This is a genomic window from Vibrio celticus (assembly GCF_024347335.1).
GTDB classification, from domain to species: domain Bacteria; phylum Pseudomonadota; class Gammaproteobacteria; order Enterobacterales; family Vibrionaceae; genus Vibrio; species Vibrio celticus.
Genome location: NZ_AP025463.1, coordinates 747,029 through 862,371, shown reverse-complemented (window position 1 = coordinate 862,371; position 115,343 = coordinate 747,029). Strand labels below are relative to the sequence as shown.

Below are 115,343 nucleotides of genomic sequence, written 5' to 3'. Positions count from 1 at the left end.
AACCAGAACAACCTTCATTACATTCAATCCCTTGATGAGCTCAGTGATCTCAATGACTTTGATGTGGTGGTCAACCTCGCGGGTGAACCGATTGCCGATAAGCGTTGGAGTACAGAGCAAAAAGAGAGGATCTGTAACAGTCGCTGGCACATCACTGAAAAGCTGGTCGAACTAATTCATGCCAGTAGCAACCCGCCACACGCTTTTATTAGCGGTTCAGCCGTCGGCTACTATGGAGATCAACAGCAGCACCCGTTTGACGAGTCACTGCAAGTAGAAGATGAAAGCTTTCCTCATAAAGTCTGTGCCCACTGGGAAGAGATAGCCAAGAGAGCACAATCAGAAAGTACACGCGTGATACTACTGCGAACAGGGGTTGTACTCGGCGAGAATGGCGGCGCACTCAAGAAGATGTTATTGCCCTATAAACTCGGCGTCGGTGGTCCACTAGGTTCAGGTGAGCAGTACATGCCATGGATTCACATTCTCGATATGGTGAGAGCCATCAACTACTTGTTGTCTATCCCTCACGCTCAAGGGGAATTCAATATGTGTGCCCCTCACCCTGTGACCAACAAACTGTTCAGCAGCACGTTAGCGAAACAATTAGGCCGACCGCATTTCTTATTCACGCCGAAATGGGCAATGTCGATTCTAATGGGGGAATCATCTTGCTTGCTATTTGACAGCATTCGCTCCAAGCCGAAGAAACTCACTGAGATGGGATTCATCTTTAGTTACTCAAGAATCGAGCCAGCACTAAAAAACTTGTTACAACATCAAGACTAATTCTTTACCCTAGAGCGATAGAGACTCTAATAAAGGATTAAGTGTGAACAAGTCGATTCTTATTACCGGTTGCTCAACAGGTATTGGCTATACATGTGCTCATGCACTTCAAAAGCGTGGTTTTCATGTCATTGCATCTTGTCGTGATCCACAAGATGTTCAACGCCTTCAAGATGAAGGCCTCACCTGTATTCAATTAGATCTTTCCAACCAAGAAAGTATTGAGCATGGCGCCAAGCTTGCTATTGATCTCGCACCTAATGGATTGTATGGATTATTCAATAACGGTGCTTACGGTCAAGCAGGTGCGCTAGAAGACTTACCGACCCAAGGGCTCAGAGAACAATTCGAAACCAACTTCTTTGGTTGGCATCATCTCGTCTGTCAGATCCTTCCGCACATGCGCGAGCGTGGCGAAGGTCGAATCGTACAAAACAGTTCCGTATTAGGTTTTGCAGCCATGAAGTATCGTGGTGCGTATAATGCTTCTAAATTCGCGATTGAGGGTTGGACGGATACCTTACGATTAGAACTGCATGGCAGTAGTATACAGATCTCATTACTGCAACCTGGGCCAATTGAGACTCAATTTAGAACCAACGCCCTGAAAGCGTTCAATAAATGGATCAACATTTCTGACAGCGCTCACCAAGACGCGTACCAGCAACAAAAGGATCGACTCGAAAAAGAATCATCGAATAACGCTTTTGTTCTGCCTCCAGAAAGCTGTATTGAGCCAGTATTCCATGCTCTCACCGCTGACAAACCCAAGCTAAGATACCGAGTTACGACCCCAACTAAAGTGTTCGCGGTATTGAAAAGGATCTTACCGAGTCGCTTGCTAGACCCTATTTTGAGAAAAGCTGCATAAATTGCTAACTTTGAATGCAGAGTCGCAAACTTTAATGTAACGATGTAATTTTTCCGTAACAATAAGATGTCATGATTATCCTATCCCATCAGTTATTCCCAATTGATGGTTCTACTCTGGAAATCTCATGACTTTAAACCGCCTTAATTGGGTAGGTGTGGGTCTGGCTATTACGCTGTTTATACTGTTTTGAGTATCTCACGCAACGCCTCACTGACTACCTCGATGATAACGCTATGCCTTCCATGTTGAGATAACAACTCTATCAACATCGAAGCATGGCGTTTTTCTATTTTTAGCGCTTTTTATCTGAGATAACTGAGTTAGATCTTGAAGTTACCGACTTCTCACCCCATATTTGCAACGTATCCACAAAACAAACCTCAAGGAACGTAAATGCAATCTCCGCATATTGTTGAACTTAATGAGCAGAACTTTCGTCAAGTATTAGAAGGTTCGATGCAGACCCCTGTACTCATCCATTTTTGGGCACCAATGAGCCAAGAGAGCGCCCAAGTCATTCCTGAACTCCAAACATTAACTCAGCAATACAACGGTGCTTTTACTTTGGCCCTACTGAATTGCGAGCAAGAACAAGCGATTGCTAGCCAGTTTGGTGTTCAAGCACTGCCTACGATTGCACTGTTTGTTAACGGTCAACCTGTCGATGGGCTCGGTGGCCCTCAAAGCATAGAAGCGATTGTCGATATGCTAAGTAAGCACCTTCCTAGCCAAGATGAACTTGCTTTGCGTCAAGCGCTTGAGCAAATGCAAACTGGCGAGCACACACAGGCACTAGCAGCAATGCAGCAACTTCCAGCAGAGCTGACGAATAAAGGTGAAGTAAAACTGGCGATCGCAGAGTGTTTGTTAGAAACGCAACAATTTGACCTTGCTGAAGCTCAGCTAGCAACTATCCCTCTTGAGTACCAAGACAACTACTACAAAGGCTTAGTTGCAAAGCTTGAACTTCATAAACAAGCAGCAGACAGCCCTGAGATTCAAGCCCTAGAATCCGCTCTTCAGCAAAACCCAAGCGATGCTAAAACGGCCTCTGAATTAGCACTGCAATACCACCAAGTGAACCGTAGCGAAGAAGCAATGGATCTACTGTGGTCTTTCCTAGCAAAAGATCTTAATACTCTCGATGGTGACATGAAGAAAGAATTCATGGATATCTTGAGTGCGCTTGGACAAGGTAACGCGGTTGCGAGTAAATACCGTCGACAGTTGTACTCTCTGCTTTACTAGTCAGGTTCTGTAACAGCTGAGTCGTAAGTTAACTATCAAATCTAAATTCAAGCAAATCCACCTATTAGATTTTCGAATGTAAAACATCACAATGGGCCATAAAATCAATGTTTTATGGCCCATTTCTCATTTATAAATTTGCCCCACCTTTAAATATGCGCCAGTATGAGTAATAAACATTCAAAAACTTAAACTTGCAAAGGACTTTGTATGCCTATTGATACCTTGATTACTATTGGCGTCTTTACTGCCGTCGCACTGTTATTTATTTTCGCCGGCGTAAAAACCGTTCCACAAGGCAACAACTGGACCGTTGAACGCTTCGGACGATACACACATACTCTCAAACCGGGTCTTAACTTAATCATTCCATTTATTGATAAAGTTGGACAGCGCATCAGCATGATGGAGCGTGTACTCGACATCCCAGCACAAGAAGTCATCTCTAAAGACAACGCGAACGTCGTTATTGATGCGGTGTGTTTTGTTCAGGTTATCGACGCCCCTAAAGCAGCTTATGAAGTAAATGACCTTGAGCACGCGATCCGTAACTTAACCCTCACCAATATCCGTACTGTACTTGGCTCGATGGAGCTGGATGAAATGCTCAGCCAACGTGACATGATCAATACCAAATTGCTTAACATCGTTGATGAAGCAACTAATCCTTGGGGCGTAAAAGTTACGCGTATTGAGATTAAAGACGTACAACCGCCAGCCGATCTTACCGCTGCAATGAATGCTCAGATGAAGGCAGAACGAAACAAACGTGCTGATATCTTAGAAGCAGAAGGCGTAAGACAAGCAGAGATCCTAAAAGCAGAAGGTCACAAGCAGTCAGAAATCCTGAAAGCGGAAGGTGAAAAACAAGCTGCAATACTTCAAGCCGAAGCTCGTGAACGTGCTGCAGAAGCAGAAGCGAAAGCGACAGAAATGGTATCGACGGCGATTGCTCAAGGCGACATGCAAGCTGTAAATTACTTTATTGCACAAGGCTACACCGACGCACTGAAATCAATTGGCCAAGCAGAAAACGGCAAGATCATCATGCTACCGCTTGAAGCAACAGGCCTAATGGGTTCTGTGGCTGGTATTGCAGAGATGTTTGCACATAAGAATGACAAAGGTAGTAAGGACTAACTTATGGTCGAATTACTAGAACAAGTAAACCACTGGCACTGGCTGGCATTTGGTCTAGCACTGCTTGCACTTGAACTGGTTGGAACCGCTGGTTACTTTTTATGGATAGGCATATCTGCCATGTTGGTCGGTGCACTTTTGGGTGCTCTACCAATTGGTTGGCAGATGCAATGGCTGTCCTTTGCAAGCTTCTCACTTATCACGACTTGGTTGTGGTGGAGAAGACAACTCTCGAATGACAAGCAATCGGATGCAGGGCGAGAGTTAAACCAAAGAGAAAAGCAATTGGTAGGTCAAACCGTTATTCTAAGTGAAGACGTAAAGAAAGGTAGCTGTCGAATCAAGTTCGGTGACTCTTCTTGGTCTGCAAAGGCGAGTCAAGATATTCCATCTGGCACCGAAATTAAGATTGTCGCTTTAGACGGAATAGTTCTAATAATAGAACCTTTATAATCAAGTGCTATCGGTGTTTTTCAAGGTAGTTGTCATCATTTGCTTACTTATTAAGCAGCTTCTCTTTCTGGATTTAGGTGAACGTCACCAACAGGCGCACAGTTCCTGATATCACCAGACCACCGCTCAGGCTTTCGCTGTTTTGCAGCGAGCAATACCTCTACACGACGCTTCAAGATCTCTTTATCTTTTCCATTGTGACGCTCTGAAGGCGTGACGTAATTTAGCTGACTGTGCTTGTGCTCGGTGTTGTACCAGCGTACGAAGGCTTCAACCCAACTTCGGCTACTATCGATTGTTTCAAAGCCCTTTGTTGGCCAGCTTGGCATGTACTTTACCGTGCGGAACAATGACTCAACATACGGGTTATCATCACTGACTCTTGGGCGACTATACGATGAAGTAATACCTAACTCTTCCATTTTGGCTTTGAACGTCAACGACTTCATCGGCGCACCATTATCGGAGTGAAGAACCAGCGCTTGATTGAAGCACTGCTCTCGCATCAACGTTCGTTGCAGAAGTTGTGACGCCAGCTCACCGCATTCATGCTCATACACTTCATAACCAACAATTTTTCGACTGTAGATGTCCTCAATGACATACAGGTAATAATGTTGGCCTCGAACTTTTGAAGGTAAGTAAGTGATATCCCACGTATAGACTTGGTTCGAGTCCGTCGCTGTGTAACTGGTTGGCTTCGCTTGCTTCTGTCTGCTCCGCTGACGACCTCGTTTGTGAAGTTGCCCTGCGTACTCAACACTCGGTAGTAGCTCGACTCAGAGGCGATATACTCACCTCTATCAAGCAGTGTCGGGACGATTTGAGTTGGAGGCAAGCTTGCGAACTCAGAGCGGTTACACACCTCGATTATCGCATCACGCTCTTCCTGCGACAGCTTGTTAGCAGGCTCAGGTCTGAGGCATATTGGCCTTTTGTCAGCTTGAACTTCACCTTGCTGATACCAGCGACGATACGTTCTCAAGTCGATTTGAACTTCATGGCAAGCTGGCTCTAAACGACATCCGCATTGCTTCGCTTCAAGGATAAGAGTCACTATGGTCTGCCTTTCATCGGTTGAGGTTAGTCGTCCTCTGGCTCTTCCCGTAAAGGCTCTCAGCTTTTTCTTAGTACCAAGAGAGCGGCCGTTTCAGCGAGTGCTTTTTCTTTGAGTCGTAAATCTTTCTTCAACTCTTTGATTTCAAGTTTGTCAGCTTTAGCCTGCTTCTTTGCTTCAGCTTCCTGCTCTTTACTCGACTTAAACCCTTGCATACAATCGCTGCGCCAGCTTTGGATTTGCTCTGGAAAAAGACCTTTTTCACGACAATATTGGCTGAGTTCACTTTCTGTCATTGAGTAGGTTTCAGCGACGATGGCGAGTTTAGTTTGAGCAGACCACTGCTCTGATGAAGTGTTGCTATTTGGCACTGCGGCTCCTGAACGTCTGAGTTGCTTGCGCCAATGATACAGGGTCGCAGTGCTAATTCCTTCCTCTTCCGACACTTCTTTAACTGACATTGAATATGGAGGCAACAGCTTCTTCAATATAGCTTCTTTTCTTTCTACTGAGATACGAGACACAATTACTCTTTATCGCCCAAACTGGTTAAATTTTAACAGTGACAACTACCCTGCCAGATAGGGCTATATGGGGCCTGCATTTTCAATAAATGCAGGTTTTTTCTATTTTTGAACCTTAATAATATTCGAATTATCATTGCGATAGATTGAATTGAAAAAAAATAAGTTCTTATTTCGTAAAGCTAAAAAGTTTGATTAAGCTAAAAAGGCATCATAGACTGAACCTTAAGCATTAAGACCAGCATAAATCCCGTCTAACGTGATGTTTTTCTTTGACTTCCTCTGGGCGGACTTTTGTGCGTTCTTAAATATATAGCTAGAGGCCCATTCCAGTTTATTGCCTATTTCTGACCATGCCTTGTGGCTGATACATTCAAATATGGGCAACAGCCACACATCCACATTTTTTGCCGCCTTAAACAGCGAGACCGATGGCATTATCTGAAGCGCAGTACTGCGCCTGATGATCAGCGAGAGTAAACTGGCCCAGATAAGCCCATCAACGATGGCCTTTTGTGCGGTGACAAATCGTTGCCAGTTTGTGTGAGATTTTAATTCTTTAAAAAGCAACTCCACCTGCCATCGACAGCGGTAGATCGCCATTATGTCATCAGCAGTATAGGTACCTGAAGGCAAGTTAGTTAACCAAATACAGAATCGCTTTTCTTCTGCAAACCAACGTCTTACCACTCTAAATTCTTGCTTACCACTACGAACTTTAAGGTCGAGTACCTGTGAGCGATTAGTACCTCGAGTGATGTCTTTGAGCTTCTTTCCTTCTAGTTTAGATAAATGCCGGCCCTGACCGTTTCTCGCTTCTATAACATGAGGATTCAGGGACTTTGCTCCTCGAAAATATAGAAACCACCATACAGTTCAAGCTCAGTAAAGAATTGGAAGTCAGGGTACCCTGCGTCAGCCAACAACAATTTGTTACTCATTGTTTTGGGGCGGGCAAAAGTCTCTTTCTGATGCTGTATCAGCGCTGATGCTCATTGCGACTGGAGAAAAGCTTTTTAAAGACATTGTCATATGGCATTCAACTGCGGCTGGATTGCGTTTAAATCGGCTCGGGTAAACGTTCGAAAGGTCACGATGAATGTGGAAAGAGCTACCATCTTGAAGCAGCACATCATCAAAGGTGGCGAGTTTATCTGGTAGGTTGGCACTCTGCTGGCGAGCAAACTGAGCTATCGCTCGCATGGCCAATTGGCGCATGAATATCGGAAATTCTTCTTTTCTTAACTGGTTATGGTAGGGCTTATAAGCCACAGTATCTTTAGCGCTTAAGCACATCCCATTGAATTGCCTTAGTAAATCGGCAATAGATGAGCAGTTTCCTTTGCTCAAAGCGGCCACTAGGCTTACTACTAGCTGGTCGGGTAAGATAGCCCGACATCGCTTCATAAGTCCTGTACTTTTCGCCATTTTTTGAAGGCTATCAGCATTAAAGAATTGCTTAAACTGCTTTTGTAGGGAGATAATCGTCATCGGCTTCACGGTTGATATGGGTGGTTTGTTTGGCGACGATTATCTGATCATAAATGAAGCCTTTTTTCTATCTAAATAAATAGCTTAGAGCTTAAGATCCTGTCTATGAAAAAGGCATAAGAAAGCCAGATTTCTTACCCAAGATATATATGAATAATTAGCCTGACTCTCGCTTAATTATAATTATTAAAAATGTTAAGTCCGTCCAACTGCGTATTTCGGTGATTGCGATCGCTCGTTTCGGTTTATTCCGATCACCTGATCCTACCGTTTTTCCCTCTTCTTATTTTTACTCTAAGTGATCGGATTGCGCCAGTTTTCTCATTGACTCACCTCCCAGTTCTATTCTATGACTATTGTGTACTAGCCGATCCATTAGCGCGTCCGCGACGGTGGCGTTGCCGATCATGTTGTACCACTCCCTTACAGGTAACTGGCTGATGACGATTGTGCTGCTGTTTTGATAACGCTCTTCCAGCACTTCTAATAAGTGACCCGCATGCTCTTGAGTGAGTTTTTCCATCCCCCAGTCGTCGAGGATCAGTAAGGCTTTCTTAGCCAGCGATTGGAGTTGCTTTTGATAGCTACCATCCAGACGACCAGCGGTCAGGTCGTCAAGCAAGCGAGTTAATCGGTAGTACTTAACCGTTTGTTGTTGGTCACAGGCGCTGGTTGCCAGTGCGCAGGCAAGATACGTTTTGCCTGCGCCTGTTGGGCCTGTAACCAAGATGTTCTGGTGTTTGTATAGATAACTGCCCGTCAGAAGTTCGCTCATCTGTTTACGATTGAGGTTTCGTCCCTCCTTATAGATAAGTTGGCTCGGCTGCGCATCTACTCTCAGCTTGGCTTGTCGTTTTAAGCGTTGGATTTTGCTCTGATTGCGATTCAAGATCTCGCTTTCCAGAAGTAGGCTTAGCCTTTCCTCGAAGTCCAGTTCTGCGTAGGTGGTCAGTTGCTCTTGCTGCTGCTCTAATGCTTTCGCTGCATGGCTCAAGCGTAGGGTTTTGAGTTGGTCGTTCAGTGCATTCATATCCTTTCTCCTAGTGATAACTGTTCGGGCCACGAACATTGCTATGAACAAGATTTGGCGTACTCGTGTTGTCTTTACTCAGTTGTCCTTCACGATTGTTTTTCAACAAATTGCTGATGAAGGTGTAATTGGATTTTGTCAGCATCAGCGCATCTTTACAGGCTTGCTCTAGGCGCGATTCGCCATAGGTTTTACTGAGGCTGAGCAAGCCAAGGCAGGAACGATAAGACTGCTCTGGATGAGGCTTGGAGTTCAGCATCTTATTGACGACTTCTCGTGTGGCTGGGCCGATATTGGCTCCCCAGCTAAGCAAGCGCCCTGGCGACCACTTCTGATGTTGATGGTTGCTTGGCATGTGCTCTGGTTGGGTGCTGTTTCCTCGCTCTCTTTGGCTACGTGGATGCTGGGCCACCAAGTTACCTTGATGGTAGATCTGCACCAGGCGATTAGAGGCTTCCAACTCGACATGGTGACCAACAAGTTGATGGGGAACCGAGTAGTAATGACGGCGATATTCGATGTGATAGTCAGGGCCAACTTTGGCTCGTTTAGTTTCGGTATACAGGTAACGCTGCCTAGGCAGTGGCTTTAATGCAGGTTTGTCGAGTTTATCGAACAGCGCTTGGCGGCTGGCGCCATACTGTTTCATCTCACGCTGATTTAACTCATTCATGAGTTCACGGATGGCGAGATTCAACTCTTTAAAAGTGTGGAAGGCTTGGTGTCGCAACCGCATCATGATCCAGCGTTCTACTAGGAGCACGGCATTCTCTGCCTTGGCTTTGTCTTTCGGTTTGTAGGGGCGAGCAGGCATCACGGCTGTTTGATAGTGATTAGCCAGCTTTTGATAGCTGTCGTTCAGTCTCGGCTCATAACGATTGGCTTTGGTGACTGCGCTGCGTAGGTTATCGGGAACTAAGAGTTGTGGTACGCCACCGAAGTGTTCGAACGCATTCGCATGCGCCTCTAACCAGTAGGGCTTCCCTTGGCTGGGAAGGCTTCAACATAAGTGTAATTGGACGCGCCTAAAGTCGCGACGAACACCTCCGCTTCGCGCACTTCGCCTGTGTCAGGGTTGACCACCTGAAGCCGAGGCCCACAGTAATCGATAAACAGTTTATCACCTGCAACATGAAGCTGGCGCATGCTGCGTTTTTGGGTTTTGAACCAACGAGTGAAGTGCTCGCAGAACTGAGTGTAAGCGTAAGCTTGCTCTTGATATTGCTCATGATACTCCTGCCAGAGCAGCATCTTTGTCATACCTTTACGCCTGAGTTCGACTGCGTATTGAGTGAAGTCTGGCATAACTTTATCTCGACTGACTTTCTTGCCGTGATACAGCGCCTGTGTGAGATCTGCATCGCTGCAACTGTCGGGTAGAGGCCAACCAAGTTGGCTTTGTTTAAAGCGAGTAAGGAGTTCTGATACGGTGGACGGGCCGAGTTTAAGGCAAGAAGCGATACCACGATTTGAGAGACCGCAGTCGTATTTAAGGCGTAATACCTCTTTGATTTTGTTCATTGGAGTTCTCTTTTTGGCCATTGTCGCTTCCTTTCCTTCTTGTTTAAGAAGTAAAGAATAGCGAGCTATTGATTTAAAAGAGAAAAAGGAAGGATTTCGGCCATTACGATCGCGGTTTTCGCTATTCCGATCACCGATTTCGGAGTTTGACTAAAAGTGATCGGATAATCGCGGAATCAGTGATCGGTTTAAACCGAAATGGGTGATCGGATAATCCCGAAATGACTGATCGGAATGCTCCGAAATATGCACCAACTTTTGAAATTTTCTTTTCCTTGTCCATACTTTCATTTATCTCAATCAGAGATAAACCTAACGGAGTTTGTATGAGACATTTTTTAATAATTCTAACGGCTATTTTCAGCTTATCATTCGGAAGCGCTCTCGCGAGCAGCCAGTCTCCTGGTAACGGAAACATGGGGCCTATTGTAAAATGTTCAGATGGTAATGCAGTCACTCACGTGCCATTACTGATTTGTAAACATTACGGCGGAAAAGTGCTGTGATAGGAGACTAAAGTCAGGCTAGTAATGTAATTGCAGCCTGACGATTATTTATAACTGACACAACCTAACTGCGGCCAGATAGATTGTTTAAGATAGGACATTCCGTTGAAGCATCACCAGGGCAGTCATGAACCCAAGATTGCAGTTGAGCTTTCATCTTATTTAACTCAGCAAGCTTCAATTCTATTTCGTCTAACTTCTGCGTTGCCTTCTTTTTTACCTCGTAGCTTTCTCGATTGGGATTCATTGCCAACTCAACCAGTGATTTACACTCATCCAGGGTAAACCCAACCATTTTAGCTCTTAGTACAAACTCTAACTGTTCGATGTGAATCTCGCCGTATTGCCTATAGCCGTTTTCTGACCGATGTGGAGGACTCATCATGCCTTTACTTTCGTAAAAGCGAATGGATTTCGCTGTTGTACCAACACGCTTCGCTACTTCACCAATATTCACAATCTTACCTGTAAGCCTAAAATGAAAAACCGCAGTACTGCTGTTATACAATACTGCGGTTGAATAACATAGTTAGGGCGTAACGTTAAAGGCTTACTCTTGCTCTAACAACCAAATCATAGTTTGAGATTTTTCTTCACTGTCTAGCTTATTGAACCAGTATGAAACCATTTCGATCTCTTTTGAGCCTTCTAGTGATGCTGGGTTCGCGTTCTTACGATTCTTGAATGCCCAATCTGTCACTGCAGCTTGCTCTTCTTTGGTTGCTTCACCATACCAGTAATTCACCATCTCTTGTGCTTGTGATGCTTTTGGTTCTTCAGCAACTACAGCCGCAACAGGCACCGCTACTGGAGCAACAGCGATAGCTGTATGATTATTTGCGCCATTATAGATTGTGTCGATATACGCTTTCGGCACAATGAAAGTTGTACTCATTACTGAGTTTTGTCCATCAAGTGTAAATTCTAAGTTCTTTTCTCTTGCTTGCTGAATGTCAGCTTCGCTCAATGGAAATTCAATATATTGAGTCTTTGTGCAGTGTTCGCTGCAGCTCTCTCTTGGAACCTGTCTCTCTTCAAGGTCTATCGTCTTTCCAAAAAAGCTTACGGTTTCGTATTCTTTATAGCTCTGGAAGTAACTCACATCCATGATAATTGAAGATTCTGGAGCCGAGTTCTGTGTTACTTCTTTGTTGTATGTAAAGTAAAGTGACGATTTCAGGATATCAGCACCGACGTTCGCTTTACTTTCCGCTACATAAGATTGTCCAGTCACTTGAATGTAACCACCTTTTGGCTGTACATCTGCAACTGAGTCTGCAAAATTACTTTGTGAATCGAGTGAACTACAAGCTCCCAAAAATAATGATAATACAACTACACTAACTTTATTCATTATGACTAATTCCTTATGTTCACTATGGAAAAACGCTGGCAAACAAAATTTACCAGCGTTTTGATTTTTATCTAACTGTTTAAGCTAAAGATTCTAGCTTAGAAACCGTACTCAAGACCAACGCGAGTTACGATATCTGTATCAGCGTCACCAACAGTACGACCCGCTACACGTAGGTAAGGTACGAAACCGTTATGAACAGCCATTAGCTGACCAGAAATAGTGTTGCTGTCTGAGTTAGCATCTTTAGAACCATTTGTTTCAGACTCAAGGTTAGCTGCGTAACCTAGTTTGAAACCGATTGGACCATTCCAGTATTGACCAATGATTGAGTAAGAATCTTGAGTCACTTTACGGATGCCGTTGTCTAGCTCTTCGCCTTTATATGCTGCAGCGAAACCGAAACCTGCTGGTAGGCTAGCTTCAAAACCAACGATGTATGCGAATGTGTCGTCATCGTAACCAGCTACAGCATCAGTTTGGTAAATTTCACCTTTAGGCGTAGTTACGTTGCCGTTTGCATCTTTAATGTCTTCTTGAGCTACAACATACTCACCACCAGAAGCCGCAACTACACGAGTACCAGATTCAACCGCACCCATGAATGTGATTTTCTCAAAGCTGTATTTAGCACTTGCGCCAACGAAGTTTGCATCACGAGTCGCTGCGCCACCACCGTTGTCGTTATCATCACGACCAACAGAAGCTGCAAAAGAGAAACCGCCAAATTTAGCTGAATCGTAACGTACTTGGTTAGATTGACGATCGTAGTGACCGTTGATGCCGCCCCAATCGAATACAGAACCTAAACCAGGGTTAGAGAATGGCCAGTCGACGATTTCGTATAGTGGTGTAAGAACACGACCCACACGAAGGTTACCCCAAGAGCCAGAAGCACCAACGAACGTATCACGGAAACCTAGAACACCACCTGAAACGCCACCGTGAGACCAGTCTGTGCTATCTACGTAGCCAGATTCGATCTGCATTGTGATAGTAACGTCTTCAAACATATCTTTGTGAGCACGGAAGCCGATACGAGATTCGTTCTCTACTGCGTAACCAGAGCTAGAGTCATTGTTGTCAGTTGTGTTGTAGTTCACTAGAGAGATAGCTGCAACACCGTAAACGTCAACGTTGAAGTCAGAGTTGATACCAACTTCTTTAGCCATTACGCCTGTCGATAAAAGTGCAACAGATGCACCTAGTAGAGTACGTTTGAAAATTTTGTTTTCCATGGAATAAAACTCCTAAAAATGGATATAGCTGTTTGAATATTCCCCGCCTAAAGTTGGCCGCCGTAGAGAGAAATACCTTTTCTTGTTTGAGAACCCTAAACTCTGAATTCTCTATTTCCTTTCTGGTTATACACATCGTGTGCATCCATGGCATTAAGACTAACTTCGCCCTCAAAAAGATCAATGAGAACTTAATTTTCATCTAAAAAAATATGAGTTGGTGCAAATTTAGTAGGTACTTAGTGATCCAGATCGATAAATTGTAAAGCTCACAACCAAAAACAATAAAAACAATAAATATCAATCACTTGAATGGAGCGTACTCTTGTAAAAATAGAAGTGACTCGCATTTTTGATACAACTACAATGGTATTTCATTAATGTTGAGCAGCGTCACTGTCCTGATTTTAGAGTTCGTATAGGAACAAAATTCTCAACAATTAAAAAGCCCTCATTTTTATATCAGAAACAAAAAAGGCACTCCCTTGAAAGAAGTGCCTTTGAGCTTTTTTTATCTGTATTTACTTACGAAATAAGGGCTATTAGATCTTCTTCGGTTCTTATTTCGATACCTAAATCTTGTGCTTTGGTTAATTTAGAACCCGCAGCTTCTCCGGCAAACAAGATGTCCGTTTTCTTCGATACGCTACCCGTCACTTTCGCACCTAATGCTTGTAACGCAGCTTTAGCTTCACTTCGACCTAATTGCGACAATGAACCTGTTAACACAACGACTTTACCTTCCAAAGGCAGTTCTTGGTCATCAGGAGCTTCTTCGATCACAGGCCAGTTCACACCAAGCTCGATTAACTGATCAACAACCGCTCTGTTTTTCTCTTGTGAGAAGAAACTGGTGATGTGGCTAGCAACGATGTCACCAATATCTGACACTTCCACTAGCTGTTCATGAGTTGCGGCTTGAACCAGTTCCAACGTCTTAAAGTGTTGCGCTAGGTTCATCGCTGTCGCTTCACCGACTTCACGAATACCGAGTGAATAGAGGAAACGCGCTAATGTCGTGTCTTTGGCTTTATTCAGCGCGCTCACGACGTTCTGTGCCGATTTAGGCCCCATTCGGTCAAGAACAGTAATCACGCCAGCACTTAACTTAAAGAGATCAGCGGGCGTTTCTACCATTTCACGGTCTACAAGTTGCTCTATCACCTTTACGCCAAGGCCATCAACATCCAATGCCTTTCTCGACACAAAGTGCTTAAGCGCTTCTTTACGCTGCGCCTGACACACTAAACCGCCGGTACAACGCGCTACCGCTTCGCCTTCTACACGCTCAACCGCAGAGCTACATACAGGGCAAGCATCAGGGAAAACAATGTCTTTCGCAGTCTCAGGACGACGATCTTGTACAACCGCAACGATCTGTGGAATTACATCACCAGCTCGGCGAATAATAACGCTGTCGCCTACCTTCACGCCTAAACGAGCAATCTCATCGGCATTGTGTAAAGTGGCATTACTAACCGTCACGCCGCCTACGAAGATAGGTTCTAGTTTAGCAACCGGCGTAATAGCGCCAGTACGGCCCACCTGGAACTCAACATCGTTAAGCAGAGTGATTTCTTCTTGCGCTGGGAATTTGTAAGCAATCGCCCAACGAGGAGCCCTAGCAACAAAGCCAAGTACTTCTTGAGCCGCGATATCATCGACTTTGATCACCACGCCATCGATCTCATAAGCCAGAGCATCGCGGCGGGTCATGATATCTTGATAATAAGCCTTTACGTCCTCAAGTGAGCTAAGCTGCTTAGTCTCAGGACACATAGGTAAACCCCAGCCTTTCAGCTGTAAGAAGCGTTGATAGTGGCTATTAGAAAGCTCAGCGCCCTCTACAACACCGACACTGTATGCGTAGAAAGCCAGTGGACGCTTCGCTGTAATACGAGAATCAAGCTGACGCAGGCTACCTGCAGCGGCATTGCGTGGGTTAACAAAGACTTTCTCGCCTTTCTTCAGCGCCATTTCGTTCAGTTTATCGAAGCCGGCTTTTGGCATAAACACTTCGCCACGCACTTCAATACGTTCTGGCCAACCTTCGCCTTGTAGCTTAAGTGGAATTGAGCTAATCGTACGTACGTTTTCCGTGATGTTTTCACCCGTTGCGCCATCACCACGAGTCGCCGCTTGAACTAATGTCCCGTTCACGTAAAGCAAGCTCACAGCGAGGCCATCGAGTTTAGGCTCGCAACAGAAAGTTTTAAGGTTCGCGGTTGGTGCTCTATCGGACATACGCTTATTGAACGCATCCAAGTCTTCGTCAGAGAATGCATTGTCTAGAGAAAGCATTGGGATTTCGTGAGTCACTTGCGTGAAGCCATCTAAAGGCTGACCGCCAACACGTTGGCTTGGTGAATCCACCGTAACAAGCTCAGGATTCTCTTCTTCGATCTTTAGCAATTGCTGCATTAATCGATCGTATTCGACGTCAGGGATCTCAGGGCTATCTTCTACGTAATAACGAACGGCGTGATAATGCAGAGTTTCTCTTAACTGCTCTAAGGTAACTTGAATCGATTCTTTCATATCATTCTCTATCGTGATTGAAATATCAAAAAGGGCTCCCTTAGGAGCCCTTTTCTATAAATATAGATTATTTACAAGGCTAAACAATACGGCTAGGCATGCGATGCCGTCATAAAGTCTCTGATTTGCTTGCGGTAGTCAGATAAACGGTTTGGTGTCATTAAGTTGCGTGACTCATCCAACACGTTTCCGCCCATATCGTCGGCAATTTTCTGCGCCGCACTCAGCATCACATTGAAGTTTTGATCAGCTTGACCGTAACAAGGCAACGTCATAAAGAACGAAATACCTTTTGTGGTAAAGTCAGCAGGATCGTCGTGTTCTAGAGTTCCTGGTTGCATCATGTTCGCAACACTGAAAATAACTTTTGGTGCGTCTGTAGATTGTGCAAAGCAGTGGTAGATAGACATCTCACCATAAGTTAGACCGTTGTTCTCCATGCTGCGGAAAAGTTCAGTGCCCACGAATGGGATCTCTCCAGCACAATGAACATTAAGAACAATCACTTCTAAGCCAAGTTCTTCATCTGGCTGAGTTTCTTCAACGGGCGCACTTTGCGGAGTCACGACTTCTTTCGCAACAACTGGCTCTCGTTGAGTAAGCGTTTCGTTTGGAACGAGTGGCTCATCAACTGTCTCAGAAGATTCTTCAAACGAACCGTACTGCTCTTTAAAGCCGGCGTGGTTTTCTTTTTGCTCGTCAGTCAACTCAAAGCTTGGAACTTCAGGCTCAACGACCTTCTCTTCCTCAATCACTTCAGGTTCACTTTCAACCTTAATTGGGTCTTCTACGCTGAAAGAAGGAAGATCATTCAATTCGATGTCATCTTCGTAAGCTTCTTTCGCTTGTGGCGCTGTTAGCGGATCTGAGTCGATCAGCGGATCAGTCTCAGAGGGTGAAACAGCAAAATCCGGCTCTTTACGTTCTTTTCGGATTATCTCAAAATCATCTTCTGGGGCGAATGAACGGTTTGGAATAGTTTCTGCTTCATCTAAGCTGTCATTATCAAGCTTACCGAGCGGCTTATCTCCAAACTTTGCTTTCCCTTCTTTTTTACTCGTCCATAGACCATGGAACAATAATGCGGCGATAGCTAATGCGCCAACAATAATGAGTACAAATCGCAATTCCTGCATTTTTCGCTCTCAGCTTTCTTAGTCAACTAGCTATAAACACGCTGTCACTAAGTTGGGTTAATTTGGCTAATCTCACTACTCTATCAAAAGTAGCCACTGTTTTAGAACAACTTAATACAATTAGTTCCTTACATGGTGTGATTTTCACCACGCTTTTTTTCTTAATTTCGGTCGAGTACACTAGACATGTTTGCTATTTAACCAAATTCACATGTGACCTAATTTAAATATGACTATTGAATCTGTTCCCCGCTCCGGCTTTGGCTATTTTATTTTCGGAATAAAAATCGCTTTATCACCGAGCATTCGTAAGTTTGTGCTAATGCCACTTATCGCGAACGTGTTACTCGTTGGTGGTGCCTTGTTTTATATCTTCTCCAACCTAAATACTTGGATTGAAGGTTGGATTGGTACATTGCCAAGCTTCTTGTCGTGGTTGTCATACATTTTATGGCCACTGCTTGTGTTAACCGTCTTGGCCACGTTCTCGTATTTCTTTAGTACGCTCGCTAACTTCATTGCCGCACCGTTCAACGGCTTACTCGCGGAAAAAGTTGAAGAGTTGTTGAGTGGTAAAAAAGTTAATGACGATGGTTTACTTGATGTCCTCAAAGATACCCCACGTATATTAGCGAGAGAATGGCGCAAGCTTGTCTACATTCTGCCAAAAGCGATCGGTTTATTCCTGCTTTTGTTAATTCCAGCACTAGGACAAACCGTTGCACCGTTTTTATGGTTCATTTTCACAGCATGGATGTTAGCGATTCAATACGCCGACTACCCGTTCGATAACCATAAAATCAAGTTTGATGACATGAGAAACAATTTGAAACAAAAACAAGGCAAGAGCTACAGCTTTGGCGCGCTTGTTTCTGTGTTCACCACAATTCCAATTCTAAACCTGATCGTAATGCCCGTTGCCGTTTGCGGCGCGACGGCGATGTGGGTTGCTGAGTTTAAAGACCAAGCTCTGCGTTCTCGTCTATAGTTCTCGTCTATAGTTCTCGTCTATAGTTCTCGTCTATTACCCCGCCTATACTTCCTTGTTTCGCCTATCTTTTTGAAGTTCTGATCTCAATAAAGATAGGCGTGAATTCTGCTACATATCTATATGATATAACTTTTTAATCCTTTTACCTTTTTTTCAACTTGTTTAATCTAAATTCAAGCTGAACAAACATCGAAAGACACTAGACGGTAAAGTGATTGATATACTACGTTTAGTTCTGTCAATAAATGAAGGAATATCGCATGAGCAAGATCTACGAAGACAACACCCTAACGATTGGTAACACACCTCTAGTCCGCCTTAACAAAGTAAGCAAAGGTAACGTCCTAGCTAAGATCGAAGCTCGTAACCCAAGCTTCAGTGTTAAGTGTCGTATCGGTTCAAACATGATCTGGGAAGCAGAAAAAGCGGGGACGCTTAAGCCAGGTATCGAACTTGTTGAGCCTACCAGTGGTAACACAGGTGTTGCACTTGCATTCGTAGCAGCAGCACGCGGTTACAAACTAACGCTAACTATGCCTGAATCAATGAGCCTAGAACGTCGTAAGCTGCTTAAAGCGCTTGGCGCAAACCTAGTGCTGACTGAAGCACCAAAAGGCATGAACGGCGCGATTGCTAAAGCAGAAGAAATTGTCGCTTCAGACCCAGACAAGTACCTACTACTGCAACAGTTCAACAACCCAGCTAACCCACAGATTCACGAGCAGACGACTGGTCCTGAAATTTGGGAAGCAACAGACGGCGAAATCGACGTGTTTGTAGCGGGTGTTGGTACGGGCGGTACTATCACTGGTACAAGTCGTTACATTAAAGGTGAAAAAGGCAAAGCGATCACTTCAGTAGCGGTTGAGCCAGCTGAGTCTCCAGTTATTGCACAAGCGCTTGCAGGTGAAGAAATCAAGCCAGCTCCGCACAAAATTCAAGGTATCGGTGCAGGTTTCATCCCTGGAAACCTAGATTTAGAGATTATTGACCGTGTTGAATCGGTAACTTCTGAAGAAGCGATTGAGATGGCTCAACGCCTAATGAAAGAAGAAGGTATTCTTGCAGGCATCTCATCTGGCGCGGCAGTTGTAGCAGCAAACAGAATCGCCGAACTACCTGAATTTGCAGGAAAAACTATCGTTACTGTACTACCAAGCTCTGGTGAGCGTTACCTAAGCACAGCCCTATTCGCTGGCATCTTTACGGAAAAAGAGAACCAACAATAATATGTGGTCAAATCAATTTTTCGTCCAAAAAAGCCCCGTTTAGGGGCTTTTTTGTTGATCCCTGCCCCACCTTTGGTAATATCGGGTCTGTTTTATTTTTCGCTTCAAAATAAAAGAAGCAATAAACAAATTCTGAAAGTCATGAGTACTCAGTAAAAGACGACCATGGCTGGATAAAAATTTATAACCAGTCTAAGTTCTAACACGAACATGGCGTACTAGCCTCTAGCGCATTTGGGCTAAAGCAGTTAAGCTAATCTGGTTACAAACTTACAAAAAATAAATTAATTGGGGTATATAAAATGTACGAGAAGCAAGTAGAAATCACAGCAGAAAACGGTCTTCACACTCGTCCAGCTGCACAGTTCGTTAAAGAAGCAAAATCTTTCGACGCTGACATCACAGTGACTTCTAACGGCAAAAGCGCTAGCGCGAAAAGCCTGTTCAAACTACAAACTTTAGGCCTAGTAAAAGGTACTAACGTTACTATTTCAGCTGAAGGTCCTCAAGCTCAGCAAGCAGTAGACCACCTAGTTGCTCTTATGGATCAACTACACTAATACGGTCTCCTTCTTTCAAAGCCATTTTGCATAGCAAAGTGGCTTTGTTCGAAATAGATAGGAATAAGCGCGACATTAGTCGACGACTTAAAGTCACACACTCTCCCGTTTACAGTTGAACAACTAAGGTAAGGCTATGATTTCAGGCATCCTAGCATCTCCTGGTATTGCTTTCGGTAAAGCACTACTACTTCAAGAAGATGAAATTGTCCTAAATACTCAATCTATCTCTGACGACCAAGTTGAAGCAGAAGTACAGCGTTTCTTTGACGCTCGTAACAAATCTTCTCAACAACTTGAAGTTGTTAAGCAAAAAGCACTTGAAACTTTTGGCGAAGAAAAAGAAGCAATCTTTGAAGGCCACATCATGCTGCTTGAAGATGAAGAGCTAGAAGAAGAGATTTTAGCACTCATCAAGAAAGACAAGATGCACGCAGACAACGCGATCCACACTGTGATCGAAGAGCAAGCTGTTGCACTAGAGTCTCTTGATGATGAGTACCTAAAAGAACGTGCAACTGATATCCGTGATATCGGTACTCGTTTCGTTAAAAATGCACTAGGCATCAACATTGTTTCTCTAGCAGACATCAATGAAGAAGTTATCCTAGTTGCTTACGACCTAACGCCATCTGAAACTGCACAAATCAACCTAGACTACGTTCTTGGTTTTGCTTGTGACATCGGCGGTCGTACATCTCATACTTCAATCATGGCACGTTCTCTTGAGCTTCCTGCTATCGTTGGTACTAACGATATCACTAAGCAAGTTAAGAACGGCGACATGCTTGTGCTAGACGCGATGAACAACAAGATCATCATCAACCCTTCTGAAGCTGAATTAGCAGAAGCTAAGAAAATCAAAGCAGATTTCGAAGCAGAAGCGGCTGAACTAGCAAAACTAAAAGATTTACATGCTGAAACTCTTGACGGTCACCGTGTAGAAGTTTGCGGTAACATCGGTACAGTAAAAGACTGTGACGGTATCCTGCGTAACGGTGGTGAAGGCGTTGGTCTGTACCGTACTGAATTCCTATTTATGGACCGTGACGCGCTTCCTACTGAAGAAGAGCAATACGTTGCTTACAAAGAAGTAGCAGAAGCAATGGAAGGCGAGTCAGTGATTATCCGTACTATGGATATCGGTGGCGACAAAGACCTACCATACATGGACCTTCCACAAGAGATGAACCCTTTCCTAGGCTGGCGTGCAGTACGTATCAGCTTGGATCGTCGTGAAATCCTACGTGACCAACTACGTGGCATCCTACGTGCATCTGCACACGGTAAACTACGTATCATGTTCCCAATGATCATTTCTGTTGAAGAGATCCGTGAACTGAAAAAAGCAATCGAAGAGTACAAAGTTGAACTTCGCGCTGAAGGCCTAGCTTTTGATGAAGAAATCGAAGTCGGCGTAATGGTTGAGACTCCAGCTGCTGCTGCAATCGCACACCACCTAGCGAAAGAAGTATCTTTCTTCTCTATCGGTACTAACGACCTAACGCAATACACTCTTGCGGTAGACCGTGGTAACGAAATGATTTCTCACCTATACAACCCACTATCTCCTGCTGTACTTACAGTAATCAAGCAAGTGATCGACGCATCACACGCTGAAGGTAAGTGGACTGGTATGTGTGGTGAGCTTGCTGGTGATGAACGTGCAACGCTACTTCTTCTTGGTATGGGTCTAGATGAGTTCTCTATGAGCGGTATCTCTATCCCTAAAGTGAAGAAAGTAATCCGTAACTCTAACTTCGCTGAAGTTAAGGCTATGGCTGACGAAGCACTATCTCTACCTACAGCTGCAGAAATTGAAGCTTGCGTAGAAAAATTCATCGCTGAGAAAACTCAGTAATCGCCAAATGCTTAATAAAGTTAGACGGCTAAAAATAGTCGTCTAATTTGTTAGATTGGTATAGTATATTCTACAGAATAAAACTAAACGTTAGGAGCATGACACAATGGGTCTGTTTGACAAACTGAAAAAGCTTGTATCTGATGACAGCGCTGATGCTGGTGCAATCGAAATCATCGCACCTCTTTCTGGTGAAATCGTAAACATCGAAGACGTGCCAGATGTAGTTTTCGCTGAAAAAATCGTTGGTGACGGCATCGCTATCAAACCAGCTGGCGACAAAATGGTAGCTCCAGTTAACGGTACTATCGGTAAGATCTTCGAAACTAACCACGCATTCTCTATCGAGTCTGACGACGGTGTTGAGCTTTTCGTTCACTTCGGTATCGATACTGTTGAACTTAAAGGCGAAGGCTTCACTCGTGTAGCTGAAGAAGGTCAATCTGTTAAAGCTGGTGACACTATCATCACTTTCGACCTAGCTCTTCTAGAAGAGAAAGCGAAATCTACGCTTACTCCAGTTGTTATCTCTAACATGGACGAAATCAAGGAGCTGAACAAGCTTTCTGGTTCTGTAACTGTTGGCGAAACTCCAGTTCTTAAAGTAACGAAGTAATCTCGATTACTTATCTGCTTTAATTAAAACGCTACCTAAGGGTGGCGTTTTTTGTGCCTGCTGTATTTGCTCAAGTTCCTTATAAGACAGTTCTGATTACTACTCATCACCTTGCTGCAAACAATCCCTCAATAAGCCACACTAATACCCAATTCTAAATTCCCAACATAACCCTACTTTGTTATTAAACCATGTTAAACGCCACCATAAGCGCAGATCTCATGCGTTAGAGCACGCGGTATGACTTTCGACAAGCACCGGGGCTTTGATATCTCGTTCCGTTCGATTCTGAGGTGGCTATCATCATTGACTCCTGATTCTTCATCTGCGCTCTAGGTTATAAGCTTTATCTAGCTTATTGTCTTTCGACTACAACAAGAGCCCTAACATCTGACTTAAAAACAGATTCCTGATACCTCGTTCTACTCGGTTCTGGAATGACGTAAATATCCTTACCCACCTATAGAGAACTCGTCATTCCCTATAGTGAGGAACGAACGCGATAGGGAATCTCGCTTTTGCTCCTGCTTACCAACATTGCACTTTTTCAAATACACCTTCGCCAAATTGCAGGCAATAAAAAACCCAGCCGAAGCTGGGTCTGTTTAGCGCTCATCTCTCACCACGAGCTAATTTGTGGAGGCCTTACGTTGACACCGAAGGTCAACGTGGCTTTTTAATCGATTAACCTAGTAGGCTAAGTGCCGAGTTCGGAGCTTGCTTCGCTTGAGCAAGGATCGAGCTTGAAGCTTGAGAAAGGATCTGAGACTTAGTCATCTGAGTCGTTTCTTTCGCGAAATCGGTATCTTTAATACGGCTCTTAGATGCGTTAACGTTCTCGTTAATGTTGTCTAAGTTGCTGATAGCGTGGTCGAAACGGTTTTGGAAAGCACCTAGCTCAGCACGGTGGCTGTCTACATACTTAAGTGCCGCATCGATGACTGCTACAGATTCTTGTGCGCCGCCAACTGATGTTACGTCAATAGTATCAACGGTTACGTCTTTACCAGGTTGCATGCCTAGTTCGCCAGCCAAGCTGCCAGAGAATGCTACTTCGCCTTCAACTTTGTTGTTACCAGTAAACATTTGTAGCTTGCCATCTTCAGTTACAGACGCTTTCACAGAGTCTTGTTGACCGTTGATGTACGTTGCTAGCTCTTCGATATCGTCACCCGCTTTTGCGTTGATGTCGATTTCTTGCGCTTGGCCGAAGTTGTCGGTGAACGATAGTTTCAGGTCGTTAGAACCCGCTTGAACGTTCCAGTCTTTATCTTTCGCGTTCTCAGTTTGGTAGCTCTTACCACCCATCTGAGCGTTATCAGAACGCATGTCTTTCAGTTGAAGCATTACCGCTTCACCGTTGTCCGCACCGATTTGAAATGATTTAGTACCGTGAGTACCGTTAAGTAACTTGTTGCCACCAAAAGACGTCGTTTCCGCGATACGGTTCAGTTCGTCGTTCAGTGCTGTTACTTCTTCTTGAATCGCTACACGCTCAGATTTTGAGTTTGAGCCGTTTGAAGATTGTAGAGACAAATCACGCATACGTTGCAGAATGTTAGTCGTCTCGTTCATTGCACCTTCAGCTGTTTGTGCAATTGAGATACCGTCGTTCGCGTTACGTACAGCAACATCAAGACCACGACTTTGAACGTTCAAACGGTTCGAGATTTGTAGGCCCGCAGCGTCATCTTTTGCGCTGTTGATTTTTGAGCCAGAAGCTAGACGCTCCATTGATGTTTGTTGTGCGCTGTTTGCGTTGTTTAGGTAACGTTGCGCTGTCATCGCTGAAACGTTTGTATTTACATTCACTGCCATGGTGATTTCTCCAATTGATTTTCCGGTATAGCGGTTTCCGACGTCTCGGAAAACCAAGTAGTTATCTCTAAGTTATTTTTAATAACGGCGTGATTGGCGAAACCTTTAGGAAAAAAACAACAAAATTAAAGAAATAGCGGTAAAACAGAAGAAAGCGTGACTGGTCGTAAAATTATCGAAAAAAGATAAGAAAATCGCTAAAGTTGCCGGGAAGTCAGTCGAGTGAGAAATTGTATCTTTATTCGCCAAAAAGCAATAGCGAAGCTGAAATGCCTTTATAAAATTCGAGGTAATTCATTAACCTAATAACGTTAAAGCCAGATTCGGCGCTTGCTTGGCTTGAGCGAGTATCGTTGTGCTCACTTGCTGCAGTATTTGTTGCTTGAGCATTTGAGTGGTTTCTTTGGCGTAGTCGGTATCTTTGATTCGACTATTTGATGTCGCCAAATTCTCATGAACGTTTTCAAGATTATTAATGGCATGATCAAAGCGGTTTTGCATTGCCCCTAATTCAGAGCGATGGCTATCGACATACTTCATCGCCGTATCCAAAATAGAGACGGCACGCTGAGCACTACCTACATCCGTTACATTGATGTCATCGACTGATTCGTAATAACCCGCAGACATGGAAAGCTCAGTGGCTAACGAACCTGAAAAAGAGATCGTGCCTGCCGTGTCTTCGCCAGACATATAGATCTGAAGCTGCCCTTCATCATTAACTGAAGCCGAGACCAGATCCGTTTGACCATTAATGTAAGTCGCCAACTCTTCGATATCATCGCCCGCTTTCGCGTTGATGGTGATCTCTTGTGGCTGACCAAAACGGTCGGTAAACGACATCGTCATATCATTCTGGTTGGATTTGACCTCCCACGAGTCACTTGCCATGCCATTGGCGACATAGCTAAAACCACCCATATTGATGTCATCGGTGCGCATGTTTTTCAAACCTATCTGCACCGCTTCACCAGAACTGCCACCGATTTGAAATGACGAGCTACCAAAGCTACCGTTAAGGAGCTTTTTACCGCCAAACGAAGTCGTTTCAGCAATTCGATTCAACTCATCATTTAGAGCTGTCACTTCTTCTTGAATAGCCGTCCTTTCAGACTGGCTATTCGAACCATTACTCGCTTGCAGTGACAAATCTCGCATGCGTTGCATGATATTGGTGGTTTCATTCATCGCTCCTTCTGCAGTCTGCATAATGGAGATTCCATCGTTCGCATTTCGAACCGCGACATCAATGCCGCTCATCTGCGCTTCTAGTCGATTTGAAATTTGTAAGCCAGCCGCATCGTCTTTTGCACTATTAATACGACTCCCTGAAGCTAAGCGCTCCAAAGATTGGTTCAGCATGTTGTTGGCATTCGACAGATTCCTCTGAGCCACCAGCGCTGAGACATTTGTATTAACAGTTATAGCCATAGACCTTCACTTACAAAAAGATGAATAAAACTCACGATTGCTCTTATATCGACCAATTCATCTAAAGCTTTAATAAAAAAGGAGCCCAGAGGCTCCCTTTGTTTATTCTTTTTTAGACGACTTACTTAATCGTTAATGCACTCAACATCTCAGTTGAAGGAGCAAAGTAGTAAGCGCCGATCACTGCTTTAGTAAAGCGAAGCAGTTGGTCTGTTTTACCATCTGTCACGCCGTACATACTCTCTAGCATCGCATCAAAGTTATGACGAACGTTACAGTAAGCAATGAACAATAGACCGTGGTCGCCCGTTGCTGTGCCGTAAGGTAGGCTATGACGAACAATTTTAAGGCCCTTGCCTTCTTCTTTGATATCCACACGGCCAACGTGAGACGCCGCAGGAACATCATCTAGCTCGATAGAGTCTGGCTTAGTACGGCCAACCACTTTCTCTTGTGCCGATACATTTAATCGGTTCCAAGCAGGTAGGTTATGCACAAAACGTTGCACCATCACATAACTACCACCAGCGAACTCACCTTCAGGCACTATCGCCACTTCAGCGCGCTGTGCGTCTTTCGGGTTTTCAGTGCCATCAACGAAATCGGTCATGTCACGTGAATCTAGGAAGCGGTAACCGTAGGTTTCATCCACTACTTCAACGTCTGCAGCTACTTCAGATAGCAATTTGCGTAGGATGAAGAAGTGCAGATCGTGTCGATTTGAATGACAGTGAATCAGAACATCAGACAATGTGCTCGGTGCAGTGACATCACCCTCACCAAGCGCAGGGAAATCAATGAGGTCAGACGGAGCAGCTTGCTCGAACTTATCCCAAAACGCCTTTGAGAACGCAACTGACGCCGTTAAGTTCGCATCGGGTTGAGTTTGGTTAAGCTCGTCGATTAGAGTCGGAAGCTTTTGAATTTCAGCTAATACGTTAGCAGCGTTAGCATTCACTTTTAATTGAACGTAAAGAGCGAAAGGCCCAGCTTCTGGCAAGATAGCACTTTGAACGTTAGGCTGCTCATTTGAGATGTTAAGCATAGATTAATCCTTTCATTTTTAGCTTCTAAGTATAATTGTGAATGGGACAAATGTTTTGATGAGAATCAGTCTTCGAGCTCAACCACTTTAAAGCAATCCCTAGCAGCATGACTATTGGTTAGAAAAAGCGCTAACCACAGCAGCAATAACAGGGTGATGCCATTTGACCAACGGAACCATCCATTATCCAAATAGATTAAATAAATGGTATGAGACCCCTGCGCCAAGATAGCCATCATGGTGACCCAACGCCCCCAAGAAACGACTTTATTTAGACGCTTTCTATCTGGTGTTCTAAGTCCAAACAGCCACATCAGTAGTAAGCTAGGGACACTCAAAGCAATTCCGACATAAAACATCTGGTGGTCAGGATAGATTATCTCGAGGATATCCGTTCCCGACTCTCGGCTTGCGCCCGCAACAATGAAAACGACCAAAGCTTTCGCCAGAAATAGCCAACCTAACCATAATAAGATCGGGGCTTTCAAAAAGCCGTGTTTGTCGTATTGTTCTATGGAGTACCGCACAAATCTCACTTTCACTTATTTTCAAACCAACACTTTAACGCAAATCATTCATACTTAACTAGGTTTGCGTTATCTTATTGGTTAATCCGTTTTAATTATCGAACTCAGTATGAAAAAGAAAACTAATACACCGTCTTTTGAATCTCAACAAGAAGCACTGAAGATAGCCAAAGCGACTCAAAAGCCAGCTCAAACCAAAGAACAAACTAAACTGATTGCTCAGGGTATCGAGAAAGGCATCGCACTGTATAAGAAACAGCAAAAAGAGCGCAGTCGCCAAGCCGACAAAGCAAAAAAGCGAGTACAGAAAGAGAAACAAACTCAACAGACTAATCAAGCCCAAGAACAGAATGTCGACACGAGTGTTGCAACAACATCAAATCACGGCAGCAAATTACCGTGGCTACTACTGGTCGCTAGCTGGATAGGCTTCGCAATTTATTTGATGAAATAACAGGGTAATCGTATGAAAAAGGAATTAATCGCTTTAGCTATGAGTGGTGCATTGCTAGGTTGCACGACACCAACATCAATACCTCATAGCGAAGCTGACAAAGTGCAAATGGATTACCACGGTGTGATTAATATCGAGCAATGCGAGTATAAAGGGGAAGTCACAGGCAGCGAAGGCCATTGGTACAGCTACCTGTTTTACCCGAATGACACATTGATTCAAGGCGCCATGAATGAACTCAAGTCGAATACGATTGAGCTAGGCGCAGATACCGTGATATTCACACTTCCCCAAGATTTTTCCACTTCCGTGACTATGCTGGGAACTGCCTATCTGTGTAAGTAAATAGAAACGTAATGAGGTAGCTCACTACTCAAATGAGCGAGATGCTCCCTACTATTTCTATTCTAAAAAAAGAAAGCCAGCTTTCGCTGGCTTATGCACTAAATCCAAGGCTTGTTGCTATATCGCCTTTACGCTGGATAACCCATTGACTGTCAAATGGCCCCCAGTCGGATAACTGGTAATAGCCATCATTATGACGTCGCCCATCTTGAACAAACATAAGTTCGATACCGATCCCCGGTAACGCCTTGAGTACATCTTGAATAGTACGACGAGGCCACCCCGTTTTTTCGATGAGTTTAGGCACATTTGGCCTATCAAGGCTTTCCACTAACAATGCTAAATATAGCCGCCTTGCAAAAACAGGACTCAACTCCATTGACACCTCCTATATATGTGCAGCTCAATTATTTCTTTTTTCGCTGACAACATGTTGAGGCTGATCAATAAGTCTCCAATAGTGACATTTTCTTACGCTTTTTTTTCACTCTATGAAATATTCATCACTCTATTTTGTCTGAGTTGCCGCTTCCTGATAGGATTCAACTCATAACAATGAAATAAAATCACTCAAAGGAAGAATAATGACTATCACCATGTTTGGTATCCCAAATTGCGACACCATTAAAAAAGCAAAGAAATGGCTCGAAGCTGAAGGTATCGAGTTCGAATTTCACGATTATCGCAAACAAGGCATCACAGAAGAGCTAGTAACAGGCTTCTGCTCTGAGCTAGGTTGGGAGCTTGTGCTAAACAAACGTGGTACGACTTATCGCCAACTTTCTCAAGAACAGAAAGATACCCTAACAGAAGAAAAAGCGGTGACTTTGCTTGTTGAACAACCTGCAATGATCAAGCGCCCAATCTTAAAAGTAGAGGGCAAACTTCACATCGGATTTAAAGCCGACCAATACGCGGCTATTTTTGCTTAGATCGTTGTATTTACATAGACAGACAACAGGAAGTTGATCATTGAATCAGCGCCTAAAAATTAATGACTAGACGTTTTATTTAAACAAGGAATTCAAGGATGACAGATAGCCCAACTTTGGCTCTGGCAAAAGACCTAATCAGCCGTCAATCGGTAACACCAGAAGATGCAGGCTGCCAAGACCTGATGATTGAACGCTTAAAAGCACTCGGTTTTGAAATCGAAGTGATGGTATTTGAAGATACGACCAACTTCTGGGCTCGCCGTGGTACTGAAGCGCCTCTGTTTGCTTTTGCTGGTCACACTGATGTAGTGCCTGCAGGCCCAATCGAACAGTGGAATACCAAGCCATTCGAACCGACTATCGTAGACGGTTTCCTACATGGCCGTGGCGCTGCTGATATGAAAGGCTCTCTGGCTTCAATGATTGTTGCTGTCGAGCAGTTCATTGCCAAACACCCAGACCACACAGGCTCAATCGGTTTCTTGATCACTTCAGATGAAGAAGGCCCTTTCATCAACGGTACAGTACGTGTTGTTGAAGCATTAATGGCACGCGGTGAAAACATCGATATGTGTATCGTTGGTGAACCATCGAGCACTGAGTTCGTGGGTGATGTCGTGAAGAATGGCCGTCGTGGCTCTATCACTGGCGACCTAACGATTAAAGGTACACAAGGCCATGTTGCCTACCCTCATCTAGCGAATAACCCGGTACACAGCTCTCTGCTTGCTATCAACGAGTTGGCAACGACTGAGTGGGACAAAGGCAATGATTACTTCCCACCAACCAGTTTCCAAATCCCTAATGTAAGCGCAGGTACGGGTGCTTCAAACGTTATCCCTGGTGAGTTTAATGTTCAGTTTAACCTGCGTTTTAGCACAGAGTTAAGCAACGACATCATCGTTGAGCGAATCACAACAACGCTCGATAAGTACGACTTCGAATACGATCTGAAATGGACCTTCAATGGCGACCCGTTCTTAACAGACGCAGGCTCATTGCTTGATGCTATTGTCGATGCAGTCGGTCACGTGAATGATGTTAAGCCTGCGCTGCTTACCACAGGTGGTACATCTGACGGCCGCTTTATTGCTCGCATGAAGGGGCAAGTGGTAGAACTAGGTCCTGTTAACGCAACGATTCACAAGGTTAACGAATGCGTGAAAGTGGCGGATTTAGAGAAGCTAACTGACATGTACGAAAGAACATTAGTGAACCTGTTCGCTAAATAGTCTTTCATCAGCGATTCATAGCATCTAATTATTGTGAGACACGTTATGACACCAGAGCAGCTAACCGGAAAATCAGATTCTCATCTAGAACCTAGCCTCATTGGCAGCAAAACCTTCTTGGTTCACCGTGAGGTCAAAGATGACCTAAACAATTTGATTGAAGCTGCTCAACTTGCTGGTTTCAAAATGGAGATTGCCAGTGGCTTTCGCGACTACGCAAGGCAGTCTCTGATTTGGAACCGTAAGTTTTCTGGTGAAGCGCCAATATTAGATTCAGAGAGCCAACCACTTGATGCTTCAACACTCAGTGAACATCAGAAATTGTCGGCAATCCTGAGATGGTCTGCCCTTCCCGGAGCGAGCCGTCATCATTGGGGTTGTGACTTTGATGTCTTTGCTCGAAACGACTTACCTGAAGGCACACAGTTGCAATTAGAGCCATGGGAATACCTTACTGGCCACCAGCACGCGTTTTACCAATGGCTATCTGTTCACGCTTCGCAATTTGGGTTCTTTTTTCCTTATAGCGAAGACCTAGGTGGTGTGGCGGTCGAACCATGGCATATCAGCCATCGCAAAGTATCGGAGTCGTGTTTATCACAGTTATCTCCGACTTTACTTGGCAAGCAACTCCAATCTAAGCCAATATTAGGGTATGAGATTATTATGGAGCAGCTAGACGAGATCTATGCACGCTTCGTAGCGAATATCAGTCATTAGGAGCGCTTATGTTGGAGTGGCTTACAAACCCTTGGGTTATCATCATCATCGTGGTTAGCGTTGTGGTGGGTAACATCGCAGCGCTCAAACAGACCGCCAATATGGATCTGACGGGCCGAGGTAAAACTGAGCGAGACTTAGATAAGCTCAATCGCTTGGATAAACTTAACCAAGAGAAAGCTGAAAAAGAAGAATCCAAAGACAGTAAAGACGCATAGCTTTTTTGCTTTGGCTAATCAGCTTGATTGACCAATACAACCTGATGACAACGAATACAAAAAAAGAGGACACAGTGTGTCCTCTTTTTTATTTGCTTGAGCTAATCACAGAACTGATTTAACTCCGCTCTGTGACGGCTTAAGTGCGACTACTCAGCTTTCGCTTCTTTGTCATCTTTGGTTTGGTCAGCAATATGCGCCAGTACCGGAACCATTGATTTAAGCAGCTCTTCTTCTACTGGCTTACCTGATGCATCCGTTACGTTGATTGACGTACGGTTGCCAAGATCACCAAATAGGAAGTTGTAAGTGCCTGGCGCTAAGTCAATAGGCTGTAGGCCAATTTCTTCCCAGAACTCATCATCTGGTGCTGCGTACTTCGCCTTCACCGTACCCTGAGATTGATTGCGTTCTTCAAGCTCAAAGCCCATTTCAGGCAACAAGCTAGGCAGGCGCTGCCAGAATACATTGTATGGCGTACGAGCAATAATCACAGGGAAACCACTACGGTCAGCACCCATTGAGATTGGAATACGCTTCACTAACTCTTGTGCTTTCAGCTCCGCTTCAGCACGAAGGTTTTCATCGTACTTAGCCATAACTAGGTTAGTCAGGAACGCGTTGTAACGTTCTTTATTGGTTGCCGTTACCGGTTTCTCTTCAGTACCTTCACGCCAATCAATCAGATTAATCTTGAAGCCATGACGGTTATTCGCTTGGAAGCGAGACATTGAGTAGCGGCTGCCAATCTCTACGTCTTCATCTTCAGAAACCCAAGTTACCCAATCAGTCTCAATCTCATTCTCTGATTGCTCACGAATACCAATACCACGCTGAGCCAGCATATCTACAGCCGTTTGCCACACGCGATCTGCCTCTTCAGCACGAAGAAGCCATAGTGTCACTTCACCGTTTTGACGCTCAGCACGAGCCCCTGGGATAAGCTCAAGCACTTGTTGCGGTGGACGAATATCCACTTCACGACCTGTACCACCACTGAATTCACCGCTTGGGATGTCAAAATTTGGGTAGAACTGAGGCTGAGCATCTTCAGGGAATTGCCATTGTGAAAACTCAGGTGTTTCTAAGTATTCGAAATCATCTTTGGCTTGGCGACGTTGAGTCGGGCTGCCAGAACATGCTGTAAGAACGAAAACAGCCAGTGACCCAATCACTAGCTGGTGAGAATACTTCATTTATACTCCTAAATGCCGAAGGTTCGCTTCGGCATCACTTCATACGTTTTAGTAAATGCACGCTTCAGTCATTGCTTGAGCAACAACAGGTTGAGCTGGCTCTGACAGTTCAGTCAGCGGTAGACGTAAGCCACCTTCAGCAATCAGACCCATTTTATGAACCGCCCATTTTACGGGAATAGGGTTAGACTCAACGAACAAATTCTTATGTAGAGGCATCAAACGCTCATTGATCGCTTCTGCTTCTTCAAACTTACCTTCTTTCGCTAGCTTGAACATGGTTGCCATATCAGCGGCTGCAACATTATTCGTTACAGAGATCACGCCATCGCCACCACGCTTAACAAATTCTAGACCTGTTAAGTCATCACCACTTAGTAAGATAAAGTCTTCGCCACAAAGTTCACGGTGAATTGCAATTCTGTCGAGATCACCCGTCGCATCTTTCAGTGCAACGATGTTTTCGATCTCAGCAAGGCGAGCAACCGTTTCTGGCAGCAAGTCTACAGCGGTACGACCAGGAACATTGTATAGGATTTGTGGAACGTCACTGACTTCAGCAATCGCTTTGTAGTGTTGGTACAAACCTTCTTGAGTCGGTTTGTTGTAGTAAGGCGTTACACTCAGGCAACCAGCAATACCAGAACCATTCAACAAACGGCTGAATAGAACAGATTCGTGAGTTGCATTTGCACCTGTACCAGCGATAACGGGAATACGACCATCAGCAAATTCAACGATCTTATTGACGACTTTGACATGCTCTTCAATAGTGAGTGTTGAAGACTCACCTGTTGTGCCAACCGCAACCAGACCATCACTACCTGCAGCAACATGGTGCTCAACTAACTTTTTAAGGCTGTCGAAATCCACTTCACCATCTGTATTAAATGGCGTAACTAGCGCAACGATACTTCCTGAAAACATGTCTATCTCCCTTAATTTATTCTTTTTGCATGTTACTGTAAGCCAATCAATAAACACAAGACATTAAAGTGGCTTACCGGCAACATCTGCATTAAATATTGTCGTATGTTTGAGGTAAAACGACTTCTAACGGCGTTCTACCTAGAATTTGGGTAACCTGCACTCAATCTAGCGGATAGCACATCACTGGATGTCAGTAACAAGTAAGCTGTGCTCTCATCACTCTATCTCATTTTTTAACGCGCTCGATATTCTTATCATTGGTTACATGTTCGAAGCAAGGTGGCTCATAAAAAGCCCCGTACGCACGCTTATTCCACGAGCTAACTGTGCTAACATGCATGAATCAATGGAATATAAAGAGACGTGATTTTATGACTCAACATCTAGTAATCACAGCTGTGGGCACTGATCGCCCAGGTGTATGCAACCAAGTGGTTCATTTAGTCACCCAATCAGGCTGTAACATTATTGATAGCCGTATCGCCCTGTTTGGCGAAGAGTTTACGCTTATCATGCTGCTGTCTGGAAAGGCAAACAACATTACCCGCGTTGAAACCACCTTGCCCTTGCTTGGACAAGAGCACGACTTGATTACGATTATGAAGCGAACCTCAACTCATGATGTTATTGAGAACTCTTACACAGTAGAGGTGTTCGTTGAGTCAGACGATAAAATCGGCCTTACTGAGCAGTTTACTCAGTTCTTCGCAGACCGAAACATCGGCCTCGATTCGTTAAGTGCACGAACCATCAATAAATCTAAAGTTCAACTCGACAACGACCAATTCCATATCTCTATTACCGCTTCTGTGCAATCAGAATGTAACTTGATGCAGCTACAAGAAGAATTCGATTCGCTGTGTCAGAGCCTATCAGTCCAAGGCTCGCTCAACTTTATCAAAAACAGTCTTTAAAAAGGAAATGTCATGAATACGCTAACGGCTGGTGTTCCAGCACCTGCTTTTTCTCTTCCAGATCAAGATGGCAATATCGTATCTCTTGGTGACTTCAAAGGTAAAAAAGTACTTTTCTATTTTTACCCAAAAGCAATGACTCCAGGTTGTATTGTGCAAGCGGAAGGCCTGCGTGATATCAAAGCACAGCTTGATGACCTGAACGTGGTTGTTCTAGGTGTGAGTGTTGACCCCGTAAAACGTCTACCAAACTTCGTTGAAAAGAAATCTCTAAACTTCACACTGCTATCTGATGAAGACCATAGCGTTGCTGAACAGTTTGGTGTTTGGGGTGAAAAAAAATTCATGGGTAAGGTATACGACGGTCTGCACCGTATTAGCTTCCTAATTGATGAAGAAGGTCAGATTGAACATGTCTTCAACAAGTTCAAGACTAAGACTCACCACGAAGTGGTTCTCGATTACTTCAATCAAGAAGCTTAAGGGCGATTTGAGTGAGTTAATGACTTAGATTCACCGCTTTCTAATCCAAGAGCAACACTCATTAAGCTAATTATTAAGCTAAGAGCAAAAAGGCCGAACATCATGGATGTTCGGCCTTTTTCTATAACAAGATCAATTATTTTTGATGTTCGGGGTCATCGTCTAATGCGTGACTCGGCAAGGCATTCCAAACCGCCTTAACTAGCGTCGCTAACGGGATAGCAAAGAACACGCCCCAGAATCCCCACAGTCCACCAAACACTAACACGGCAACAATAATGGCCACTGGGTGCAGGTTCACCGCTTCAGAAAAAAGAACCGGAACGAGCACGTTGCCATCTAGCGCTTGGATAATACCGTAAGCGAGAAGCAACCAGTAAAACTGAGGCTCTAATCCCCACTGGAACAGACCAACGATCGCTACCGGAACAGTCACAGCTGCCGCACCGATATAAGGGATCAGTACTGAGAAGCCAACCGCGACAGCCAACAAGACTGAATAACGCAGGTCCAGAATCGCAAAGGTTACGTAGCTGACACCACCAACGATCAAAATCTCTAAGACTTTACCGCGAATGTAGTTCGAGATTTGCTGGTTCATCTCTTCCCATACTTTGGTCGCTAAACGACGATTTCGAGGAAGTACACCACTCGCCATTCTGATCATCTCTTCTTTGTCCTTTAACAAGAAGAAGATAAGCAGTGGTACAAGAATCAAGTAAACCGCCAAGGTCGCTAAGCTCACAAGAGAAGCAAGAGAGCCTTTGACAACACTTTCACCAAAACCTAACGCTTTGTTCTTGGCGTTAGACATAATGGACTCAACGATCTGCAGGTTGGCTAGTTCTGGATAGCGTTCAGGAATCGTTGCAATGAAGTTTTGCAAGCTGCCATACATGCTTGGGATGTCATTGATTAGGTTACCCACTTGTTCCCAAATAGTTGGTACCAAACCAAAGATCGCAAGTAGCATCACGCTAAAGAACATCATGATCACCAACATCACCGAGGGCGTTCTTGGAACACCGAGTCTTTGAAGTTGGGTAACAGGCCACTCAAGCAAATAAGCCAACACAATCGCAACCAAGAGTGGTGCAATTAGGTGACCAAAGAAGTAGATCGTAATAAAGCCGAAGAGAATGATGGCAACCAAACTGACAGCATGGGGATCAGAGAAACGTCGTTTATACCAACGATTGACCATTTCAAGCATCTGACTGCAATTCCTTTTTAGTGACGAGGAGATGATGGTAATTAGAGCAAACCTCAGTGATGACGTCATAGGCTTGCTTAGACAAATAAGTAACAATATCTTTCATCGAACTGTTATCAGACACATAAATTGACAATGACTGCCCTACTTCTAACTTTACACTGTGACGCTTGGCTAATAATAGCGCCATTGGACAGCGCTCTTGGCGTAAATCTAGAATATTAGGTGTCATTCTTGAGCTCGATGCTTATTATAAGGGTCGTATTGTAATCTGTTTTTGAAAACGCGCCATCATTCATTCATCTTCCTTCACGATAGCGCACGCACTTGGCAAAGGTTAAATCAGATAAAGAACCAATTTGCATTGCACTTGTCTTACTGTCAGAAGAAACGGAGTATTACTGACTAATATGTTTAAACGCGCTCGCTCAATTGCTTGCTTATGCATCGCAGCCACATTAAGCACCCCAACTATGGCGAATGCCAATAGTTTGGATCTACCAGATATCGGTACCGCTGCTGGCGGCACACTCACTATCGACCAAGAGCTCATCTATGGTGATGCCTACATGCGCATCATCAGAAGCAGCCAGCCTATCGTAAACGACCCAGTTCTAAACCTGTATATTGATACGCTTGGCCATCGTCTGGTCGCGAACGCAAATGATGTAAAGACACCTTTCCAGTTCTTTATGATCCGTGACCGCAACATCAACGCCTTTGCTTTCTTTGGTGGTTATGTTGCTTTGCACTCCGGTCTGTTCCTGCATGCACAATCTGAAAGTGAATTAGCTTCTGTATTAGCGCACGAAATCGCGCACGTAACCCAACGTCACTTAGCACGTAGTATGGAAGACCAAGCGCGCCGTTCTCCAGCAACCATTGCAGCCCTTGCGGCGTCTGTATTGCTGGCGATTGCAGCCCCTGAAGCCGGCATTGCAGCCCTAACGGCAACGACTGCGGGTAATATGCAAAGCCAAATCAACTACACACGTAGTAATGAAAAAGAAGCCGACCGCTTTGGTATCAACACGCTGGCAAAAGCTGGGTTTGATGTGAATGCAATGCCACGTTTCTTTGGCCGTTTGGCTGATGAATACCGCTATGCAAGCACACCACCGCCAATGCTACTGACTCACCCATTACCAGAAGACCGAATTACCGATTCACGTGCTCGTGCTCGTAGTTACCCGCCACTGAAACTGGCTCCCTCTCTGGACTACCACCTAGCAAGAGCTCGCATTGTTGCTCGCTATGCTGGCATTAATAATGATGCTGCTCTTGATTGGTTTGAGCGTCAGCTAAAGAAAGCCCCTAAAGCTTTGGTTCCGTCATTAGAATACGGCCAAGCACTGGTTTACCTAGACTCTAAAAAATTAGACAAAGCAGAGCCCATCCTGAACAAGCTGATTAACAGCGACCCAACCAACCTGTTTTATCTAGATGCTATTTCTGATCTGCACATCGAGAAGAAACAGCCTGAGGTTGCAATTAAAGAACTTAAATCGGCACTGGTTCGTCAACCAAACAACCCGGTTCTGACCATTAACTACGCCAATGCACTGATTGAAAATGAAGATCTACAGGAAGCCGTTCGCGTATTGCAACGTTACACGCACGATAATCCGAACGACACCAATGGCTGGCACTTACTTTCTAAAGTAAATACGAGCCTTGGTAATAGCGACGAAGAACTGGCTGCTCGTGCAGAAATTTTGGCTCTGCAAGCCAACTGGAACAAAGCGATTCAGTACTACACGCAAGCAAGTCAAATCGCAGAATTAGGAAGCCTAAAACAAGCACGCTACGACGCTCGAATTGATCAGCTAATGATTCAGAGAGAACGCTTCTTGTCGCTACAATAGTAGCGTTTACTGATAACAGCTCGTTACCAGAATAAAAAGAAAGCTCAACGTTACACAAAAAAGAAGTCACTTCTGGTGGCTTCAGCTAAACAATTAAATCAAAAATAATAATGAGGAAGAACCATGTCTGTCGTGATTTATCATAACCCACGCTGCTCAAAGAGCCGTCAAACTCTAGAAGTGCTTCAGGAAAACGGCGTACAGCCAGAGGTAATCAAATACCTAGACACCCCTTTGACTGTTGAACAGCTGAAAGTACTATTCACTCAGCTTGGTTTTGACAGTGTTCGCGACATGATGCGCACCAAAGAAGCGGACTACAAAGAAGCAAACCTTGGTGATGCTTCAGTTACTGATGAAGATCTTTTCGCCGCGATGGCAACCAATCCAAAACTGTTTGAGCGCCCAGTCGTTGTCGCGAACAACAAAGCAAAAATTGGTCGTCCACCAGAGCAAGTGCTAGAGATTCTGTAATCCAATATGAGCATTAACATTCTTGTTCTTTACTACAGTCGCCACGGCAACACACAAGCTCTAGCAAGGCAGATTGCACGAGGGGTGGAGTCCATCCCGAACTGTGAAGCCATGTTAAGAACGGTGAACGACGTGTACACGGTAGAGGAGCAGCCTGATTCACGCTATCAACCAACCGATCCTATTGCCTCGTTACAAGAGCTTCGATCTTGTGATGGTTTGGCGCTAGGCAGTCCGGTTTGGTTTGGCAACATGGCCGGGCCAATGAAGCACTTTTGGGATAGCACGACATCAATGTGGATCAATGGCGATCTCATCGATAAACCAGCTTGTGTCTTTACCTCTTCTTCATCACTGCATGGTGGTCAAGAGACGACACAGCAAAGCATGATGTTGCCCCTACTTCATCACGGCATGTTAGTCGTGGGCATCCCCTACTCAGAACCTGCACTGCACACCACGCAAACCGGTGGTACGCCTTATGGTGCAAGCAGTACTGGAGAGAGCGCTTCGCTTAGCAAAGAAGAGATTGAGTTGGCGCAAAACCTAGGTAAACGCCTAGCGCGCATCGCGTTAAACCAGAAGGGAATTTATCAATGATGTATATGCCAGAGAAGGCTATGTCTCCCAAAACCAAGCTATTTCGCTACCTTGCTTTAGCGGGCAACTTGTCACTTTTATTCTGGGTGGTAGCTTGGCAGATGACACTTTCACCGCACCCTCATCTCAGTAATGTCACACTGGCGATTGCTTGGGCTATCCCGCTATTACTGCCACTGCCGGGCATTTTAGCAGGAAAACCTTATACGCACGCATGGGCGAATTTCGTCTTGATGCTCTATTTCCTACACGCACTAACTATTGTGTATGTAGACGATGGTGAACGTTTATTAGCGGCTGTAGAACTGCTTCTGACGACTCTAGGTTTCGCGGGCAATATCTTATTTACTCGCTTTAGAGCCAAAGAGTTAGGCATCAAGTTGAAGCGTCTTTCCGAAGTAGAAAAGAAAGAAAAAGCTAAGTTCGAGCAATAATATTGAGCCCATGCTTTTAAACTGAACGCTTACAAACAAAAAGCCCTGCGAGATTGCTCTTGCAGGGCTTTTTTCATGTTTTCATTTCAATCAGTCATGTCAGCTGACAACTATGAGCGAACCCACTCGTAGACCAAGCTTGGCTTAGCATGTACTGGCGCAGTGATGGTTAGATCTTCTGTACTAGAATCCTCTAACGTTGCGTCAGGCGTATTCGTTAGCTCAGTATCCTCAGACACCTCGTTGCCCTTAATCACTTGCACGCCTGAGTCAGTTTCGTCACCAACGACTTCAGCAGCATCTGTTGAATCGTCACCTACAGACATGGTGTTGTCTTGAGTTTCAAATTCAGGGCTCACTTCAGGCTCAATGTAAGATTCTTCAACCTTCGCAACTTGGCGAATACTTGCAACTTCTTGCTCAAACTCTTGTTGAGTCGACAATAAGTGAATTCGGAAAGTGACTTCGTTGTTCTGAATCTTCAGAATATCTAGGCTTGCCACCGAGTTGAGACGCTTAAGTGCGTTTTCCAACTGAAAGAAGTCTTGAGCATTATTCAGGCTAATAAACTGCGTTAAAATCGATTCTGATGACTCACTCGCTACCGTCACAGCACTTTTTCCTGCGTAGTAGTTACTGATTTGGTCGACTAACTTCTTAGAAGTCGTGGCACTGTTACCTGATAAAGAACCACTTACAGGCGATGTTGGTGCGCTCGTCAATTGACTTGGCTTTTGATCGTATAGAGTCCAACGTAGACCTGAAGATTGAGCCTTTATCACCAACACAGCATCAACAGGATAACGCTGACTCGCTTTACTGATTGGCGTAACAAAGCTACCCCACAAATCAGAAGTCGCAATACCCGTAATATCGTCAAAGTCACCCACAGGCAGCGTTAGAGGCAAGCCACGCTCTTTTGCGTTAGCTTGTAAGCTAGCTGCTAACTCTGAGTTAGAGTGTTCCCATACGATGTTCTTGTCGTAGTTGTCCTCTTCCACCAGCCAAACAAGGATGTTTGAACGCGTGTCAGGCCAGTAAGGTAACTGTGCTTGAGTCAACAGAGAACGGATTTGAGCACCGTTAAAACGCATACGCAATGTTGATTGGTCATTGCTTTCGCCAAAACTCATTTGAGACATGTACTGCGAACTCTTGCGCATCGCCTTTTGAATCGTCTCATTCGAAGCGACATCAGTTTGGCCAGTCGCACGTATCAATACCTGCTCCATACCTGTATTTCTTGCCACTTGTTCTGGCTGTTTGTCTTCAGCGTTAATCGCAACTTCAGCACTAAAAATATCTACTTGAGTTAAGGCATAACTCGGAGAGGCTAATAGTCCCATCAACAACAATGCTATGTAGCGCATACTGATCCTAATATTCAAATCTTGTGCCTAGATGATAAGCAACTATGGATTGAGGGGCAAGGTCGATAGCGCCCACTGTGTTTAATAACCACAAAATATCACCTGGCCATGATAAATCGCTCACTTATAAACTGAATTTCTAGGGCTTAGATGGATATAAAACATCACTAAGATAAATAAATTTGATCTATCTGGTGTAGCAATCGATTGCTAAGTGATAGAATCCCGCGAATTTTATTTTTCACTTTTCATATAACGACCATTTTTAAGGACATATCATGAAAAATGCTTTGCAAGGTGCGCAAATGCTGTTCGTAGCTTTTGGTGCGCTTGTACTCGTGCCGCTACTAACAGGACTTGATCCTAACGTTGCACTCTTTGGCGCAGGTATCGGTACCCTTTTATTCCAACTTATTACACGCCGTTCAGTGCCAATCTTCTTAGCGTCTTCTTTCGCATTCATCGCGCCTATCATGTTTGGTATTCAAACTTGGGGTGTAGGTGCAACCATGGGCGGCCTTATGGCGGCGGGTGTTGTGTATGTACTAATGGGCGCGTTAATTAAAGTTCGTGGCGTTGGCTTCATCCATAAACTGCTTCCACCTGTCGTGGTTGGCCCTGTGATCATGGTTATCGGTTTAGGCCTTGCGCCTGTTGCGGTTAACATGGCGCTAGGTAAGACAGGCGATGGCGCGGTTCAGCTTGTTGATGCAGACGCTGCACTGTGGATCTCTTCGATTTCACTGTTAGTGACCATTGTCATCAGTGTGTTCTCTAAAGGCTTCCTTAAGCTACTGCCAATCTTCGGTGGTATTGTCGCGGGTTACATCACTAGCTTGGTTTATGGCGCAGTCGACTTCACACCAGTAGCGCAAGCATCTTGGTTGGCTCTGCCAAACTTCACAGCGCCAGAGTTCAACATCAACGCTATCTTCTTTATGGTATTTGTTGCGATTGCACCTGCTGTTGAGCACGTAGGCGACATGCTTGCTATCTCTAACGTGACCGGTAAAGACTACCTTAAAAAACCTGGCCTACACCGCACAATTACTGGTGACGGTGTGGCAACAATTGCTGCTTCAATGCTAGGCGCGCCACCAAACACTACCTACAGTGAAGTAACAGGCGCAGTAATGCTGACCAAAGCATTCAACCCAGTGATCATGACTTGGGCTGCGGTAACCGCCATCGTTCTGGCATTGGTTGGTAAGCTAGGTGCACTACTTCAAACGATTCCGGTTCCTGTAATGGGCGGCATCATGATTCTACTGTTTGGTTCTATCGCAACCGTAGGCTTGAATACTCTAATTCAGAACAAAGTTGACCTGCACAAATCACGTAATCTTGTGATTGTGGGCATTACCTTAGTCTTTGGTATTGGCGGCATGGCATTTGGCATCGGCGACTTTAGCCTACAGGGCGTAAGCTTATGTGGCATCGTAGCGATTCTACTTAACCTAGTACTTCCAGATGAGCTAGGTGACAACACTGTGGTAGATAAAGCTCAAATCGATTAATGAGTCGGTAAGGCTAGATTCCAAAGAATCACAACCTAACAAGATCAAAAAAGGGAGAGCATCGAATGCTCTCCCTTTTTATTAATACGGTTAATTCAGCGAGTTAAGGAACTGTTTAGAGTCACTTAAGCTGAAACCGAATTACTTAGTACCGAAGATCTTATCGCCAGCATCGCCAAGACCAGGAACAATGTAGCCCTTGTCGTTTAGCTTCTCATCGATTGCAGCCGTGTAAAGCTCAACATCTGGGTGCGCTTTTTCTAGAGCAGCGATACCTTCAGGAGCAGCAACAAGCACAAGAATCTTAAAGTGCTTACAACCTTTCTCTTTCATCAGGTCGATAGTCGCGATCATAGAACCACCTGTCGCAAGCATTGGGTCTACCACTAGAGCAATACGCTCATCGATGTTAGATGCAAGCTTGTTGAAGTATGGTACTGGCTCAAGTGTTTCTTCGTCACGGTAGATACCAACAACGCTGATACGTGCACTTGGGATGTGCTCAAGAACGCCGTCCATCATGCCTAGACCAGCACGTAGGATTGGCACTACCGTTACTTTTTTACCTTTAATTTGGTCAACTTCTACTGGACCGTTCCAACCGTTAATCGTCACACGCTCAGTTTCAAAGTCTGATGTCGCTTCGTATGTTAGAAGGCTACCCACTTCTGTCGCTAGCTCACGAAAACGCTTAGTGCTAATCTCACCTTCACGCATCAGGCCAATTTTATGTTTTACTAGCGGGTGTTTCACTTCAACAACTTTCATTTCCAACTCCGGCAATATTTAAACAAACCTGTAGATTATACACGAACTCTAAGGTTATTTCAGAATCTTTATTCTAATAAAAAAAACCGCGCAAACGTTTGCTCTTGGTAATCAAGCCCTGTTAGAATAGCGCCGTTTTCACATCCAACTTAAGTTCGAGGACTATCCCGTGAGTGGTAATACTTCTTCTCTAAGCTACAAAGACGCTGGTGTTGATATCGACGCAGGTAATGCACTAGTAGACCGTATCAAAGGTGCTGTTAAACGCACTCGTCGCCCTGAAGTAATGGGCGGTATTGGTGGCTTTGGCGCCCTATGTGAACTTCCAACGAAATACAAAGAGCCGGTACTTGTTTCAGGTACTGATGGTGTTGGTACTAAACTTCGCCTTGCTTTGGATCTGAAAAAACACGACACCATTGGTATCGACCTAGTGGCAATGTGTGTGAACGACTTAATCGTTCAAGGTGGTGAGCCGCTATTCTTCCTAGACTACTACGCAACAGGTAAGCTAGATGTAGATACAGCAGCAGACGTTGTTTCTGGTATTGCTGAAGGCTGTGTTCAAGCTGGCTGTGCACTAATCGGTGGTGAAACTGCTGAAATGCCAGGCATGTACGAAGGCGACGACTACGATGTAGCTGGCTTCTGTGTTGGTGTTGTAGAAAAAGCTGACATCATTGACGGCACTAAAGTAGCAGCAGGCGACGCACTTATCGCTGTCGGCTCAAGTGGTCCACACTCAAACGGTTACTCTTTAATTCGTAAAGTTCTAGAAGTTTCTGGTGCTGATAAGAGTGAAGAACTAGAAGGTCGCACTATTGGTGAGCACCTACTAGAACCTACTAAGATTTACATCAAATCGGCACTTAAGATGATTGCAGAGCATGACATTCATGCTATCTCGCACATCACAGGTGGTGGTTTCTGGGAAAACATCCCACGCGTACTTCCTGAAGGTACTAAAGCCGTCATTGATGGCAAGAGCTGGGAATGGCCTGCTATCTTCAACTGGCTACAAGAGAAAGGTAACGTGGAGACATTTGAAATGTACCGCACTTTCAACTGTGGTGTAGGCCTAGTTGTTGCTCTACCTAAAGATCAAGCAGACGCTGCTGTTGAACTACTGAAAGCTGAAGGCGAAAACGCTTGGGTTATCGGTGAGATCGCAAACGCTGAAGCTGGCGAAGAGCAAGTAGAAATCAAATAAGTGATACGTTCACTTACTTAGTTAATCAATGAGGACCTAATGGTCCTCATTTTGCTATTTAGCCCGCAGAAAACCTTAGTTTATGTAGGTACATTGTAAACAGTTCAGTTAATCAATCGTATGACCCACTCTATGAAAAACAATCACTCAAATAAAACCAGTCACTCTAATAAAAACATCGTTGTGTTAGTTTCAGGAAGCGGAAGTAACTTACAGGCAATTTTGGATGCCTGTGATAACAATATGATTGATGCTTCAGTTAAGGCTGTCTTCTCAAACAAAGCAGAGGCTTTTGGATTAGAACGAGCGAAAACCGCAGGTGTTGACGCACATTCAGTGAATCCAAAAGACTTTGGTTCACGTGAAGAGTTCGATCATGAATTGATGATTCAGATTGATGCATACCAACCCGATTTAATCGTACTTGCGGGATACATGCGTATCCTGAGTTCAGAGTTTGTTCGTCACTATGCGGGTAAAATGGTCAACATCCACCCTTCCCTGTTGCCTAAATACCCAGGCCTACACACCCACCAGCGTGCCATTGATGCACAAGACAAAGAGCACGGAACTAGTGTCCACTTTGTGACCGAAGAGCTTGATGGTGGCCCTGTGATCTTACAAGCTAAGGTTCCGGTATTTGAAGATGATGATGCTGATATGTTGGCAAGCCGAGTGCTTACTCAAGAACACTGCATTTACCCTATGGTCTGTAAATGGTTCGCCGAAGATCGTTTATCAATGCTAAATGGGCAAGCTGTCTTAGACGGTAAGGCATTAGGTAAACACGGTTACGCAGAAGAGTAATTCTTCAGATACTAAATCAAATCCAAAAAAGGCCGCTCACTGATTCATTAGTTCAGTAAGCGGCCTTTTTTATAGGGTTCAAATAATGCTATTCGGGATACTTAGCTCAGCTCAATGGTTCAGTTGGCGCTTGGCTTGCTACCTTCTTCGGCGCATAAGCGACATCTTCCAACGCTTTATGATTGTTTCCAATCAGCTCACCAAAATGAAACAGCGCATATTCGCCCGGCTTCATTCTAAACCACTCTTCATTGTCTGTTAGAGGCTGAGTTGCCACCACTGTAACCACATCATTAGGCGTGGTCTCTTCCTGGAAGTTTATCTCAACATCTTCATCAATCAGGCTCGCTTTACCAAAAGGTGCGCGCCTTGTTATCCAGTACAAATGGTTGGTGCAGTACGTCATCACATACTCACCATCACTGAGTAACATGTTGAAAACGCCTTTCTCACGCAGCTTGTCACAACACTCAGCCACAAAGCGAAACATACCTTCCATATCTTGAGGTGGCTCAGGGAAACGCTCTTCAAGTTGTTTGAGTAGCCAACAGAAAGAGAGCTCACTGTCTGTCTCGCCAACCGGTCTGAAACGACCACTAATCAGATCGTCGTAATCCGTTAATTGACCATTGTGAGCAAAGGTCCAATATCGCCCCCAAAGCTCACGAGTAAAAGGGTGTGTATTCTCTAGATTAACACCACCACGGTTCGCTTGACGGATATGACTGACAACGGCTTGGCTTTTAATTGGGTAGTTTTGAACCAACTCAGCGATCTTAGATTCACAGCTAGGGTTAGGATCTTTAAATGTACGAAAACCCTTTCCTTCATAGAAGGTAATACCCCAGCCATCGCGGTGCGGGCCAGTATTGCCTCCACGCTGCATAAGACCAGTAAAGCTAAAACAAATATCAGTTGGCACATTCGCGCTCATACCGAGCAATTCACACATGGTTTAATCTACTCCCTATTAAAACCAATGGAGCCACAAACCTGGGCTCCAAATGTCTGTAAAACTATTATTCCATCTCTTTTTCAACAAGCTGAATCACAATATGAATGATCTTAATGTGAATCTCTTGGATGCGATCTGCATAACCAAAGTGTGGCACTCGGATTTCGATATCAGCACAACCCGCCATCTTACCGCCATCTTTACCCGTCAATGCAATCGTCTTCATGCCTTTAGCTTGAGCAGCTTCAATCGCTTTTAGAATATTGGCAGAGTTACCTGAAGTCGACAGACTGAACAACACATCACCTTTACGACCTACCGCTTCTACATAACGAGAAAATACGTGGTCGTAGCCAAAATCATTACTCACGCAAGACAGGTGGCTTGGATCTGAAATCGCAATGCCAGCGTAACCTGGACGGTTTTCACGGTATCGGCCAGTAAGCTCTTCCGCAAAGTGCATTGCGTCACAGTGTGAACCACCGTTACCACAAGAAAGCACCTTACCGTCTTGCTTGAATGAGTCAGCAATCAGTTTTGCCGCCGCTTCAATTTGAGCGATGTTATGGTCATCACTTAGGAACTTATTCAGAACGTCAGCAGCTTCGTTCAATTCACTTTTGATTAGGTCTTGGTACATAAGGCTTATCTCTTATTTTTTTGACGCAGCTTAAAGTGCGTGAAATGAGAACTGAGGGTTTTCCCCTCTTTATAGCTGAGTTTACCCACAAACATGAAATAGTGTCGACACTTAAGCCCAAAGATTGCCACCTTAATTAACTTGTCGTTGTAAATCCGTCCAAATATTCGCCACCAACCTCTCACAATTAGAACTTTAACTCTATTGAGATCACTTTTTATTCACTTTAGAGTTTTACAAATATTTAATATTTTGTTTACACTTAACTGGTTAGACCTCTTACCTAAACTTAATAACAATAAGTGATCTCTGAAAAGGAAATCGATCATGAACATATTGCTCTCCCTACTCGGCATGACCGCCATCTTAGGCGTCTGTCTTTACCATAGAGTTAGTCTGGTACGTGCATTAGTTGTATTAACCGGCGCAATGGTAGCATTAACACTGTTTGGCGGCGTGGCTGTTACTGGCTGGCTTTGCTATCTATTAGCCGTTGCGATCTTTGCTGTACCGACCATTCGTCAGACACTGATCAGCCAAAAAGCACTCTCTTTATTTAAGAAAGTTCTACCGGCGATGTCTCAGACAGAAAAAGAAGCACTAGAAGCTGGCACAGTATGGTGGGAAGCAGAGCTGTTCAAAGGCAAACCTGAATGGAAGAAGCTTCAGAACATTGCTGACCCGAAACTCTCTGAAGCTGAGCAAGCGTTTTTAGATGGTCCAGTAAATACCGTGTGTGAAATGGTCAATGATTACCAAGTCACTCATGAGCTTGCTGATTTACCACCAGAAGTATGGCAATACCTGAAAGACCATAAATTCTTCGCCATGATAATCAAGAAAAAATACGGCGGCTTAGAGTTCTCAGCTTACGCTCAATCTTTGGTTCTACAGAAGCTAACGGGCGTTTCGAGCGTATTGTCATCGACGGTTGGCGTACCTAACTCATTAGGCCCTGGTGAGCTATTACAGCACTACGGTACAGAAGAACAAAGAAACCACTACCTGCCTCGCCTAGCGGAAGGTAAAGAGATCCCTTGTTTTGCTCTGACTAGCCCAGAAGCCGGTTCAGATGCAGGTTCAATCCCAGATTACGGTGTGGTTTGTAAAGGCGACTGGCAAGGCGAAGAAGTATTGGGCATGCGCCTAACTTGGAACAAGCGTTACATCACTCTCGCGCCTGTCGCGACCGTTTTAGGCTTGGCTTTTAAATTGCGTGACCCGGATGGTCTGCTTGGTGACCAAAAAGATCTTGGTATCACCTGTGCGCTTATCCCAACGGATTTAAAAGGCGTAGAGATTGGCAACCGCCACTTCCCACTAAACGTACCTTTCCAGAATGGTCCAACCCAAGGCGACGATATCTTCGTGCCTATCGATTTCATCATTGGTGGCCAGAAAATGGCTGGTCAAGGCTGGCGTATGCTGGTTGAGTGTCTGTCGGTTGGTCGTGGTATCACACTGCCTTCAAACTCAACCGGTGGCATTAAGTCTGCTGCGCTCGCAACAGGTGCTTACGCTCGTATCCGCCGTCAGTTCAAACAACCGATTGGCCGCATGGAAGGGGTTGAAGAGCCACTTGCACGCCTAGCGGGTAACGCTTATGTAATGGACGCAGCAAGTAACCTAACCGTCGCGGGCATCGACCTTGGCGAAAAGCCTTCGGTTATCTCTGCAATCGTTAAGTACCACTGTACTCACCGTGGCCAACGCAGCATCATTGATGCGATGGATATCGTCGGCGGTAAAGGCATTTGTTTAGGCCCATCGAACTTCCTAGCTCGTGGCTACCAAGGCTCACCTATCGCGATTACGGTTGAAGGCGCAAACATCCTGACTCGTTCAATGATCATCTATGGTCAAGGTGCGATTCGCTGTCACCCTTACGTACTTAACGAAATGGAAGCCGCTTATTCTGAAAGCAGCGATGCGCTTGATAAGTTTGATTCAGCGTTAGCAGGACACGTTAGCTTTACGATGAGTAACCTAGTCCGCAGTTTGTGGTTTGGTTTAACCGACGGTCGTGGTTCTGATGCGCCAACACCTTCAAATAAAACGGATAAACAGACACAGCGTTACTACCAACAGCTAAACCGCTACAGTGCAAACCTAGCGCTACTGTCTGATATTTCAATGGCAGTTCTGGGCGGATCACTGAAGCGTAGAGAACGTTTATCAGCAAGACTGGGGGATATCCTGAGTCAACTTTACCTCGGTTCAGCAACGTTGAAGCGCTTTGAAAGTGAAGGCAGCCACGCTGAAGATCTACCGTTAGTACATTGGGGGATGCAAGATAGCTTACGTCAGACTGAAGTGGCGATTGATGAGTTCTTAGCGAACTTCCCTAACCCTGTGATTGGTCGTCTGCTTCGTGTTGTGCTAATGCCATTTGGTCGTATCCGTCGAGCTCCAAACGACAAGCTCGATAGCAAAGTGGCGCACATTCTACAAACACCAAGCGAAACGCGCTCTCGTATAGGTCGCGGCCAATACCTAGAAGCGACGGAATACAACCCAGTAGGTAAGATTGAAAAAGCGCTAGAAGTGATTCTTCAAGCTGAACCTCTGTTCGACAAAGTCTGCAAAGAGACACATCAAAAACGTGCCTTCCTACGACTTGACCTTGTTGCTCAGTTGGGACTTGAGAAAGGTATCTTAACGCAAGAAGAAGCAAACCTTCTGATTAGCGCTGAGGAACACAGATTGTACACGATTAACGTAGATGACTTCTCACCTGAGGAGCTTGCAGCAAAGTCGCAGTACCCAGACCAATCGATTGATAACGTCGCTTAAGGCCAGAAAAAGAAACAAAAACGGGACTCCAATGAGTCCCGTTTTTTTGTTCATGATTTCGTTGCCGCAAATTCCAATGCTTTATCTAGCGGCTGATTCTCTCTAAACAATCTAATCATCTAAGCGAGTTACTTGGGCGCCTTGAGCTGCATCTCAGGTAACGCTTTTTTCTTCGCTTTAACCTTACGAACCACAAACCAAATCAATAAGCCCAATAGAATCGCGACCACATTACCCACCGCAATAATGATCATACTGCGCTGTCTGTCATCTTCACGTTTTTGAAGGATCATCAACTCTGTTGCAATACGCTTCTGTTCAGCAAGAGCTTCTTCTTGAAGGCGTCGTGACTCTGCTAAGTCGATATCTTCAACAACGCTGTATGACTGCTCGGTAATTGGAAAGATCAGCGGGCGCTGACTTGAAGCATCAGTGGCGTAAACCATCCCAGACCAATTATAGATCCCTAAATCGCCATTGTAAGGCACCTCAAGAGCGACTTTCATTGCGTCGACTTCAGCTTGCCCCTGCTTGTACATCACATATTCATCAGGAGCCTTGTGCTCAACATGAACCGCTAACGAGCTCGGTGCGATCATCCCCTGCTCACCAGACACCACAATAGTATGAGGTAAGCCCTCTTTTCGTGACTGAATGAAGGTGCTAGTGATCGGTGTTGGATAAACCAAGACTTCTTGCTCTTGCGCTCGCAAGAACACACCATTACCAGAGGTAATACGCACTCGGTATTTACCGGGCTCGATATCAATAGGCAAAGAGACCGTGAACACACCATCTCCAGCCTTTTCATCAAGATCAGCGCCATCGTCGGCAAACTCGCCCATCACAACCGGCACCGGGCGCGCTTCTCTCACCAAAGACTCTTCGTTTTCAACAAACTTAGTAAAGATGACCTTAAGCTTCACGCGATCGAGAAAATCGCGCAGCACCAGCGGCTTGCCATCAGAAGTCAGTCGAGCGGTAAATTTGATGCGTTCTGTTTGATACAACTTATCTGGGAACTCATTAGCATCCAAAACTAGATGAGACAGCAGCTTGATGTTGTTCTTAGGGGAAACTTTACCGACCGCTTGCCAAGGGCCAGGCATCGGATTGTCGATAGAAATAATGTCCATAGACGATTCTTCGTACCAACGGACATTATCAGCATTGCGCCAAGAGTAGTATTTCTTGCCATCAGGGCGAACCAAAACGACAGGTTTAGAATTATCGGCTCGATAAATCACAAAGGTGACTTGTTCAATACTGGGATCAACTCGAAAACGGTTGTCCAATAAACTCATTACGGATTCGGTTGCTGCATGTAAGCCAAAGCTTAACAGCAATAAGCAACCGGTAGCCAATACCCTTAACATACTTTCTCCCTACTGACGCCAGAGGCAGCTTCCGCTTTTCTCGACGAGATCTAAACGACTTTGATGCGCTTCTACTTCATCGGCCGTAGCTCGTAAAACCTTTAGGGATTTTCGACCACTTTCTACTCTTCGTATGCTTTCGGCTTCGCCTTCCTGTTGACCAGCGTTAAATTGCAGCGAAGTTTGACCACCCGTCATCAATAAGTAGACGTCGGCTAGGATCTCCGCATCGAGCAATGCGCCGTGGAGAGTACGGTGCGAGTTATCGATACCGTAACGGTCACATAAGATATCTAGGTTGTTTCTTTTACCCGGGAATATCTTCTTCGCCATTGCCAAGGTATCGGTAACTTTACAGTAGTCATCCGTTTTACCTATCGCTGGGTTGAGCTTCTCAAACTCATAGTCCATAAAGCCTGTATCGAAGGGCGCGTTATGAGCCACCAGCTCCGCACCTTTGATAAAGTCGAGAAACTCTTTATGTATGTCTTGGTATTCAGGCTTATCAATCAAGAATTCATCGGTAATACCGTGAACGCCAATCGCCTCTTCTTGAATCGCACGATCGGGCTTGATGTAGACGTGGAAATGACGCCCGGTCAGCCTACGGTTGATGATCTCGACTGCACCAATTTCAACGATGCGGTGACCCATATAGTGAGGGCCACCTTCTGTATTCATACCGGTGGTTTCGGTATCGAGTACAACAATGCGCTTATTTTCGTTCGAACTGTTTTTTTCGTTCGTGCTTTGTTCTGGAGTGCTACTGGTATTCATAAGGATAACTGTGTCAGACTATGACGATAATGTGCTTGAGGTAATAGTATCAAATCATGACGAAACAAGTTGAAATTTTCACTGATGGTTCTTGTTTAGGCAACCCTGGTCCCGGTGGCTATGGCATCGTACTTCGCTACAAGAAAGTCGAGAAGACGCTAGCAGAAGGCTTCACGCTAACAACCAATAACCGCATGGAAATGCTCGCCGCTGTCGTTGCTCTCCAAGCCCTCAAAGAGCCTTGTTCTGTGATTCTGACCACAGATAGCCAATACGTGCGTCAAGGCATCACACAGTGGATTCACAACTGGAAAAAGCGTGACTGGAAAACAGCCGACAAGAAACCGGTTAAAAATGCCGATCTGTGGCAAAGGCTTGATAAAGAAACCGCTCGCCATAGCGTTGATTGGCGCTGGGTAAAAGGACACGCAGGACACAGAGAAAACGAAATGTGTGATGATTTAGCAAGAAACGCAGCGGAAAATCCGACTAAAGAAGATACGGGCTATCAGCCAAGTTAATCGTCTTCTAGAATTAGACGTACATTTCAGAAAATGATTTATTGTTCCTGAAACTGATTGATAACGCCTTAAATTAATTGATAATTTCTTAACCGAACTAGTAGATGAAAAGCCGATAACTAGTCGGCTTTTTCTGTTTTTAGCGGATATGACGCTTTGGCTGAATCCATTGTACGACGCGTATTGGTTCTAAAACTTGCCCCAACAGGCGAGAAACGTCGCTTGAGGTGCCAATGTGGCTTGATGGGTTTTAGCGGGTAAGTACGCTTACGAGCAACAATAAAGTATTGGCTTCCGGCGAAGGATGCACAACCACCTAAACTGTTCTCCAACCACGTCCACATCGCTTGATACTTACTCATCGGAAACAGCGCGTAGGTGTCACAATGAATTACTTCATAGTTAAGTACACCAAACCAGTCTTTAATTCGACTTGGCGTGTACATGCGGCCACTCCAGGGTAAGCTGTTCTTTCGCCAAGGCATCAAACTGGCAAGCCCAGTGACACTGATTGGGTTGAAGCCAGTGATAATGATATAGCCATCGTCCATCATCACTCGATCGACTTCTCTCAATAATCGATGCGGGTCATTGCTATAATCTAGCTGATGACTCAGTACTACAACATCAAAGCTTTTCTCCAAAAAGGGTAAATTATAGCCATCCGCTATCACATTATGTAATGGGTTCTGGATATCTAGGTTTACTTGATGTTGAATGTTGCATGTGCAGCTAGAAATCTCACTACTGAGGCCACCGAGCTTGAGCATATGGTAACCAAATAGCTTTGGGCACCACTCATCGAGTCGAGTTTGAATAGATTCTCTCAACCAGTCCCCATTGTGCAATTGCGCCCAAGTGTAAGGACGTTCAAACTTCTTTCTGCTACGTGCTGGCTTCATCAATAATCTGTCTCACTTATTCTGTCGCACCAAAAGTGACTGGAGAACCAATAATGTTACATATCAAAAGCATACCTGCATTTAACGACAATTACATCTGGCTGATTCAAAATAGCGATCGCCGTTGTGCTGTCGTCGACCCTGGTGATGCGGCTCCAGTATTAAAGTACTTAGCACACCATGAGCTAACTTTAGATGCAATCTTGATTACTCACCACCACCATGATCACATTGGTGGTGTTCCAGAACTCGTTAGACAATTTCCCGGCGTCGATGTTGTCGGTCCAAGGAATGAACCTATCCCTACCTTAACTCATCCGGTCGATGATGGTGATCAATTAGAACTGTTTGGCGAAGTATTCCTCGTCCTAGGGCTCAGTGGCCATACTGCGGGTCATATTGGTTATGTGGGTGATGCCAAACTGTTTTGTGGTGATGTGTTGTTCTCTGCGGGCTGTGGCCGAATCATGGAAGGCACACCACAACAGATGTTCGATGCACTGAATAAGATCACGGCGCTGCCTCAAGAAACCGAAGTTTATTGTGCACATGAGTACACTGCAGCCAATATCGCTTTCGCATTAGCCGTAGAGCCTGATAACCAACATTTGCAGCAATATCGCGACCAAGTGAACCGACTTCGCGCTCAAAATAAGTCGACCATCCCCACAAATTTGAGACAAGAGAAGTTTGTGAACCCCTTCCTGCGCTATACCGAGCCAAGTGTAGTGAAATCAGTGTCTAATCGCACCGAGCAGACCGATCCTTTATCGGTATTCACCGCTTTACGTGCGTGGAAGAACGAATTTTAACAAATACAGGCTTGTCACTCATAGGGGGTGGCAAGTATTATCATCGGCCGTTAATTAAAAAGGCTGTAACATGCGAGTTAAGTACAGCTGGGCTTTGGTATTACTACTTTCTGGTTGCCAATTAACTCAGTCAGAGAATCCAGACCAAGCTTCCGAGCAAACCAACACATCTCCTACTAAAGAAGTTTCTCAAGCGAACGTTTCATCAGAAGCAACAGCCAAAGAAGATCAAAAAGTTGAAGCACCTGTCGTTACTCCACAAACACAAGAAGATGTTTGGAAACGCATTGCGATGCAACTTGAAATGGAAGTGCCAGACCAAAAGAAGGTCGACTACTACCGAACTTGGTATCTCAAGCACCCGAGTCATCTAAAAACCGTATCAAAGCGTGCTGAACCTTTCTTGTATCTGATCACGACTAAGATTGAAGAAAAAGGCTTACCACTAGAATTGGCACTACTACCCGTTGTAGAAAGCTCTTTCGATGCGTTTGCCTACTCTCATGGCAGCGCTGCAGGTCTATGGCAATTCATTTCAGGCACTGGCAAAGACTACGGGCTTGAACAGAACTTTTGGTATGACGGCCGCCGTGATGTTGCCGCTTCTACCGACGCCGCATTGGATTTCTTATCAGACCTTAACCGACGTTTCGATGGCGACTGGAACCATGCGATTGCTGCCTATAACAGTGGCGGTGGTCGAGTAAACAGCGCAATCCGTAAGAACAAGAAGTTGGGTAAACCAATCGACTTCTTCTCTCTGGACTTACCAAAAGAAACCAGCAGCTATGTACCTAAACTGCTTGCTCTAGCTGATGTCATTGCCAATCAAGAAAAGTATGGCATCGATATCCCTGCGATCCCGAACAAGCCAGTGCTGACTCTGGTTAACCCTGAAGAACAGCTTGATTTAGCAATTGCTGCGAACTACGCAGGCATTCCTGTCAAAGAGCTTCAAGGCTACAACCCCGCTTATAACCAGTGGGCGACGGCACCAGAAAAACATCAGCAATTATTACTTCCTCTAAGCTCTGTTGAGAAGTTCAACAAAGAAGTGGCCGCCAATAAAGGCAAAGGCATGAAGTTGGTGCGTTACAAGGTTCAATCTGGTGACAGCATTAGCGTACTGGCAAGCAAATATAACACCACCAGCAAAGTGATCCGCTCTGCAAACGGTTTGAGCAACAACAATATTCGTATCGGCCAGCACTTACTTATCCCAACATCCACCAAAGACGACAAGACATACGCCCTAAGCGCCTCAAATCGCCTAGCAAGCACACAGTCGAAGAGTCGTGGTCAATATAAGCTCAGCCATACTGTAAGAAGTGGTGACAGCCTATGGACGATTGCACGCGCAAATAAGGTCTCTCACCAGTCACTGGCTAAATGGAATGGCATGGGACCACGCGACACGCTTAGAGTTGGTCAAGAACTGGTCATTTGGAAGAACGGTTCAGACGGCGCCATCATCCGTACGATCTTTTATAACGTGAGATCAGGTGACACAGTCAGCGGTATTGCATCAAAGTTCAAAGTAAAAAGTGCAGATGTTGTAAAATGGAACACTTTGCAGAACAAGAAATACCTACAGCCAGGACAAAAACTGAAGCTGTATGTTGATGTAACTAAGGTAAGTGTATGAACCCGTCAAGTAACCCACTCGTCATGCTGTTGGATATATTCCGTTCGCCAACAGCTTGTTTCTTAGCGCTTTATCAACGAAGTGCTTGGGGATGGCAACCCTACATCGTATTAATGCTCAGCCCATTTTTATTTTGGGGTGCTTATTTTTCGAATGTAGATTTTGCCTGGTTAAGTGCAGAGCTATCGCAGCAACTGGCTCAAACGAACCCTGACCAATTGGCGTTACTTGACAGCAATACCTTACTCGCAAGTGAGATCATCAGCGACGTATTTGGCCGAACGTTGACCATCGTTCTATTGGCATTCTGGTTTAACCTAGCAACCAAGCCAAGCCAACACCAACACAGCTTTTGGCGATGGTTTGCAGCGGCATCGGTTGTTATATTCCCAGCTGTTTTAGGTGATGTAGCAAGCTACGCAAGCCTGATACTCAAGCATGGACATGTGATGAACTACGCTGCCGACTTGAACAGCTTAAATGGCTTGATCAAGTTACCGCTAACTAATGATTGGTCACAGTTTGCTAGCTCATTACCACTGCTTCTGCCGTGGTACATCGTGCTAGGTTATGCTGCGGTATTAACGTGGACTGAGTTTGAACGCGGGCAAGCGCTTGTGATTTCAGGCTTACCATGGGTTGGCTACTACCTAATCTGGGCGCTCTACATTTTAATCTTTTAAGTTGAAGAGATAAGGCTAGCGAAAACTCTCTAGCCTATTGTTCCGTTAGATTTCCCAAGGTAACCACCGTGCGAATGGTTAAGCTCCAATGACTAATGACTATTTAGCCTTAAAGGTCACTCGCATAGGGTTGTGATCAGAAGCGTCCGTAATGGGCGCTTTTGCTTTTTCTACCTCTAGCCCTCGATAGAATACGTGGTCGAGCACCAGTCCTGTAATGAACTGAGTTCTGTTATCTGGCTCAAAGGTAACTTCCGTCAAACCAACCTTCTCCAACGCATCTTTCAATACAGCAAAGCGAGCTTCACTCCAGCTATTAAAATCCCCAGCAAAAATAACAGGTCCACGATACTTTTGCAGATTATCAGTTAAGCTCTTGAGCTGAGCCTCATAATCTTCCGTACCAAAGGTAAAGTTCACAGCGTGAATATTAATCACAGCCAGCTCTTCGCCATTGCTTAGTTGGTAACGCGACCAAAGCGCGGATTTAGGCAATTGAAGCCAAGGTTCTTCATGAGTATAAGCACAAGCTTCAATCGGCAAATGAGTTGCTAGGTTGAGTACCCCTGCACTTTGCTCAAACGCCTCAAACGCATTCACACGTGTGCTTCCCCACTGGCCGCTCGTTACCCATTGGCGAAGCCCTTCTGTCATACTCGCTTCTTGTAGCAAGACTAAATCGCTACCTGCTGACAGCTTATTTAACTCACTCTGCCAATTATTTCGGTTTTGCTTATAGATATTCCACACCGTAATGTCTAAGCCATCAGACACATCAATCGCTTTCGGTGCAGAGTTTTGGTAGCAACTGTAGATGTCGTTACTGGTACTTTGAGAGGAAGTGATCAGGTTGGGTTTATTCGGGATCACGAAGATAAAATGAAAACTAACGACAGCAAGCGTTATCAATAGCGTGATAAGAATGATGGTTTTCTTAAACATACAGCACCCTACCAGAAATGAAAAAGGAGCGATAAACGCTCCTTTTAGGGTAATAGTTTTTTTATACGGCGTCTTCGTCTTCTTCGCCAGTACGAATACGTACCACACGTTCAACTTCAGTAATGAAGATCTTACCGTCACCAATTTTACCTGTTTGAGCCGTCTCGATGATGGTATCAACACATTGGTCAGCCACTTCGTCGGTCACAACGATTTCTAGTTTCACTTTAGGTAAAAAGTCGACCATGTACTCTGCGCCGCGGTATAGCTCAGTATGACCTTTTTGACGTCCAAAGCCTTTAACTTCAGATACTGTCATACCCGTAATACCCACTTCTGCAAGTGCTTCACGTACATCATCAAGTTTGAATGGCTTGATAATGGCTTCAATCTTTTTCATGTTCATCCCTTAAACTGTGCGAATGGCTCATTATCGGTTAGCTATAGTAAACATTCAATGAAAAAAGCCAGAGCTTTGAAGCTCTGGCTCGAAATTTATCATCTTGTTTAATCAGCGCTTTGAGACGATTTTACTTAAGGCTTGCGTAGTAAGCGGCTAGATTCGCGATGTCTTCATCACTCAGCATTGAAGCTTGAGCCTGCATTACAGCGGCCAAACCACCAGTACGCTGGCCGTTCTTATAGGCCTTAATTGATGAAGCGATGTATTGCTCGTTTTGACCTTTAAGGTTTGGGTAACCTGGGATCACTGCGATACCATCTGCACCATGACATGCTGCACAGATTGCTGCTTTAGCTTGACCCGCAGCAACATCACCCGCCAGAGCGTTACCACTCAATAGTCCAAATCCAAGAACTAATCCTAGTGTAATTTTCTTCATTGCATATTCCATTAATTATTTTTATTAAAGTGACGGTAAATTGTGACACAAACTTTTTCTACTTGCTCCAAAGCGCTTCACAATCTTGACCTTCGTAGTTTTTATCTACGAATAAGCCTAAAACAGCGATCACTCGATCGCCATCAATTAATATCGGCGTTCTGCGTCTTAACCAACTGGGTACTTGGTACTCTTGAAACAACTTCTTAAGCTTCCTGCTATGACCGCGCCCAACAGGGTGTGCTGACAATCCCTCAGGGTTAAAGATCACTCGCAGTGTTCCTCTCGTTGTGTTGAGACTAAAATGTTGCGCATCACAGTGGTTAGATACACCATCACTCGCCGCTGAAGTTAAGTGTAGTTCCCCTAAACCGTCAGGCAAAACTAAGTTCTCTTCCATCGAGATATCACTTTGCCAGTTCGACAAGTCTTTGGTCTCTTTGACGACATAGAGCTGATGATTAAAACGTCTAACCTCAACCTCATTCAACACCAGCTTAGGGTTGGCGTCAGCCTGAGCGCATGCCACCTCATTCCATATAAGTTTGAGCTGCTTTTGGCTCGGCATCGGTTGATTGCAGAGACTCAGCCACATTCTTAGTAGGCGTGCACGCAGTAAATCAGAGTGCTGAGACAATGCCTCTATGCTCACGCTTTGACTTTGATCACCACCCAAAGCTTGCTGTAAGTGAGATTCTAGCAACTCATCTAGCAGCAACTCTTGCTCTGCACATAGCAGAGCGCTGCGACTGACCGACTCTCGGAAACTAGGCCAACGCTCGGTCAGTGCCGGAGTGACTTGATGACGAATAAAATTGCGGTCAAAGCGAACGTCTTGATTACTCTCATCTTCTACCCAAGTTAAAGCCATATCGCGCGCTGCCCCTTCAATATCCGTTCTCGTCACCGACAGCAGTGGGCGAACGATATAAGCATCAGCAGTAAACGGCATCACTTTCGCCATTGAAGATAGCCCTTTCGGACCACTGCCACGCTTAAGAGCTAACAAGAAGGTCTCGACTTGGTCATCGATGTGCTGGCCTGTCACTAACACATCACCTTGTCTAATATGCTTTTTAAAGGCTTGGTATCGCGCGTCTCGAGCCAGCTTTTCAACGCTTTCTCCACGGCTAATGTCTAGCGAGACTCGTTCAATGAACAAAGGTACCGACAAAGCATCACACCATGTTTGGCACTGCTCTGCCCAGTAATCAGCATTGTTGCTTAAGCCATGATGAACATGTACCGCACAGCACTCGATGTGATGGGACTTAGCGAATTGGGCAGCCAACTCCAACAAAACTCGTGAATCGACACCACCACTGAAAGCGACGAGCAATCGACAAGGCTTAAGCGCGCTTTGATCAAGTACAGATGTGAAGGTATCAATTAAGTGTGTCATGAGGCTAATAAACCAAGAGGTCGTGTGTGAAGAGATAATGTTTTAATAATAAAAAAGGGTTGGCACTGAGTCCAACCCTTTCATCATTTGTTCGTATAGCTAGCCTTATCACTAAGGCAAGTTATCAGCAGTAGCCGTAGCTCATTAGACGCTGGTAACGACGCTCAAGCAGCGTTTCGTTATCAAACTGCTCTAGCTCTTCTAGCTGTTTAACTAACATGTCTTTTATGTTCTGAGCCGTTTGTGCAGGGTCACGGTGCGCGCCACCTAGAGGCTCAGGAATGATTTCGTCGATAAGCTCAAGCTCTTTAAGACGAGGAGCAATCAGGCCCATCGCTTCAGCTGCTTGTGGTGCTTTATCTGAATCGCGCCATAGGATTGAAGCACAACCTTCTGGAGAGATTACTGAGTACGTAGAGTACTGAAGCATGTTCACGTAGTCACCAACACCAATCGCTAGTGCACCACCAGAACCGCCTTCACCCACAACGTTACAGATAACAGGAACTGAAAGGCCTGCCATAACTTTTAGGTTTTTAGCGATAGCTTCAGATTGACCACGCTCTTCAGCACCAACACCTGGGTATGCGCCCGCTGTGTCGATGAAAGTGATGATAGGCATGTTGAAACGCTCAGCGGTTTCCATTAGACGTAGTGCCTTACGGTAACCTTCTGGCTTTGGCATACCAAAGTTACGGATCACTTTCTCTTTAGTCTCACGACCTTTCTGGTGACCAATAACCATAACAGGACGGCCATTTAGACGAGCCATACCACCCACAATCGCTTTGTCGTCAGCGTAAGCGCGATCGCCCGCCATCTCTTCAAACTCTGTGAACGCATGCTCCAGGTAATCTTTGGTGTAAGGACGTTGAGGGTGACGAGCAAGTTGAGCTACCTGCCATGCACCTAAGTCACTAAAGATTTTCTGTTTAAGCTCTAAGCTTTTTTTCTCTAGTTGTTCGATTTCTTTGTCTAGATCTACCGCTGTGTCACCACCGTGACGCGAAACGTCACGTAGCGCTTCGATTTTTGCTTCAAGTTCAGCGATAGGCTTTTCAAATTCTAGAAAGTTCAGGCTCATCTATGAATCCTTGTTGATTCAGCTCCGCATTCGCGAAGCTAAATTTTAGTTAAATTCGAGTTCTACTTGGCTATTTCCAAGCAGCTGTTTTAATTCGTCTAGTAATGTATCACTTGGCGTCACGCGCCATTCTGTGCCCAATGTTAACCGCGCTCTAGCGTCGGCACGCTGGTAGTATACATTGACTGGGACCGTTCCGGCTCTATAAGGTTCTAAGATTTGACTAAAGCGTTCAAAAAATTGACCGTTAATTTGGGATTGGTCGATAGATATCGACACCCCACGAGCATATTTCTCACGGGCGCTTCCTAAGTCCATGACCTCGCGCGCGGACATTTTAAGCCCGCCATTGAAATCATCAAAGCTGACCTGTCCGGAAACGACCACAATTTTGTCTTTTTCGAGCAATTCTGCGTAGCGATCGAGCGCATCCGAGAACAACATCACTTCCATTCGGCCCGATCGATCATCAAGTGTCATCAGACCGATTCGCGTACCGCGCTTCGTCGTCATTACTCTCGCAGCAATCACCAAACCGGCAATCGTTAGTGATTGGTCACGACGCGTTGGTGTAGCGTCTTTCAAACGACAGCTGGTGTATTTCGCTAACTCTTTGATGTAAGCGTTAACCGGGTGACCCGTTAAATACAAGCCAAGCGTTTCACGTTCACCCTCAAGCCAAACCTTCTCAGGCCATTTAGGCACTTGGGTATACTTGTGCTCAACCTCTTCCGGAGCGTCGGTCAACACGCCAAACATATCAGATTGACCAAAAGACTCGGCATGGTGATGTTGACTCGCAGCCTTCACCGCATCTTTCAAAGATGCCATCATTGCCGCTCGGTGAGGACCTAATCTATCTAAGGCTCCGGATAGAATCAACTTTTCGATAACACGTTTATTAACCTTCTTCAGATCAAGACGTGCACAGAAATCGAATAAGTCTTTAAAGTAACCGCCTTTGTTTCGCGCTTCAATGATCGCTTCAATAGGACCTTCACCGACCCCTTTTATCGCACCGATGCCATAAACAATCGCGCCATCTTCATCCACGTTGAAACGGTATAAACCTGAGTTGATATCTGGTGGTAAAAGCTTGAGCTTCATACGGAAACATTCATCAACAAGGCCGATAACCTTCTCGGTGTTATCCATATCCGCCGTCATTACCGCAGCCATAAATTCCGCTGGGTAGTGCGTTTTCAGCCATAGCGTTTGATAAGAAACCAGTGCGTATGCTGCGGAGTGAGATTTGTTAAAGCCGTAGCCCGCAAATTTCTCTACCAAGTCAAAGATCTTCATGGCCAGCTCGCCATCAACACCATTGGCTTCAGCACCCTCTTTAAAGGTACCACGCTGCTTTGCCATCTCTTCTGGTTTTTTCTTACCCATCGCACGACGCAACATATCCGCTCCGCCAAGCGTATAGCCAGCAAGGATCTGTGCGATTTGCATTACCTGTTCTTGATACAGGATGATGCCGTACGTCGGTTCTAGCGTCTCTTTCAGCGATTCGTGTTGCCACGTTTCATCAGGGTAAGAAACCGCTTCACGGCCGTGTTTACGGTCGATAAAGTTATCTACCATGCCTGATTGCAGAGGACCCGGACGGAACAGGGCTACCAATGCGATGATATCTTCAAAACAGTCAGGCTGTAGACGTTTGATCAGGTCTTTCATACCACGCGATTCGAGCTGGAATACCGCGGTGGTTTCAGAGTTTTGTAATAGGTTAAATGACGCTTGATCATCCAGAGGGATCGACTCGATACGAACCGGCTCTTTACCCTCTTTCTTCAGGCGAGGGTTTACGAGGCCCAACGCCCAATCGATGATGGTCAGGGTGCGTAGACCCAAGAAGTCGAACTTAACCAAACCAGCGGTTTCAACGTCATTCTTATCGAATTGCGTTACCGGGAAGTTACCTTCTGCGTCGGCATAGATTGGCGCAAAATCGGTGATCGTGGTGGGTGAGATAACAACACCACCCGCGTGCTTACCGGCATTTCGCGTACAACCTTCAAGGATGCGACACTTATCAATCAGCTCACGAACTTCTTCATCGCCATCGTAAAGCTCTGGCAATGCAGGTTCAGCAAGGAATGCTTTCTCTAGCGTCATACCCGGATCTGGCGGTACAAGCTTTGAAATTCGATCGACGAAACCAAACGGGTGGCCCAATACACGGCCTACATCGCGGATTACCGCTTTTGCCGCCATGGTACCAAAGGTGATGATCTGAGATACCGCATCACGACCGTACATCTCAGCCACGTGATCAATAACTTGGTCACGCTTATCCATACAGAAGTCGATATCGAAATCGGGCATGGAGACACGTTCTGGGTTCAAGAAACGTTCGAAAAGTAGATCGTATTCAAGTGGATCGAGATCGGTGATATCCAATGCGTAAGCCACAAGAGAGCCGGCACCAGAACCACGGCCAGGACCTACTGGCACATCATTGTCTTTTGACCATTGGATGAACTCCATTACGATCAAGAAGTAGCCAGGGAAACCCATGTTATTGACAACTTCGAGCTCTATCTTAAGTCGCTCATCGTATTCAGGTCTGCGTTCAGCACGCACTTTTTCGTCAGGGAATAGGAACGCCAAACGTCGTTCAAGACCTTCTTCAGATTTCTTGATCAAGAAGTCTTCAATCGCCAAACCTTCCGTAGGGAAGTTAGGTAGGAAGTACTCACCTAGACGAACGGTCACGTTACAACGCTTGGCAATCTCAACACTGTTCTCTAGCGCTTCAGGGATATCTGAGAACAACTCACACATCTCTTCTTCACTGCGTAGATATTGCTGCGCGCTGTAGTTCTTAGGGCGACGAGGATCGACCATAGTGAAGCCGTCATGGATCGCCACGCGGATTTCATGAGCATCAAACAGGTCTTCAGTTAGAAAAACCACTTCGTTGGTTGCGACAACAGGCAAGTCTTCTTGCTCAGCCAGTTCCAACGCAAAGTGCAGGTAAGACTCTTCATCCGGTCGTCCGGTACGAATCAGTTCCAAGTAAAAACGATCGGCGAAGTACGTTTTGTAAAACTCGACGCTGCTTGCCACCAACTCACGGTTGCCTTTCAGTAACGCCTTACCAATCTCACCTTCTTTGGCACCCGATAGAATAATCAGGCCTTTGGCATTCTCAATCAACCACTCTTTATCGATAACAGGCTGATGCTGTACATGACCACGAAGGTAAGCTTTTGAGATAAGCAGCGTTAGGTTGTTATAACCTTTATTGTCCGTTGCAATGACGGTGAGCTTGGTTAGCTCGTCACCGAATTCCGGAGACTGCATCAAGAAGTCAGCACCAATAATTGGTTTAACCCCGCACCCATGAGCAGTACCGTAAAACTTCACCAAACCACACAGGTTGGTAAAGTCGGTAAGTGCTAGAGCAGGCATACCCATTTCAGCGACTTTTTTAACTAATGGCGGTACCTTAGAGAGGCCATCCACCATAGAAAAGTCACTGTGTACGCGTAGGTGAACAAATTTTGGATCTGACATTATTTTTCCTGAGTTCTAGACCGGAGCCTAGGATTACAACTGAGTGTATTCTATTTTTTTCTACTGCTAGTAAGCAAATTTATTCGAAGCCCGGCTCTAGTTAACATAAAGCTCTAATCTAGATAGAGCTTAGTCAATGCCAAGAATGCGTTTGACTGGCTTAAAGCTCTTACGGTAATGCTCGGTTACGCCATGTTTTTCAATCGCTTCGAAATGCGCTTTGGTTGGGTAACCTTTGTGTTTAGCAAAACCAAATTCTGGATGCAACTTGTCGAGTTCTTCCATCTCTTGGTCACGAACCACTTTAGCGATAATAGACGCTGCACTTATCTCTGCTACTCGTAAATCGCCCTTTACAATAGCCAGACCGTCCATTGGCAGTTCAGGAACACGGTTACCATCGATCAGTGCCATGTCAGGCTGAATGCTCAACCCAGCGATAGCGCGCTGCATAGCGACCATCGTCGCTTGCAGAATATTCAGCTCATCAATTTCTTGTGGCGAACAACGACCAACAGACCATGCCAAGGCTTTCTCCTTGATTTCAGGAAGCAGAGCAAGACGCTTTTTCTCAGACAGTTTTTTTGAATCGTTTAAGCCTTCGATTGGATTATTTGGATCTAGGATAACCGCAGCAGTCACCACATCGCCTACCAATGGCCCACGACCTACTTCATCCACACCAGCAAACAACTGGTAGCCTTGCGGATATTCAAATGGAGGAAGCTCTTTTTTCTCTTTTACTGCCATGACAATTCTCTTTGTAACTTATAAGTCAGTGCTTTCTGAGGCTGCACTTTATGATTCAACAAACTCTCGACCAATCAATTTCAGTACTGCGTTGGCGGCTTGCTTATCAGCATCTTTACGAATCCAGTGATGCATCTCGTTAAAACGTTCGATCAATGCACTGTTGTCGGCTGATAGCATTTTGTCGACAGATGGGAACAAGAAGTCTGGGTGGCATTCCTCAAGAATATGCTCTTTCACGATCTCTTCACCGGCCAAAATATTCGGCAATGACACAAACTCAGTGATCGCCAATTTCTTAACAATGTAACCCGTCAGCTTATTTACTTTGTAACCAACCACCATAGGGCGTTTAAGCAACATACATTCGAGAGCCACGGTACCTGAAGCCAGAAGCACAGAGTCAGCAGCGGTAATCACGTTGGTTGCCGTATCTTCGACTAACGTGAATTCAAGCTCAGGCGCTGTTGTTTGCCAGATTTCGGTAAACTGTTTTTTACGCTGTTCATTCACGAGCGCAACAACAAAATTGATGTCAGGGTATTTTTGCTTAATGCGCTGGCACGTTTCGATAAATGGTTGAGCGATCAACCCCATCTCACCACCTCGACTGCCCGGCAATACGGCTAACCACTGTTTGTCTTGGTCTAAGCCTAACAGCTCACGTGCATCTTGTTTACTTGGTTCTAAAGGAATTGCGTCTGCCAGCGTGTGGCCAACAAATTCACAGGCAACGTTGTATTTATCGTAAAACGCTTTCTCGAATGGCAGGAAGGCCAAAACCAAGTCGGTTGCTTTGTCGATTTTAAAGATACGCTTGGGACGCCAAGCCCACACTGAAGGGCTCACGTAATGGACCGTTTTAATGCCTGCGTTCTTAAGATCAAGTTCAAGTCTTAGGTTGAAATCAGGTGCATCGATACCAACAAACACATCTGGTGGGTTTTGAGTGAAATACTTAACCAACTCTGCTTTTACTTTTAGCAGACGAGGTAAACGGCCAAGTACTTCAACTAAGCCCATGACAGCTAGCTCTTCCATCTCGAAAAGAGACTCACAACCAAGCGCCTTCATTTTGGGTCCGCCAATACCGACGAATTCAGCATTCGGGTACTGTAATTTGATTGCTTTGATAAAACCTTCACCAAGCGTATCACCAGACAGTTCGCCGACAACAATGCCTACGCGCAATGGTTCATTCGAAACGAAGTCCGAGCTATTGGTTGCTGCTTCTTGCTGTGCCATAGTTTTCCAATTCCCTTGTTGCCTAAAACAAAAAAGACCGCCTAACGAGTAGCGATCTTTTTGTTATACCATTCTGATGAAGTAATTATTGTCATACTCACATTGATTGGTACATAACCACATCGAGTATTAACGAATAATACCGCGCTCAGAGTTCTCTAGCATTTCAAGCATAGGCGCTACCGAAGTAAACTCTTTTGCCATTTCAACTAAAGCTGCTTTCGCTTCTTCAAGTGTTTTACCTGAACGGTATAACTCTTTGTACGCTTTCTGTAGTGCACGAATTTCAGGTTTTTCAAATCCGTTACGCTTCAAGCCCACTAGGTTAAGACCGAATGGAGCCGCGTGGTTACCCTGTGCAAGTACGTACGGCAGTACATCTTGAACAACTGCAGAACAGCCACCAATGTATGCGTAAGCACCAATTGAGCAGAATGGGTGAATAGCAGAAAGTGCCATAACACCAGCGTAGTCGCCAACCGTTACGTGTCCGCCAAGAATAGCGTTGTTACCAATGTGAGTATGGTTACCAACAATAACATCGTGCGCTACGTGAGCATTAACACAAAGTAGGTTGTCATCACCAATTACAGTGGTTGCTTTGTCTTGAACCGTACCACGGTGAATTTGAACCGCTTCACGAATTACGTTGCGATCACCGATCACAACCGTCGTGTCTTCACCGCCGTATTTCTTGTCTTGGTTTTCTTCACCAATAACAGCGTGTGGGAATATGCGGTTTTCTTTGCCAATGGTAGTGTGACCTTTGATCACAACGTGAGACATGATTTCTGTGTCGTCACCAATTGTCACGTTACCTGCAATGTAAGTGAAAGGCCCAACCGTCACGTTAGCACCGATAGTTACATCACCTTCGATTACTGCTGCCGGGTGAATTTTCGCTGTTTCATGAATCATATTAAAACTCTCTACGAGCACATTTAAGTTCTGCTGAACATGCAACTACGCCGTCAACTTTAGCAACACCGTTAAACGATGCGATGCCGCGACGTTCTTTTAAGAATTCAACTTCGATAACCAGTTGGTCACCTGGTACTACTGGCTTACGGAATTTAGCTTTATCTACGCTAGCAAAGTAGTACAACTCGTTGCCAGAAGGCGCACCGAAAGATTTGAATGCTAGAAGGCCTGTTGCTTGTGCCATTGCTTCTAAGATCAACACGCCTGGGAATACAGGAAGCTGAGGGAAGTGGCCTGTGAACTGAGGTTCGTTAACAGAAACATTCTTAATTGCGGTCAGTGTTTTTTCTTTTTCAAAGCTAGTCACACGATCAACCATTAAGAATGGGTAGCGATGAGGTAATAGTTCCTGAATTTCAGTAATGTTCATCGTTGTCTGTTCAGTAGTCAAAGTCGTATTCCTATGTATATTTTTTATTTAATTAGAAGGATTATAAACGAAAAAGACTCGCTGTACGCGAGCCTTTTATTAGAAATGCTGGAATTATGATTCCGCGCTCTTCTCAATAAGTTTTTCAACGGTTTTCAAACGCTTGTTCATTTCATCAATACGATGAACGCGCGTTGCTGTCTTACGCCAATCTTTATTTGGCTGTAAAGGTATACCCGAAGAGTACATGCCTTTCTCAGTGATGCTGCGCATTACCATTCCCATTCCGGTAATCGTAACGCCGTCAGTAATTTCAATGTGACCATTAATCACACTACCACCACCAATAATACAGTACTTACCTATCGTCGTGCTGCCTGCAATGATAGTACCACCTGCAAGAGCTGAACCATATCCGATGTGAACATTGTGAGCAATCTGAAGCTGGTTATCTAGGATAACGTTGTCTTCAATGATTGTGTCATCTAATGCGCCGCGGTCGATGGTAGTACACGCGCCAATTTCTACGCGGTTACCGATGCGAACCGAGCCGACTTGCGGGATCTTAACCCATTCGCCTTTCTCGTTCGCATAACCAAAGCCATCAGAGCCAATAACAGTACTTGATTGGATCAGACATGCTTCACCAATCACCACTTCATGGTAAACACTTACGTTAGCCCACAGCTTAGTGCCTGCGCCAATTTTTGCATTTTTACCAATAAAGCAACCAGCACCGATGATCACATCGTCACTAAGTACTACACCAGACTCAATCACAGCGTTCGCGCCAATAGACACATTTTGTCCAATAGTTGCATCGCTAGAGATTGAAGCAGAATCAGCAATAGCCGCTGCGGGTGCAGGAGTAGTATCAAGCGCTTGAGCAACCTTAGCAAAAGCAACGTAAGGGTCACTAACCACAATAACGTTGGTCTTACACAATTCGCGCTCACTCTCTTTAACCATAATAGCGGATGCTTTACAGTCACCTAGATGCTTGCTGTACTTCACGTTAGAAAGGAACGTAATGTTACCTTCTTGCGCTTTATCCATAGGAGCGACTGCTGAGACGGTAATCGTACCGTCTCCGTGTAGCTCTCCCCCAGTAATCGTTGCCAATTCGGCTAAAGTCAGGTTCTTCATAAAACTTATTTCAGTGATTTAATTACTTGCTCAGAGATGTTGTATTCAGGCTTACCGTATTGTAGAGCTTGAATATCAACGATCATGTCGTAGCCTTCTTTCTCTGCAACTTTAGTTACAGCATCTTGAATCACTTTGAACAGCTTCTGCTTCTCTTGTGCTTCACGACGTTGACTTGCTTTTTCTAGTGCTTGAGCTTTGATTTTGTACTTGCTGTCTAGTTGGCCTACTTCGATACGAAGCTTCTCAACTTCTTCAGGACCTAGCAGCTCGCCATCACGCTTAAGTTTTTCAATCTTCGTTTTTGCTTCAGCTTGAATGCTCTGTAGCTCAGCCGCTTTATCTTTGAACTCTTCCTGCATTTTTTGAAGAACAACTTCACGCTGAGGTAGAGCCTGGAATACTTGTGCAGTGTTTACATAACCCACTTTTTGCGCAGCTTCAGCAGCTGTTGCAAAGAAAGAAGAGCTAAGAACTACAAGGCCTAAACCTGCTGCTTTAATCATATTTTTCAAAATATTGTCCTTTAAATATTAGAAAGTTCTACCAATAGTAAATGTGAAGAACTCTTCATCATCACCTTCGTAAACTTTAATTGGTTTCGCTAGAGAGAAAACCAGTGGGCCCATTGGTGACATCCATTGAAGAGCGGCACCATAAGATGAACGATAATTGGTTGGATCAGAGTAATCGTAGTAGTACTGGCTGCCACTATTTGGTGCGCCGCGGTCTACGAACTCGGTGTCCCATACACTTGCCATGTCGAAGAAGACACTGGTACGAATCTGGCTGCGCGCTTCATCAGAAGCAAACGGCGTTGGTACAATTAACTCTAAGCTTGCTAAGGCAACCGCGTTACCACCCACTGAATCATCAGTAGCGGTATCATAGGTTGGGTTATTACCTGTGCTGCTTCCGTAAACAGCTTTCGGACCTGCCGAGTTAGAGCCAAAACCACGTAGGGTTGTAAAACCACCTGCGTAATAGTTCTCGTAGAATGGGAACAAGTTATCGTTACCATCCGTTTGACCATAACCATTACCATAGCCTAATCGGCCACGCATCAATAGTGTGAACTCATGCTTTTTGGTCAGCGGGATGTAATGTTTTACATCGTACTGCATTTTGAAGTACTGAGCATCAGAACCAGGTACCGTCACCTTAGCAAAAGCACGTTGATGGTTACCTTCGGTTGGGAAGAAACCACGGTTAAGATTGTTACGAGTCCAAGAGATATTGATGTCGAAGTCATCGGTTAGAATGTGTTCGTCACCATATTGGTCAATACTTCTCGCGAACTGTTCAACTTGGATATAGGTCGGAACGTTACCAATCTTGTTGTGCGTATAGCCAACACCAAACTCGAGACGGTTCAGCTCATCCATAGGGAAACCCCATGTTAGGCTGGTACCATAACTTTGGTTGGTATAGTCGACGATACCCGCTTCAGAGGCTTCAAATTCGTTGTAGAAGATCTTACCGCCTAAGCTTACACCATCTAGGTTCCAGTATGGGTCGCGGTAGTCTAAGCTCACGTTCTTTTGGTAATCGTTCATCATGGCACTTACGCCAACACGGTTACCAGAGCCCGCAAAGTTATCTTGTTGTAAACCAACTTGGAAGCTAACACCTGATTCAGTACCGTAGCCAACACCAAAGTTGATGCTGCCTGAGTTCGCTTCCTTAACGTTGTAAACCAAATCAACTTGGTCTTCACTGCCAGGAACACGCACTGTTTGTACATCAACCGTTTCAAAGAAACCTAAACGGTTAAGACGGCTCTTACCGGTATCAATTGATTTAGAGTTAAGCCAGCTGCCTTCCATTTGACGCATTTCACGACGCAGTACTTCGTCTTTCGTTGAGTTGTTACCCGTGAATCGAATATCACGAACGTAGATACGGCTACCCGCTTCTACATTGATAACCAACGACACTTCTTTAGTCTCATCGTCAAATTCAGGAATCGTGCGAACTTGTGGGTACGCGTAGCCAGATTCACCAAGAATTCGTTTTACGTTCTCTTCCAAAGACGTTACCGAAGAACCGTTGTACGTATCGCCGTCTTCGAATGGCACTAATGCTTCGAAGTCAGCCTCACGACCGATTAATTCACCACGAAAAGAGACATCTTTAACGGTGTAAGCTTCGCCTTCATCAAGGCCAAGTGTGATGTAAACACCTTTCTTGTCTGGAGAGATCGCCACCTGCGTAGAGTCGACCTTAAACTTCAGGTAACCACGGTCAAGGTAGTAAGATTTCAACGCTTCGATATCACCGGCTAAGACCTGCTTTTGGTATTTTTCATCCGCAAGGAAATTCCACCATGCAACATCAACGTTCAGGTTGAAACGACTGAGCAGTTCAGAGTCAGAGAAGACTTCATTACCGATAAAGTTGATTTGTTGAATCTTAGCGGATACGCCCTCAGTAAACACAAACTTAAGGTCAGAACGGTTACGTGGCAGAGGTGTCACAACCGCTTTTACTGTCGCGTTGTACTTACCCACGCTGTAGTAAAAATCTTCAAGGCCTTTCTCAATGTTACTCAGCGTAGTACGGTCAAGAGCTTCACCTTCACGAACACCAGACGCATCTAGGTTCTGCTGAAGTTGTTCTTCTTTGATCGCTTTGTTACCCGAGAATGAAATGCTCGCGATGGTCGGTCGTTCTTTCACTTGAACAACTAAAACACCTTCATCGCGAAGGACTTTAACGTCCTCAAAGTTACCTGAAGCATACAGTGCACGAATGATCTCAGATACATCGCTTTCATCTACTTCATCGCCAATACGCACTGGCATTTTCAGTAGAGCTGCACCTAATGCAACACGCTGTAAACCTTCGATCTTGATATCTTGAACCACAAAGTTTTGTGCTCCGTTCGCAGCCACACTAGTGGCCAATAGACTTGCGAACAGAATTTGCTTAATCGCCATACTTATTCTAATTATTCCTTGCTACTACCAATGCCTGTGAGAAACCATTCACAGACGAGTAAAATCATTAAATATTGCCAGAGCCATCAAAGAGAAGAGGATTGCACCTCCCACTCTGTATCCCATTTCCTGAACTTTTTCAGGCACCGGTTTACGAGTAACGGCCTCAATAGCGAAAAAGAGCAAATGTCCGCCATCAAGCATAGGCAGCGGAACCAAATTAATAATCCCCAAGTTAACACTAATCAGAGCCAAAAAGCCTAAGAAGTAAACCAAACCGTAATCGGCGGTTGTCCCTGCACCTTTGGCTATTGAAATCGGGCCACTCAAGTTATTTAAGCCAACATCACCAACGATGAGCTTCTTAAGCATTGTCAGCGTCAAACCAATGATTTGGCCTGTTTTATCAAATGCTTTTCCTACTGACTCAATTACACCAAATTGTAACTCAAAGCGATAATCTTCTGGCCATTCTGCGACTTCTGGAGCAATACCTGCATAGCCGATTGTGGAACCATCAGAAAGCTCGCGGCTTTTTGGCGTCATAACTAATGACTGTTCAGTACCATTTCGTAGGACTACAAGGTCCAAGGGTGTCATCGGGTTTGAACGGATTAACTCAACAACCGACTGCCACTGTTCAATAGGCTGCCCATTAATCTCAACAATTTTGTCGCCAGCTTCTACCCCTGCATCGTATGCCGCACCGTCATCAATGACTTGAGCGAGCACTGTCGATATCTCTGGAGAATACGGTCTAAAGCCCAGCGTTGTCATTGCAGATTCAGTTTCTGGATTAAATGACCAGTCTGAAATATCCAATGTCATCTGTTGTTCAAAGCCGATATCGTCTTGAGAAGAAACCGTTACAGTCATGGACTGATCACCAATATGCGATATCAACCCCATATTGACTGATTCCCAATCTGCGGTTTTGATTCCCGAAATAGATTTAAGTTCCATTCCAGTTTCAATTCCGGCTTGTGCAGCAATAGATTGCGGAGTAACTTCACCAATTACGGGTTTAACCGCTGGCACGCCAATCAAAAATACAAGCCAATACGCAAAGACGGCAAAGATAAAGTTAAACGCGGGACCTGCACCAACTATCGCCGTTCTTTTCCACAATGGCTTCTTATCAAAAGCGTATTGTTGCTCGTCTTCAGAAAGGTCGTCTACACGACCATCCAGCATCTTAACGTAGCCGCCCAATGGAATGACAGACAAGCTGTACTCTGTGCCATCACGGCCAACTTTGCTCCAGATTGATTTACCAAAACCAATCGAGAATTTCTCAACTTTCACACCACAACGACGAGCAACCCAGAAGTGTCCAAACTCATGGACAGCGACCAGAATACCAAGCGCTACAATAAAGGATGCGAAGTTCCACAGAATTCCACTCATGCTAGCTGCTCTTTAATAAATTGATTGGCTATTTGACGAGACATATTATCGAGCTCGAGAAGGCTTTCCAAGCTATCTAAGCCCTCAGAGTTATGTTGTTCACATACTTTGCTCATAACATGCTCGTTAATGACAGCAATATCGGTAAATCTCACTCGATTGTTCAAGAAAGCATCGACTGCAATTTCGTTTGCTGCGTTAATTGCGGTTGTAGCATGCTGACCTAAGTAACAAGCTTCAATCGCTAATCTTAAACATGGGTAACGGCTAAAATCTGGTTCTAGGAAAGTAAGCTCGCCCACTTTGGTGAAATCCAGAGGCTTAACACCCGCTTCAGTGCGCTCAGGGTAAGACATCGTCAAAGCGATTGGCGTCGCCATGTCAGGTTCGCCCATTTGAGCAAGCACAGAGCCATCCTTGTACTGGACCATAGAATGAATCACAGACTGAGGATGAATAATCACTTTCAACTGCTCTTGAGAGGCATTAAATAACCATTTCGCCTCAATGTACTCTAAGCCCTTATTCATCATAGTCGCTGAATCGACCGAGATCTTAGGACCCATAGACCAGTTAGGGTGTGCGATAGCTCGTTCTGGAGTTACCGACTGAAGCTCAGCAACGTCCGTATAACGGAAAGGACCACCCGAACCAGTCAAAAGAATATGGTTGATGCCATTCTCTTCCAAATCACAACGGCCTAGGTTAGTTTGTACGTTTTGAGGCAAGCATTGAAAGATAGCATTATGTTCACTATCAACTGGAAGTAGTTCAGCGCCGTACTTTGCTACCGCATCGATAAACAACTGCCCAGACATTACCAAGGCTTCTTTATTAGCAAGCAAGATACGCTTACCAGCCTTAACCGCAGACATAGTAGGAAGTAAACCAGCGGCACCAACAATCGCAGCCATTACCGTGTCCACTTCTTCTAGAGAAGCAACCTGACACATGCCTTCAGTGCCTGAAAGCACTTTTACGTTAGGGTAACTCGCGGACAACACTTCAGTCAGTTGAGACGCTGCATCAGGGCAAGCCATAGCAGCATAGCTTGGTTGCCACTTTTCAACTAGCGCCAGCATCTTTTCAACATTCGAGCCTGCAGCCAGTGCAACCACTGAATAGAGATCTGGGTTTTGCTCAACGACTTTTAGTGTACTTGCACCAATTGAGCCGGTTGCGCCAAGGATAGTTAGATTTCGCATCACATATGACCGTAGAAATGTAATAAAGGGCAGAATCACTGCCCTTTTTTATTAGAATGCTAAATAAAGCAGAGCAAAGACAGGGAATGCAGCCGTTAAGCTATCTATTCTATCTAGTATACCACCATGACCAGGAATCAGATTACTGCTGTCTTTCACCCCAGAAACACGCTTAAACATGCTTTCAACAAGGTCACCTAGAACAGAAATAACAACGGTCACAAGGGTAATAACAATCATGTGAAGTGGGCTTGTGAATTGGATGTCAAACAAGTCAGCAAAGATCCAAGCCACGATCACCGCAGTAATAATGCCACCGATAAGACCTTCAATCGTCTTATTCGGGCTTACCGCTGGTGCCATTTTACGCTTACCAAAACTCTTTCCTGAAAAGTATGCGCCGCTATCTGCAGCCCAAACAAGCAAGCAAACAAACATCACCAGTTTTGCACCATGGTAAGGATCAGCATCGATACCGTTAGCACGCAGGATAACCACACTCCAGAAGAATGGCAGCAGAGTCAGCACACCAAAGGCGTGACGAAGAAGAGAAGAGTCTTTCCATGCAGGCATAGACTTAGGATAAGTTACCGCCATGCCGCTCGCGATTACCCACCAAATCGAGCCAATCGTTAGAATGGCGTAGTGAGCAGTAGACAAGTTATTAAGGCTAAATGCATCAAAAGGGATAAAAGCAAAACTTGCAGCACTAACCACAACCGTTGGAATCAACGCTAAATAACGCGATTTGCTTTCAACAAACTGAGTCCACTCCCAAAAACCCAATAACGAGATTACCGCTAGTGAAAGAATAAATGTAGGAAGTGATAACTCAAAAATACCTAGAATAACTAGGGGAGCTAAAATCAACGCCGTAATAATTCGTTGTTTCAAACCAAAAAATCCTTATTAACTGTCCATCAGAGCTTTAATTTGCTCACCGGTGCATCCAAAACGACGCTCACGGTTAACAAACCAAGTCACAGCTTCTACTAAGCTGTCTTCATTAAAGTCTGGCCAGAATTGTTCAGTGAAATACATTTCGGCGTAAGCCAACTGCCAAAGCATAAAATTACTAATGCGGCATTCGCCACTGGTACGGATAAGTAGATCAACCTCAGGAATATCTGCCATCGTCAGGTGCTGTGTAATCATAGCTTCATCAATGTCATCTACATTAATATCGCCAGACTTTACTTGTTGAGCAATAGAGGTCATTGCTTGCTGAATATCCCACTTACCGCCGTAGTTAGCTGCAATATTAATAACCATACCAGTATTAGTGCTAGTCAAAGCTTCCGCTTCTTCTATCTTCTTTTGTAGTCGATCATTGAAACGACTTTTATCACCAATAACACGAAGTTGTAGATTATTTTTATGAAGCTTTTTTACTTCACTCGACAGCACTGAAATAAACAGTTCCATCAAGATACCGACTTCTTCTTCAGGACGACGCCAGTTTTCGCTACTAAATGCAAAAAGAGTAACGGCTTTAATGCCAAGTCTGGCTGCAGAAGAGATAGTTTTACGAACGGCTTGAACACCGTTTTTATGGCCAAAGACGCGAGGCTTGCCCTGAGCTTTTGCCCAGCGACCATTACCATCCATAATGATAGCAATGTGTTTAGGAAGAGAGTCTGTGAACGCTTGAGAATTATGCATAAAAGAGTGAATCAAATTCTAATAGTCGAACAGAGTAGCATAAAAAAACGCTGCACCGTGAGTACAGCGTTTTTCCGGAAAGAAAAGAATATGGAAAATTAAACTTCCATCAACTCTTTTTCTTTAACAGCTAGAACTTCGTCTACGTTCTTAACCGCAGCGTCAGTTAGCTTTTGAATTTCGTCTTGTGCTTTACGATCTTCATCTTCAGAGATTTCTTTATCTTTAAGAAGTGCTTTTAGATCGCCATTCGCGTCACGACGGATGTTACGGATAGCAACACGGCCACCTTCAGCTTCGCCACGAACGATTTTAACTAGGTCTTTACGACGCTCTTCCGTTAGCGGTGGAAGTGGAACACGGATAACTGTACCCGCAGACATAGGGTTTAGGCCTAGGTCAGATGTCAGGATAGCTTTTTCAACTAGAGGAGTCAGTGTTTTATCAAACACTGTAATAGCTAGTGTACGTGCATCTTCAGCGATAACGTTAGCTACTTGAGTCAAAGGCGTTGGAGCACCGTAGTACTCAACAGTAAGACCAGAAAGTAGGCTCGGGTGCGCACGGCCTGTACGGATCTTTTGCAGGCTGTTTTTTAGTGCATCAACACTTTTTACCATGCGCTCTTGAGCGTCTTTTTTGATTTCGTTAATCACAATTTCACCTTGATTATGTTCTTTCTTCAAGAAAGCTTTTTATTTGGAGTGATAAGGATAAGCTTACCAAGGAACAACACCTCAGTAAGCCCGAAAAATTAGTCAGCGTCGCTGATTAATGTACCTTCAGTTTCACCCATAACCACGCGACGTAGTGCGCCTGGTTTATTCATGTTAAATACACGGATTGGCATTTTGTGATCACGTGCTAGCGTAAATGCAGCCAAGTCCATTACTTTAAGTTCTTTATCAAGAACCGTGTTGTAAGACAACGTATCATACAACTCTGCGTCTGGGTTTGCTACAGGGTCAGAAGTAAATACACCATCTACTTTTGTCGCTTTTAGAACTACGTCAGCTTCGATTTCGATACCACGTAGACATGCAGCAGAATCCGTAGTGAAGAATGGGTTACCAGTACCAGCAGAGAAGATCACAACGCGACCTTGACGTAGTTGGCTGATTGCGTCTGCCCAGTTGTAGTCGTCACACACACCTTTAAGAGGGATTGCAGACATTACACGTGCGTTTACGTAAGCACGGTGAAGAGCGTCACGCATTGCAAGGCCGTTCATTACCGTTGCAAGCATACCCATGTGGTCACCAACAACGCGGTTCATACCTGCTTCAGCAAGGCCTGCACCACGGAAAAGGTTACCGCCACCGATAACAACGCCTACTTGAACACCTAGTTCAACCAATTCTTTCACTTCTTGAGCCATACGATCAAGGATCGTCGGGTCAATACCAAAACCTTCTTCGCCTTGTAGTGCTTCACCGCTAAGTTTTAACAGAATACGTTGATACGCCGGTTTAGGGTTCGTAGTCATGGAGTTTACCTTCCAAAGAGTTGATGATTAACAGTCATGGATAAAAACTGAATAGCTCAGTTTGCATTCATAACAGCTAAAAAATAATTCACTATTCATAAAAAGACCGCAGCATTTGCCACGGTCTCTTTTCAAACAATACGCTAAGGATTAACCTTTTTGTACCGCTGCAACTTCGTCAGCAAAGCTCATTTCAGCTGCTTTCTCGATGCCTTCACCAACTTCTAGACGTACGAAGTTAGATACTGAAGCGCCTTTCTCTTTAAGGATAGCGCCAACAGTTTGCTTAGGCTCCATGATGAAAGCTTGACCAGTTAGAGAGATTTCGCCCGTGAATTTCTTCATACGGCCAACAACCATTTTCTCTGCGATTTCAGCTGGTTTGCCTTCGTTCATAGCGATTTCAACTTGAACTGCTTTTTCTTTCTCAACTACGTCTGCAGGTACGTCTTCTGGGTTTAGGAACTCAGGACGTGATGCAGCAACGTGCATTGCAACGTGCTTAAGAGTTTCAGCTTCGCCTTCACCAGCAACAACAACACCGATTTTCTCGCCGTGACGGTAAGAAGCTAGTGCAACACCTTCAACGAATTGTACGCGACGGATGTTGATGTTTTCACCGATTTTAGTTACTAGTGCGATACGCGCTTCTTCAAATTTAGCTTGAAGATCAGCGATTTCTAGACGTTCTGCTAGAGCAACTTCAGCAACTTCGTTAGCGAATGCAAGGAAACCTGCATCTTTAGCTACGAAATCAGTTTGGCAGTTAACTTCAAGAAGAGCAGCTGCGCCGTTTGCTTCTTTGATGATGATTGCGCCTTCAGCAGCAACGTTACCAGCTTTCTTAGCTGCTTTTGCTGCGCCAGATTTACGCATGTTTTCAATTGCTAGCTCGATGTCGCCTTCAGCAGCAACAAGCGCTTTTTTACATTCCATCATGCCCGCAGCTGTGCGTTCACGAAGTTCTTTAACTAGAGCTGCAGTTACAGTTGCCATTCTCTATTCCTCAGTAAATTCTAAAAAAGATAAAAAACAGGGGCCTAATTAATTGGCCCCTGATATTGACTGTATTCAGTCCGTTAAGCCATCGATTATGACCGCTTAATGTGAACTAAATATGGCTCAGAGCCGCTATTATTCAGCTTCTACAAAACCGTCTTTTTCAGCAGCTACAGCAGCAACATCTTTGTTGCGACCTTCTTTAACCGCGTCTGCAGCAGCGTTTAGGTAAAGCTGTACTGCACGGATTGCATCATCGTTACCTGGGATAACGAAGTCAACGCCGTCTGGGTTAGAGTTAGTATCAACTACAGCGTAAACTGGGATACCTAGGTTGTTTGCTTCTTTAACTGCGATGTGTTCGTGATCAGCATCGATTACGAATAGAGCGTCTGGAAGGCCGCCCATGTTCTTGATACCACCAAGAGATTTCTCTAGCTTCTCCATTTCACGAGTACGCATTAGAGCTTCTTTCTTAGTAAGCTTGTCGAAAGTACCATCTTGAGCTTGCGCTTCAAGTTCTTTCAGACGCTTGATAGACTGACGAACAGTTTTGTAGTTCGTTAGCATACCGCCTAACCAGCGGTTGTTAACGTAGAACTGGTTGCTGTTGATAGCAGCTTCTTTAACAGCTTCAGATGCAGCGCGCTTAGTACCAACAAAAAGAACTTTACCTTTCTTCTCGCCAACTTTAGCGATTTCAGCTAGAGCTTCGTTGAACATTGGTACAGTTTTTTCTAGGTTGATGATATGTACTTTGTTACGAGCACCAAAGATGAATGGCTTCATTTTTGGGTTCCAGTAACGAGTTTGGTGACCGAAGTGAACACCAGCTTTAAGCATATCGCGCATTGATACAGTTGCCATTTTAAAATCCTCTATGGGGTTAGGCCTCCACATCCCCCATGAATCCGACCCCTAACAACTAACCACTTTTCAGCCGTTATCTGTGTTGTTGAGGCACCCCGGAACATGTGTCGGAATGTGTGTGATTTAAAGAAATAAGTTAGTGGACACAAAGCTTGTTTCGCCTATTGGAGAAAACAGTCCTGATGTCCGGCGCGCTTTATACCATATTTTGTCTATCTATGGCTAGAAAAAAAATCTAAAAATGGCGACTGCTATACTGATCCCTATCGGCGAAATTTACCTATAAATAGTGTCGCTATTCATTCACTTCTATCTCAATAGACCGGACGTAAACCACTCAGGTTGAGTAGTATCCACCAGCATTGTATGGATATGGGAATGTTGCGCTAAAATGCTGCACTGATAGAATAGCCCCAATATGCACACTTAGGTGCTACCAAATTAAGAGATATGCAATGGCTGTAAAAATTAAAACTGCTGAAGAAATTGAAAAAATGCGCGTCGCCGGCAAGCTGGCGTCGGAGATTCTAGAGATGATTGAACCTCACATCCAAGTAGGTACAACGACAGAAGAGCTAAACCAAATCTGTCATGAGTACGCTACGGAAAGAGGCGCATACTCAGCACCACTTGATTATCACGGTTTCCCTAAGTCAATCTGTACCTCTATCAACCACATTGTGTGCCACGGTATTCCAGCATCACAAGATGAGACTGGCAGCACAGGTCAATTCAAACCGGCTGTATTAAAAGATGGCGACATTCTTAACGTTGATATCACGGTAATCATCCCTGATGACGAAAACGCAGATCTAAGCGTTCGTCCACAAGGTTACCACGGTGATACCTCTAAGATGTTCCTAGTGGGTGAGGTTTCACCAGCAAATAAGCGTCTGTGCATGGTTGCTCAAGAAGCGCTTTACGAAGGCATGCGCCAAGTTAAGCCAGGTGTTCAACTTGGCCAAATCGGTACAGCTATCGAGAAGTACATCAAAACAAACAACAAGAACAACCCACGTGCTAAGTTCTCTATTGTTAAAGATTACTGTGGTCACGGCATTGGTTCTGAATTCCACGAAGATCCACAAGTGGTTCACTACAAGAACAGCGATCGCACCGTGCTAAAAGCAGGCATGTGTTTCACTATCGAGCCAATGATCAACGCGGGTAAGTTTGGCTGTCGTCTTGATGACGAAGATAGCTGGACAGTATACACAGCAGACAGCAAGAACTCGGCTCAATGGGAGCACACTCTGGTTGTAACTGATACTGGTTGTGAAGTACTAACACTGCGCAGCGATGATACAATCCCACGTATCATGAAGAACGCTTAGTTCACCGAACTGAACGCATCAGCCTTTTAAAAATATCCTCGCATTGTCGAGGATATTTTTTATCCACTCAATTTCGATTTTCCATCAGCTTCTGTTAAATTGTTTACTATTCTCATTTGCTTGCACGGATAGCAGACTATGCCTTATCAATGCCCTCTTACGTTCAATGACGAACAAATTGAAATCTGCGAATTAAAAAATCAGCTCGAGATCTTCACGCAGTATCAAAAAAATGAATTCCTGAATCATCATCCAGTTACCGACTTAGTGTTGCTACGCTCCGAATACATGGATTTACTTCTCAATCGTTTATGGGAGTATTTCGGATTCAATAAACTGCCTCATATTTCACTCGTCGCTGTAGGCGGTTATGGCCGTGGTGAACTCCACCCCTTGTCCGACATTGATATCCTTATCGTCTCGCAAAAAACATTGCCACCAGCACTTGGCGAAAAAGTCAGCCAGTTCATCACCCTACTCTGGGATTTGAGACTCGAAGTTGGTCACGCGGTACGTACCATTGCCGAATGTCTTGATATCGGTATTGATGATTTAACCGTTGCAACCAACCTGCAAGAGTCTCGATTGCTGTGTGGTAGTGAAGACACTTTTCAAGAACTAAAGCTGAAAATTCATTCCGATTCATTTTGGCCAAGTGAAACCTTCTACAAGGCTAAGATTCAAGAACAAAGAGAACGTCATGCTCGCTACCACGACACCACTTACAATCTAGAGCCGGACATTAAATCGACTCCAGGTGGACTCAGAGACATCCATACCCTGAGCTGGGTAGCGCGTCGCCACTTCGGTGCGACCTCTTTGTTAGAGATGAGCAAGTACGGTTTTCTAACCGATGCTGAGTATCGTGAGTTAGTTGAGTGCCAAGATTTCTTATGGCGAGTTCGTTTTGCACTGCACATTGAACTGCGCCGTTACGACAACCGCCTCACCTTTGCCCATCAAGCTCAAGTTGCTGAACATCTGGGTTATACGGGCGAAGGCAACCGTGGTGTTGAGATGATGATGAAAGAGTTCTACCGAACCCTTCGTCGTGTTGCTGAACTGAATAAGATGCTGCTTAAACTGTTCGATCAAGCAATCATCAATGGTGGCCAGACTCAAGACGCTGAGATTCTCGACAACGACTTCCAGCGCCGTGGCTCACTGATCGAAGCGCGCAAGCCAGCTCTATTCCAAGCTAGACCAGAAACGATTCTCGATATGTTTATCCATATCGCTAATGACTCGACTATCGAAGGGGTAAGCCCACCAACATTGCGACAACTGCGAACGGCGCGTCGTCGATTGAACCGATTCCTGCATACCATTCCTGAAGCTCGTGACAAGTTCATGGATCTAGTTCGCCACCCTAATGCCCTGCACAAAGCCTTTAGCTTAATGCACAAATTGGGCGTGCTCTCTGCGTACTTACCGCAGTGGAGCCAGATCGTTGGTCAGATGCAGTTTGACCTATTCCATGTTTACACCGTGGATGAGCACAGTATCCGCCTGCTCAAGCACATCAACCGCTTTGGTCAAATCGAAAACCACGATAAGCACCCTATCTGCTGTGAAGTCTATCCTCGAGTACAGAAGAAAGAGTTGCTGATCCTTGCCGCTATCTTCCATGACATCGGCAAAGGCCGCGGCGGAGACCACTCTGAGATAGGTGCGGTTGAGGCTTACTCTTTCTGTATTGAACATGGGCTCTCAAAGCCAGAAGCCAAACAAGTGGCGTGGTTAGTACAAAATCACCTATTGATGTCAGTAACGGCTCAACGTCGTGATATCTACGACCCAGATGTGATCACCGAATTCGCCAAAAAAGTGCGTGATGAAGAATCACTCGAGCTACTGGTTTGTTTAACCGTTGCCGATATCTGTGCGACTAACCCTGAGCTATGGAACAGCTGGAAACGAACGCTGTTAGCAGAGCTATTCCACTCTACTCAGCGAGCACTACGCCGCGGATTAGAAAACCCTGTCGATGTCAGAGATCGTATTCGTCATAACCAACAAATGGCGTCAGCTTTGCTGCGTAAAGAGGGATTCACCGCTCGTGAAATTGAAGTGTTATGGCAACGCTTCAAAGCCGACTACTTCTTACGTCACACACACAAGCAAATCGCTTGGCACTGTGAGCACCTACTTCGCCTAGAAGACCCAAGCCAACCACTCGTACTGATCAGCAAAAAAGCGACACGTGGTGGTACAGAAGTATTCGTTTACTGTAGAGACCAAGCGGCACTGTTCGCGACCGTGGTTGCAGAGCTCGACAGACGTAACTTTAACGTTCATGACGCGCAGGTCATGGTTAGCAAAGATGGTCATGTTTTGGATACCTTTATCGTACTAGACCAGCACGGCGAAGCGATTGATGAAGCAAGACACAAAGCCGTCGCTAAGCATCTAACTCATGTTCTGGCTGATGGCCGCCCAACTAAGATTAAGACTCGTCGTACGCCACGTAACTTGCAGCATTTCAAGGTAAAAACCTTAGTTGAGTTCCTACCAACCAAGAGTAAGAAACGCACCTTGATGGAGTTAAGAGCTCTTGATACGCCGGGGTTGTTGGCTCAAGTCGGTGCAACCTTTGCAGAATTAGACATTAACTTGCACGGTGCGAAAATCACCACCATAGGTGAGAGAGCTGAAGATTTGTTTATTCTGACCAGTGACGCGGGAGGAAGACTGTCTGAAGAACAGGAACAAGCACTAAGAGAAAGGTTAACTGAGCATGTTTCAGAACTCGCACCTTAGAAAGCTAATTTAGTGCTAGAAGTAAGTTATGACTAGGAAACAAGTTTAGCTCTAGGAACAGCTTTAATAGCCAAATAAGTGTGGGCAAAGATAGAGAGCGATCTTGCCCACAACTTACAATCAATTCACAGATATCAACTATCTAGCTCGTCGTTAGGCTGCTACATTGATCAAGTCAATTACATAAAAGTATTACATTCATAACCTAGAGGTCGCTTATGTATCCAAACCTCACTGGCTTAGGTATCCACGAACCTAAACAGATTGAACGTTACTCCCTTCGCCAAGAAGCTCATAAAGATATCCTGAAGATTTACTTTCGTAAGCAGAAAGGTGAACTGTTTGCGAAAAGCGTTAAGTTTAAGTACCCACGACAAGTAAAAAGTGTGCTTGTTAGCGGTGGCAATAATCAATACAAAGAAGTGACAGAAATTAACCGCAACCTCACTCTTGTGATTGATGAACTCAACAAAATCACCAAACCGACGCCAACGGCTGAGGTGGATGTGAAGCAGAAGATCCTTACCGACTTACGCCATCTAGAGAAAGTGGTATCAAGCAAGATCGCTGAGATCGAAGCTGATCTAGAAAAGCTAAAATGATCCCGCGACTAACTATTACTGTTAACTAACCAACATTAGTTATGCCGTTAAGGTTATACAGATACAAAAAGGGCTGATATCACTATCAGCCCTTTGTTTTTTTATTCTATTTTCTCTATTCACTTAGACTCGCGATTGCCTAAACACGCGAGACTTACTTAGACAAGCAAGTTTGAGCATCGATTAAGTTAGTATCCCACTCAAAGGTTTCAAACAACCTTAGCCAAGTTTCATCAAGGTTGGCCTTCATCACCAACTCTTCTTTTGTGAAAGGATGGATAAAGCGAAGCTCAGAAGCGTGCAACAACAAACGATGCGAATCTAAATCATCACGGAACAGTCGATTGTGCTTACCATCACCATGTGAAGTATCACCGACAATCGGATGTCTTAGATGAGCCATGTGACGACGCAGCTGATGTTTGCGACCTGTCTTTGGCATCATCTCAACCAAGCAGTAGCGGCTCGTAGGAAAGCGTCCTGTTGAATATGGCACTTCTACTTTTGCTAGCGGTTCATAGACTGTCACTGCCTCTTGCGCTTCTTTGTCTTCTTTCGCGAACTTATCTGCGATCTTATCCAGCTCAACCTTAAGTGCATAATCGAGCGTATCGCCCTCTTCTATCCAACCACGGACAATCGCATGATAGGTTTTTTGCATCTCATGATTAGCGAACATTGGCATCACCTGTGAAGCAACCTCACTCGACAACGCAAACACCAACACACCCGATGTCGGTCTGTCTAAGCGGTGTAATGGAAATACATGCTGACCAATTTGATCGCGCAATGTCTGCATAACAAATTGCGTTTCGTGTTTATCCAACCATGAACGATGCACTAGCATGCCAGCGGGCTTATTCACCGCAACAAAGTACTCATCTTGATAAATGATCTCTAACATTACGCACATACCTCATCAATGCTCTGAATTGTCACTAGCAGTTCGACTTTGTCTGCCTCATTTTTCCACACTTCACCAAAATAAGGGTGGATAGCAAAGCCTTTCGGTAGGCTCATTTGGGCATCCATCATTGCGTTGATCTTTACAATAAAGATCCACTGCAACCACTCTTCTGGCTTTAGAGAATCGATAGCAAAAGGTTCAACGCTCGCCAGAGCTTCATCCGAAGGCGGAAGCGTGCTCCATAGGGAACATTGGCGCATTTGTTGTTCTAATTGTTGAAGTAAAAGAGGTAACTTTGTGGCTGCTGTCATTTTTCACCAAGTTATTTATCTAGTGACCTTGAAATTGGGGCATAGAGTACCATCTATTTAGGAAAGAAAGTTAGGAGCTTTATTACTATGGAAACGATTCACACGCTCACTCAGTTACTAAAGAATAGCGGTTGCCAATACGATATCTACGACCTAGGTCGTCGTATTCAGAAGATCGACAACACCTTATTCTCTGATGTTGAGCAAGGGAAGCAGCCGTACCCATTTCCACTTCAGAAACAAGCTCACTTAGCGATTAGTTACTGGAACGAACACAAGCAACCGTGGATCTGGTTCCTAAAATTCAAACTGGACGAAAGAGGCCTATTACATCAAGGTGATGTCGGCAATTTCCTTAAGTTTGTTATCGAAGCGATGGGCACACGTTTGAACGGTGAGATCAGCGAAGAGCAACAACAAAAGCTGTCAAACAACCCATATACCTTCAAGCCTTCAGAAGACAAAATGGCCGTGTTCCATAGCCAAGTAAGAGCAGGTTTAGACCTTGCAACGAGCCAATACTACGAACACGCTCAACACTACTTCACTGGCGATCTAGGCTGGGACAACTGGAAAACCGTTGGCCTACAAGGCATCACTGATATGTGTGCTCGTTTAGGCAGCCAACAAAATGGTGTCACGATTCGCAAGGCATTGAATAAACTGCCATCAGAACCTCTATACGCAACACTAGGGGCGCTTGAGCACACGCAAATCAATGACAAGCTGGCTCAACGCTTACAAGAGATGGCAGAGAATGAGATTAACAGCCAAGAGCCGGATCTGTTCTTACTGTCGGCACTGGTACGTGCCCTTTCTGGCGCAGAGCAAAGCACAACGAACTCCGTAATTAACCAAGTACTGGCGAGCCCGCGCTTAAGTCACCAAGAAGTATTGATTGGTTTGGCTGGTCGCAGCTGGCACGCACTGCAAGATCCAGCGATTGCTGAGCAATTCTTGCTACGCCTCGCACAAACAGGCAACCAGAACCTGTTCAATCAATTATTTGCAGATTTAGTGATGATTCCGACACTAAGAATGGTATTTTTGCCGTTGTTGAATTCGAACCCATCACCAGAACTTGCCAATGCACTTGTTGAATTACAACAAGCGGCCAAGTCGCAATAGATCAGACTGAACGCTCAGTAGCTCATAAGAAAAAGCTCAAATCACGAACGGAATAGAGAGATAAAAGGAAGTATGGATTAAATGATAGATAATTTATTGGCTATTTTGATGCTGTGCTTCTTTTGCTTTCTGTTTTGGCAGCAGCGCAGGCAATCCGAGCTTGCGAAAGCTGCCATTGCGAGAAAATGTAAAGAGCTCGACTTACAGCTATTAAGTGTTGCCTTTAGTGGTCATAAACTTAAGATGCGCCATGAGCTCACCACTATTTGGCGCTGGCACACCGTGTATCAATTTGAGTTTTCAGCGTTGGGTGATGACCTGTACCAAGGGAAACTGACCATGGTGGGTTTCCGTTCTATGCGGTTTGAGCTACAGCCTCATAGAATGTAACGTCGCAATGCTCGGTATAACGATATTCATGATAAGGGCCAAACTGATCTTGTTTGGTCTCTTTAAATGCAAAGCCTAATTTTTCTAATAGCTTAATCGATGGGTTGTGTCCGACATTCACAGTCGCAACAACATTCGTTAGACGCTCTTCAAAGCGCACTAAACTAAAGAAAGGTTTTAGTACCTCACTAGCAAAGCCTTGATTCCAGTATTCTTTATCCAAAATAAAACCAAGTTCATGCTCACCCTTTTCCGATGAAACAAAGACATGTCCAAGATATTCACGGGTTTGGTTGTGGATGATCGCGCGGCAGAAGCCGACGTTATCTTGCAGTATTTCTTGAAAAAGATGCTTCGCAGAGGCGACAGAGTGAGGCCCGTTCATTTCAGCACGATTAATGGGGCAGCAATTTAACTTGATAAAGTCGAGTTCTAGCTGTTCAGTATAAGGTACCAACAGCGTTCTTGAGGTTGCTATCGTCATAAAACACTCCTTGTGTTGACCATTAGCAGAAAAGCAGATGTTGCGCCTTAGATGAAAAAGCTCTCGATTAAAAAGAGCCACCTAGACAGAGGAAGCCTCAGAAAAAGAAAAGCCCCGACACCGAAGTGTCAGGGCTAGGGTCTTACTCGCAGCAGTCCGGCTACTAATTAATGCTCCATGCATCATCCATAATAGTGGCTGTAATCCTTCAGCTCTTTCCTTTACTTCGCCGTCCTAGCGGTGTCCAATCATCCTGAAAGCTAACAATCCTAGTTAGCGCACATCACTTGTTCCGTGAGCGGTGTCCTTTACATCGTCCTGATGCTAATCCAACCCTTTAATCCTAAAGGTGTCCATTGTCATTCCGTTGCAGCTAACTTCCTGTTAACTGGCTGTATCCCTACAATGTCCTTACGCTCCATGCTTGATCACTCTATCCTAAGTAACCAAATCTTCATCCTGAAGATAACCAAATCCTTGGTGCTTTCCTGTTCCGTGTCAGAATCCTTCCGACAAGGTTTAATTTACGCGATTTAGGATTTCGGACAATAGATTTGCATCACATTTTGAATTCAAGAAAGTTGTTAATTATATAAAACAATTAAAATTCAATACGTTAACCATATACACATAAATCTCTCTAGCGATGTATTCGTGTTATCTCACAGCCTTTGTAAGAGATCTCTCACAAGCCATGGGCGGTTTTATGATTCGCTATCATTCACCAGAGCGAGTAAAATGACCAAAGACTAAAAATGGAGGTCAACATGCTGACAAAAGATGTTTCTGAAGAGTTGAAATCAGTGCTTGAAGGACTACAAGCGCAAGGGAAAGAGCCGACAGTTGCTTTAGTTAAGGCTCGTATGAGCACATCTGTTCCAATGCCCGCTTTAATCACGACTATCAAGAGCTGGAAAAGCGCAAATCGTGTTCCTAAAGTTGAAGTCGCGACACAAGAAGAGCCGGCACTTGATCGTGTTAGCCAGCTAGAAAAGCAAATCCTTGAACTCACCGCTCGTGTTGCTACGCTTGAAGCCAAGTTAACTGAGCAATAAGCTAACAGAGAATTAGAACACTATGAAGATATGGGTTGATGCGGACGCTTGTCCAAAGGTTATCCGAGAAACAATCGTACGCGCAGCTGAGCGCACAGGGGTTGAATGTACCTTTGTGGCAAACCATCTGGTTCCCGTTCCTAAACGCAATAACATTCACTCAATTCAAGTGCCAAGCGGGTTTGATATTGCTGATGATGAAATCGTAAAGCGCACTGAACCCGGCGATCTTGTGATTACATCCGATATCCCTCTGGCTGACGAAGTGATCACTAAAGGTGGGCAAGCACTCAGCTCTCGTGGTGAGCTTTACACCAAAGAGACCATCAAAGCGCGCCTGAATATTCGTGACTTTATGGATACCATGCGTTCAAGTGGCATCCAAACGGGTGGACCAAGTGCCCTTTCTCAAACCGACCGTCGTGAGTTTGCCAACCACTTAGATAGAATTCTAGCCAAACGCTAGCTGGCTCATCCGAGCTTAACCTAGTTCTATCTCTCCATAAAAAATCAAAAAACCTGCAAACAATGCAGGTTTTTTTAATATCAATTAGAAGAAGGTTTCCCCTACTCTACAACTAAGGCGTGTAGTACGTTGCAGCACCTGGGCCTACTGGTAGACCAAATACGAATACCCACACGTAGAACATTAAGCTCCAACCAACCAAGAATACGATTGAGTATGGAAGCATAGTTGCAATCAGAGTACCGATACCTAGGTTCTTCATGTAACGCGTCGCTACAGCAAGGATAAGACCGAAGTAGCTCATCATTGGCGTAATGATGTTGGTTGTTGAATCACCGATACGGTAAGCCGCTTGAATCGTTTCAGGTGCGTAACCAACTAGCATTAGCATTGGAACGAAGATTGGTGCTGTTACTGCCCACTGTGCAGAAGCTGAACCGATCATCAGGTTAATGAAGCCACACATTAGGATGAATGCGAAGAACAACATTGGACCCGTTAGGCCGATATCTTGTAGGAAAGTAGCACCTGCAACTGCGAATACTTGACCGAAGTTAGTCCACTTAAAGAAAGCAACAAACTGAGCAGCGAAGAACACAAGTACGATGTACATGCCCATTGAAGACATAGACTTAGACATTGCATTGATTACATCACGGTCTGTTTTCATTGTGCCGGTAACTTTACCGTAAACAAAACCAGGAACTGCGAAGAATACGAAGATGAACGCTACGATACTTTTCAGGAATGGAGAACCTGAAACCGTACCTGCTGCTGAACGTAGAACACCATCAGCTGGAACAATCGTCCAAGCAAGAAGCGCTGAAACCGCTAGCACTGCGATACCCGCAAGCTTAAGGCCTTTCTTCTCAACGTCTGTTAGCTTGCCCATTGAATCATTTGATAAATCTTCAGACGCTTCTTCGTCGTTGTATTTACCCAGTTTTGGTTCAACAATCTTCTCAGTTACCAATGCACCTGTAATCGCGATGAAGAAAGTAGAAACAAACATGAAGTACCAGTTTGATTCAGGGCCAACGTTGTAAGTCGGGTCAATCATTTGTGCTGCTGTTGTAGTAATACCAGAAAGCAGCGGGTCAACCGTACCGATTAGAAGGTTTGCAGAGTAACCACCAGATACACCAGCAAATGCTGCCGCTAGACCTGCTAATGGGTGACGACCCAAAGAGTGGAAAAGCATTGCTGCAAGCGGGATAAGTACTACATAGCCAAGCTCTGAAGCTGTGTTAGAGATAATACCTGCGAAAACTACGGTTACCGTAACCATGCGCTTAGATGCGCCCATTACCATGCCACGCATCGCCGCAGATAATAGACCTGAGTGCTCAGCAATCGCTACACCTAGCATTGCAACAAGCACGGTACCTAATGGCGCAAAGCCAACAAAGTTTGTCACTAGATTAGTAACAATGAGCTGTAAGCCTTCAGCATTAAGTAAGCTTACAACGTAGATCATGCCGTCAGCAGCACGACCTGGAGCACCTTCTGGACGAGGGTCCATAACAGACACATCAAAATATCCAGCTATACCTGAAGTAACTAGAATAGCGACACAGAAGATTGCGAAAAGAGTGATCGGGTGGGGTAATAGGTTCCCCAAATATTCAACACCATCGAGAAAACGGGTAAAAATAGGTTTCTTTGGCGAGTTGTTTTTTATTGAAGCTGATGAACTCATCAGTTCCCTCCTTGTAGTGATTCCTATGCAATTGTGACAAAAATGTTCAAATTGCCAGCGAAGGGTACGCGACAAAATTATCAATTAGAAATTCAAAATGTTACAAAATGTGTAACAAACGACGATTTTTAACTCTATTTGAACAATTAATTAGCAAATAAATCTATATTAAATACAAAATCTAGATTTATAATTCACAACTACGCATTCACTAAAAATATAACTAACGATATAACCTATTGATTCACTTGAAAACAAAACACACCGTACGCTAAATAAACAGTCTATCTTTAATCAGGTTCCTCTTGAGGGAAAAGAAAAGCAGGCAAATGAATGAAGTTTGACTTTCCCCTCGTTTTTACACTTGCGTCACATCAATTTGACTGACTATTTCTGAACCGCTTTGAATCTCGGATTGGTTTTGCAGATAACATAATGACGACCTCTGCGCTTTACTATCTGGCAATCAGGATGGCGGCTTTTCGCGCTTTTAAGTGATTTCACAACTTTCATTCTATTTCGCTCCCTTACCTAATTGACCAAAACGACGAGTGAAGTTCGCCACACGACCTTCTTTATGTAGCACTCGTTGTTTACCCGTATAGAAAGGATGCGACTTTGACGACACCTCAATCGTGAAGTAAGGGTAAGTATTGCCGTCTTCCCATTCGATAGTACGGTCTGTTTTTAGCATTGAGCCGATTAAGAAGTACTCATCGACACTGGTATCATGAAAAACCACGGGACGGTAATCTGGATGGATATTCGGTTTCATTGTATTCCCCTTACACAACTAATTTGATATGTTATAACATTTCAAATGATAATTATTATCAAAAGAAAAACAAGCGATTTTATGATATTTTTCCGTCTTAATCGTAATCAGAGAACACCCAACTATGTACACCATTGAACCTGTTGGCTTTATTGAGTCTCCTTATAAAGAGAAGTTCGCTGTGCCAAGGCAGCCTAGGTTGGTACCCACATCCACCTCAAGAGTCAGGTTGGTTGATACAGCAAACTGCCTTGAGTCTGTTCGTGATATAGAGCAATTTAGCCATGTTTGGTTACTATTTCTGTTCGACAAGAACCTTGAAGCAGGCTGGAAACCAACGGTGAGGCCACCTCGCCTTGGCGGGAATGAACGTATTGGTGTATTCGCGTCACGTGCCACATTCAGACCAAATGGAATTGGCATGTCTGCGGTTGAACTAAAAGGTGTGTCTCAAGAGAAAGGACAGACTTGGTTGGATCTCGGCAGCGTCGACTTAGTAGACGGTACACCGATCATCGACATCAAGCCTTATATCCCCTATTCAGATTCGATTCCGGATGCATTGGGAGGGTTTGCCGCCGATGAACCAGAGGTGCTCGACGTTAACTTTTCGCAGCAAGCGCAAAGTAAGCTCGCAAGCCATCCACAAGCGCGCCATATCATTCAGGTGATCAAAGAAGTATTAGGCCAAGATCCTCGCCCTGCCTATAAGAAAGGTAAACCTGACAACAAGGAATATGCGGTAAATTTGTTCGATCTTAACGTGAAATTCGTAGTTGAAACGCTTTTCATCAATGTAACTGACATTGAACGCTTTTGAGATCCCAAATAGGCTGATATTATATGCGGCTATATCAGATTTGCTGTGGTCACGAACGACAGCAAGTTTTCTTTTATCAATGATGAAACGGATACCATAGAATGCGTACCAGTAACTACCTTCTTTCTACTCTGAAAGAGACTCCAAACGACGCAGAAGTTATCAGCCACCAGCTGATGCTACGTGCAGGTATGATCCGTAAGCTAGCTTCAGGTTTATATACTTGGCTACCTACTGGTCTACGTGTACTGCGTAAAGTCGAAAATATCGTTCGCCAAGAGATCGATAATGCAGGTGCCGTTGAAATCTTGATGCCCGTAGTTCAACCGTTTGAGCTTTGGGAAGAGACTGGCCGTTCTGAAAAGATGGGGCCTGAGCTACTTCGTTTCACAGACCGTCACTCTCGTCCATTTGTTCTTAGCCCAACAGCAGAAGAAGTGGTAACGAGCCTAGTACGTAACGAGATCAGCTCTTACAAACAGCTACCTCTAAACCTGTACCAAATCCAGACTAAATTCCGTGATGAGCGCCGCCCTCGTTTTGGCGTAATGCGTGCACGTGAATTCTCTATGATGGATGCGTACAGCTTTGATATCGATAAAGAAGGCTTAGAAAAGTCTTACCAAGCGATGCACGATGCTTACTGTAAAGCATTCGACCGCATGGGCCTTGAGTACCGTCCAGTATTGGCAGACTCTGGCGCAATCGGCGGCAGCGGCTCTCAAGAATTCCACGTTCTTGCTGAAAGCGGCGAAGACCTAATCGCATTCTCTTCTGAGTCTGATTACGCAGCGAACATCGAGAAAGCAGAAGCACTAGCTCCTACTGAAGAAGTGGCAGCGCCAACTCAAGAGATGGAACTGGTTGATACGCCAAACGCAAAAACAATCGCAGAATTGGTAGAGCAACACGGTCTAGCAATCGAGAAGACTGTTAAAACTCTATTCGTTAAAGCTTCTGATGAAGTAGACGCTGATATCATCGCGCTAATCATCCGTGGTGACCACGAACTTAACGAAGTGAAAGCAGAGAACCTTCCACAGGTTGCTTCTCCGCTAGAGATGGCTTCTGAAGAAGAAATCCGTGCACTTGTTGGTGCGGGTCCTGGTTCACTTGGCCCTGTAGGCCTAGAGCTACCATTCATCGTTGACCGCTCTGTTGCTGTAATGAGCGACTTTGGCGCTGGCGCAAACGTAGACGGTAAGCACTACTTTGGTATCAACTGGGGTCGTGACGTAGAGCTTGCTCAAGTTGAAGACCTACGTAACGTTGTTGAAGGCGACCTAAGCCCATGTGGTCAAGGTACTATCCAACTTAAGCGCGGCATCGAGGTTGGTCACATCTTCCAACTGGGTAATACTTACTCTAAAGCAATGAACTGTAACGTGCTTGGTCCTGATGGTAAGAGCGTTATCCTAGAAATGGGTTGTTACGGTATCGGTGTTTCACGTGTTGTTGCATCTGCTATCGAGCAAAACCACGATAAATTCGGTATCACTTGGCCTGACGCACTAGCGCCGTTCCAAGTTGCTATCGTACCAATGAACATGCACAAATCTGAGCGTGTTAAAGAAGCAGCTGAGAAGCTATACGCTGAATTAACAGCTATGGGTATCGAAGTTTTATTCGATGACCGTAAAGAGCGCCCTGGTGTTATGTTTAAAGATATCGAGCTTGTGGGTATCCCTCACACTATCGTTATCGGCGATCGCAGCATGGACGAAGGTAACTTCGAATACAAAAACCGTCGTACTGGTGATAAAGAAGCTATCGCAATGGACACGGTTATCGAGCACCTTAAAGCTCAACTAGCTTAGTAATCAGATTACTCACTAGATAAACATTGAAAGGCTACCATCAGGTGGCCTTTTTTATACCTATTTTTTCCCTTCAAACTCCCTTCCATTTATCAGTAGAGTAAATAACGTAAGTTAATCTCCTGTTCATCTTCAAATCCGTATATTGGTGTCATCAACTTTTTGGACATGCTCACCATTGGAGGTATCGATGGATATCAAAAGCTTACTGAACCAAGCACTTAAATCAGATCTCGTAAAACAAGGTACTCAGAAACTTTCACAAGGGTCTTCAAGTTTAAGTGGCCTTTCTCAAGGCAGCAATGGCAAGAGTAGCAGTAAAAGTACACTCGGAGCCTTCGGTGCAGGCGCAGTTGGCGGTGGACTGCTAGGGGCGTTAATGGGCTCGAAGAAAACCAAAAAAATGGGTAAGAAAGCCGCTGGCATTGGTGGGGCAGCAGCACTTGGTGCTCTCGCTTATAAGGTCTACAACGACTACCAGTCTAAACAAGGTCAGACACCCAATGTCGAACAGGCTCAGTTTGATGAGAACGACTCAAACCATAGCGTGCTGATTCTCAGATCGATGATTGCAGCGTCCAAAGCCGATGGTCATGTTGATGAAGAAGAGATGGCTAAGATCGAACAAGCCGTCGAAAACATGGGTGCCGATTATCAACTGACTAAATTGGTCTCTGAAGAGCTGCACAAACCGCTCGATCCAAGCGAAATCGCTCAGCTCGCGACCTCACCTCAACAAGCGAGTGAGATCTATTTAGCGTCTTTGATTGTAGCGGATGAACAAAACTTCATGGAGAAGGCCTACCTCAAAGAGTTAGCCAAGCAACTCAACCTTGCTGATGAAGTTACTTATCAACTTGAACAGCAAGTCTCTGGTTAAGCAGTCAATATCCGGCTTAGTTAGCAAGCTAGCAAAGTGATACGTTGAGCATCAACAGAATGAGATATTGAGCAAGAACAAACTAACTCTGAACTTAATCAGATCCACTTTGTTTTTGCTTATCTCTATGTGTATATTGAGATCAGTTATCATTTGGTTAGGTATAAAAATGAAAGTATACGATTGTTGTGATTTGGTGCGTGAACTGTATTCTCAAATTGGCAGTGGCGACCAAGGCTATATCCCTAAAGCGATCACCTGCGCGGTAAAAACATTGAACGACCTTGCTGCAGATGAATCTCTTCCTAAAGAAGCGCGTGAGCGTGCAGCATTTGCCGCTGCGAACCTGCTGATCTCAGATTTCGAGGACTAATATGAACCTCGCTAATTTTGAAAAGATGGATCCTGTAATGTTGATGAGCATCGTCAACATGAAGCTACGTGACGACTTCGGTGGTGATTTGGATCGAGTGGTCAACTTCTACGAGATCGACAAAGCAGCATTGATCGCTAAACTTGCGTCTGCTGGTTTTGAGTTCCTTCCAGAAGCCAAACAGTTTCGATAGTCATTTAGAACACGCTTGATTTTGAAAGGCCAACCTCAGTGTTGGTCTTTTTTATTGGTGATACGTATTGGATAAACATGTAGTTAGCCAGTTATAAATTATCTGTCTACATCTATACTTTTATATCTTAGAGTCAACGAACGCTCCTTGAACCAAAGCGTATTGTTGTATAGGCTACCTGAAATAGCCTATAAAACTCATCACCCAATCTGATGATAGCGAAGGATTAACAATGAAAAGACTCGGACTTTTGGCAGTTTTCGCTGCAACACTGACTGCAGGTTGCGCTTCAAATACACAGCAAGACAACTTTCGTGAAGCCTCTTTTGAGCTGTGTAACACCGAAGTCGATATTTACTCAGTAAGCCATGATGAAAGAGTACGCATTGTCTGCTCTGATGGCTCTAAATTCGCTTTAAACAACGAAGATACGCTAGAAGTGATGCGTGATATCAATATCGACTACTGTGACGGCGAAGGCTTAGGCAAATTCAACGAGAGCCGCCATTATTACTCATTCAAGTGTAAGTCTGGCACCCTGCTTAGTATCAGAAAGTAGAACCAACATAAGAAAACCACAAAGGGTTGATGTGCAAACATCAGCCCTTTTTAATACCCGTAATAACCAATTTTCAAAAACAAAAAAGGCTCCCAACAGGAGCCTTTCAAATCGTATTTTTCAATCAAATAGCTTTAGTTCAAGGAAAAGGCGCGGAGTTTACGAATGTAAATGAGCACCTTTGACACAGAAATTAAGCTATTTGAGCCAGAAAAATTATGCGTAAACCGGTAGACGCTTACAGATATTTAGTACTTTTGCTTTCGTTGCTTCGATAACAGACTCATCGCCCATGTTATCTAGGATGTCACAGATCCAACCTGCTAGCTCTTTCGCGTCTGCTTCTGAGAAACCACGACGAGTGATAGAAGGAGAACCGATACGGATACCTGAAGTAACGAACGGGCTACGTGGATCGTTTGGTACAGAGTTCTTGTTCACAGTGATGTTCGCTGCACCTAATGCTGCATCTGCTTCTTTACCTGTGATGTCTTTGTCGATTAGGTCAACTAGGAACAGGTGGTTCTCTGTAGAACCTGAAACGATGTTGTAACCGCGTGCTAGGAATTCAGCAACCATTGCTTTTGCGTTAGCAACTACGCGAGCTTGGTATTCTTTGAACTCTGGCTCTAGAGCTTCTTTGAACGCTACTGCTTTACCAGCGATAACGTGCATTAGAGGACCACCTTGGCCGCCTGGAAATACTGCTGAGTTTAGTTTCTTGTAAAGATCTTCGCCTTCGTTAGAAAGGATAAGACCACCACGAGGACCAGCAAGCGTTTTGTGCGTTGTCGTTGTTACAACGTGAGCATGTGGAACTGGGTTCGGATAAACGCCTGCAGCGATTAGACCAGCAACGTGAGCCATATCTACGAAGAAGTAAGCACCTACTTTGTCAGCGATTTCACGCATGCGCTTCCAATCACAAACTTGAGAGTAAGCTGAGAAACCACCGATGATCATCTTAGGCTTGTGCTCGATAGCTAGCGCTTCCATCTCTTCGTAATCGATTTGACCTGCTTCATCGATACCGTAAGGGATGATGTTGTAAAGCTTACCAGAGAAGTTTACTGGAGAACCGTGAGTTAGGTGACCACCGTGTGCAAGGCTCATACCTAGAACAGTATCGCCAGCATTCAGTAGTGCCATGTATACAGCGTTGTTTGCTTGAGAACCTGAGTGAGGTTGTACGTTTGCGTATTGAGCGCCAAACAGTTCACATGCACGTTCGATTGCTAGAGTTTCAACTTTATCTACGTACTCACAACCACCGTAGTAACGCTTACCTGGGTAGCCTTCAGCGTATTTGTTTGTAAGTTGAGAACCTTGAGCTTCCATTACACGTGGGCTTGTGTAGTTTTCTGAAGCGATAAGTTCGATGTGCTCTTCCTGACGAAGAGTTTCTTCTTGGATAGCTGCGAATAGATCCGCATCGTAATCAGCAATGTTCATGTCACGCTTAAGCATCTGTATCTCCTGACTCAGATTGTACTGAAAGTTTCAAAAAAACCACACAACGACCGAAAGCAAACGTTTCCTTCACCGTTTTGATGTGACGCATTCTACATAATTTGATCTAGGTCATAAAGAGCTAATTGCAATTTTATCATGCAGTTTTTTCATAATCACATATAAGATTCATCATGTTATTTGGCTTATCCAACCAAAGATGACGCTTACTGTCAATTTTACGCTTTACACCCTGTAAAACGCAGATTACATAGGTTTACCTTAATTTTGCCCCTCAAGCTACCGAAAGCTAAGGTTTTTCTCTACTATGCACGCCTTTATTGGTTAGGTAATTATAAAAACGATGGAAAAACACTCACGTAAAGAAGATTGGGTAGCGATTCTCACTGGCACGTTTTTAGTGGCGTTAGGCGTCTTCTTTTTACAGTCAGCGAACCTGCTTACCGGTGGTACTACTGGCTTGGCTCTGCTTTTGAGTCAATTCTTGCCTGTAACCTTTGGTATTTTGTACTTTGTTGCCAATTGCCCATTCTATTTATTAGCATGGAAACGATTCGGCCGTAGCTTTGCTATTAGCAGTGCGATTTCTGGTGCTTTAGTATCTGTGTTTGCCGATCATTTATACTTAGTTATCTCGCTAGAAGTTCATAACGAGATCTATTGTGCTGTTGCCGGCGGCTTATTAATGGGCTTAGGTATGCTAATCCTATTCCGTCACCGCTCAAGTCTGGGTGGCTTCAACGTACTGTGCTTGTTTATCCAAGACCGCTACGGTATCTCGGTAGGTAAAACACAAATGGGTATTGATGCATGTATTCTGTTTGCATCGTTCTTCTTCGTGTCACCTTGGGTGATTGCCGTATCTGTATTAGGCACCGCAGTATTGAACATCGTATTGGCAATGAACCACAAACCAACTCGCTACTCGGTGAATTACGCGTCTTAATACCAATCACCCTGTGAATTACTAGCTGTTTTTAATAACAAAAACAGCTAGAATTTAGGTTTTATAAACCGTCACCTTTTCTATGCAAGATTACCTCTCTAGCGCCAAAGACCAACAAGCCTCTATTTATATTGAAGGCTTGGAATTCAACCCCAACACACGAGTCTTAAGTTGCGACGAGCAGGTCATCGATTTAGAACCTCGTTCTATTGAATTACTCGAACTGTTTCTGACTAGCGTGGGTGAACCGCTCGCTGCTGAGCGCATCATTGAATCTGTATGGCAAAGTAACTTCATTTCAAAAAATGTTCTGACAAACCGAATCAGTACCTTACGTTCAGTACTTCAAAAACACCTACCTGATAGCGACGCGACCAAAATACTGGTGACTTACCCACGCAAGGGTTACTTCCTAAACCCAAGTTCGGTTAGCTTTGCTGCGGCTTCCCCTGATTTCAAAGAGGATGATGCCGCCATAGAATCTCCAACCAGTCAAAAAGGATTTACCTCCAATCCAGTTAATCCTTGGCTTGTTGTGGTGTCTTTGGTTTTGCTGATCAGCACTGCGGTAATGGGCTATATGCTTTGGCAATCTTCGACTCGTGCTTCTGAAGTCGAACGCGACCAACGATTGATTCCTAAGGTCGAACTTCTCCTGAATCGATTGGATGCCATCGGCGATAATTCCAGAAAATACCGAAAAGTCGTAAAAGCATTAATACTTCAACAGCAGATTGAATACGCCTACACCGATCTTGCTAACCAAGATGCGCCAAGCTACTTCCTTGACCCTATAGACAGCTCTCCCTTCTTTCCGGGCGCAAAGAACATGCGCACCAGTGATTACCTGCTTAACATTCAGCTGAAGGATCAAGAAGTAGATAAACGCCTCGTCGCTAAAATAAGCCTGATTTACCCAAACTCAGGGAAGTTGGCGTTTGGTGGGGTTTACTCTATTGATGTTAATAACATCAGCAGCAGCGTTATGGAGATCAACCGAGAGTTGGCTAACTACTTTGCTCTGCCTGCACCATTGTCGCCAGACTGGTCAGTCGATAATACCGAAGTCAGCGAATTGCTGAGTGGAAAAACCATCACGTTTGATGGCATCAAGCTCAACACCATGACGTCTACTCTGATTGCACGACAACTTGCTCTATTTGAAACGGATCAGAAGAAGCTCATTGCGTTCACCAATCTTGTTCAAACTCGATTTAAGTTACTGCCAGACGAACTAAAACTTTGGGTCGGTATCATTCATTTCAAACTGAGAGATCTGCAAACCGCAAAAGAGCTCCTAACCAATACCTCAGGAAACTCTACGATCGAAAATGCGTTGGTTTATATGATGGTTTCTCACATTGCTTATAAGCAAGGCAACATGGAGAAGTTCCGCCTCAACTACATGGAGTCGCTGGTTGCGTTATTGAGAGTGGTTCCATCCGAAGATTTATTCGCTCGGCTATCTAAACCTGAATCCAAATCGACCTGCCTACAACCTTGGAAGAGCTTAAAGCTAAGCGTTAAAGAGCCTTTAATCATAAAGCAGTGGGAAACATTAATGCTTAACTACTGCACCGCTGTCGGGCAACAGTTCTCAAAGGATAAAGAAAAACCCTTTACAATAAATAACTTAAATATAAATTAAGATCTTATGTGACTTCGTTTTTTGCCCTATTTACTCCCCAAACAATAGCATTCCTAAAAACATCGGGCCCACCAAGGGCTTCCAACTTTAGGAATGTTCAACATGAAAAAAACAATGACGCTACTAGGGCGTGTTGATCTTTGCTGTACATTTCGCGTTCAACAATACATCGGTAGCCACATTAACATGAATGCCAGCGATAACATGCTGGCATAATTCCTTTCTAGCTTGTCATATCTACTTGAAATAGCTCGATAATGCTTAATTCTCCCAAAGGCATTTTCGACCAAGTGACGATACTTGTATAAACACCAATCCATACTGTCTTTGTCTATATCTTGTCCGTAATTGCGTTTAGCAATTACCGTTTCTCCGCCACGTTCCTTAACAAAAATACGGAAAGGTTCGCTGTCATATCCTTTATCACAAACGATGGTATTAACTTCATCGAGTTGCTCAACTAAGCTTTCGGCATGCACTATATCGTGGCGTTGTCCCTCTGATAAATCAAAGCAAATCGGCAGGCCACCACTATCTACGGCTAAGTGAATTTTGGTTGAGTTGCCCCCGCGACTTTTTCCTATTTGCTCTGAACTTTCAGTAGCTGCACCTGTACTATGCTGATGTGCTCTAACTATAGAGCCATCAAGAAATACCCATTCAAAATCAGCCATGTTAGATAAGCTTTTGAAAAGATTATCTAAAATCCCTTTCTTTGACCAAAGATTAAATCGTCTGTAAACGGTACTCCACTCTCCGAACTCAGAGGGTAGATCTCGCCAAGGAATACCTGTTCTCATTCGATAAAGTATTCCTTCAAATGTCATTCGATGTTCAGTTTTATCGTAAATACGACCTGTACTTTTCATAACTTGGAGTAGCAGTTCCCAGCGAATATCAGTTAGCATTGTTCTTGGCATGGTATTGGTTATGGTTTTACTTTTGGCGAAGCAAATTATAACTCTTTACCATGCTGTTCAAAAAACACTCACGAAAGATCAACACGCCCTAGCGACCTCTCTCTTTGCCCTCTATGGTTGTGGCGGCGGAGGCGGCTCTTCTTCTGGTTCTACAGATGGTAATAAAGGTCCAAGCAGTCAGGTTGATTACCCTATTGCGAGCTCTGCATTTTCCCCTAAACCAGAAACAACATTGGGCTACTCGTTTACCAAAGATGGTAAGACTGAAGGCGTGATGACAATGAACTTCACTCCTTTAAGCGGTGAACTCATTATTGCAGGGTTACAAGAAGAGGCCAGCAATGAAGCGGTCGTTCAAGTTATCAATGATCTGATCAATTACGGCATCACCGAATTTTATGTATCTGAAGACATCATGACGAATGTTGAAGGTACACAAGAAGACGGCAGCATTTATTTTGCAGGCCCTGACCGCGGTCTACATGAAATCACCAATGCCTACTTTATTGGTAGCCAATACATCACAACCGTAATACGCAGCAGCCCTCTTTTCCGCTTGAAAGGAACTGACGTAAAAGAGAGTAACCCAATCATTGATATCAGTGAGGAAACCGTTTCATTGCAAGTGACGTTAGATGGCGAAGCAGTCGCTAACATGCTGAATGACTTTGAAGACAACTCGTGGGTATCAAGCCTGCCAACTAATGCCTCATGCCTAGTCACATGGCAACAACAGATTGAAGAAACAGGCGTACGTAAGAGTTTCAAGATCTCTGATAAATCAATCGAAGCTGCGAATCTAACAGAAAAAAACACCTACTACATTAACTGTGAAGGTATGGATTCTACAGAATTTGGCACATCATCAGAGCGCTGGTTCAACCCTAGCATCGGTTTGATTGAACAGATTGAATTGATGTCTGTAGAACAATCTACGATCGAAGAATCAGCAGCGATACTGACTTCGATTAGCTAGCCCTGACTTAGATTCACCGAACCTGAGCGCAACAGCTAACTAACCACAAACAATAAAAAAGGCTTTGGGGAGCACTCCAAAGCCTTTGTAAAAGCCTAATCCTTTAAGGGGAATCAGAATTAGGCTTATTGAAATGAAACAAGGTTAACCTTCAATCAAGAGAATACGAGTCTCGTAAGGACGTAACACTTGATGATGTAATGCAACTGAAGTGTTCGCTTGTTGATAGTTAGACAACAAACTCTTCGCCTTAGTCATATCAAAACGTTCCGGCAAAACGCATTCTGCCTCTTCGCCATAATAGTTGTTAATACACAGCAAAGTTTGACCTTCGTTCTCACGTGCATACGCAAAAATGGATGAGTGTTCAGGCAGTAGATCTTGATAACTGCCATCCGTAATCACTGGCACTTGTTTACGTAACTCAATCAAACTCTTATAGAAATAGAAAACAGAGTCTTTGTCTTCAAGTGCTTGCTCAGTGTTAATCTCAGAGTAATTATTCGCTACATCAAGCCATGGCTGAGCTTGTGAGAATCCTGCGTAAGGCTCACTGTTCCATTGCATTGGTGTACGAGAGTTATCACGAGACTTCTGCGCTAAAATCGCCATCATATCTTGATGCGCTACACCATCACGGTTAACCATAATGTCGTACATATTGGTACTCTCAACGTCACGATATTGGCTGATGTCGGTATACCCCGGGTTGGTCATACCAATCTCTTCACCTTGATAGATGTAAGGTGTGCCTTGCATCATATGCACAGACGCAGCAAGCATCTTGGCTGATTCAACGCGATATTGCTGATCGTTACCTAAGCGGCTCACCACTCTTGGTTGGTCGTGGTTACACCAGAATAGTGCGCCCCAACCTTTACCATTCAATCCTGTTTGCCAGTGGTTAAAGATCGATTTGAGCTGTAAGAAATCGAACGGCGCATTAGTCCACTTCTCACCATTGGTGTAATCGACCTTAAGGTGGTGGAAGTTAAACACCATCGATAGCTCACTGTTATCAACGTTTGAGTATTGCTGGCAGTGTTCCAACGTGGTTGAAGACATCTCGCCGACGGTCACGCTGCCGTACTTCTGGAATACGGCTTCGCTGATCTCTTTCAGGTATTCGTGCACACGTGGACCATCGGTATAGAAACGACGGCCATCACCGATATCATCGTTAGGGAAGTCTTGTTGCTTCGAAATCAGGTTGATCACATCCAAGCGGAAACCGTCAACGCCCTTCTCTGCCCAAAAGCTGATAACGTCTTTCACTTCTTCACGTACAACCGGGTTCTCCCAGTTGAGGTCAGCCTGTTCTTTAGCGAACAGGTGTAGGAAGTATTGCCCAGTCGCCTCATCTAATTCCCATGCATTACCACCGAACTTAGACTGCCAGTTGGTTGGTGCGTGACCATCTACCGGATCTTTCCAGATATAGTAATCGCGGTACGGGCTGTTTTTGTCTCCCAAAGCAGATTGAAACCATGCATGCTCTGTCGAGGTATGGTTTACCACGATATCCATCACGATACGGATACCACGTTGGTGCGCTTCAGACAGCAATAAGTCGAAGTCTTCCATGGTGCCGAATTGAGGGTTAATCGCGTAGTAGTCTGAGATATCGTAGCCATTATCGATCATTGGTGATGCGTAAACCGGGGTTAGCCAAATCGCATCGACACTCAAATGTTTGAGGTAATCCAATTTCGAAATGATCCCTTTGATATCGCCAGTACCCTTACTGCCACTGTCGCAGAAGCTCTTTGGGTAGATTTGATAGATGGTCGCGGTTTTCCACCAGCTTTCATCATGTTCAGTCATCGCCATCTCTAACACTCACTTACCAGAAAATATAAAATAAAAATCACCATGCAAATCATGGTCGAATAGCCGTTATAACTAAAAGAAAAAGCTATAACTAAGAGAAAAAGCGATAACTCACATTGGAGTCATCGCTTATTAAATGCATTACGCGTTCGCGGTTTCTAACTCACCCTTGGATTGGGCTCGCTTGTAAAAGAACAGGGTTAACGTGATAGGCAGTACTATCGCCACCAGCATCGCGACTAGGTAAATCGACCAATATTGAGGTTGAATCGATAAGATGCCCGGCAAGCCGCCAACACCGATACCATTCGCCATCACACCCGCGCTACCACAGATTGCGGCTGCAACAGCACTACCAATCATTGCGCTGAGCATTGGGAATTTGTATTTAAGGTTAATACCGTACATCGCAGGCTCTGTTACACCTAAGTAGGCTGAGATTGCCGCAGGAACCGAGATGTCTCGTTCACCTTCACGCTTGCTCAAGATAATGATGCCGACTACTGCCGATGCTTGTGCAATGTTTGATAGTGCAATCAAAGGCCAGATTGGTGTGCCGCCTAAGTCTTGCATCAATTGCAGATCCACGGCGTTGGTGGTGTGGTGAATACCCGTGATAACCAAAGGTGCGTAAAGGAAGCCAAATACCACTGAACCAAGAATCGCAAAGTCACCTGTCATTGCCGCTTTAGCTGCGAATGCCACACCATCGCCTAACATACGACCGAATGGGCCAATGAAAGCGTGCGCTAGAATCACAGACAAAATAATCGATACAAATGGCACAACCACTAGGTACAAGTAAGCTGGGACGATGCGCTTAAGATTGGTTTCAATGAACGCCAAAGCCACACCCGCTAACATCGCAGGGATCACCTGAGCCTGGTAACCGACCTTCTCAATCACGAACAGTCCAAAATCCCATACCTCAGGTACCGATTTACCTATCATGTATGCGTTCATGAGCTGTGGTGAAACCAAGGTCACACCGAGCGTGATACCCAAAATAGGGGTTCCGCCGAGTTTCTTAACCGTTGCCCAACACACGCCAACTGGTAGGAAGAAGAAAATAGCTTCGCCGATCAACCATAAGAAAGAGTGAACGGTTGCCCAGAATTGACTGATTTCAACGAGGGTTTTGCCGTCGAACATGCGAATGTCGCCAATCACATTACGGAAACCAAGAATCAAACCACCAGTAATGATGGCAGGCAGCAGTGGTACGAAAATTTCGGCTAAATGGGAGATACCACGCTCAAGGAAGTTCATATTTTGACGAGCAGCCAGCTTCGCCTCATCTTTTGATGATGCCTCTTTACCTGTCTGTTCAATCAGAAGTGCGTACACTTCATCAACTTCAGTGCCAATCACAACTTGGAATTGGCCTGCGTTAGTAAAACAGCCTTTTACTAGCTTCAGTTTTTCGAGTTCAGCTTTGTTGGCCTGCTCTGTATCGTTCAATACAAAACGCAGTCGAGTCAGACAGTGGCTGACACTCGCTATGTTTTCTTTACCACCGACTAACTCGATAAGACGCGCAACGTCTTGCTTCGCTATCTTACTCATACTACCCCACCCTGGTTTCATTCAATTACTCATCTAAACCATGCAGCTATAACCACTCAGATTTAGATTTATGGGAACATTCCCAATCACGGTTATTATAATGCCCGCATGAATGATAAATTAAAATGGGAACAGTCCCATTAGTTGAAAGAGATCACACTCTAATTTTAATCTAAGCGGTTCAATTTCGCTTAATTGAGTGGATTATAGAATAGGAGATTGTGTGTGATGAGAGATCTCTGAATTGCCTAAAAGCTGAGAGATCAATAGATTAGCAGCCAGCTTACCTGCAGATTGGTAACCAGGATCAATACTAAATACTCGCGGGAACAAGAAGGAAAGAAGATCATTGCCACCAACGCCCGTGACGACCACATCTTCACGCTGTAACTCTTGCAGACGTTTTATGACGCCAAGGGCAAGGGTATCACTGGCACAAACGATCGCTTGAGTCGCGGGAGTCAACACCTCATCCACCAGCTGATAAGCACTTTCGTGATGAAGCTGCCCAGTACGATAGTTTGCAATCACTCCGGTGCTTTCACACCAATCAAGATAAGCCTTGAGACGCAATTCACCAGTTGATTTATCACTAGGGTCAACCCCGATAAAGCCAACGTCAGAGATCCCCTGATCCGATAAATGCGCCAACGCACTATTGATCACCTGCTGGTTATCATAGTTAATCGACGTCACATTCTCGGTATCCAGAGCAATCACCACGGCTTTGTGCTCCCACGCTTCGATCGCAGGAATATCACAATCCGTAAAACCAAACACAATAATGCCATCAACGTTACGACGTTTAAGAACCTGAAGATGCTCGTTGGCTTTTTCTCTGTCGAGTTGGCTTTCCATGATCACGACATCATAATCCGCTCGATACAACTCGGCCAGCATGGTGCTAACGGCTTTGTTTTCAGAAGGAGAATCCAAACGAGAGATAATCACGCCGATGACTTTTTGGCTGCCACCGCGCATCGATTGCGCTGACTTTGAAGGCGTATACCCAGATTCTTGAATTACTCTTTCCACCCTTTCACGGGTTTCAGGTTTCACTTTTGGATCATTGGTCAGAACGCGTGATACGGTTGACTTACCAACACCGGACAGTTTTGCAATATCAAGAATAGTGAGTTTTTTGCTCATAAAAAGTCTAACGTTAAAGGGAAGAGAATAAAAAGTGAGGGCAGATTCCCTCACTTAACTGTTTGTAAATCTTAGAAGTTAACTATGACTTACTTTCGACAATTTTTATAGACGACACGACCAAGTTCTAGACGTGCGTTGTCACCTTTAGTGCGTAAAGTGACGCTATTGATCAGCTCAGAGGTACCATCATCTAAGATATACTTCGTTCCTGAACCTGCCGCTATTTGAGTGAGGCGATATTCATTCTCTGGCAAACGTAATACCGCTTTCTCATTACCAAGGTAAGCGACCTTAAATGAAGCGTCAGACTCACATTGATAAGTCACGAATTGATCGTCCGATACTGCACCATCAGGCGCTGCGGATTTAGAACACCCGAATAACGCTACCGTACATAGAGATGCTATCAACAATGCTTTCATACTGCGTTCCTCATCTTTATATAGTGAACAACACTTATATCTAAGTGAAAGAGACTTAGTGCCTTAACCTTTTAAGAATGCTGGTACATCTTTAATACTGTCAAGCACAACACTTGCAAGTGCTTCACCTTTTTCAGTGATTGGTTTGCCGGTTCTTACCAACACTTTAGTACCAACACCTGCCGCTTCTGCAGCCATCATGTCTTCCGCTTTATCGCCGATCATGACCGAGTTAGCCATATCAATCTTCAGAAAGTCACGAGCAGAAATGAACATGCCTGGCTTTGGCTTACGACATTCACAATCTTGCTTGTAGTCGCCAATACCGTGTTCCGCGTGGTGCGGGCAGTAATAGATGCCATCAAGCTCAACGCCGTTATCAACAAAGTTCCAATCCATCCACTGTGTCAGAGAAAGAAAACGGTCTTCACTAAACATGCCGCGAGCAATACCAGATTGGTTGGTCACTAGCACCAATAAATAACCCATATCTTTAAACGCTTTCGCCGCTTCAAACACACCATCGATGTATTCAAAGTCATGCTCATCATGTACGTAGCCGTGATCAACGTTAATCACACCATCACGATCTAAAAAAACAGCAGGTTTAGACAAAATTTTGTTCTCTATCAACTCTCTATTAATCATTAATTATTACACGCTTTATTTGCTTCATCACTATCTATTTAGTTTTGCGTTCGTTAACGATTTGTTTCTAGCTTAACCATACAATCGACGTTTAGCCGTCTAGACGTAAAAATATCTATTGACTTAGATCATAGAACACCATAGCATCGTCTGTAAATCGAGCGAGCTATCGACATATTATTCTGTTCTACCTGCACGGGTTTCTCTATGATTAAAGTTAATCAAGTCAACAAGGTTTTTTATCAAGGCAATAAAGAAATCAATGCCTTAATTGATATCAACCTCCACATTCCTCAAGGTCAAATCTTTGGAGTCATCGGCTCTTCTGGTGCAGGCAAAAGTACCCTAATCCGTTGTGTAAATATGTTGGAAGCTCCGACCTCTGGTGAAGTGATTGTTGACGGTATCGACCTAACAAAACTCAGTAAATCAGAACTTAGCGAAGCGCGCCGTAACATCGGCATGATATTCCAGCACTTCAACCTGCTGTCTTCTCGTACTGTATTTAACAATGTAGCACTGCCTCTAGAACTTGCTGGTAAAGATAAAGCGATTATTGAAGCGAAAGTCAGCGAGTTACTTGAACTGGTTGGCCTTGCAGACAAGCGTGATACTTACCCTGCAAACCTAAGTGGCGGTCAAAAGCAGCGTGTGGCGATTGCTCGCGCACTGGCCTCTGACCCGAAAGTACTGCTATGTGATGAAGCAACCAGCGCATTGGATCCAGCAACAACTCAATCAATTCTTGAGCTGCTGCGTGAAATCAACCGCAAGCTGAACATCACTATCCTGCTTATTACGCACGAGATGGATGTAGTGAAAAGCATTTGTCATGAAGTCGCGATCATTGGCGGCGGTGAATTGGTAGAGAAAGGCACAGTCGGTGACATCTTTGCTCACCCTAAGACAGAGCTAGCACATCAATTTATTCGCTCAACGTTGGATCTGACGATTCCTGAAGATTACCAAGCACGCTTGCAAGAGACTCGCGTAAACAGCAGCTACCCGCTGGTGCGTCTTGAGTTTACTGGTGCAACGGTTGATGCTCCGCTGATGACGCAAATCGCACGTAAATTCAATATCGATGTCAGCATCCTAAGCTCTGACCTTGATTACGCCGGCGGCGTGAAGTTCGGCATGATGGTTGCTGAACTGTTCGGTAATGAAGCCGATGATAATGCTGCTATTCAATTCCTACGCGACAACAATGTAAAAGTAGAGGTACTTGGCTATGTCCTTTAGTTTCAACGAGGTTGCTGACTGGGTCAGCCTTAACGGTAACCTTCTATTAGGCGCAACAGGCGAAACCCTTTACATGGTTGCTGTAGCGGGCATTGTTGGCTTCGCTGTCGGTATCCCATTAGGCGTGATTCTACATACGACGAAAAAAGGTGGTCTGTTAGAGAACACCAAGCTAAACAAAATTCTCGGTGCGGTTGTGAACGTGGGCCGTTCAGTGCCTTTCTTAGTACTGATGGTTGCTATTATCCCACTGACTAAGATGCTGATTGGTACCTTCATTGGTACAACAGCAGCGATTGTTCCACTGACGATTGGCGCTATCCCATTCGTGGCTCGACTAATTGAAAGTGCGCTACTTGAAGTACCAACAGGTCTAGTGGAAGCGGCTCAATCAATGGGCGCAACACCAACACAAATCATCAATAAGGTTCTGCTTCCAGAAGCACTACCGACTATCATCAACTCAGTAACGATTACGCTAGTGACTCTGGTGAGCTACTCAGCAATGGCAGGAACTGTTGGTGGCGGCGGCTTAGGTGATGTCGCGATTCGTTACGGATTCCACCGTTATGATGTGACTATCATGGCTGTGACGGTAGTGATGTTGATTGTGCTGGTACAAATTATTCAATCAATCGGTGATTCATTAGTTCGCCGCGTTGACCACAGATAAAGACTCACGCATAAAGATTAGAGTCGTCTGAACCCAATTAAATAGATTTATTAAAAGGAGATTATTATGAAATTTAGCCTTAAAGGTTTACTAACTATCGCAGCAGCAGCTTCAGCGCTAGTTCTAGCAGGTTGTGGTGATAAAGAAGTGGATACTTCTAAAGTAAAAGTTGGCGTAATGGCAGGTGCAGAAGCGCAAGTTGCTGAAGTGGCAGCTAAAGTAGCGAAAGAGAAATACGGCCTAGATGTTGAGCTAGTAACATTCACAGATTACGTAACACCAAACGCAGCTCTAGATGATGGTTCTATCGACATCAACGCATTCCAACACGCACCGTACCTAGATCAGCAAGTGGCTGACCGTGGCTACAAGCTAACTATCGCTGGTAACACGTTTGTTTACCCAATTGCGGGTTACTCTAAAGAAGTGAAATCAGTAGACGAAATCCAAGACGGTGCTCGTATTGCTGTACCAAACGACCCTACAAACCTAGGTCGCTCTCTACTTCTTCTTGAGCAACAAGGTCTTCTTGAACTTCGTGAAGGCGCTGGTCTTCTAGCTACCGTTCGCGACATCGTGGGTAACCCTAAGAACCTAACGATTGTTGAACTAGATGCAGCTCAACTGCCACGTTCTCTTGATGATGTAGCGCTATCTATCATCAACACAACTTACGCGAGTTCTATCAACCTGACTCCACAAAGAGATGGCGTATTCGTTGAAGACAAAGATTCTCCTTACGTAAACCTAATCGTTTCTCGTGAAGACAACCTAAACGCTGAAAACGTACAAAACTTCGTTAAAGCTTACCAAACTGAAGAAGTGTACAACGCAGCTTCTGACATCTTCCAAGGTGGCGTAGTTAAAGGTTGGTAATCAACTAAACGACAGCACTGTATAGATACCCGAAGGGGCTGACATAACGTCAGCCCCTTTTTGTTGGTTAGGATTTACCAGAAAATACGACTTACCACCAAGCTTCCACTTGCATACCAACGCTCATTTCACTGTTTTTACCTTCACCGAAGGCATTGTCGTTTTCAGCATCATTTAAATAAGTAGCGAAGATACGGAATTCAGGACGAGACCAGAAACCCACTTGTGGAACCCAGGCCTGAGCGATTGTGAATTTACCACCTGCCCCATCTTTGTTATCAATCGTTTCTACAAAACCACCAATTTCAAGAATGGTACGCATGCGTTTGTCCCACTTATAAAGCGGACGAATGACGGCACTGAAAGAGTCATCATCGCTATTATTTGCACCCACACCGGTTGACGCGGCATAACGCACAGTGTGGCCAAACTCAATGTTCTCGCCAATCGCAAGCACGCCCCAGTTAATCAATCGGAAACCCTCGGCGTCATTATTGTTTGCATCACGTAAGATGCCCTTACCGGTACCAAAAGTCGTCATCTGCTCGGCATAGCCAGAGTTAGCAACCTGTAGAATCGTTTTGTTGAAGCCACCTGATAGATTTTGATTCAAACTTGCCGTTAACATTACGCTGTCATCCGCGTCTACCGTTTGACCTTGTTTTTCATTGGCGAAGTTCATATCAATACCGACCTCAAGATCAGCATTGTTCCACAGTGGAATCCCGGCATAGCGCACGTCTGCAATCATGGCTGTGGTTTCTTTGCCATCAAACACATCACCAGTCACCGTGTCTTGAATCAAAGCTACCGATAATTTACCTGGGCCCATATTGATGTGCTCTACGCCAGCACCAATACCACTTACATCCCAGTAGTAGTTATCAACGATGTGTACATCATGACGTTGGTAGTAGCGCTCACCCGCCCAAATCCCAATGTCCTTATCTTCAAAAAGCCCCACCGCTTGAACATTCAATTGCACCACATCCACGCTTTTATCCGCGGCATTCTCATCTTGGCCTTGCCAGTACGACAACATGGAATCAACTAAAAATGAAACGTCGTCCTCAGCATACACCTCTTTCTTAAAGCCAAACTCACCATACAGGTCATTTTCGTTGCCGAGTCGGCCAACTTTACTCACCTCCCACTTACTGTTTGAGCCGCCTTCATTACTAAGGCCAACGCCGCCGCGCATGTAGCCATTGAACTCCAATGGCGTGGTTTCATCAGCGTATAAATTAGGGGCAAGTAAAGCAGTAGAGAGTGCAGCAGCAATAGGTAACAGTTTCATCGTCCATTCCTTTCAGATCTAGAATCAGGTTATTATTTACAAATGGGAACATTCCCATGGGATCGATCCCATTTATATTGAGAAGAATATAAATTGAAAGAGAACTGATTGACTATTGTGATCTGGCTAACTATTGAGGTAACTAAAAGTTGATGGATGTTGGATTATTTCAATGAATACATTGGCGCTACAGAAAGAGCTGAATATCACGTTCTGTGCGTATTGAAAGGGGAAAAGGGTAACGATAAGAGAGTAATAAAGATCGAGCCAAGACAGGTAACGAAGTCACGACATCGGGGATGATACAAGGTGCTAAACATTTAATATAAAAGGAAAAAAATATCGGACCACTAAATAGCACTCCGATATCTAAAGCATGACGCTTAAATAACTACAAGAAGACTACTTCAGGTGGTCCCAAGAGATGTTTGACACCAATCGGCAGTCATCACACTTGAAATAGAAAATATCGTGGATAGGCGCATCTAGCAGCCATTCACCACCACATTGTGGGCATTTGCGCTCTTTTTCATCTTTCAGGCTGATTCCACCGACACGGTATAAGTAGTAGTAGGTTGGAACCTTAGTCAGATATTCAATGCGCCCTCTTAGACCCCAACCGCGTTTAAACAGCACACTCTTAGTGTCACTGATCTCGGTTAGCGTTGCATGTTCAGCGCGACAACCACCACCCATTTGTACTTCATCACAGGCTTGCCATTCTGTCTGCCATTTCAACACGGCTTTATGGTCGCCATTGAAGGTAGGTGGATTACGATACAAAGGGATTGGTAGCAAGCTATCGCCACTGCGCAGCGGTGAACAGGTATGCACGAATGTCGTGTATAACACCTGCCAGCTTGGCGTCTCATCTTCTGCCACTTCTTCTGAGTTCAGATCTCGACCTAGCAAACGCATTTTAGGCGCCAGTAGGCTCGCGTTAGACAAGCGATCAAAACACACTTTCACAAAGTCTGAGTGATTACGCGGGTGCAAGCTGTCTTGCTCCGGGCACACAACGCGAACATAGAATTCACCATCGCCCATCACGATTGGGAACTCACGACCTAACACTTGTCCGTTATAACGAAGTGCATCCATTAAGCCATTAACAGCCTTGTCGACAGCGCTTACCGTTGTGTTATCAAAACACTCAAATTGAAGTTCTAGTACGTACATCTATTTATACCGCTGGTTGTAGCTTTTCTAAAAATTCTGCCAATGTCTCGGCGAGTACATCGCGATTTTTGGTGCCTAAGCGCTCCAAAATCACGTTACCCGTTAGGTTACAGATAGAGATAACATCCAGCTCTGCATCGGTCGCGGCAATGAAAACCGTTGGTTTTAGCTTCAAGCGACGCTGAGTCACTAGGTGACCCAAAATGTTTTCTTGTAGGCATTCGAAGTCTTCATCACTCCAAATCTGTAATAGAGTCAGCTCGTTACCATCAAAGGTCGCGTTCATATCTGCGCTGAATTGTGCGCCGTAGAAAGTCTTGATGTCGTCATGCAGAGTCAACTCAATACCGGTTTCAACGTTGGTGAAATCCGCGAATTGCTCACGTGGATAGTGCTTCCACAACACGGCGTCGCCACTCTTTTCTTCTACGCATGGCGATACGATGTCCACCAACTCCTCATTACGAGGTAAGCTTTGGTGTTGCTGCTGCCACGCGTCAACGTATCGCTGACTAAAAGAAAGTAGTGCGTCTTGAGCACGTTGAGTCATGAAAATCTCCTAAACACAAAATAATAAATAGAATCCGAGCCCTTTCCGCGCCGATTAAGCGATGACTTAATGACAGGGTAAGGGGGATTCAGTAAAATCGACCCCATTCTAATCGAATTTGAAACGAAAGTATGAGCAAATATTCTGACGCAAAAGAGCTAGCGGGTTTAACCCTTGGCCAAAAAACTGAGTACTCTAACCAATACGATGCAAGTTTATTGCAACCAGTGCCTCGTAGCCTTAATCGCGATGATCTTGCGCTAAACGGCGAGCTGCCTTTTGTTGGTCATGATATTTGGACGATGTACGAGCTTTCGTGGCTAAACACCAATGGCCTACCACAAGTGGCGGTCGGTGAAGTTTTCATCCCAGCAACGAGCCCAAACTTAATTGAATCAAAATCTTTCAAGCTTTACCTAAACAGCTACAACCAGACTCAATTTGAAAACTGGGATCAAGTCACTGAGCGCCTGACCCAAGATTTGTCGGCATGTTCAGGCGAAACGGTGATTGTGAATGTAAACTCAGTAACCGACTACACCAACCAACCTATCGTGACGATGGAAGGCGACTGTATCGACAACCAAGACATCCAAATCACTAGCTACGATTTCGAAGCGTCACTGCTTGAAGGTGCTGCTGGCGAACAAGACGTTGAAGAAACACTGCACAGCCACCTATTGAAATCGAACTGTTTGATCACCAATCAACCGGATTGGGGCAGCGTTGAGATCGCATATTCTGGTAAGCAAATTGACCGTGAAGCTCTGCTACGTTATTTAGTTTCTTTCCGTGAGCACAATGAATTCCACGAACAATGTGTTGAGCGTATCTTCACTGACATCATGAAATACTGTGCACCTTCGAAGCTAACTGTATTCGCACGTTACACACGTCGTGGTGGTCTGGATATCAACCCATACCGTTCAACAGAGCAAGATAGACCAAGCCACAATAAGCGTATGGCTCGCCAATAATCAGGCGAGAACCACCCACACTTATTTGAACCTACCAAATCTTTAAAGGGACATTGAAATGCGTTGGTTATACGTTGTTAGTCTATTTATTTTAAGCTTAAGCACATCGGTCAATGCGTCAGTTTATTCGTCGGCGCTACTCAATGAAGCCAATAACTTGGTTGAGATCGAGCCGAGCCAAGCAAAACAAATGGCCAACAGCTACCTAACGCTACGTGTCCTTTCTGATCAACGCGAGAAAAGTCCTTCAGCTATTTCTCGCGAAGAGACAGACTCTTCGATTCGTACTCCAAACAGCAGCATCGATGCTTACAAGATACTAGCGAAAGCCGAGTACAACCTTGGCAACATTCGCATTGCGATTCAGCACATCGACAAAGCCTCTGAGCTCGCGAAAACCTATAAGCTTGAGTACCTCAAACTGGATCTCGAGATCCTAAAAGTACGCTTACTTTGGCTAAGTGACAGAAAGTCAGCCAAAGCAAAGGCAGAGCTGGCCAATATTGAAACAAACCTAGAATCGGTGAATAAAACCTTACGTCTGACGGAAGGCATCACCTATCGCTTGATTATGTTGAAAGCCGACATCGCCTCTTACGACAACAAGGTAGATGAAGCCGAAAAGTTCTATCAAGAAGCGAAGACCTATCTCGACCAACGTTACTCTGAAAAAGTGACCATTGACTACCACATCTCGGTTGGTGAGTTTTACCTGAACCACAAAGAGTACAACCACGCGCTATCTGAGTTGTTGTATGGCTATTGGAAGTCGGTAGAAGGCAACTTAAGCTCTCGTTTGGCTAAGGTAAACCGCTTACTGGCGCAGCTTTTCTTTGAGCGCCAAGTACTCGATAAAGCACTAGAACACCTATCTCAAGCCGCTGATTTTTACGACAACTTTGAAAACTCCCCAGTATTAGCACAAGTGCTTAAAAAGATGGGTGATGTGTACTTCTTCCAAGGTAAATACAACCTAGCCCTTGTACACTTTTTCAATGTTCTAGATCACGAGAGTACTGACCGAGATATCCACCAAGTCATTGATATTCGTCTAAGTTTATCGGCAACCTACTTACGTCTTTATAACTACCCTCTTGCAGAACAGTACCTAACCCGTGCCCTTGAGTTACTGGAATATACCGACATTCCAAAGCTGGAAGGTCGAGCTGCGCTGCTATCGGCAGGGTTGGCGTATCACCTGCAAGAAAGCGAAGACGTGATCAAGCATGCGACACGTGCACTTGAGATCTCGCGTCAGGTAGAAAATATGCGCCTGTCGCAACGCTCATACTACTTACTCTCTTTAGGCTATGAGCAGGCTGGTCGCCCACAGCAAGCGTTGGCAAATCTTAAGCAGTACAACAGCCTTGTCTCTTTAGAGCAGCAAAAACTCAACCGTGTTGGCGAAGACGCGTTCCGTCAACAGAAAGAATTTGCCGAACAAACCCTGCACTACGCTGGCCAAGCGCAAGAGCTAGAGCAATACAAACTGGAGCATCGTAAGTTCCAAAAGATATCGTTCGCCCTATTCCTGTTCAGCATTGTCTTGTTCTTCTTTGTTCTGCGCCGTGGCTATCTCATTCAAACCTTAGCCAAAGAAGTGGACTCACTGCGCACCGACCTATTTACGCACTCACGTTCAAAGCTTCCGAACTTAAGAATGCTCAATGCGAAGCTCTCTAACTCGCTGGAACAAACCAGCCAAACCTTCGAACAATGGCAACTTGGCGAGCTCATTCATGAACCACTCAACGACCGCTTACGCTTCGTGATGATTGATTTACCGTTTCTACGAAA

110 protein-coding genes and 3 pseudogenes (2 of these 113 running past the window's edge) are annotated in these 115,343 nt (G+C 44.7%); 51 read left to right on the top strand and 62 right to left on the bottom strand.

Translation table 11 applies throughout. The features are described from left to right. The 5 genes from OCV19_RS04115 to OCV19_RS04095 form a co-directional block, all read left to right on the top strand. Nucleotides 1–789: the 3' portion of a TIGR01777 family oxidoreductase gene (locus tag OCV19_RS04115; protein WP_065675875.1), read on the top strand. It extends 126 nt beyond the left edge of the window; 789 of the gene's 915 nt are visible here — the last part of the coding sequence; the start codon falls outside the window, past its left edge; it ends in the stop codon at nt 787–789. 43 nt (nt 790–832) lie between these two features. After that, the gene (locus OCV19_RS04110) at nt 833–1,660 is read left to right on the top strand and encodes an SDR family oxidoreductase (RefSeq protein WP_061038750.1); all 828 of its coding nucleotides are present in this window, start codon (nt 833–835) and stop codon (nt 1,658–1,660) included. 396 nt (nt 1,661–2,056) lie between these two features. Next, nucleotides 2,057–2,911 (top strand): co-chaperone YbbN, encoded by an 855-nt coding sequence (locus OCV19_RS04105; protein WP_065675874.1) that lies wholly within the window; start codon nt 2,057–2,059, stop codon nt 2,909–2,911. Nucleotides 2,912–3,121: 210 nt separating this feature from the next. Next, on the top strand, nt 3,122–4,051 hold the full coding sequence (locus OCV19_RS04100) for an SPFH domain-containing protein (protein ID WP_017063395.1): 930 nt from the start codon (nt 3,122–3,124) through the stop codon (nt 4,049–4,051). Nucleotides 4,052–4,054: 3 nt separating this feature from the next. Next, nucleotides 4,055–4,504, top strand: a complete 450-nt coding sequence (locus OCV19_RS04095) for an NfeD family protein (RefSeq protein ID WP_048660872.1) — start codon at nt 4,055–4,057, stop codon at nt 4,502–4,504. 50 nt (nt 4,505–4,554) lie between these two features. Here the strand turns inward: OCV19_RS04095 and OCV19_RS04090 are convergent. The 9 genes and pseudogenes from OCV19_RS04090 to zipA form a co-directional block, all read right to left on the bottom strand. Beyond that, nucleotides 4,555–6,085 (bottom strand): annotated as a pseudogene (locus OCV19_RS04090) (IS3 family transposase). 225 nt (nt 6,086–6,310) lie between these two features. Continuing rightward, a pseudogene (locus OCV19_RS04085) lies at nt 6,311–7,576 on the bottom strand (IS4 family transposase). Nucleotides 7,577–7,865: 289 nt separating this feature from the next. Next, a complete protein-coding gene (istB, locus tag OCV19_RS04080) occupies nt 7,866–8,606 on the bottom strand; it encodes an IS21-like element ISVch3 family helper ATPase IstB (RefSeq protein WP_065677598.1) in 741 nt (246 codons plus the stop codon). A 10-nt stretch (nt 8,607–8,616) separates the two neighbouring features. Then, nucleotides 8,617–10,148, bottom strand: a pseudogene (gene istA / locus OCV19_RS04075) (IS21 family transposase). Nucleotides 10,149–10,697: 549 nt separating this feature from the next. Continuing rightward, entirely contained in the window at nt 10,698–11,090 is a 393-nt protein-coding gene (gene cueR, locus OCV19_RS04070; protein WP_061038747.1) for a Cu(I)-responsive transcriptional regulator, read from the bottom strand. A gap of 93 nt (nt 11,091–11,183) precedes the next feature. Beyond that, entirely contained in the window at nt 11,184–11,987 is an 804-nt protein-coding gene (locus OCV19_RS04065; RefSeq protein ID WP_061038746.1) for a DUF2057 family protein, read from the bottom strand. A 98-nt stretch (nt 11,988–12,085) separates the two neighbouring features. After that, nucleotides 12,086–13,225, bottom strand: coding sequence for a porin (locus tag OCV19_RS04060; RefSeq protein ID WP_061038745.1), 1,140 nt, complete (start codon nt 13,223–13,225; stop codon nt 12,086–12,088). Nucleotides 13,226–13,750: 525 nt separating this feature from the next. Further along, on the bottom strand, nt 13,751–15,763 hold the full coding sequence (gene ligA, locus OCV19_RS04055; protein ID WP_065675265.1) for an NAD-dependent DNA ligase LigA: 2,013 nt from the start codon (nt 15,761–15,763) through the stop codon (nt 13,751–13,753). Between the two features lie 92 nt (nt 15,764–15,855). Continuing rightward, nucleotides 15,856–16,899: a cell division protein ZipA gene (zipA, locus tag OCV19_RS04050; protein WP_065675264.1), complete on the bottom strand. Its 1,044-nt coding sequence runs from the start codon at nt 16,897–16,899 to the stop codon at nt 15,856–15,858. Between the two features lie 229 nt (nt 16,900–17,128). On the opposite strand from zipA, the gene cysZ reads away from it, so the two are divergent. The 5 genes from cysZ (at nt 17,129) to crr (ending at nt 22,156) form a co-directional block, all read left to right on the top strand. Then, a complete protein-coding gene (cysZ, locus tag OCV19_RS04045; protein ID WP_065675263.1) occupies nt 17,129–17,887 on the top strand; it encodes a sulfate transporter CysZ in 759 nt (252 codons plus the stop codon). Between the two features lie 263 nt (nt 17,888–18,150). Then, on the top strand, nt 18,151–19,119 hold the full coding sequence (gene cysK, locus OCV19_RS04040; protein ID WP_017061934.1) for a cysteine synthase A: 969 nt from the start codon (nt 18,151–18,153) through the stop codon (nt 19,117–19,119). Nucleotides 19,120–19,421: 302 nt separating this feature from the next. After that, nucleotides 19,422–19,679, top strand: coding sequence for an HPr family phosphocarrier protein (locus OCV19_RS04035; RefSeq protein ID WP_004734263.1), 258 nt, complete (start codon nt 19,422–19,424; stop codon nt 19,677–19,679). Between the two features lie 136 nt (nt 19,680–19,815). Continuing rightward, nucleotides 19,816–21,540: a phosphoenolpyruvate-protein phosphotransferase PtsI gene (gene ptsI, locus OCV19_RS04030; protein WP_065675262.1), complete on the top strand. Its 1,725-nt coding sequence runs from the start codon at nt 19,816–19,818 to the stop codon at nt 21,538–21,540. A gap of 106 nt (nt 21,541–21,646) precedes the next feature. Further along, nucleotides 21,647–22,156 (top strand): PTS glucose transporter subunit IIA, encoded by a 510-nt coding sequence (crr, locus tag OCV19_RS04025; protein WP_004737851.1) that lies wholly within the window; start codon nt 21,647–21,649, stop codon nt 22,154–22,156. 684 nt (nt 22,157–22,840) lie between these two features. Here crr and OCV19_RS04020 read toward each other — a convergent pair. From OCV19_RS04020 to OCV19_RS04005, 4 genes are all read right to left on the bottom strand, one after another. Continuing rightward, complete coding sequence (locus OCV19_RS04020; protein WP_010436625.1) at nt 22,841–23,974, bottom strand: flagellin; 1,134 nt, start codon at nt 23,972–23,974, stop codon at nt 22,841–22,843. Between the two features lie 297 nt (nt 23,975–24,271). After that, the gene (locus OCV19_RS04015; RefSeq protein ID WP_065675261.1) at nt 24,272–25,405 is read right to left on the bottom strand and encodes a flagellin; all 1,134 of its coding nucleotides are present in this window, start codon (nt 25,403–25,405) and stop codon (nt 24,272–24,274) included. A 121-nt stretch (nt 25,406–25,526) separates the two neighbouring features. After that, a complete protein-coding gene (locus tag OCV19_RS04010) occupies nt 25,527–26,450 on the bottom strand; it encodes a Dyp-type peroxidase (protein WP_065675260.1) in 924 nt (307 codons plus the stop codon). A 65-nt stretch (nt 26,451–26,515) separates the two neighbouring features. Beyond that, complete coding sequence (locus OCV19_RS04005; RefSeq protein WP_065675259.1) at nt 26,516–26,977, bottom strand: DUF2919 domain-containing protein; 462 nt, start codon at nt 26,975–26,977, stop codon at nt 26,516–26,518. A 109-nt stretch (nt 26,978–27,086) separates the two neighbouring features. Between OCV19_RS04005 and OCV19_RS04000 the strand changes: the two genes are divergently transcribed. After that, the gene (locus OCV19_RS04000) at nt 27,087–27,431 is read left to right on the top strand and encodes a DUF2956 domain-containing protein (RefSeq protein WP_065675258.1); all 345 of its coding nucleotides are present in this window, start codon (nt 27,087–27,089) and stop codon (nt 27,429–27,431) included. Between the two features lie 12 nt (nt 27,432–27,443). Further along, nucleotides 27,444–27,776: a DUF4156 domain-containing protein gene (locus OCV19_RS03995; protein ID WP_048616132.1), complete on the top strand. Its 333-nt coding sequence runs from the start codon at nt 27,444–27,446 to the stop codon at nt 27,774–27,776. Between the two features lie 91 nt (nt 27,777–27,867). On the opposite strand, the gene OCV19_RS03990 is transcribed toward OCV19_RS03995, so the two are convergent. Continuing rightward, on the bottom strand, nt 27,868–28,155 hold the full coding sequence (locus OCV19_RS03990) for a winged helix-turn-helix domain-containing protein (RefSeq protein ID WP_004734273.1): 288 nt from the start codon (nt 28,153–28,155) through the stop codon (nt 27,868–27,870). 205 nt (nt 28,156–28,360) lie between these two features. Between OCV19_RS03990 and OCV19_RS03985 the strand changes: the two genes are divergently transcribed. The 4 genes from OCV19_RS03985 (at nt 28,361) to OCV19_RS03970 (ending at nt 30,881) form a co-directional block, all read left to right on the top strand. Continuing rightward, nucleotides 28,361–28,708 carry an ArsC family reductase gene (locus tag OCV19_RS03985; protein WP_048612196.1) on the top strand — a complete coding sequence of 116 codons (348 nt, stop codon included), beginning with the start codon at nt 28,361–28,363 and terminating at the stop codon, nt 28,706–28,708. Between the two features lie 98 nt (nt 28,709–28,806). Continuing rightward, nucleotides 28,807–29,943 (top strand): succinyl-diaminopimelate desuccinylase, encoded by a 1,137-nt coding sequence (gene dapE / locus OCV19_RS03980; protein ID WP_048616137.1) that lies wholly within the window; start codon nt 28,807–28,809, stop codon nt 29,941–29,943. A gap of 45 nt (nt 29,944–29,988) precedes the next feature. Then, entirely contained in the window at nt 29,989–30,663 is a 675-nt protein-coding gene (locus OCV19_RS03975; protein ID WP_065675257.1) for a M15 family metallopeptidase, read from the top strand. Between the two features lie 8 nt (nt 30,664–30,671). Next, on the top strand, nt 30,672–30,881 hold the full coding sequence (locus OCV19_RS03970) for a DUF2897 family protein (RefSeq protein WP_048606545.1): 210 nt from the start codon (nt 30,672–30,674) through the stop codon (nt 30,879–30,881). A 149-nt stretch (nt 30,882–31,030) separates the two neighbouring features. Here OCV19_RS03970 and bamC read toward each other — a convergent pair whose 3' ends face one another. Then, complete coding sequence (gene bamC / locus OCV19_RS03965) at nt 31,031–32,077, bottom strand: outer membrane protein assembly factor BamC (protein WP_065675256.1); 1,047 nt, start codon at nt 32,075–32,077, stop codon at nt 31,031–31,033. Between the two features lie 48 nt (nt 32,078–32,125). Further along, nucleotides 32,126–33,004 (bottom strand): 4-hydroxy-tetrahydrodipicolinate synthase, encoded by an 879-nt coding sequence (dapA, locus tag OCV19_RS03960; protein WP_050644965.1) that lies wholly within the window; start codon nt 33,002–33,004, stop codon nt 32,126–32,128. 374 nt (nt 33,005–33,378) lie between these two features. On the opposite strand from dapA, the gene OCV19_RS03955 reads away from it, so the two are divergent. Beyond that, nucleotides 33,379–33,921, top strand: coding sequence for a glycine cleavage system protein R (locus tag OCV19_RS03955; RefSeq protein WP_017060705.1), 543 nt, complete (start codon nt 33,379–33,381; stop codon nt 33,919–33,921). A 12-nt stretch (nt 33,922–33,933) separates the two neighbouring features. Continuing rightward, entirely contained in the window at nt 33,934–34,404 is a 471-nt protein-coding gene (gene bcp / locus OCV19_RS03950) for a thioredoxin-dependent thiol peroxidase (RefSeq protein ID WP_010436585.1), read from the top strand. A 136-nt stretch (nt 34,405–34,540) separates the two neighbouring features. Here the strand turns inward: bcp and OCV19_RS03945 are convergent, their stop codons facing one another. Then, complete coding sequence (locus OCV19_RS03945) at nt 34,541–35,617, bottom strand: AI-2E family transporter (RefSeq protein ID WP_019821634.1); 1,077 nt, start codon at nt 35,615–35,617, stop codon at nt 34,541–34,543. Next, the gene (locus tag OCV19_RS03940) at nt 35,610–35,849 is read right to left on the bottom strand and encodes a sulfurtransferase TusA family protein (protein WP_017060709.1); all 240 of its coding nucleotides are present in this window, start codon (nt 35,847–35,849) and stop codon (nt 35,610–35,612) included. The genes OCV19_RS03945 and OCV19_RS03940 overlap by 8 nt, the downstream gene beginning before the upstream one ends. Before the next feature lie 178 nt (nt 35,850–36,027). On the opposite strand from OCV19_RS03940, the gene bepA reads away from it, so the two are divergent. The 4 genes from bepA to OCV19_RS03920 all read left to right on the top strand — a co-directional run bounded on the left by bepA (nt 36,028) and on the right by OCV19_RS03920 (nt 38,990). Next, on the top strand, nt 36,028–37,482 hold the full coding sequence (gene bepA / locus OCV19_RS03935) for a beta-barrel assembly-enhancing protease (RefSeq protein ID WP_065675255.1): 1,455 nt from the start codon (nt 36,028–36,030) through the stop codon (nt 37,480–37,482). Between the two features lie 123 nt (nt 37,483–37,605). Beyond that, nucleotides 37,606–37,956, top strand: coding sequence for an arsenate reductase (glutaredoxin) (gene arsC, locus OCV19_RS03930; protein ID WP_065675254.1), 351 nt, complete (start codon nt 37,606–37,608; stop codon nt 37,954–37,956). A 6-nt stretch (nt 37,957–37,962) separates the two neighbouring features. Continuing rightward, the gene (gene wrbA / locus OCV19_RS03925; protein ID WP_065675253.1) at nt 37,963–38,556 is read left to right on the top strand and encodes an NAD(P)H:quinone oxidoreductase; all 594 of its coding nucleotides are present in this window, start codon (nt 37,963–37,965) and stop codon (nt 38,554–38,556) included. Then, entirely contained in the window at nt 38,553–38,990 is a 438-nt protein-coding gene (locus tag OCV19_RS03920; protein WP_065675252.1) for a DUF2069 domain-containing protein, read from the top strand. The genes wrbA and OCV19_RS03920 overlap by 4 nt, the downstream gene beginning before the upstream one ends. Before the next feature lie 110 nt (nt 38,991–39,100). On the opposite strand, the gene OCV19_RS03915 is transcribed toward OCV19_RS03920, so the two are convergent. Continuing rightward, nucleotides 39,101–40,360: a DUF2066 domain-containing protein gene (locus tag OCV19_RS03915; protein ID WP_065675251.1), complete on the bottom strand. Its 1,260-nt coding sequence runs from the start codon at nt 40,358–40,360 to the stop codon at nt 39,101–39,103. 278 nt (nt 40,361–40,638) lie between these two features. On the opposite strand from OCV19_RS03915, the gene OCV19_RS03910 reads away from it, so the two are divergent. Next, the gene (locus OCV19_RS03910) at nt 40,639–41,877 is read left to right on the top strand and encodes a uracil-xanthine permease family protein (protein ID WP_050619933.1); all 1,239 of its coding nucleotides are present in this window, start codon (nt 40,639–40,641) and stop codon (nt 41,875–41,877) included. A gap of 141 nt (nt 41,878–42,018) precedes the next feature. Here the strand turns inward: OCV19_RS03910 and upp are convergent, their stop codons facing one another. Continuing rightward, nucleotides 42,019–42,645, bottom strand: a complete 627-nt coding sequence (gene upp, locus OCV19_RS03905; RefSeq protein WP_017060716.1) for a uracil phosphoribosyltransferase — start codon at nt 42,643–42,645, stop codon at nt 42,019–42,021. Between the two features lie 169 nt (nt 42,646–42,814). Between upp and purM the strand changes: the two genes are divergently transcribed. Then, nucleotides 42,815–43,855: a phosphoribosylformylglycinamidine cyclo-ligase gene (gene purM / locus OCV19_RS03900; protein WP_008222945.1), complete on the top strand. Its 1,041-nt coding sequence runs from the start codon at nt 42,815–42,817 to the stop codon at nt 43,853–43,855. Nucleotides 43,856–43,987: 132 nt separating this feature from the next. Beyond that, nucleotides 43,988–44,662, top strand: coding sequence for a phosphoribosylglycinamide formyltransferase (gene purN / locus OCV19_RS03895; protein ID WP_050644959.1), 675 nt, complete (start codon nt 43,988–43,990; stop codon nt 44,660–44,662). A 106-nt stretch (nt 44,663–44,768) separates the two neighbouring features. Here purN and OCV19_RS03890 read toward each other — a convergent pair whose 3' ends face one another. Together OCV19_RS03890 and lpcA are read right to left on the bottom strand one after the other, a co-directional pair. Continuing rightward, nucleotides 44,769–45,614, bottom strand: a complete 846-nt coding sequence (locus OCV19_RS03890) for a class II glutamine amidotransferase (protein ID WP_050633987.1) — start codon at nt 45,612–45,614, stop codon at nt 44,769–44,771. Nucleotides 45,615–45,681: 67 nt separating this feature from the next. Then, entirely contained in the window at nt 45,682–46,257 is a 576-nt protein-coding gene (gene lpcA / locus OCV19_RS03885; RefSeq protein WP_065675250.1) for a D-sedoheptulose 7-phosphate isomerase, read from the bottom strand. A 327-nt stretch (nt 46,258–46,584) separates the two neighbouring features. On the opposite strand from lpcA, the gene fadE reads away from it, so the two are divergent. Next, entirely contained in the window at nt 46,585–49,050 is a 2,466-nt protein-coding gene (gene fadE, locus OCV19_RS03880; protein ID WP_065675249.1) for an acyl-CoA dehydrogenase FadE, read from the top strand. Between the two features lie 128 nt (nt 49,051–49,178). On the opposite strand, the gene OCV19_RS03875 is transcribed toward fadE, so the two are convergent. Further along, the gene (locus tag OCV19_RS03875; protein WP_065675248.1) at nt 49,179–50,426 is read right to left on the bottom strand and encodes a TIGR03503 family protein; all 1,248 of its coding nucleotides are present in this window, start codon (nt 50,424–50,426) and stop codon (nt 49,179–49,181) included. 9 nt (nt 50,427–50,435) lie between these two features. Further along, on the bottom strand, nt 50,436–51,203 hold the full coding sequence (gene dnaQ / locus OCV19_RS03870; protein WP_017060722.1) for a DNA polymerase III subunit epsilon: 768 nt from the start codon (nt 51,201–51,203) through the stop codon (nt 50,436–50,438). 56 nt (nt 51,204–51,259) lie between these two features. On the opposite strand from dnaQ, the gene rnhA reads away from it, so the two are divergent. After that, nucleotides 51,260–51,724: a ribonuclease HI gene (gene rnhA, locus OCV19_RS03865; RefSeq protein ID WP_048661234.1), complete on the top strand. Its 465-nt coding sequence runs from the start codon at nt 51,260–51,262 to the stop codon at nt 51,722–51,724. Between the two features lie 119 nt (nt 51,725–51,843). On the opposite strand, the gene OCV19_RS03860 is transcribed toward rnhA, so the two are convergent. Further along, nucleotides 51,844–52,626, bottom strand: coding sequence for a class I SAM-dependent methyltransferase (locus OCV19_RS03860; RefSeq protein WP_065675247.1), 783 nt, complete (start codon nt 52,624–52,626; stop codon nt 51,844–51,846). Between the two features lie 53 nt (nt 52,627–52,679). Between OCV19_RS03860 and gloB the strand changes: the two genes are divergently transcribed. The 3 genes from gloB (at nt 52,680) to OCV19_RS03845 (ending at nt 55,766) form a co-directional block, all read left to right on the top strand. Continuing rightward, entirely contained in the window at nt 52,680–53,438 is a 759-nt protein-coding gene (gloB, locus tag OCV19_RS03855) for a hydroxyacylglutathione hydrolase (protein ID WP_065675246.1), read from the top strand. A gap of 70 nt (nt 53,439–53,508) precedes the next feature. Further along, nucleotides 53,509–55,083 (top strand): LysM peptidoglycan-binding domain-containing protein, encoded by a 1,575-nt coding sequence (locus tag OCV19_RS03850; RefSeq protein WP_065675245.1) that lies wholly within the window; start codon nt 53,509–53,511, stop codon nt 55,081–55,083. Then, nucleotides 55,080–55,766 (top strand): YIP1 family protein, encoded by a 687-nt coding sequence (locus OCV19_RS03845; RefSeq protein ID WP_065675244.1) that lies wholly within the window; start codon nt 55,080–55,082, stop codon nt 55,764–55,766. Before OCV19_RS03850 ends, OCV19_RS03845 begins: the two co-directional genes overlap by 4 nt. A 99-nt stretch (nt 55,767–55,865) precedes the next feature. Here the strand turns inward: OCV19_RS03845 and OCV19_RS03840 are convergent, their stop codons facing one another. The 21 genes from OCV19_RS03840 to rpsB all read right to left on the bottom strand — a co-directional run bounded on the left by OCV19_RS03840 (nt 55,866) and on the right by rpsB (nt 78,618). After that, nucleotides 55,866–56,708: an endonuclease/exonuclease/phosphatase family protein gene (locus OCV19_RS03840; protein ID WP_065675243.1), complete on the bottom strand. Its 843-nt coding sequence runs from the start codon at nt 56,706–56,708 to the stop codon at nt 55,866–55,868. Nucleotides 56,709–56,769: 61 nt separating this feature from the next. Continuing rightward, entirely contained in the window at nt 56,770–57,108 is a 339-nt protein-coding gene (glnB, locus tag OCV19_RS03835) for a nitrogen regulatory protein P-II (RefSeq protein WP_017063373.1), read from the bottom strand. Between the two features lie 130 nt (nt 57,109–57,238). Continuing rightward, the gene (locus OCV19_RS03830) at nt 57,239–57,562 is read right to left on the bottom strand and encodes a c-type cytochrome (protein WP_019821619.1); all 324 of its coding nucleotides are present in this window, start codon (nt 57,560–57,562) and stop codon (nt 57,239–57,241) included. 46 nt (nt 57,563–57,608) lie between these two features. Next, nucleotides 57,609–58,952, bottom strand: a complete 1,344-nt coding sequence (gene tilS / locus OCV19_RS03825; protein WP_065675242.1) for a tRNA lysidine(34) synthetase TilS — start codon at nt 58,950–58,952, stop codon at nt 57,609–57,611. A 124-nt stretch (nt 58,953–59,076) separates the two neighbouring features. Then, nucleotides 59,077–60,036, bottom strand: a complete 960-nt coding sequence (accA, locus tag OCV19_RS03820) for an acetyl-CoA carboxylase carboxyl transferase subunit alpha (protein ID WP_065675241.1) — start codon at nt 60,034–60,036, stop codon at nt 59,077–59,079. A 45-nt stretch (nt 60,037–60,081) separates the two neighbouring features. Then, nucleotides 60,082–63,561, bottom strand: coding sequence for a DNA polymerase III subunit alpha (gene dnaE / locus OCV19_RS03815; protein WP_065675240.1), 3,480 nt, complete (start codon nt 63,559–63,561; stop codon nt 60,082–60,084). Between the two features lie 129 nt (nt 63,562–63,690). Beyond that, a complete protein-coding gene (rnhB, locus tag OCV19_RS03810; RefSeq protein ID WP_065675239.1) occupies nt 63,691–64,311 on the bottom strand; it encodes a ribonuclease HII in 621 nt (206 codons plus the stop codon). A gap of 48 nt (nt 64,312–64,359) precedes the next feature. Continuing rightward, the gene (lpxB, locus tag OCV19_RS03805) at nt 64,360–65,556 is read right to left on the bottom strand and encodes a lipid-A-disaccharide synthase (RefSeq protein ID WP_065675238.1); all 1,197 of its coding nucleotides are present in this window, start codon (nt 65,554–65,556) and stop codon (nt 64,360–64,362) included. Between the two features lie 129 nt (nt 65,557–65,685). Continuing rightward, entirely contained in the window at nt 65,686–66,474 is a 789-nt protein-coding gene (lpxA, locus tag OCV19_RS03800) for an acyl-ACP--UDP-N-acetylglucosamine O-acyltransferase (protein ID WP_017632525.1), read from the bottom strand. A 1-nt stretch (nt 66,475) separates the two neighbouring features. Then, nucleotides 66,476–66,928 carry a 3-hydroxyacyl-ACP dehydratase FabZ gene (gene fabZ / locus OCV19_RS03795; RefSeq protein WP_065675237.1) on the bottom strand — a complete coding sequence of 151 codons (453 nt, stop codon included), beginning with the start codon at nt 66,926–66,928 and terminating at the stop codon, nt 66,476–66,478. A gap of 93 nt (nt 66,929–67,021) precedes the next feature. Next, nucleotides 67,022–68,053 (bottom strand): UDP-3-O-(3-hydroxymyristoyl)glucosamine N-acyltransferase, encoded by a 1,032-nt coding sequence (lpxD, locus tag OCV19_RS03790; RefSeq protein WP_048606667.1) that lies wholly within the window; start codon nt 68,051–68,053, stop codon nt 67,022–67,024. Nucleotides 68,054–68,058: 5 nt separating this feature from the next. After that, entirely contained in the window at nt 68,059–68,559 is a 501-nt protein-coding gene (locus OCV19_RS03785; protein ID WP_017063367.1) for an OmpH family outer membrane protein, read from the bottom strand. A 27-nt stretch (nt 68,560–68,586) separates the two neighbouring features. Continuing rightward, nucleotides 68,587–70,992, bottom strand: a complete 2,406-nt coding sequence (gene bamA / locus OCV19_RS03780) for an outer membrane protein assembly factor BamA (RefSeq protein ID WP_065675236.1) — start codon at nt 70,990–70,992, stop codon at nt 68,587–68,589. Between the two features lie 48 nt (nt 70,993–71,040). Continuing rightward, nucleotides 71,041–72,399: a sigma E protease regulator RseP gene (rseP, locus tag OCV19_RS03775; RefSeq protein WP_050649627.1), complete on the bottom strand. Its 1,359-nt coding sequence runs from the start codon at nt 72,397–72,399 to the stop codon at nt 71,041–71,043. Next, a complete protein-coding gene (ispC, locus tag OCV19_RS03770) occupies nt 72,396–73,604 on the bottom strand; it encodes a 1-deoxy-D-xylulose-5-phosphate reductoisomerase (protein WP_065675235.1) in 1,209 nt (402 codons plus the stop codon). Before ispC ends, rseP begins: the two co-directional genes overlap by 4 nt. Nucleotides 73,605–73,655: 51 nt before the next feature. Then, nucleotides 73,656–74,498 (bottom strand): phosphatidate cytidylyltransferase, encoded by an 843-nt coding sequence (locus tag OCV19_RS03765; RefSeq protein ID WP_048612218.1) that lies wholly within the window; start codon nt 74,496–74,498, stop codon nt 73,656–73,658. 15 nt (nt 74,499–74,513) lie between these two features. After that, complete coding sequence (locus OCV19_RS03760) at nt 74,514–75,266, bottom strand: isoprenyl transferase (RefSeq protein ID WP_017063364.1); 753 nt, start codon at nt 75,264–75,266, stop codon at nt 74,514–74,516. A gap of 98 nt (nt 75,267–75,364) precedes the next feature. Then, nucleotides 75,365–75,922: a ribosome recycling factor gene (gene frr / locus OCV19_RS03755; protein WP_017060741.1), complete on the bottom strand. Its 558-nt coding sequence runs from the start codon at nt 75,920–75,922 to the stop codon at nt 75,365–75,367. A 98-nt stretch (nt 75,923–76,020) separates the two neighbouring features. Then, nucleotides 76,021–76,752 carry a UMP kinase gene (gene pyrH, locus OCV19_RS03750; protein ID WP_017630771.1) on the bottom strand — a complete coding sequence of 244 codons (732 nt, stop codon included), beginning with the start codon at nt 76,750–76,752 and terminating at the stop codon, nt 76,021–76,023. A 150-nt stretch (nt 76,753–76,902) separates the two neighbouring features. Beyond that, on the bottom strand, nt 76,903–77,748 hold the full coding sequence (gene tsf, locus OCV19_RS03745) for a translation elongation factor Ts (protein ID WP_048606678.1): 846 nt from the start codon (nt 77,746–77,748) through the stop codon (nt 76,903–76,905). A 138-nt stretch (nt 77,749–77,886) separates the two neighbouring features. Next, nucleotides 77,887–78,618 (bottom strand): 30S ribosomal protein S2, encoded by a 732-nt coding sequence (gene rpsB, locus OCV19_RS03740; protein WP_032547152.1) that lies wholly within the window; start codon nt 78,616–78,618, stop codon nt 77,887–77,889. A gap of 458 nt (nt 78,619–79,076) precedes the next feature. Between rpsB and map the strand changes: the two genes are divergently transcribed. The 3 genes from map to OCV19_RS03725 all read left to right on the top strand — a co-directional run bounded on the left by map (nt 79,077) and on the right by OCV19_RS03725 (nt 83,317). Further along, complete coding sequence (map, locus tag OCV19_RS03735; RefSeq protein ID WP_065675234.1) at nt 79,077–79,955, top strand: type I methionyl aminopeptidase; 879 nt, start codon at nt 79,077–79,079, stop codon at nt 79,953–79,955. A 138-nt stretch (nt 79,956–80,093) separates the two neighbouring features. Further along, nucleotides 80,094–82,715 carry a bifunctional uridylyltransferase/uridylyl-removing protein GlnD gene (gene glnD / locus OCV19_RS03730; protein WP_065675233.1) on the top strand — a complete coding sequence of 874 codons (2,622 nt, stop codon included), beginning with the start codon at nt 80,094–80,096 and terminating at the stop codon, nt 82,713–82,715. Nucleotides 82,716–82,933: 218 nt separating this feature from the next. Continuing rightward, nucleotides 82,934–83,317: a DUF3461 family protein gene (locus OCV19_RS03725; RefSeq protein ID WP_004734354.1), complete on the top strand. Its 384-nt coding sequence runs from the start codon at nt 82,934–82,936 to the stop codon at nt 83,315–83,317. A 154-nt stretch (nt 83,318–83,471) separates the two neighbouring features. On the opposite strand, the gene truC is transcribed toward OCV19_RS03725, so the two are convergent. Then, complete coding sequence (truC, locus tag OCV19_RS03720) at nt 83,472–84,221, bottom strand: tRNA pseudouridine(65) synthase TruC (RefSeq protein WP_017060745.1); 750 nt, start codon at nt 84,219–84,221, stop codon at nt 83,472–83,474. After that, nucleotides 84,221–84,535 (bottom strand): YqcC family protein, encoded by a 315-nt coding sequence (locus OCV19_RS03715; protein ID WP_065675232.1) that lies wholly within the window; start codon nt 84,533–84,535, stop codon nt 84,221–84,223. Before OCV19_RS03715 ends, truC begins: the two co-directional genes overlap by 1 nt. Before the next feature lie 87 nt (nt 84,536–84,622). On the opposite strand from OCV19_RS03715, the gene OCV19_RS03710 reads away from it, so the two are divergent. Together OCV19_RS03710 and OCV19_RS03705 are read left to right on the top strand one after the other, a co-directional pair. Then, on the top strand, nt 84,623–85,663 hold the full coding sequence (locus tag OCV19_RS03710) for a DUF3549 family protein (RefSeq protein WP_065675231.1): 1,041 nt from the start codon (nt 84,623–84,625) through the stop codon (nt 85,661–85,663). An 81-nt stretch (nt 85,664–85,744) separates the two neighbouring features. Next, the gene (locus OCV19_RS03705; RefSeq protein ID WP_017060748.1) at nt 85,745–86,053 is read left to right on the top strand and encodes a DUF3301 domain-containing protein; all 309 of its coding nucleotides are present in this window, start codon (nt 85,745–85,747) and stop codon (nt 86,051–86,053) included. On the opposite strand, the gene OCV19_RS03700 is transcribed toward OCV19_RS03705, so the two are convergent. Then, complete coding sequence (locus tag OCV19_RS03700) at nt 86,019–86,537, bottom strand: GNAT family N-acetyltransferase (RefSeq protein ID WP_065675230.1); 519 nt, start codon at nt 86,535–86,537, stop codon at nt 86,019–86,021. The two genes, OCV19_RS03705 and OCV19_RS03700, sit on opposite strands and share 35 nt — an antisense overlap. Before the next feature lie 767 nt (nt 86,538–87,304). Here OCV19_RS03700 and OCV19_RS03695 point away from each other — a divergent pair. Next, on the top strand, nt 87,305–87,592 hold the full coding sequence (locus OCV19_RS03695; RefSeq protein WP_017110392.1) for a hypothetical protein: 288 nt from the start codon (nt 87,305–87,307) through the stop codon (nt 87,590–87,592). A 22-nt stretch (nt 87,593–87,614) separates the two neighbouring features. Next, on the top strand, nt 87,615–88,058 hold the full coding sequence (locus OCV19_RS03690) for a YaiI/YqxD family protein (protein WP_017063355.1): 444 nt from the start codon (nt 87,615–87,617) through the stop codon (nt 88,056–88,058). A 112-nt stretch (nt 88,059–88,170) separates the two neighbouring features. On the opposite strand, the gene OCV19_RS03685 is transcribed toward OCV19_RS03690, so the two are convergent. The 3 genes from OCV19_RS03685 to OCV19_RS03675 all read right to left on the bottom strand — a co-directional run bounded on the left by OCV19_RS03685 (nt 88,171) and on the right by OCV19_RS03675 (nt 90,532). Then, nucleotides 88,171–89,757 carry an AbgT family transporter gene (locus tag OCV19_RS03685; RefSeq protein ID WP_065675229.1) on the bottom strand — a complete coding sequence of 529 codons (1,587 nt, stop codon included), beginning with the start codon at nt 89,755–89,757 and terminating at the stop codon, nt 88,171–88,173. Nucleotides 89,758–90,144: 387 nt separating this feature from the next. Continuing rightward, a complete protein-coding gene (gene ykgO, locus OCV19_RS03680) occupies nt 90,145–90,270 on the bottom strand; it encodes a type B 50S ribosomal protein L36 (protein ID WP_004734365.1) in 126 nt (41 codons plus the stop codon). A gap of 1 nt (nt 90,271) precedes the next feature. Continuing rightward, complete coding sequence (locus OCV19_RS03675; protein ID WP_065675228.1) at nt 90,272–90,532, bottom strand: type B 50S ribosomal protein L31; 261 nt, start codon at nt 90,530–90,532, stop codon at nt 90,272–90,274. Between the two features lie 124 nt (nt 90,533–90,656). On the opposite strand from OCV19_RS03675, the gene tsaA reads away from it, so the two are divergent. From tsaA to OCV19_RS03645, 6 genes are all read left to right on the top strand, one after another. Further along, the gene (gene tsaA / locus OCV19_RS03670) at nt 90,657–91,352 is read left to right on the top strand and encodes a tRNA (N6-threonylcarbamoyladenosine(37)-N6)-methyltransferase TrmO (protein WP_065675227.1); all 696 of its coding nucleotides are present in this window, start codon (nt 90,657–90,659) and stop codon (nt 91,350–91,352) included. Between the two features lie 101 nt (nt 91,353–91,453). Beyond that, nucleotides 91,454–93,169 carry a proline--tRNA ligase gene (locus tag OCV19_RS03665; protein WP_065675226.1) on the top strand — a complete coding sequence of 572 codons (1,716 nt, stop codon included), beginning with the start codon at nt 91,454–91,456 and terminating at the stop codon, nt 93,167–93,169. 190 nt (nt 93,170–93,359) lie between these two features. After that, a complete protein-coding gene (locus OCV19_RS03660) occupies nt 93,360–94,049 on the top strand; it encodes a tellurite resistance TerB family protein (protein WP_065675225.1) in 690 nt (229 codons plus the stop codon). A 169-nt stretch (nt 94,050–94,218) separates the two neighbouring features. Next, a complete protein-coding gene (locus OCV19_RS03655) occupies nt 94,219–94,422 on the top strand; it encodes a YaeP family protein (RefSeq protein WP_008222923.1) in 204 nt (67 codons plus the stop codon). Between the two features lies 1 nt (nt 94,423). Further along, a complete protein-coding gene (locus OCV19_RS03650) occupies nt 94,424–94,615 on the top strand; it encodes a DUF4250 domain-containing protein (RefSeq protein WP_010436438.1) in 192 nt (63 codons plus the stop codon). Between the two features lie 232 nt (nt 94,616–94,847). Further along, nucleotides 94,848–95,174, top strand: a complete 327-nt coding sequence (locus OCV19_RS03645) for a hypothetical protein (protein ID WP_019819867.1) — start codon at nt 94,848–94,850, stop codon at nt 95,172–95,174. A 216-nt stretch (nt 95,175–95,390) separates the two neighbouring features. Here OCV19_RS03645 and glyA read toward each other — a convergent pair whose 3' ends face one another. Then, entirely contained in the window at nt 95,391–96,641 is a 1,251-nt protein-coding gene (glyA, locus tag OCV19_RS03640) for a serine hydroxymethyltransferase (protein ID WP_048606700.1), read from the bottom strand. Between the two features lie 346 nt (nt 96,642–96,987). Here glyA and OCV19_RS03635 point away from each other — a divergent pair, with 346 nt between their 5' ends. Both OCV19_RS03635 and OCV19_RS03630 read left to right on the top strand, forming a co-directional pair. Next, on the top strand, nt 96,988–97,590 hold the full coding sequence (locus OCV19_RS03635; protein WP_017060757.1) for a YitT family protein: 603 nt from the start codon (nt 96,988–96,990) through the stop codon (nt 97,588–97,590). A gap of 82 nt (nt 97,591–97,672) precedes the next feature. Further along, complete coding sequence (locus tag OCV19_RS03630) at nt 97,673–99,238, top strand: winged helix-turn-helix domain-containing protein (protein ID WP_065675224.1); 1,566 nt, start codon at nt 97,673–97,675, stop codon at nt 99,236–99,238. Nucleotides 99,239–99,396: 158 nt separating this feature from the next. On the opposite strand, the gene OCV19_RS03625 is transcribed toward OCV19_RS03630, so the two are convergent. Continuing rightward, a complete protein-coding gene (locus tag OCV19_RS03625; RefSeq protein ID WP_086738309.1) occupies nt 99,397–100,158 on the bottom strand; it encodes an IS5 family transposase in 762 nt (253 codons plus the stop codon). 37 nt (nt 100,159–100,195) lie between these two features. Between OCV19_RS03625 and OCV19_RS03620 the strand changes: the two genes are divergently transcribed. Beyond that, complete coding sequence (locus OCV19_RS03620; RefSeq protein ID WP_065676696.1) at nt 100,196–101,134, top strand: hypothetical protein; 939 nt, start codon at nt 100,196–100,198, stop codon at nt 101,132–101,134. Between the two features lie 144 nt (nt 101,135–101,278). Here the strand turns inward: OCV19_RS03620 and treC are convergent, their stop codons facing one another. The 5 genes from treC to gmhB all read right to left on the bottom strand — a co-directional run bounded on the left by treC (nt 101,279) and on the right by gmhB (nt 106,752). Beyond that, nucleotides 101,279–102,964, bottom strand: coding sequence for an alpha,alpha-phosphotrehalase (gene treC, locus OCV19_RS03615; protein WP_065676684.1), 1,686 nt, complete (start codon nt 102,962–102,964; stop codon nt 101,279–101,281). 141 nt (nt 102,965–103,105) lie between these two features. Further along, nucleotides 103,106–104,530: a PTS trehalose transporter subunit IIBC gene (treB, locus tag OCV19_RS03610; RefSeq protein WP_017063347.1), complete on the bottom strand. Its 1,425-nt coding sequence runs from the start codon at nt 104,528–104,530 to the stop codon at nt 103,106–103,108. Nucleotides 104,531–104,734: 204 nt separating this feature from the next. After that, nucleotides 104,735–105,679 carry a trehalose operon repressor TreR gene (treR, locus tag OCV19_RS03605; protein WP_065676685.1) on the bottom strand — a complete coding sequence of 315 codons (945 nt, stop codon included), beginning with the start codon at nt 105,677–105,679 and terminating at the stop codon, nt 104,735–104,737. Between the two features lie 89 nt (nt 105,680–105,768). After that, on the bottom strand, nt 105,769–106,104 hold the full coding sequence (locus OCV19_RS03600; protein ID WP_048664565.1) for an MliC family protein: 336 nt from the start codon (nt 106,102–106,104) through the stop codon (nt 105,769–105,771). A 63-nt stretch (nt 106,105–106,167) separates the two neighbouring features. Further along, complete coding sequence (gene gmhB, locus OCV19_RS03595; protein WP_017060762.1) at nt 106,168–106,752, bottom strand: D-glycero-beta-D-manno-heptose 1,7-bisphosphate 7-phosphatase; 585 nt, start codon at nt 106,750–106,752, stop codon at nt 106,168–106,170. Nucleotides 106,753–106,959: 207 nt separating this feature from the next. Between gmhB and metN the strand changes: the two genes are divergently transcribed. The 3 genes from metN to OCV19_RS03580 all read left to right on the top strand — a co-directional run bounded on the left by metN (nt 106,960) and on the right by OCV19_RS03580 (nt 109,543). After that, nucleotides 106,960–107,994 carry a methionine ABC transporter ATP-binding protein MetN gene (gene metN / locus OCV19_RS03590; protein WP_065676686.1) on the top strand — a complete coding sequence of 345 codons (1,035 nt, stop codon included), beginning with the start codon at nt 106,960–106,962 and terminating at the stop codon, nt 107,992–107,994. Next, on the top strand, nt 107,984–108,667 hold the full coding sequence (locus tag OCV19_RS03585; RefSeq protein ID WP_065676687.1) for a methionine ABC transporter permease: 684 nt from the start codon (nt 107,984–107,986) through the stop codon (nt 108,665–108,667). The genes metN and OCV19_RS03585 overlap by 11 nt, the downstream gene beginning before the upstream one ends. 66 nt (nt 108,668–108,733) lie before the next feature. Beyond that, on the top strand, nt 108,734–109,543 hold the full coding sequence (locus OCV19_RS03580; protein WP_065676688.1) for a MetQ/NlpA family lipoprotein: 810 nt from the start codon (nt 108,734–108,736) through the stop codon (nt 109,541–109,543). 91 nt (nt 109,544–109,634) lie between these two features. On the opposite strand, the gene OCV19_RS03575 is transcribed toward OCV19_RS03580, so the two are convergent. From OCV19_RS03575 to syd, 3 genes are all read right to left on the bottom strand, one after another. Further along, on the bottom strand, nt 109,635–110,840 hold the full coding sequence (locus OCV19_RS03575; RefSeq protein ID WP_065676689.1) for a carbohydrate porin: 1,206 nt from the start codon (nt 110,838–110,840) through the stop codon (nt 109,635–109,637). A 402-nt stretch (nt 110,841–111,242) separates the two neighbouring features. Further along, nucleotides 111,243–112,019: a Zn-ribbon-containing protein gene (locus tag OCV19_RS03570; protein ID WP_017060766.1), complete on the bottom strand. Its 777-nt coding sequence runs from the start codon at nt 112,017–112,019 to the stop codon at nt 111,243–111,245. A 4-nt stretch (nt 112,020–112,023) separates the two neighbouring features. Next, nucleotides 112,024–112,569 (bottom strand): SecY-interacting protein, encoded by a 546-nt coding sequence (syd, locus tag OCV19_RS03565; protein WP_050645783.1) that lies wholly within the window; start codon nt 112,567–112,569, stop codon nt 112,024–112,026. Nucleotides 112,570–112,700: 131 nt separating this feature from the next. On the opposite strand from syd, the gene queF reads away from it, so the two are divergent. Together queF and OCV19_RS03555 are read left to right on the top strand one after the other, a co-directional pair. Continuing rightward, nucleotides 112,701–113,546 (top strand): NADPH-dependent 7-cyano-7-deazaguanine reductase QueF, encoded by an 846-nt coding sequence (queF, locus tag OCV19_RS03560; protein WP_065676690.1) that lies wholly within the window; start codon nt 112,701–112,703, stop codon nt 113,544–113,546. 58 nt (nt 113,547–113,604) lie between these two features. Beyond that, nucleotides 113,605–115,343, top strand: the 5' portion of a protein-coding gene (locus OCV19_RS03555; protein ID WP_065676691.1) for a tetratricopeptide repeat protein. 520 nt of this gene lie beyond the right edge of the window; only the first 1,739 of its 2,259 coding nucleotides appear in the window; the start codon lies at nt 113,605–113,607; the stop codon falls past the right edge of the window.

Bases quoted from the DNA above. Each gene is read 5' to 3' on its own strand.
- cysK (WP_017061934.1), top strand. From the start codon at position 18,151: ATGAGCAAGATCTACGAAGACAACACCCTAACGATTGGTAACACACCT.
- tsf (WP_048606678.1), bottom strand. From the start codon at position 77,748: ATGGCAACTGTAACTGCAGCTCTAGTTAAAGAACTTCGTGAACGCACA.
- OCV19_RS03995 (WP_048616132.1), top strand. From the start codon at position 27,444: ATGAAAAAGGAATTAATCGCTTTAGCTATGAGTGGTGCATTGCTAGGT.
- dnaQ (WP_017060722.1), bottom strand. From the start codon at position 51,203: ATGAATACCAGTAGCACTCCAGAACAAAGCACGAACGAAAAAAACAGT.
- OCV19_RS03705 (WP_017060748.1), top strand. From the start codon at position 85,745: ATGATAGATAATTTATTGGCTATTTTGATGCTGTGCTTCTTTTGCTTT.
- fadE (WP_065675249.1), top strand. From the start codon at position 46,585: ATGAACATATTGCTCTCCCTACTCGGCATGACCGCCATCTTAGGCGTC.
- OCV19_RS03875 (WP_065675248.1), bottom strand. From the start codon at position 50,426: ATGTTAAGGGTATTGGCTACCGGTTGCTTATTGCTGTTAAGCTTTGGC.
- dapE (WP_048616137.1), top strand. From the start codon at position 28,807: ATGACAGATAGCCCAACTTTGGCTCTGGCAAAAGACCTAATCAGCCGT.
- dapA (WP_050644965.1), bottom strand. From the start codon at position 33,004: ATGTTTTCAGGAAGTATCGTTGCGCTAGTTACGCCATTTAATACAGAT.
- OCV19_RS03785 (WP_017063367.1), bottom strand. From the start codon at position 68,559: ATGATTAAAGCAGCAGGTTTAGGCCTTGTAGTTCTTAGCTCTTCTTTC.
- OCV19_RS03975 (WP_065675257.1), top strand. From the start codon at position 29,989: ATGACACCAGAGCAGCTAACCGGAAAATCAGATTCTCATCTAGAACCT.
- OCV19_RS03830 (WP_019821619.1), bottom strand. From the start codon at position 57,562: ATGGAATATGCAATGAAGAAAATTACACTAGGATTAGTTCTTGGATTT.
- OCV19_RS03850 (WP_065675245.1), top strand. From the start codon at position 53,509: ATGCGAGTTAAGTACAGCTGGGCTTTGGTATTACTACTTTCTGGTTGC.
- OCV19_RS03890 (WP_050633987.1), bottom strand. From the start codon at position 45,614: ATGTGTGAATTGCTCGGTATGAGCGCGAATGTGCCAACTGATATTTGT.
- OCV19_RS04020 (WP_010436625.1), bottom strand. From the start codon at position 23,974: ATGGCAGTGAATGTAAATACAAACGTTTCAGCGATGACAGCGCAACGT.
- rpsB (WP_032547152.1), bottom strand. From the start codon at position 78,618: ATGGCAACTGTATCAATGCGCGATATGCTTAAAGCTGGTGTTCACTTC.
- glnD (WP_065675233.1), top strand. From the start codon at position 80,094: ATGCCTTATCAATGCCCTCTTACGTTCAATGACGAACAAATTGAAATC.
- OCV19_RS03915 (WP_065675251.1), bottom strand. From the start codon at position 40,360: ATGCGCTACATAGCATTGTTGTTGATGGGACTATTAGCCTCTCCGAGT.
- OCV19_RS03630 (WP_065675224.1), top strand. From the start codon at position 97,673: ATGCAAGATTACCTCTCTAGCGCCAAAGACCAACAAGCCTCTATTTAT.
- truC (WP_017060745.1), bottom strand. From the start codon at position 84,221: ATGTTAGAGATCATTTATCAAGATGAGTACTTTGTTGCGGTGAATAAG.
- OCV19_RS03985 (WP_048612196.1), top strand. From the start codon at position 28,361: ATGACTATCACCATGTTTGGTATCCCAAATTGCGACACCATTAAAAAA.
- upp (WP_017060716.1), bottom strand. From the start codon at position 42,645: ATGAAAGTTGTTGAAGTGAAACACCCGCTAGTAAAACATAAAATTGGC.
- crr (WP_004737851.1), top strand. From the start codon at position 21,647: ATGGGTCTGTTTGACAAACTGAAAAAGCTTGTATCTGATGACAGCGCT.
- metN (WP_065676686.1), top strand. From the start codon at position 106,960: ATGATTAAAGTTAATCAAGTCAACAAGGTTTTTTATCAAGGCAATAAA.
- tilS (WP_065675242.1), bottom strand. From the start codon at position 58,952: ATGACACACTTAATTGATACCTTCACATCTGTACTTGATCAAAGCGCG.
- OCV19_RS03700 (WP_065675230.1), bottom strand. From the start codon at position 86,537: ATGACGATAGCAACCTCAAGAACGCTGTTGGTACCTTATACTGAACAG.
- OCV19_RS03625 (WP_086738309.1), bottom strand. From the start codon at position 100,158: ATGCCAAGAACAATGCTAACTGATATTCGCTGGGAACTGCTACTCCAA.
- syd (WP_050645783.1), bottom strand. From the start codon at position 112,569: ATGACTCAACGTGCTCAAGACGCACTACTTTCTTTTAGTCAGCGATAC.
- OCV19_RS03955 (WP_017060705.1), top strand. From the start codon at position 33,379: ATGACTCAACATCTAGTAATCACAGCTGTGGGCACTGATCGCCCAGGT.
- OCV19_RS03945 (WP_019821634.1), bottom strand. From the start codon at position 35,617: ATGCTTGAAATGGTCAATCGTTGGTATAAACGACGTTTCTCTGATCCC.
- OCV19_RS03690 (WP_017063355.1), top strand. From the start codon at position 87,615: ATGAAGATATGGGTTGATGCGGACGCTTGTCCAAAGGTTATCCGAGAA.
- ptsI (WP_065675262.1), top strand. From the start codon at position 19,816: ATGATTTCAGGCATCCTAGCATCTCCTGGTATTGCTTTCGGTAAAGCA.
- OCV19_RS03940 (WP_017060709.1), bottom strand. From the start codon at position 35,849: ATGACACCTAATATTCTAGATTTACGCCAAGAGCGCTGTCCAATGGCG.
- rnhA (WP_048661234.1), top strand. From the start codon at position 51,260: ATGACGAAACAAGTTGAAATTTTCACTGATGGTTCTTGTTTAGGCAAC.
- gloB (WP_065675246.1), top strand. From the start codon at position 52,680: ATGTTACATATCAAAAGCATACCTGCATTTAACGACAATTACATCTGG.
- OCV19_RS03715 (WP_065675232.1), bottom strand. From the start codon at position 84,535: ATGACAGCAGCCACAAAGTTACCTCTTTTACTTCAACAATTAGAACAA.
- OCV19_RS03840 (WP_065675243.1), bottom strand. From the start codon at position 56,708: ATGTTTAAGAAAACCATCATTCTTATCACGCTATTGATAACGCTTGCT.
- OCV19_RS03685 (WP_065675229.1), bottom strand. From the start codon at position 89,757: ATGAGTTCATCAGCTTCAATAAAAAACAACTCGCCAAAGAAACCTATT.
- OCV19_RS04010 (WP_065675260.1), bottom strand. From the start codon at position 26,450: ATGCTTAACATCTCAAATGAGCAGCCTAACGTTCAAAGTGCTATCTTG.
- map (WP_065675234.1), top strand. From the start codon at position 79,077: ATGGCTGTAAAAATTAAAACTGCTGAAGAAATTGAAAAAATGCGCGTC.
- bamA (WP_065675236.1), bottom strand. From the start codon at position 70,992: ATGGCGATTAAGCAAATTCTGTTCGCAAGTCTATTGGCCACTAGTGTG.
- OCV19_RS03970 (WP_048606545.1), top strand. From the start codon at position 30,672: ATGTTGGAGTGGCTTACAAACCCTTGGGTTATCATCATCATCGTGGTT.
- OCV19_RS03845 (WP_065675244.1), top strand. From the start codon at position 55,080: ATGAACCCGTCAAGTAACCCACTCGTCATGCTGTTGGATATATTCCGT.
- ligA (WP_065675265.1), bottom strand. From the start codon at position 15,763: ATGAAAGAATCGATTCAAGTTACCTTAGAGCAGTTAAGAGAAACTCTG.
- arsC (WP_065675254.1), top strand. From the start codon at position 37,606: ATGTCTGTCGTGATTTATCATAACCCACGCTGCTCAAAGAGCCGTCAA.
- dnaE (WP_065675240.1), bottom strand. From the start codon at position 63,561: ATGTCAGATCCAAAATTTGTTCACCTACGCGTACACAGTGACTTTTCT.
- OCV19_RS04015 (WP_065675261.1), bottom strand. From the start codon at position 25,405: ATGGCTATAACTGTTAATACAAATGTCTCAGCGCTGGTGGCTCAGAGG.
- lpxA (WP_017632525.1), bottom strand. From the start codon at position 66,474: ATGATTCATGAAACAGCGAAAATTCACCCGGCAGCAGTAATCGAAGGT.
- OCV19_RS03570 (WP_017060766.1), bottom strand. From the start codon at position 112,019: ATGTACGTACTAGAACTTCAATTTGAGTGTTTTGATAACACAACGGTA.
- OCV19_RS04000 (WP_065675258.1), top strand. From the start codon at position 27,087: ATGAAAAAGAAAACTAATACACCGTCTTTTGAATCTCAACAAGAAGCA.
- OCV19_RS03665 (WP_065675226.1), top strand. From the start codon at position 91,454: ATGCGTACCAGTAACTACCTTCTTTCTACTCTGAAAGAGACTCCAAAC.
- istB (WP_065677598.1), bottom strand. From the start codon at position 8,606: ATGAATGCACTGAACGACCAACTCAAAACCCTACGCTTGAGCCATGCA.
- cysZ (WP_065675263.1), top strand. From the start codon at position 17,129: ATGACTATTGAATCTGTTCCCCGCTCCGGCTTTGGCTATTTTATTTTC.
- OCV19_RS03760 (WP_017063364.1), bottom strand. From the start codon at position 75,266: ATGCATAATTCTCAAGCGTTCACAGACTCTCTTCCTAAACACATTGCT.
- OCV19_RS03635 (WP_017060757.1), top strand. From the start codon at position 96,988: ATGGAAAAACACTCACGTAAAGAAGATTGGGTAGCGATTCTCACTGGC.
- OCV19_RS03990 (WP_004734273.1), bottom strand. From the start codon at position 28,155: ATGGAGTTGAGTCCTGTTTTTGCAAGGCGGCTATATTTAGCATTGTTA.
- OCV19_RS04060 (WP_061038745.1), bottom strand. From the start codon at position 13,225: ATGGAAAACAAAATTTTCAAACGTACTCTACTAGGTGCATCTGTTGCA.
- treC (WP_065676684.1), bottom strand. From the start codon at position 102,964: ATGGCGATGACTGAACATGATGAAAGCTGGTGGAAAACCGCGACCATC.
- OCV19_RS04095 (WP_048660872.1), top strand. From the start codon at position 4,055: ATGGTCGAATTACTAGAACAAGTAAACCACTGGCACTGGCTGGCATTT.
- OCV19_RS04105 (WP_065675874.1), top strand. From the start codon at position 2,057: ATGCAATCTCCGCATATTGTTGAACTTAATGAGCAGAACTTTCGTCAA.
- ykgO (WP_004734365.1), bottom strand. From the start codon at position 90,270: ATGAAAGTTGTGAAATCACTTAAAAGCGCGAAAAGCCGCCATCCTGAT.
- lpxD (WP_048606667.1), bottom strand. From the start codon at position 68,053: ATGAAGAACCTGACTTTAGCCGAATTGGCAACGATTACTGGGGGAGAG.
- bamC (WP_065675256.1), bottom strand. From the start codon at position 32,077: ATGAAGTATTCTCACCAGCTAGTGATTGGGTCACTGGCTGTTTTCGTT.
- bcp (WP_010436585.1), top strand. From the start codon at position 33,934: ATGAATACGCTAACGGCTGGTGTTCCAGCACCTGCTTTTTCTCTTCCA.
- OCV19_RS03725 (WP_004734354.1), top strand. From the start codon at position 82,934: ATGTATCCAAACCTCACTGGCTTAGGTATCCACGAACCTAAACAGATT.
- OCV19_RS03585 (WP_065676687.1), top strand. From the start codon at position 107,984: ATGTCCTTTAGTTTCAACGAGGTTGCTGACTGGGTCAGCCTTAACGGT.
- OCV19_RS03920 (WP_065675252.1), top strand. From the start codon at position 38,553: ATGATGTATATGCCAGAGAAGGCTATGTCTCCCAAAACCAAGCTATTT.
- gmhB (WP_017060762.1), bottom strand. From the start codon at position 106,752: ATGATTAATAGAGAGTTGATAGAGAACAAAATTTTGTCTAAACCTGCT.
- purN (WP_050644959.1), top strand. From the start codon at position 43,988: ATGAAAAACAATCACTCAAATAAAACCAGTCACTCTAATAAAAACATC.
- pyrH (WP_017630771.1), bottom strand. From the start codon at position 76,752: ATGACTACGAACCCTAAACCGGCGTATCAACGTATTCTGTTAAAACTT.
- bepA (WP_065675255.1), top strand. From the start codon at position 36,028: ATGTTTAAACGCGCTCGCTCAATTGCTTGCTTATGCATCGCAGCCACA.
- treR (WP_065676685.1), bottom strand. From the start codon at position 105,679: ATGAGCAAAAAACTCACTATTCTTGATATTGCAAAACTGTCCGGTGTT.
- OCV19_RS03710 (WP_065675231.1), top strand. From the start codon at position 84,623: ATGGAAACGATTCACACGCTCACTCAGTTACTAAAGAATAGCGGTTGC.
- tsaA (WP_065675227.1), top strand. From the start codon at position 90,657: ATGTACACCATTGAACCTGTTGGCTTTATTGAGTCTCCTTATAAAGAG.
- glyA (WP_048606700.1), bottom strand. From the start codon at position 96,641: ATGCTTAAGCGTGACATGAACATTGCTGATTACGATGCGGATCTATTC.
- OCV19_RS03695 (WP_017110392.1), top strand. From the start codon at position 87,305: ATGCTGACAAAAGATGTTTCTGAAGAGTTGAAATCAGTGCTTGAAGGA.
- zipA (WP_065675264.1), bottom strand. From the start codon at position 16,899: ATGCAGGAATTGCGATTTGTACTCATTATTGTTGGCGCATTAGCTATC.
- OCV19_RS03580 (WP_065676688.1), top strand. From the start codon at position 108,734: ATGAAATTTAGCCTTAAAGGTTTACTAACTATCGCAGCAGCAGCTTCA.
- rnhB (WP_065675239.1), bottom strand. From the start codon at position 64,311: ATGGCAGTAAAAGAGAAAAAAGAGCTTCCTCCATTTGAATATCCGCAA.
- OCV19_RS03910 (WP_050619933.1), top strand. From the start codon at position 40,639: ATGAAAAATGCTTTGCAAGGTGCGCAAATGCTGTTCGTAGCTTTTGGT.
- glnB (WP_017063373.1), bottom strand. From the start codon at position 57,108: ATGAAAAAGATTGAAGCCATTATCAAGCCATTCAAACTTGATGATGTA.
- OCV19_RS03660 (WP_065675225.1), top strand. From the start codon at position 93,360: ATGGATATCAAAAGCTTACTGAACCAAGCACTTAAATCAGATCTCGTA.
- queF (WP_065676690.1), top strand. From the start codon at position 112,701: ATGAGCAAATATTCTGACGCAAAAGAGCTAGCGGGTTTAACCCTTGGC.
- treB (WP_017063347.1), bottom strand. From the start codon at position 104,530: ATGAGTAAGATAGCGAAGCAAGACGTTGCGCGTCTTATCGAGTTAGTC.
- OCV19_RS03650 (WP_010436438.1), top strand. From the start codon at position 94,424: ATGAACCTCGCTAATTTTGAAAAGATGGATCCTGTAATGTTGATGAGC.
- OCV19_RS03645 (WP_019819867.1), top strand. From the start codon at position 94,848: ATGAAAAGACTCGGACTTTTGGCAGTTTTCGCTGCAACACTGACTGCA.
- OCV19_RS03655 (WP_008222923.1), top strand. From the start codon at position 94,219: ATGAAAGTATACGATTGTTGTGATTTGGTGCGTGAACTGTATTCTCAA.
- accA (WP_065675241.1), bottom strand. From the start codon at position 60,036: ATGAGCCTGAACTTTCTAGAATTTGAAAAGCCTATCGCTGAACTTGAA.
- OCV19_RS03575 (WP_065676689.1), bottom strand. From the start codon at position 110,840: ATGAAACTGTTACCTATTGCTGCTGCACTCTCTACTGCTTTACTTGCC.
- lpxB (WP_065675238.1), bottom strand. From the start codon at position 65,556: ATGGCACAGCAAGAAGCAGCAACCAATAGCTCGGACTTCGTTTCGAAT.
- OCV19_RS04100 (WP_017063395.1), top strand. From the start codon at position 3,122: ATGCCTATTGATACCTTGATTACTATTGGCGTCTTTACTGCCGTCGCA.
- lpcA (WP_065675250.1), bottom strand. From the start codon at position 46,257: ATGTACCAAGACCTAATCAAAAGTGAATTGAACGAAGCTGCTGACGTT.
- OCV19_RS04035 (WP_004734263.1), top strand. From the start codon at position 19,422: ATGTACGAGAAGCAAGTAGAAATCACAGCAGAAAACGGTCTTCACACT.
- wrbA (WP_065675253.1), top strand. From the start codon at position 37,963: ATGAGCATTAACATTCTTGTTCTTTACTACAGTCGCCACGGCAACACA.
- OCV19_RS03600 (WP_048664565.1), bottom strand. From the start codon at position 106,104: ATGAAAGCATTGTTGATAGCATCTCTATGTACGGTAGCGTTATTCGGG.
- OCV19_RS03860 (WP_065675247.1), bottom strand. From the start codon at position 52,626: ATGAAGCCAGCACGTAGCAGAAAGAAGTTTGAACGTCCTTACACTTGG.
- OCV19_RS04065 (WP_061038746.1), bottom strand. From the start codon at position 11,987: ATGAATAAAGTTAGTGTAGTTGTATTATCATTATTTTTGGGAGCTTGT.
- OCV19_RS03675 (WP_065675228.1), bottom strand. From the start codon at position 90,532: ATGAAACCGAATATCCATCCAGATTACCGTCCCGTGGTTTTTCATGAT.
- ispC (WP_065675235.1), bottom strand. From the start codon at position 73,604: ATGCGAAATCTAACTATCCTTGGCGCAACCGGCTCAATTGGTGCAAGT.
- rseP (WP_050649627.1), bottom strand. From the start codon at position 72,399: ATGAGTGGAATTCTGTGGAACTTCGCATCCTTTATTGTAGCGCTTGGT.